Source organism: Mycolicibacterium sp. XJ870 (assembly GCF_053483975.1).
In genome coordinates, this window is record NZ_JBEFTI010000003.1 from 57,672 (window position 1) to 171,219 (window position 113,548).

107 protein-coding genes, 1 pseudogene and 1 riboswitch (2 of these 109 only partly in view) are annotated in these 113,548 nt (G+C 64.9%); of the genes and pseudogenes, 50 read left to right on the top strand and 58 right to left on the bottom strand.

Annotation, left to right across the window (positions count from 1 at the left end; all coding sequences use genetic code 11):
- Positions 1–47, bottom strand: the 5' portion of a protein-coding gene (locus ABQF30_RS15190) for an MBL fold metallo-hydrolase (RefSeq protein WP_448465102.1). Its footprint begins 859 nt before the window's first position; only the first 47 of its 906 coding nucleotides appear in the window; the start codon lies at positions 45–47; the stop codon falls past the left edge of the window.
- Positions 48–149: 102 nt separating this feature from the next.
- Between ABQF30_RS15190 and ABQF30_RS15195 the strand changes: the two genes are divergently transcribed.
- Positions 150–1,031 carry a helix-turn-helix transcriptional regulator gene (locus ABQF30_RS15195; protein ID WP_448465104.1) on the top strand — a complete coding sequence of 294 codons (882 nt, stop codon included), beginning with the start codon at positions 150–152 and terminating at the stop codon, positions 1,029–1,031.
- 26 nt (positions 1,032–1,057) lie between these two features.
- Here the strand turns inward: ABQF30_RS15195 and ABQF30_RS15200 are convergent, their stop codons facing one another.
- On the bottom strand, positions 1,058–1,657 hold the full coding sequence (locus ABQF30_RS15200; RefSeq protein WP_448465106.1) for a VOC family protein: 600 nt from the start codon (positions 1,655–1,657) through the stop codon (positions 1,058–1,060).
- Positions 1,658–1,754: 97 nt separating this feature from the next.
- Here ABQF30_RS15200 and ABQF30_RS15205 point away from each other — a divergent pair, with 97 nt between their 5' ends.
- From ABQF30_RS15205 to ABQF30_RS15230, 6 genes are all read left to right on the top strand, one after another.
- On the top strand, positions 1,755–2,384 hold the full coding sequence (locus ABQF30_RS15205; RefSeq protein ID WP_448465108.1) for a TetR/AcrR family transcriptional regulator: 630 nt from the start codon (positions 1,755–1,757) through the stop codon (positions 2,382–2,384).
- Positions 2,381–3,523, top strand: a complete 1,143-nt coding sequence (locus tag ABQF30_RS15210; protein WP_448465110.1) for an alpha/beta hydrolase — start codon at positions 2,381–2,383, stop codon at positions 3,521–3,523. Before ABQF30_RS15205 ends, ABQF30_RS15210 begins: the two co-directional genes overlap by 4 nt.
- Entirely contained in the window at positions 3,499–4,479 is a 981-nt protein-coding gene (locus ABQF30_RS15215; RefSeq protein ID WP_448465112.1) for a 2-hydroxyacid dehydrogenase, read from the top strand. The genes ABQF30_RS15210 and ABQF30_RS15215 overlap by 25 nt, the downstream gene beginning before the upstream one ends.
- An 86-nt stretch (positions 4,480–4,565) precedes the next feature.
- Positions 4,566–6,806, top strand: a complete 2,241-nt coding sequence (locus ABQF30_RS15220) for an acyl-CoA dehydrogenase family protein (protein ID WP_448465114.1) — start codon at positions 4,566–4,568, stop codon at positions 6,804–6,806.
- Between the two features lie 71 nt (positions 6,807–6,877).
- Positions 6,878–7,156, top strand: a complete 279-nt coding sequence (locus ABQF30_RS15225) for a hypothetical protein (protein WP_448465116.1) — start codon at positions 6,878–6,880, stop codon at positions 7,154–7,156.
- 5 nt (positions 7,157–7,161) lie between these two features.
- Positions 7,162–7,464, top strand: coding sequence for a hypothetical protein (locus ABQF30_RS15230; protein ID WP_448465118.1), 303 nt, complete (start codon positions 7,162–7,164; stop codon positions 7,462–7,464).
- Between the two features lie 19 nt (positions 7,465–7,483).
- Here ABQF30_RS15230 and fadD2 read toward each other — a convergent pair whose 3' ends face one another.
- Positions 7,484–9,166: a long-chain-fatty-acid--CoA ligase FadD2 gene (fadD2, locus tag ABQF30_RS15235; protein ID WP_448465120.1), complete on the bottom strand. Its 1,683-nt coding sequence runs from the start codon at positions 9,164–9,166 to the stop codon at positions 7,484–7,486.
- 55 nt (positions 9,167–9,221) lie between these two features.
- On the opposite strand from fadD2, the gene ligD reads away from it, so the two are divergent.
- Positions 9,222–10,448: a non-homologous end-joining DNA ligase gene (ligD, locus tag ABQF30_RS15240; RefSeq protein WP_448465122.1), complete on the top strand. Its 1,227-nt coding sequence runs from the start codon at positions 9,222–9,224 to the stop codon at positions 10,446–10,448.
- Here the strand turns inward: ligD and ABQF30_RS15245 are convergent.
- Positions 10,345–11,124, bottom strand: coding sequence for a FadR/GntR family transcriptional regulator (locus ABQF30_RS15245; protein ID WP_448465124.1), 780 nt, complete (start codon positions 11,122–11,124; stop codon positions 10,345–10,347). The two genes, ligD and ABQF30_RS15245, sit on opposite strands and share 104 nt — an antisense overlap.
- 79 nt (positions 11,125–11,203) lie before the next feature.
- Between ABQF30_RS15245 and ABQF30_RS15250 the strand changes: the two genes are divergently transcribed.
- Genes ABQF30_RS15250 through ABQF30_RS15260 form a run of 3 tightly spaced genes read left to right on the top strand, consistent with a single transcriptional unit; the run spans position 11,204 to position 14,002 of the window.
- Positions 11,204–11,938, top strand: a complete 735-nt coding sequence (locus tag ABQF30_RS15250; protein ID WP_448465126.1) for a (Fe-S)-binding protein — start codon at positions 11,204–11,206, stop codon at positions 11,936–11,938.
- The gene (locus tag ABQF30_RS15255) at positions 11,935–13,401 is read left to right on the top strand and encodes a LutB/LldF family L-lactate oxidation iron-sulfur protein (RefSeq protein WP_448465128.1); all 1,467 of its coding nucleotides are present in this window, start codon (positions 11,935–11,937) and stop codon (positions 13,399–13,401) included. Before ABQF30_RS15250 ends, ABQF30_RS15255 begins: the two co-directional genes overlap by 4 nt.
- Positions 13,394–14,002, top strand: coding sequence for a LutC/YkgG family protein (locus ABQF30_RS15260; RefSeq protein WP_448465130.1), 609 nt, complete (start codon positions 13,394–13,396; stop codon positions 14,000–14,002). The genes ABQF30_RS15255 and ABQF30_RS15260 overlap by 8 nt, the downstream gene beginning before the upstream one ends.
- Positions 14,003–14,627: 625 nt before the next feature.
- Here the strand turns inward: ABQF30_RS15260 and ABQF30_RS15265 are convergent.
- The 6 genes from ABQF30_RS15265 to ABQF30_RS15290 are packed head-to-tail and all read right to left on the bottom strand — an operon-like array spanning position 14,628 to position 22,003.
- Positions 14,628–15,620: a LacI family DNA-binding transcriptional regulator gene (locus ABQF30_RS15265; protein ID WP_448465866.1), complete on the bottom strand. Its 993-nt coding sequence runs from the start codon at positions 15,618–15,620 to the stop codon at positions 14,628–14,630.
- A 16-nt stretch (positions 15,621–15,636) separates the two neighbouring features.
- On the bottom strand, positions 15,637–17,079 hold the full coding sequence (locus ABQF30_RS15270) for a rhamnulokinase (RefSeq protein WP_448465132.1): 1,443 nt from the start codon (positions 17,077–17,079) through the stop codon (positions 15,637–15,639).
- A gap of 60 nt (positions 17,080–17,139) precedes the next feature.
- Entirely contained in the window at positions 17,140–19,185 is a 2,046-nt protein-coding gene (locus ABQF30_RS15275) for a bifunctional aldolase/short-chain dehydrogenase (RefSeq protein WP_448465134.1), read from the bottom strand.
- Between the two features lie 3 nt (positions 19,186–19,188).
- Positions 19,189–20,352, bottom strand: a complete 1,164-nt coding sequence (rhaI, locus tag ABQF30_RS15280) for an L-rhamnose isomerase (protein WP_448465136.1) — start codon at positions 20,350–20,352, stop codon at positions 19,189–19,191.
- Positions 20,349–21,659, bottom strand: a complete 1,311-nt coding sequence (locus tag ABQF30_RS15285) for an MFS transporter (protein ID WP_448465138.1) — start codon at positions 21,657–21,659, stop codon at positions 20,349–20,351. Before ABQF30_RS15285 ends, rhaI begins: the two co-directional genes overlap by 4 nt.
- A gap of 11 nt (positions 21,660–21,670) precedes the next feature.
- On the bottom strand, positions 21,671–22,003 hold the full coding sequence (locus tag ABQF30_RS15290) for an L-rhamnose mutarotase (RefSeq protein WP_448465140.1): 333 nt from the start codon (positions 22,001–22,003) through the stop codon (positions 21,671–21,673).
- A gap of 243 nt (positions 22,004–22,246) precedes the next feature.
- Between ABQF30_RS15290 and ABQF30_RS15295 the strand changes: the two genes are divergently transcribed.
- The 3 genes from ABQF30_RS15295 to ABQF30_RS15305 all read left to right on the top strand — a co-directional run bounded on the left by ABQF30_RS15295 (position 22,247) and on the right by ABQF30_RS15305 (position 24,127).
- The gene (locus ABQF30_RS15295; RefSeq protein ID WP_448465142.1) at positions 22,247–22,696 is read left to right on the top strand and encodes an STAS domain-containing protein; all 450 of its coding nucleotides are present in this window, start codon (positions 22,247–22,249) and stop codon (positions 22,694–22,696) included.
- A 156-nt stretch (positions 22,697–22,852) separates the two neighbouring features.
- On the top strand, positions 22,853–23,233 hold the full coding sequence (locus ABQF30_RS15300; protein ID WP_448465144.1) for a carboxymuconolactone decarboxylase family protein: 381 nt from the start codon (positions 22,853–22,855) through the stop codon (positions 23,231–23,233).
- Between the two features lie 3 nt (positions 23,234–23,236).
- Complete coding sequence (locus ABQF30_RS15305; RefSeq protein ID WP_448465146.1) at positions 23,237–24,127, top strand: NAD(P)-dependent oxidoreductase; 891 nt, start codon at positions 23,237–23,239, stop codon at positions 24,125–24,127.
- Between the two features lie 145 nt (positions 24,128–24,272).
- Here ABQF30_RS15305 and ABQF30_RS15310 read toward each other — a convergent pair whose 3' ends face one another.
- A complete protein-coding gene (locus ABQF30_RS15310) occupies positions 24,273–25,118 on the bottom strand; it encodes a hypothetical protein (protein WP_448465148.1) in 846 nt (281 codons plus the stop codon).
- 252 nt (positions 25,119–25,370) lie between these two features.
- Positions 25,371–26,585 (bottom strand): CaiB/BaiF CoA transferase family protein, encoded by a 1,215-nt coding sequence (locus tag ABQF30_RS15315; RefSeq protein ID WP_448465868.1) that lies wholly within the window; start codon positions 26,583–26,585, stop codon positions 25,371–25,373.
- Positions 26,586–26,747: 162 nt separating this feature from the next.
- Between ABQF30_RS15315 and ABQF30_RS15320 the strand changes: the two genes are divergently transcribed.
- Together ABQF30_RS15320 and ABQF30_RS15325 are read left to right on the top strand one after the other, a co-directional pair.
- Positions 26,748–28,640 carry an acyl-CoA dehydrogenase family protein gene (locus ABQF30_RS15320; RefSeq protein WP_448465150.1) on the top strand — a complete coding sequence of 631 codons (1,893 nt, stop codon included), beginning with the start codon at positions 26,748–26,750 and terminating at the stop codon, positions 28,638–28,640.
- A gap of 67 nt (positions 28,641–28,707) precedes the next feature.
- Positions 28,708–28,986 carry a hypothetical protein gene (locus tag ABQF30_RS15325; protein ID WP_448465152.1) on the top strand — a complete coding sequence of 93 codons (279 nt, stop codon included), beginning with the start codon at positions 28,708–28,710 and terminating at the stop codon, positions 28,984–28,986.
- On the opposite strand, the gene ABQF30_RS15330 is transcribed toward ABQF30_RS15325, so the two are convergent.
- From ABQF30_RS15330 to gabT, 3 genes are read right to left on the bottom strand one after another with little or no spacing between them, the layout of a single operon-like run.
- Entirely contained in the window at positions 28,958–30,421 is a 1,464-nt protein-coding gene (locus ABQF30_RS15330; RefSeq protein ID WP_448465154.1) for an NAD-dependent succinate-semialdehyde dehydrogenase, read from the bottom strand. The genes ABQF30_RS15325 and ABQF30_RS15330 overlap by 29 nt on opposite strands.
- A gap of 8 nt (positions 30,422–30,429) precedes the next feature.
- Positions 30,430–31,698 carry a Glu/Leu/Phe/Val family dehydrogenase gene (locus ABQF30_RS15335; protein WP_448465156.1) on the bottom strand — a complete coding sequence of 423 codons (1,269 nt, stop codon included), beginning with the start codon at positions 31,696–31,698 and terminating at the stop codon, positions 30,430–30,432.
- Entirely contained in the window at positions 31,695–33,041 is a 1,347-nt protein-coding gene (gene gabT, locus ABQF30_RS15340) for a 4-aminobutyrate--2-oxoglutarate transaminase (protein ID WP_448465158.1), read from the bottom strand. Before gabT ends, ABQF30_RS15335 begins: the two co-directional genes overlap by 4 nt.
- A 111-nt stretch (positions 33,042–33,152) precedes the next feature.
- Here gabT and ABQF30_RS15345 point away from each other — a divergent pair, with 111 nt between their 5' ends.
- On the top strand, positions 33,153–34,622 hold the full coding sequence (locus ABQF30_RS15345) for a PucR family transcriptional regulator (protein ID WP_448465160.1): 1,470 nt from the start codon (positions 33,153–33,155) through the stop codon (positions 34,620–34,622).
- A 2-nt stretch (positions 34,623–34,624) separates the two neighbouring features.
- On the opposite strand, the gene ABQF30_RS15350 is transcribed toward ABQF30_RS15345, so the two are convergent.
- The 3 genes from ABQF30_RS15350 to ABQF30_RS15360 form a co-directional block, all read right to left on the bottom strand.
- On the bottom strand, positions 34,625–35,425 hold the full coding sequence (locus ABQF30_RS15350; RefSeq protein WP_448465162.1) for an acyl-CoA thioesterase: 801 nt from the start codon (positions 35,423–35,425) through the stop codon (positions 34,625–34,627).
- Positions 35,422–36,039 (bottom strand): TetR/AcrR family transcriptional regulator, encoded by a 618-nt coding sequence (locus tag ABQF30_RS15355; protein ID WP_448465164.1) that lies wholly within the window; start codon positions 36,037–36,039, stop codon positions 35,422–35,424. Before ABQF30_RS15355 ends, ABQF30_RS15350 begins: the two co-directional genes overlap by 4 nt.
- Before the next feature lie 63 nt (positions 36,040–36,102).
- A complete protein-coding gene (locus tag ABQF30_RS15360) occupies positions 36,103–37,242 on the bottom strand; it encodes an acyl-CoA dehydrogenase family protein (protein ID WP_448465166.1) in 1,140 nt (379 codons plus the stop codon).
- Positions 37,243–37,354: 112 nt separating this feature from the next.
- Here ABQF30_RS15360 and ABQF30_RS15365 point away from each other — a divergent pair, with 112 nt between their 5' ends.
- The 9 genes from ABQF30_RS15365 (at position 37,355) to ABQF30_RS15405 (ending at position 45,716) form a co-directional block, all read left to right on the top strand.
- Positions 37,355–37,663 carry a hypothetical protein gene (locus ABQF30_RS15365; protein ID WP_448465168.1) on the top strand — a complete coding sequence of 103 codons (309 nt, stop codon included), beginning with the start codon at positions 37,355–37,357 and terminating at the stop codon, positions 37,661–37,663.
- Positions 37,647–38,642 (top strand): CobW family GTP-binding protein, encoded by a 996-nt coding sequence (locus ABQF30_RS15370; RefSeq protein WP_448465170.1) that lies wholly within the window; start codon positions 37,647–37,649, stop codon positions 38,640–38,642. Before ABQF30_RS15365 ends, ABQF30_RS15370 begins: the two co-directional genes overlap by 17 nt.
- Positions 38,639–39,646 carry a WD40 repeat domain-containing protein gene (locus ABQF30_RS15375; protein ID WP_448465172.1) on the top strand — a complete coding sequence of 336 codons (1,008 nt, stop codon included), beginning with the start codon at positions 38,639–38,641 and terminating at the stop codon, positions 39,644–39,646. Before ABQF30_RS15370 ends, ABQF30_RS15375 begins: the two co-directional genes overlap by 4 nt.
- Position 39,647: 1 nt before the next feature.
- Entirely contained in the window at positions 39,648–40,004 is a 357-nt protein-coding gene (locus tag ABQF30_RS15380; RefSeq protein WP_448465174.1) for a hypothetical protein, read from the top strand.
- A riboswitch (cobalamin riboswitch) is annotated at positions 39,965–40,154 on the top strand. Its footprint overlaps the gene before it by 40 nt.
- An 18-nt stretch (positions 40,155–40,172) precedes the next feature.
- Positions 40,173–41,714, top strand: coding sequence for an ABC transporter substrate-binding protein (locus ABQF30_RS15385; protein WP_448465176.1), 1,542 nt, complete (start codon positions 40,173–40,175; stop codon positions 41,712–41,714).
- 2 nt (positions 41,715–41,716) lie between these two features.
- Entirely contained in the window at positions 41,717–42,475 is a 759-nt protein-coding gene (locus ABQF30_RS15390; protein ID WP_448465178.1) for a class I SAM-dependent methyltransferase, read from the top strand.
- Between the two features lie 4 nt (positions 42,476–42,479).
- Complete coding sequence (locus tag ABQF30_RS15395) at positions 42,480–43,430, top strand: ABC transporter permease (protein ID WP_448465180.1); 951 nt, start codon at positions 42,480–42,482, stop codon at positions 43,428–43,430.
- Positions 43,427–44,242 carry an ABC transporter permease gene (locus ABQF30_RS15400; RefSeq protein ID WP_448465182.1) on the top strand — a complete coding sequence of 272 codons (816 nt, stop codon included), beginning with the start codon at positions 43,427–43,429 and terminating at the stop codon, positions 44,240–44,242. The genes ABQF30_RS15395 and ABQF30_RS15400 overlap by 4 nt, the downstream gene beginning before the upstream one ends.
- Positions 44,235–45,716 carry an ABC transporter ATP-binding protein gene (locus tag ABQF30_RS15405; protein ID WP_448465184.1) on the top strand — a complete coding sequence of 494 codons (1,482 nt, stop codon included), beginning with the start codon at positions 44,235–44,237 and terminating at the stop codon, positions 45,714–45,716. The genes ABQF30_RS15400 and ABQF30_RS15405 overlap by 8 nt, the downstream gene beginning before the upstream one ends.
- On the opposite strand, the gene ABQF30_RS15410 is transcribed toward ABQF30_RS15405, so the two are convergent.
- Positions 45,683–46,891 (bottom strand): cytochrome P450, encoded by a 1,209-nt coding sequence (locus ABQF30_RS15410; RefSeq protein ID WP_448465186.1) that lies wholly within the window; start codon positions 46,889–46,891, stop codon positions 45,683–45,685. The genes ABQF30_RS15405 and ABQF30_RS15410 overlap by 34 nt on opposite strands.
- A 106-nt stretch (positions 46,892–46,997) precedes the next feature.
- On the opposite strand from ABQF30_RS15410, the gene ABQF30_RS15415 reads away from it, so the two are divergent.
- Positions 46,998–47,624 carry a TetR/AcrR family transcriptional regulator gene (locus tag ABQF30_RS15415; RefSeq protein ID WP_448465188.1) on the top strand — a complete coding sequence of 209 codons (627 nt, stop codon included), beginning with the start codon at positions 46,998–47,000 and terminating at the stop codon, positions 47,622–47,624.
- Between the two features lie 116 nt (positions 47,625–47,740).
- Here ABQF30_RS15415 and ABQF30_RS15420 read toward each other — a convergent pair whose 3' ends face one another.
- From ABQF30_RS15420 to ABQF30_RS15445, 6 genes are read right to left on the bottom strand one after another with little or no spacing between them, the layout of a single operon-like run.
- Positions 47,741–49,126 (bottom strand): aspartate ammonia-lyase, encoded by a 1,386-nt coding sequence (locus ABQF30_RS15420; RefSeq protein WP_448465190.1) that lies wholly within the window; start codon positions 49,124–49,126, stop codon positions 47,741–47,743.
- Positions 49,111–50,253, bottom strand: a complete 1,143-nt coding sequence (locus ABQF30_RS15425) for a M20 family metallopeptidase (protein ID WP_448465192.1) — start codon at positions 50,251–50,253, stop codon at positions 49,111–49,113. Before ABQF30_RS15425 ends, ABQF30_RS15420 begins: the two co-directional genes overlap by 16 nt.
- Positions 50,243–50,917 (bottom strand): DUF1028 domain-containing protein, encoded by a 675-nt coding sequence (locus ABQF30_RS15430; protein WP_448465194.1) that lies wholly within the window; start codon positions 50,915–50,917, stop codon positions 50,243–50,245. The genes ABQF30_RS15425 and ABQF30_RS15430 overlap by 11 nt, the downstream gene beginning before the upstream one ends.
- Positions 50,914–51,342, bottom strand: a complete 429-nt coding sequence (locus tag ABQF30_RS15435; RefSeq protein ID WP_448465196.1) for a RidA family protein — start codon at positions 51,340–51,342, stop codon at positions 50,914–50,916. Before ABQF30_RS15435 ends, ABQF30_RS15430 begins: the two co-directional genes overlap by 4 nt.
- Positions 51,339–52,793 carry a 4-hydroxyphenylacetate 3-hydroxylase family protein gene (locus ABQF30_RS15440; RefSeq protein WP_448465198.1) on the bottom strand — a complete coding sequence of 485 codons (1,455 nt, stop codon included), beginning with the start codon at positions 52,791–52,793 and terminating at the stop codon, positions 51,339–51,341. The genes ABQF30_RS15435 and ABQF30_RS15440 overlap by 4 nt, the downstream gene beginning before the upstream one ends.
- Before the next feature lie 27 nt (positions 52,794–52,820).
- Complete coding sequence (locus ABQF30_RS15445) at positions 52,821–54,275, bottom strand: amino acid permease (protein WP_448465200.1); 1,455 nt, start codon at positions 54,273–54,275, stop codon at positions 52,821–52,823.
- 99 nt (positions 54,276–54,374) lie between these two features.
- Between ABQF30_RS15445 and ABQF30_RS15450 the strand changes: the two genes are divergently transcribed.
- A complete protein-coding gene (locus ABQF30_RS15450) occupies positions 54,375–55,280 on the top strand; it encodes a LysR substrate-binding domain-containing protein (RefSeq protein WP_448465203.1) in 906 nt (301 codons plus the stop codon).
- A gap of 37 nt (positions 55,281–55,317) precedes the next feature.
- On the opposite strand, the gene ABQF30_RS15455 is transcribed toward ABQF30_RS15450, so the two are convergent.
- On the bottom strand, positions 55,318–55,758 hold the full coding sequence (locus ABQF30_RS15455; RefSeq protein WP_448465205.1) for a YybH family protein: 441 nt from the start codon (positions 55,756–55,758) through the stop codon (positions 55,318–55,320).
- A 192-nt stretch (positions 55,759–55,950) separates the two neighbouring features.
- Between ABQF30_RS15455 and ABQF30_RS15460 the strand changes: the two genes are divergently transcribed.
- Both ABQF30_RS15460 and ABQF30_RS15465 read left to right on the top strand, forming a co-directional pair.
- Positions 55,951–56,616, top strand: coding sequence for a DUF4396 domain-containing protein (locus ABQF30_RS15460; protein ID WP_448465207.1), 666 nt, complete (start codon positions 55,951–55,953; stop codon positions 56,614–56,616).
- A 23-nt stretch (positions 56,617–56,639) separates the two neighbouring features.
- Positions 56,640–57,818, top strand: coding sequence for a M28 family metallopeptidase (locus tag ABQF30_RS15465; RefSeq protein ID WP_448465209.1), 1,179 nt, complete (start codon positions 56,640–56,642; stop codon positions 57,816–57,818).
- A gap of 22 nt (positions 57,819–57,840) precedes the next feature.
- Here the strand turns inward: ABQF30_RS15465 and ABQF30_RS15470 are convergent, their stop codons facing one another.
- A complete protein-coding gene (locus ABQF30_RS15470) occupies positions 57,841–58,527 on the bottom strand; it encodes a sigma-70 family RNA polymerase sigma factor (protein WP_448465870.1) in 687 nt (228 codons plus the stop codon).
- A gap of 248 nt (positions 58,528–58,775) precedes the next feature.
- Here ABQF30_RS15470 and ABQF30_RS15475 point away from each other — a divergent pair, with 248 nt between their 5' ends.
- From ABQF30_RS15475 to ABQF30_RS15485, 3 genes are read left to right on the top strand one after another with little or no spacing between them, the layout of a single operon-like run.
- Positions 58,776–59,138, top strand: coding sequence for a TetR family transcriptional regulator C-terminal domain-containing protein (locus ABQF30_RS15475; protein ID WP_448465211.1), 363 nt, complete (start codon positions 58,776–58,778; stop codon positions 59,136–59,138).
- Between the two features lie 28 nt (positions 59,139–59,166).
- Positions 59,167–60,579, top strand: a complete 1,413-nt coding sequence (locus ABQF30_RS15480) for an NCS2 family permease (protein ID WP_448465213.1) — start codon at positions 59,167–59,169, stop codon at positions 60,577–60,579.
- 21 nt (positions 60,580–60,600) lie between these two features.
- Complete coding sequence (locus ABQF30_RS15485; RefSeq protein WP_448465215.1) at positions 60,601–61,557, top strand: DUF808 domain-containing protein; 957 nt, start codon at positions 60,601–60,603, stop codon at positions 61,555–61,557.
- 7 nt (positions 61,558–61,564) lie between these two features.
- On the opposite strand, the gene ABQF30_RS15490 is transcribed toward ABQF30_RS15485, so the two are convergent.
- The 7 genes from ABQF30_RS15490 to ABQF30_RS15520 form a co-directional block, all read right to left on the bottom strand.
- A complete protein-coding gene (locus ABQF30_RS15490; protein WP_448465217.1) occupies positions 61,565–62,146 on the bottom strand; it encodes a histidine phosphatase family protein in 582 nt (193 codons plus the stop codon).
- On the bottom strand, positions 62,143–63,186 hold the full coding sequence (locus ABQF30_RS15495; protein WP_448465219.1) for an ABC transporter ATP-binding protein: 1,044 nt from the start codon (positions 63,184–63,186) through the stop codon (positions 62,143–62,145). The genes ABQF30_RS15490 and ABQF30_RS15495 overlap by 4 nt, the downstream gene beginning before the upstream one ends.
- The gene (locus ABQF30_RS15500; protein ID WP_448465221.1) at positions 63,183–64,898 is read right to left on the bottom strand and encodes an ABC transporter permease; all 1,716 of its coding nucleotides are present in this window, start codon (positions 64,896–64,898) and stop codon (positions 63,183–63,185) included. The genes ABQF30_RS15495 and ABQF30_RS15500 overlap by 4 nt, the downstream gene beginning before the upstream one ends.
- The gene (locus ABQF30_RS15505) at positions 64,895–66,058 is read right to left on the bottom strand and encodes an ABC transporter substrate-binding protein (protein ID WP_448465223.1); all 1,164 of its coding nucleotides are present in this window, start codon (positions 66,056–66,058) and stop codon (positions 64,895–64,897) included. Before ABQF30_RS15505 ends, ABQF30_RS15500 begins: the two co-directional genes overlap by 4 nt.
- Positions 66,059–66,087: 29 nt before the next feature.
- Entirely contained in the window at positions 66,088–66,921 is an 834-nt protein-coding gene (locus ABQF30_RS15510) for a MurR/RpiR family transcriptional regulator (protein WP_448465225.1), read from the bottom strand.
- Positions 66,922–67,026: 105 nt separating this feature from the next.
- Positions 67,027–67,758: a hypothetical protein gene (locus ABQF30_RS15515; RefSeq protein WP_448465227.1), complete on the bottom strand. Its 732-nt coding sequence runs from the start codon at positions 67,756–67,758 to the stop codon at positions 67,027–67,029.
- 27 nt (positions 67,759–67,785) lie between these two features.
- Positions 67,786–68,484 carry a TetR/AcrR family transcriptional regulator C-terminal domain-containing protein gene (locus ABQF30_RS15520; protein ID WP_448465229.1) on the bottom strand — a complete coding sequence of 233 codons (699 nt, stop codon included), beginning with the start codon at positions 68,482–68,484 and terminating at the stop codon, positions 67,786–67,788.
- An 85-nt stretch (positions 68,485–68,569) separates the two neighbouring features.
- Here ABQF30_RS15520 and ABQF30_RS15525 point away from each other — a divergent pair, with 85 nt between their 5' ends.
- Both ABQF30_RS15525 and ABQF30_RS15530 read left to right on the top strand, forming a co-directional pair.
- On the top strand, positions 68,570–69,640 hold the full coding sequence (locus tag ABQF30_RS15525) for an NAD(P)H-dependent amine dehydrogenase family protein (RefSeq protein WP_448465231.1): 1,071 nt from the start codon (positions 68,570–68,572) through the stop codon (positions 69,638–69,640).
- Positions 69,641–69,803: 163 nt separating this feature from the next.
- Entirely contained in the window at positions 69,804–70,007 is a 204-nt protein-coding gene (locus tag ABQF30_RS15530; RefSeq protein ID WP_003891980.1) for a cold-shock protein, read from the top strand.
- Between the two features lie 62 nt (positions 70,008–70,069).
- Here ABQF30_RS15530 and ABQF30_RS15535 read toward each other — a convergent pair whose 3' ends face one another.
- Positions 70,070–70,570, bottom strand: a complete 501-nt coding sequence (locus ABQF30_RS15535; protein ID WP_448465234.1) for a DUF5994 family protein — start codon at positions 70,568–70,570, stop codon at positions 70,070–70,072.
- A gap of 343 nt (positions 70,571–70,913) precedes the next feature.
- Positions 70,914–71,390 (bottom strand): OsmC family protein, encoded by a 477-nt coding sequence (locus ABQF30_RS15540; RefSeq protein WP_448465236.1) that lies wholly within the window; start codon positions 71,388–71,390, stop codon positions 70,914–70,916.
- Positions 71,391–71,487: 97 nt separating this feature from the next.
- On the opposite strand from ABQF30_RS15540, the gene ABQF30_RS15545 reads away from it, so the two are divergent.
- From ABQF30_RS15545 to ABQF30_RS15555, 3 genes are all read left to right on the top strand, one after another.
- Entirely contained in the window at positions 71,488–72,456 is a 969-nt protein-coding gene (locus ABQF30_RS15545; RefSeq protein ID WP_448465238.1) for an oxygenase MpaB family protein, read from the top strand.
- Between the two features lie 13 nt (positions 72,457–72,469).
- Positions 72,470–73,051, top strand: a complete 582-nt coding sequence (locus ABQF30_RS15550; RefSeq protein ID WP_448465240.1) for a TetR/AcrR family transcriptional regulator — start codon at positions 72,470–72,472, stop codon at positions 73,049–73,051.
- A gap of 61 nt (positions 73,052–73,112) precedes the next feature.
- Positions 73,113–73,712 carry a hypothetical protein gene (locus tag ABQF30_RS15555; protein WP_448465872.1) on the top strand — a complete coding sequence of 200 codons (600 nt, stop codon included), beginning with the start codon at positions 73,113–73,115 and terminating at the stop codon, positions 73,710–73,712.
- A gap of 17 nt (positions 73,713–73,729) precedes the next feature.
- Here ABQF30_RS15555 and ABQF30_RS15560 read toward each other — a convergent pair whose 3' ends face one another.
- The 3 genes from ABQF30_RS15560 to ABQF30_RS15570 are packed head-to-tail and all read right to left on the bottom strand — an operon-like array spanning position 73,730 to position 77,102.
- Positions 73,730–74,617 carry a sugar phosphate isomerase/epimerase family protein gene (locus ABQF30_RS15560; RefSeq protein ID WP_448465242.1) on the bottom strand — a complete coding sequence of 296 codons (888 nt, stop codon included), beginning with the start codon at positions 74,615–74,617 and terminating at the stop codon, positions 73,730–73,732.
- Between the two features lies 1 nt (position 74,618).
- Positions 74,619–75,638, bottom strand: a complete 1,020-nt coding sequence (locus ABQF30_RS15565) for a Gfo/Idh/MocA family protein (RefSeq protein WP_448465244.1) — start codon at positions 75,636–75,638, stop codon at positions 74,619–74,621.
- A gap of 39 nt (positions 75,639–75,677) precedes the next feature.
- Positions 75,678–77,102 carry a sugar porter family MFS transporter gene (locus tag ABQF30_RS15570; RefSeq protein WP_448465246.1) on the bottom strand — a complete coding sequence of 475 codons (1,425 nt, stop codon included), beginning with the start codon at positions 77,100–77,102 and terminating at the stop codon, positions 75,678–75,680.
- A gap of 154 nt (positions 77,103–77,256) precedes the next feature.
- Here ABQF30_RS15570 and ABQF30_RS15575 point away from each other — a divergent pair, with 154 nt between their 5' ends.
- Complete coding sequence (locus ABQF30_RS15575; protein WP_448465248.1) at positions 77,257–78,261, top strand: LacI family DNA-binding transcriptional regulator; 1,005 nt, start codon at positions 77,257–77,259, stop codon at positions 78,259–78,261.
- An 8-nt stretch (positions 78,262–78,269) separates the two neighbouring features.
- Here the strand turns inward: ABQF30_RS15575 and ABQF30_RS15580 are convergent, their stop codons facing one another.
- The 4 genes and pseudogenes from ABQF30_RS15580 to ABQF30_RS15595 all read right to left on the bottom strand — a co-directional run bounded on the left by ABQF30_RS15580 (position 78,270) and on the right by ABQF30_RS15595 (position 83,134).
- On the bottom strand, positions 78,270–79,124 hold the full coding sequence (locus ABQF30_RS15580; RefSeq protein WP_448465250.1) for a LysR family transcriptional regulator ArgP: 855 nt from the start codon (positions 79,122–79,124) through the stop codon (positions 78,270–78,272).
- A 344-nt stretch (positions 79,125–79,468) separates the two neighbouring features.
- Positions 79,469–80,751: pseudogene (locus tag ABQF30_RS15585) on the bottom strand (IS256 family transposase).
- Positions 80,752–80,872: 121 nt separating this feature from the next.
- A complete protein-coding gene (locus ABQF30_RS15590) occupies positions 80,873–82,171 on the bottom strand; it encodes a cytochrome P450 (RefSeq protein WP_448465252.1) in 1,299 nt (432 codons plus the stop codon).
- Entirely contained in the window at positions 82,172–83,134 is a 963-nt protein-coding gene (locus ABQF30_RS15595; RefSeq protein WP_448465874.1) for an alpha/beta hydrolase, read from the bottom strand.
- A 230-nt stretch (positions 83,135–83,364) separates the two neighbouring features.
- Here ABQF30_RS15595 and ABQF30_RS15600 point away from each other — a divergent pair, with 230 nt between their 5' ends.
- The 8 genes from ABQF30_RS15600 to ABQF30_RS15635 all read left to right on the top strand — a co-directional run bounded on the left by ABQF30_RS15600 (position 83,365) and on the right by ABQF30_RS15635 (position 92,122).
- Complete coding sequence (locus ABQF30_RS15600) at positions 83,365–83,916, top strand: TetR/AcrR family transcriptional regulator (protein WP_448465254.1); 552 nt, start codon at positions 83,365–83,367, stop codon at positions 83,914–83,916.
- Positions 83,917–84,207: 291 nt separating this feature from the next.
- A complete protein-coding gene (locus ABQF30_RS15605; protein WP_448465256.1) occupies positions 84,208–85,386 on the top strand; it encodes an MCE family protein in 1,179 nt (392 codons plus the stop codon).
- The gene (locus ABQF30_RS15610; protein WP_448465258.1) at positions 85,383–86,408 is read left to right on the top strand and encodes an MCE family protein; all 1,026 of its coding nucleotides are present in this window, start codon (positions 85,383–85,385) and stop codon (positions 86,406–86,408) included. The genes ABQF30_RS15605 and ABQF30_RS15610 overlap by 4 nt, the downstream gene beginning before the upstream one ends.
- On the top strand, positions 86,408–87,502 hold the full coding sequence (locus ABQF30_RS15615) for an MCE family protein (RefSeq protein WP_448465260.1): 1,095 nt from the start codon (positions 86,408–86,410) through the stop codon (positions 87,500–87,502). The genes ABQF30_RS15610 and ABQF30_RS15615 overlap by 1 nt, the downstream gene beginning before the upstream one ends.
- Complete coding sequence (locus ABQF30_RS15620) at positions 87,499–88,854, top strand: MCE family protein (protein ID WP_448465262.1); 1,356 nt, start codon at positions 87,499–87,501, stop codon at positions 88,852–88,854. The genes ABQF30_RS15615 and ABQF30_RS15620 overlap by 4 nt, the downstream gene beginning before the upstream one ends.
- Positions 88,855–88,868: 14 nt before the next feature.
- Positions 88,869–90,044 (top strand): MCE family protein, encoded by a 1,176-nt coding sequence (locus ABQF30_RS15625; protein ID WP_448465264.1) that lies wholly within the window; start codon positions 88,869–88,871, stop codon positions 90,042–90,044.
- A complete protein-coding gene (locus ABQF30_RS15630; RefSeq protein WP_448465266.1) occupies positions 90,044–91,585 on the top strand; it encodes an MCE family protein in 1,542 nt (513 codons plus the stop codon). The genes ABQF30_RS15625 and ABQF30_RS15630 overlap by 1 nt, the downstream gene beginning before the upstream one ends.
- Before the next feature lie 27 nt (positions 91,586–91,612).
- A complete protein-coding gene (locus tag ABQF30_RS15635) occupies positions 91,613–92,122 on the top strand; it encodes an Rv2253/PknI dimerization domain-containing protein (RefSeq protein ID WP_448465268.1) in 510 nt (169 codons plus the stop codon).
- A 657-nt stretch (positions 92,123–92,779) separates the two neighbouring features.
- On the opposite strand, the gene ABQF30_RS15640 is transcribed toward ABQF30_RS15635, so the two are convergent.
- The 5 genes from ABQF30_RS15640 to ABQF30_RS15660 all read right to left on the bottom strand — a co-directional run bounded on the left by ABQF30_RS15640 (position 92,780) and on the right by ABQF30_RS15660 (position 98,706).
- A complete protein-coding gene (locus ABQF30_RS15640) occupies positions 92,780–93,994 on the bottom strand; it encodes a hypothetical protein (RefSeq protein ID WP_448465270.1) in 1,215 nt (404 codons plus the stop codon).
- A gap of 226 nt (positions 93,995–94,220) precedes the next feature.
- A complete protein-coding gene (locus tag ABQF30_RS15645; RefSeq protein WP_448465272.1) occupies positions 94,221–97,322 on the bottom strand; it encodes a hypothetical protein in 3,102 nt (1,033 codons plus the stop codon).
- Positions 97,323–97,507: 185 nt separating this feature from the next.
- Positions 97,508–97,669, bottom strand: coding sequence for a hypothetical protein (locus ABQF30_RS15650; RefSeq protein ID WP_448465274.1), 162 nt, complete (start codon positions 97,667–97,669; stop codon positions 97,508–97,510).
- Positions 97,666–98,010: a hypothetical protein gene (locus ABQF30_RS15655; protein ID WP_448465276.1), complete on the bottom strand. Its 345-nt coding sequence runs from the start codon at positions 98,008–98,010 to the stop codon at positions 97,666–97,668. Before ABQF30_RS15655 ends, ABQF30_RS15650 begins: the two co-directional genes overlap by 4 nt.
- Before the next feature lie 111 nt (positions 98,011–98,121).
- The gene (locus ABQF30_RS15660; protein ID WP_448465278.1) at positions 98,122–98,706 is read right to left on the bottom strand and encodes a TniQ family protein; all 585 of its coding nucleotides are present in this window, start codon (positions 98,704–98,706) and stop codon (positions 98,122–98,124) included.
- 69 nt (positions 98,707–98,775) lie between these two features.
- On the opposite strand from ABQF30_RS15660, the gene ABQF30_RS15665 reads away from it, so the two are divergent.
- Positions 98,776–99,069, top strand: coding sequence for a helix-turn-helix domain-containing protein (locus ABQF30_RS15665; protein WP_448465280.1), 294 nt, complete (start codon positions 98,776–98,778; stop codon positions 99,067–99,069).
- Positions 99,070–99,082: 13 nt separating this feature from the next.
- Here ABQF30_RS15665 and ABQF30_RS15670 read toward each other — a convergent pair whose 3' ends face one another.
- The 5 genes from ABQF30_RS15670 to ABQF30_RS15690 all read right to left on the bottom strand — a co-directional run bounded on the left by ABQF30_RS15670 (position 99,083) and on the right by ABQF30_RS15690 (position 106,720).
- Positions 99,083–101,632, bottom strand: coding sequence for a TniQ family protein (locus ABQF30_RS15670; protein WP_448465282.1), 2,550 nt, complete (start codon positions 101,630–101,632; stop codon positions 99,083–99,085).
- Complete coding sequence (locus ABQF30_RS15675) at positions 101,629–102,810, bottom strand: ATP-binding protein (RefSeq protein WP_448465284.1); 1,182 nt, start codon at positions 102,808–102,810, stop codon at positions 101,629–101,631. Before ABQF30_RS15675 ends, ABQF30_RS15670 begins: the two co-directional genes overlap by 4 nt.
- Positions 102,807–104,954: a TnsB C-terminal domain-containing protein gene (locus ABQF30_RS15680; protein WP_448465286.1), complete on the bottom strand. Its 2,148-nt coding sequence runs from the start codon at positions 104,952–104,954 to the stop codon at positions 102,807–102,809. The genes ABQF30_RS15675 and ABQF30_RS15680 overlap by 4 nt, the downstream gene beginning before the upstream one ends.
- Positions 104,954–105,697, bottom strand: a complete 744-nt coding sequence (locus ABQF30_RS15685) for a TnsA-like heteromeric transposase endonuclease subunit (protein WP_448465288.1) — start codon at positions 105,695–105,697, stop codon at positions 104,954–104,956. The genes ABQF30_RS15680 and ABQF30_RS15685 overlap by 1 nt, the downstream gene beginning before the upstream one ends.
- Positions 105,698–106,249: 552 nt before the next feature.
- Positions 106,250–106,720: a hypothetical protein gene (locus ABQF30_RS15690; protein WP_448465290.1), complete on the bottom strand. Its 471-nt coding sequence runs from the start codon at positions 106,718–106,720 to the stop codon at positions 106,250–106,252.
- Between the two features lie 60 nt (positions 106,721–106,780).
- Between ABQF30_RS15690 and ABQF30_RS15695 the strand changes: the two genes are divergently transcribed.
- Entirely contained in the window at positions 106,781–107,374 is a 594-nt protein-coding gene (locus tag ABQF30_RS15695; RefSeq protein WP_448465292.1) for a TetR/AcrR family transcriptional regulator, read from the top strand.
- Positions 107,375–107,571: 197 nt separating this feature from the next.
- Here the strand turns inward: ABQF30_RS15695 and ABQF30_RS15700 are convergent, their stop codons facing one another.
- Complete coding sequence (locus ABQF30_RS15700; RefSeq protein ID WP_448465294.1) at positions 107,572–108,774, bottom strand: cytochrome P450; 1,203 nt, start codon at positions 108,772–108,774, stop codon at positions 107,572–107,574.
- Between the two features lie 138 nt (positions 108,775–108,912).
- Between ABQF30_RS15700 and ABQF30_RS15705 the strand changes: the two genes are divergently transcribed.
- Positions 108,913–109,518: a TetR/AcrR family transcriptional regulator gene (locus ABQF30_RS15705; RefSeq protein ID WP_448465296.1), complete on the top strand. Its 606-nt coding sequence runs from the start codon at positions 108,913–108,915 to the stop codon at positions 109,516–109,518.
- A 15-nt stretch (positions 109,519–109,533) separates the two neighbouring features.
- Here ABQF30_RS15705 and ABQF30_RS15710 read toward each other — a convergent pair whose 3' ends face one another.
- The 4 genes in view from ABQF30_RS15710 to ABQF30_RS15725 are tightly spaced (at most 31 nt apart) and all read right to left on the bottom strand, a layout consistent with a single transcriptional unit that may run on beyond the window.
- A complete protein-coding gene (locus ABQF30_RS15710) occupies positions 109,534–110,235 on the bottom strand; it encodes a hypothetical protein (RefSeq protein ID WP_448465298.1) in 702 nt (233 codons plus the stop codon).
- Entirely contained in the window at positions 110,228–111,607 is a 1,380-nt protein-coding gene (locus ABQF30_RS15715; protein WP_448465300.1) for a tyrosinase family protein, read from the bottom strand. Before ABQF30_RS15715 ends, ABQF30_RS15710 begins: the two co-directional genes overlap by 8 nt.
- Before the next feature lie 31 nt (positions 111,608–111,638).
- The gene (locus ABQF30_RS15720) at positions 111,639–112,991 is read right to left on the bottom strand and encodes a ferritin-like domain-containing protein (RefSeq protein WP_448465302.1); all 1,353 of its coding nucleotides are present in this window, start codon (positions 112,989–112,991) and stop codon (positions 111,639–111,641) included.
- 12 nt (positions 112,992–113,003) lie between these two features.
- A protein-coding gene (locus ABQF30_RS15725; RefSeq protein ID WP_448465304.1) for a YCF48-related protein crosses the window boundary here: on the bottom strand, positions 113,004–113,548 show its end. 1,162 nt of this gene lie beyond the right edge of the window; the window shows 545 of its 1,707 coding nt (coding positions 1,163–1,707); its start codon lies off the right edge, out of view; it ends in the stop codon at positions 113,004–113,006.

The window sequence follows — 113,548 nt, forward strand, 5'->3', positions numbered from 1 at the left end:
TCCATGACCCGGGTGACCGTGACGTCACCCAACACGATTTCGTTCATGACGCCAAGCCTGGCGGCGCGACGATCAGTCAACCAGTCACCACTGTGCCTACCCCTGGCAGGGATACCCACGGCCCGTCAGCTCAGAGGCATAGTGGGGTGATGACCACCGAACAACTCGGCGAATTCCTGCGGGCCCGGCGCGGGCGGCTGCATCCGGAGGATGTGGGGCTGTCCCGGTATGGCGAGCGACGACGAGTGGTGGGCCTGCGGCGGGAGGAGGTCGCCCAGCTCGCCGGGGTCAGCGTGTCCTACTACACGCGGCTGGAACAGGGACAGTCGGAGAATGCTTCCGAGGCGATCCTCGACGCGCTCGCGCGGGCACTCCAGTTGGACAGTCATGAGCACGCGCATCTGCGGCAACTGGCTTCTCAGCGTGCGCAGCCACCTCGCCGGCCTCCTGTCGAACGCGTCAGCACGTTGACCCGCGACCTGTTGCGCTCGCTGGACCACCTGCCGGCACTGGTGCTCGGCCGTCGCACCGATGTGCTGGCCTGGAATGAGCTGGGTCATGCCCTGCTGGCCGGCCATTTGGATTCCACGTCGGTGGACAATCCCGCGACCCGGCCCAACTTGGCCCGTCTAGTGTTTCTCGATCCGCACACCCGCGACCTCTACCTGGACTGGCACCGCAAAGCCAGGGCTGTGGTGGGCAGTCTTCGCCTGGTGGCGGGCAGGCACCCCGAGGACGCGCTGCTATCCGCGCTGATCGGTGAATTGTCGGTCAAGAGCACGGAATTCGTGTCGCTGTGGGCTGACCACCGGGTGAAGCCGTGCGAGGCCGACTCCTATGACCTGCACCATCCGCTGGCCGGACCGCTCACTGTGACCATGCAGAACCTGACCCTCGCCCGCGACGTCGAGCAGTCGCTGTGTGTCGTGACGACCGCGGAGGGTTCGAGTTCGGCGGATGCGCTGCGACTGCTGACTCAATCGACCCGCGACGAAGATATCCAATCCCGCATCACCGTTGACGGCGCATGATGGCGGTATGACCGACTCCGGACGGGTTACTTCGTCGAAGCCACCAACGGAGGCTGATCGGCGGGCGGCCTTCGATCCGCCGCGGTCTTCGGCGTCGCATGGACGTCCTCGTCAGTGAATTCTTTGGTCCAGCATGCGAATTCCAGGGTGATGCCGTCGGGGTCGAAGAAGTAGAACGAGCGCACGTAGACCCCGGGATGCACCGTCGCCGAGACCTGCGCCTCGCTTTCGTCGTGGTTCAGCACGGGCCCCACGCGTACACCCTTGGCCTTGAGCTTCTGCCGGTATTCGTCGAACTTCTCGGCCGGCACGTGAAGCGCGATGTGGTTGAGCGACCCGGTGGCGCTGACGATCTCACCGATCCCAGGAATGGCAGCCGGGGCGGACACCCCCGGAACTCCGTCCGGGGCGTCGCGGAACCAGAAGAACGCGATGCAGTCGCCGTTGCCGGCGTCGAAGAAAAAGTGCTGCCCCATGCCGCCGGGAAGGTCCAGTGACTTGATCAAAGGCATGCCGAGCACATTGCTGTAGAAGTCGACGGTGCGTTCCATGTCCGAACACACCAGGGCGACATGGTTGATTCCGCCGAACTCGAATTCGGAATTGGGATTGTTGGGCTTGATCACGTCGAGACTCCTTCGATGCGAACGCGCCGAAAGCTGGCGCCGCTCCGGATCTGAATCTAACATCAGGTTCAGCTTCGATCAATGCTCAGGGAGTTCGGTGACCGTCAGCCCCCGTGACCAGCTGCCGACCGCTCGCGGGCGGCAGACCCAGGCCGCCATCGACGCGGCCGCCCGCTCGGTGATCGCGCGTAAGGGCATCCTGGCCGCGACGATCGCCGACATCTCCGCCGAGGCCGGCCGCTCGACCGCGTCGTTCTACAACTATTACGACTCCAAGGAAGCGATGGTCCGTGAGTGGGCGCTGCGCTTCCGCGACGAAGCCCGCGAGCGCACCAAGGCGGTCGCCGAACCCGGTTTGTCCAAGTGGGAACGGTCCTATCAGGCGGTATCGGCACACTGGATGACCTACCGGCACAGGCTGGCCGAGATTATCAGCGTGTCCCAACTGGCAATGATCAACGACGACTTCGCGCAATACTGGGCCGAAATCTGCGAGCTACCCATATCTTTGGTCACCGAGATGATCAAACATGCGCAGCGGCAGGGCTTCTGCCCCGGTGACGATCCCGAGTTGACCGCAGTCGCCCTGGTGTCGATGCTCAACCAGTTCTGCTACACCCAGCTGTCCGGCGGCAACGCCGCCGACGTCGACGACGAGGCCTGCATCACCACCCTGGCCAACGTGTTCTACCGGACCATCTACCACGAGGGGACTCCGCGCACATGAGCAGAACATCGGGGGCGTCGGCGGCCGCGGGCGTCATCCGGGAATTCGTCGGGGTGGAATCACCGTCCGCCCGTCGGGCCGGCGCGGGCGGCCACCCGTGCCAGGGCATCTATTACCGCGGGGTGGGCCGCAAGCCGCGGGTGGCGATGATCGCCACGCACTACCAAATCGACTTCTCCGAGCACTATATCGCCGACTACATGGCCACCAGAGGCATCGGTTTCCTGGGCTGGAACACCCGTTTCCGGGGATTCGAGAGCAGCTTCATGCTCGACCACGCGCTCGTCGACATCGGCGTGGGCGTGCGGTGGTTGCGCGAAGTCCAAGGCATCGAAACCGTTGTGTTGCTGGGTAATTCCGGAGGCGGGTCATTGATGGCCGCCTATCAGGCCCAGGCCGTGGATCGGCACATCACACCGCTGGAAGGTATGCGGCCGGCCGCCGGACTCGCCGACCTGCCCCGCGCTGACGGGTACGTGGCCAGCGCTGCACATCCGGGACGTCCGGATGTGCTCACCGCCTGGATGGATGCCTCGGTGGTCGACGAGAACGACGCGGTTGCTTGCGATCCTGAACTCGACCTGTTCGATGAGCACAACGGACCGCCGTACTCAGCGGATTTCGTGTCACGGTACCGCGCCGCACAGGTGGCCCGCAACGATGCCATCACCGACTGGGCCGAGCGGGAGCTCAAACGCGTTCAGGCAGCCGGTTTTTCGGACCGGCCGTTCACGGTCATGCGTACGTGGGCCGACCCTCGCATGGTCGATCCGGCGATCGAGCCCACTCACCGGCAGGCGAATCTCTGTTACGCGGGTATCCCGGCCAGGGCCAATCGCTCGGCACGGGGCATCGCCGCGGCCACCACCCTGCGCAACTGGATCGGCATGTGGAGCCTGCGCCACGCCCAGACCAGGGCCGAACCCCACCTTGCCCGGATCACCTGCCCGGCGTTGGTGATCAACGCCGACCAGGACACCGGCGTGTATCCGTCTGACGCACAACGCATTTATGACGCGCTGGCAGGAACGGACAAGACCCGCTGCTCGATCGACACCGACCACTACTTCACCACCCCGGGCGCCCGCAGCGAGCAGGCGGACACCATCGCACGATGGATTGCCAAGCGATGGCGGTGAGCCCGGCCCGGATGCGGGTCCTCGCGCATTTCGTCCCCGGCGATAAGGTGCTGGACTTCCTTGCCCCGCAAAAGGACTGGCTGGATGTCCGGTTCTGCGCCGAGGACGACGACGTGACCTTCTACCGCGAACTGCCGGAGACCGAGGTGCTCTGGCACGTGCTACGTCCGGTCACCGGTGACGACCTGCACCGTGCGCTGCGGCTGCGCCTCGTGCACAAGATGGGCGCTGGCGTGAACACGGTCGACGTGGACACCGCGACCCGGCTGGGCATCCTGGTGGCCAACATGCCCGGCGCCAACGCTGCTTCGGTGGCCGAGGGCACAGTGCTGTTGATGCTGGCAGCGCTGCGGAGGCTACCCGAGCTCGACCGTGCCACCAGAGCCGGCCGTGGCTGGCCGTCCGATCCCAGCCTGGGCGAGACGGTCCGCGACATCGGCGGCTGCACCGTGGGGCTCGTCGGCTACGGCAACGTCGCACATCGGGTCGAGCAGATCGTGACGGCGATGGGAGCCCACGTACTGCACACCACCACCCGCGACACCGGCCATCCCCGCTGGCGCAGCCTGTCTGATCTGTTGGCCACCAGCGACATCGTCTCCCTACACCTGCCGCTGACCGATGCGTCCCGCGGGCTGCTGAGCTCCGAGGCCCTGGCGTCGATGAAACCCGGCGCGGTCGTGGTGAACACCGCCCGGGGACCGATCATCGACGAATCCGCACTCATCGAATCACTCAAGACCGGGCGGCTCGGCGCTGCCGGTCTCGACGTCTTCGACACCGAGCCGCTACCGGCCGGCCACCCGCTGCTGGAGCTGGACAACGTCGTCCTCACCCCGCACGTGACGTGGTACACCGTGGACACCATGCGGCGTTATCTCACCGAGGCGGTCGAGAACTGCCGTCGTATCCGCGACGGAGAAACACCGGTCAACGTGGTGAACGAAGTTAGATAGGCCGCCGAAGTGGCGTCGGTCACGCGCAGGTACCCTCGATCCCAACCCACCAGTTAATAGGGAAATGCCGCCAATGGAGGTAACGCATGCCCATTGCGATCACGTCTGAGCACACTGATCTGGCCGATTCGGTCCGGTCGTTCGTCGCACGGACGGCCCCGTCCGAGGTGCTGCACGAGGCGCTGGAAACCCCGGTCTCGAATCCTCCCCCGTATTGGAAGGCCGCGGCCGACCAAGGCCTGCAGGGTCTGCATCTGGCCGAATCCGTTGGCGGACAAGGTTTCGGCATCTTGGAGTTGGCCATCGCGCTGGCCGAGTTCGGGTACGGCGCGGTGCCAGGGCCTTTCGTCTCGTCGGCGATCGCCAGCACGCTCATCTCCGCCAACGACCCCGATGCCAAGGTGCTCAACGAGTTGGCCTCCGGCGAGACCATCGCCGCGTACGCCATCGACTCCGGCCTCACCGCAACCCGCCACGGTGACGGGCTCGTCATCCGCGGCGAGGTACGGGCCGTGCCTGCCGCCGCCCAGGCGTCGATTCTGGTGCTGCCCGTCGCGATCGATTCCGGCGAGGAGTGGGTGATCCTCGACGCCGACCAGTTGGAGATCGAACCGGTCAAAAGCGTCGATCCGCTGCGTCCGTTGGCCCATGTGCGCGCCAATGCCGTCGAGGTGACCTCCAACGAGGAAGCGGCGCGGGTCCTGTCGAACTTGAGCCGGCCGTTGGCGCGGGCGCTGATCTCCACGCTGTTGTCCGCAGAGTCGATCGGCGTCGCGCGGTGGGCCACCGACACGGCAACCGAGTACGCCAAGATCCGCGAGCAGTTCGGCAGGCCCATCGGCCAGTTCCAGGCCATCAAGCACAAATGCGCCGGGATGGCCGCCGACACCGAGCGCGCCACCGCGGCGGTATGGGACGCTGCCCGCGCACTCGACGAGGCCGGCGAACGTGGTTTCGGAGGGCAGGAGCGAAACGACCCGGGAATCGATTCGGCCGAGTCGCATTTCGAGTTCGCGGCGGCGGTTGCCGCCACCCTGGCCCCGGCTGCGGCGCAGCACTGCATGCAGGACTGCATCCAGGTGCACGGTGGTATCGGCTTCACCTGGGAGCACGACACCAACGTCTACTATCGCCGCGCGCTGCTGCTGGCCGCCTGCTTCGGCCGGGCCGCCGACTACCCGCAGCAGGTGGTGGACACCGCGACCGGCACCGGAATACGTCCGGTCGATATCGACCTGGATCCCGACACCGAGAAGCTGCGCGACGAGATCCGCGCGGAAGTCGCTGGGCTGAAAGAGCTTCCGCGTGACGAGCGCACCACGGCCATCGCCGAGGGCGGTTGGGTGCAGCCACATCTCCCGAAACCGTGGGGCCGGGCCGCCGAGCCGATCGAGCAGATCATCATCGCCCAGGAGTTCTCCGCGGGCCGGGTCAAGCGCCCGCAGATGGGCATCGCGTCGTGGATCATCCCGTCGATCGTGGCGTTCGGCACCGACGAGCAGAAGCAGCGCTTCCTGCCGCCGACGTTCCGTGGCGAAATGATCTGGTGCCAGCTGTTTTCCGAGCCCGGTGCCGGTTCTGACCTGGCCAGCCTGACCACCAAGGCAACCAAGGTCGACGGCGGCTGGCGCATCACCGGGCAGAAGATCTGGACCACCGGTGCGCAGTACTCGGCGTGGGGCGCCCTGTTGGCAAGAACCGACCCCAAGGCACCGAAGCACAACGGCATCACCTATTTCCTGCTCGATATGAACTCGCCGGGCGTCGAGGTCAAGCCGTTGCGCGAGCTGACCGGCAACGCGATGTTCAACACGGTGTTCATCGACGACGTGTTCGTGCCCGACGATTTGGTGCTCGGCGAGGTCGACCGGGGTTGGGAGGTCAGCCGCAACACCCTGACCAATGAGCGTGTGTCGATCGGCAGCAGTGAGCCGCCGTTCCTGGCCAACCTCGATCAGTTCGTGCAGTTCCTGGCCGACGGCCACTTTGACCAGATCGAGCAGAACCGTGCCGGTCAGCTGATCGCGGAGGGTCATGCCGCCAAGGTGCTCAACCTGCGGTCCACCCTGCTGACCCTGGCGGGGGGCGATCCCATGCCCGCGGCGGCGATCTCCAAGCTGCTGTCGATGAAGACCGGTCAGGGCTACGCGGAGTTCGCGGTGGCGACCTTCGGCACCGACGGGGCTATCGGCGACAGCGAGCAGGAGCCGGGCCGATGGGCCGAGTATCTGCTGGCCAGCCGGGCCACCACGATCTACGGCGGCACCACCGAGGTGCAGCTCAACATCATCGCCGAGCGTCTGCTGGGACTGCCCCGAGACCCGTAATTTCGTCTGCTCGTCGAGTTCACGGCGTACCGTCTGAAATAGCTGGCTAACGGAAACGGTTGGCACTGATGATGGGTACTTCGAGACAACGGTTGATGCGCGCCGCAGGCACTGCGGCGGCGGCGTTCGCGCTGATCGCCGGGCCGTCGGTGGTAATGACCCAGACCGCCCCCGCAGCGCAGGCACGGCCATGTGTAAACGGCGTCGTCCCGTGGAACCCCTACATCGTGAACTGCAATCTGCCACCCAGGACCGGTCCCAAGGTGCGCGGTGCCGCTCCCGACGCTGGGGCGATCATCGCGTGCCGGGACAGGCCAGGCTGCCTGGGCTGGTACGTCAACGGGCCGTGAGATCTATGACCAATGATGTTGAAAAGCGCTGGCACGATCCGAGCATGTTCCGCTCGGCCGTCACCTACGTGGCGGTCGTCGCTGCCGTCGCCGGCGTCGCGCTTGCGTTCTACGCCTTCGACCGTTCGCTGATCGCGGCGATCCTGGTCCCGACCATCACGTTCGTCGGAGGGGTCGGCGCGATGTTCCGGACCTACCAGGTGTGGCGGGCCCAAGGCACCTGGCCGATCTGGCAGGGCGCCGGCTGGTTCCTGCTCGCCCTCTCGCTGGTGTGTCTGGCCGTACCCGGCTCAGCGATGTTGTCGTGACGCCATTCCCGCGGAAGAACTAGTCCACTTCCAAATTGCGCAACTCGCGCTTGAGGATCTTGCCCGTCGGGTTGCGCGGCAGTTCGTCGAGGAAGACCACCTCGCGCGGGACCTTGTAGCGGGCCAGGTGTTCCTTGACGTAGCTCTTGATCGCGTCCTCGTCGACGCTGGCCCCCTCGGACTTGACGACGAACGCTCGCAACCGGTGACCCCACTCTTTGTCCTCGACGCCCAACGCGGTCGCCTCGACGACATCGGGATGTCCGCTGATCAAATCCTCGACCTCGGCAGGGAACACATTCTCGCCGCCGGACACGATCATCTCGTCGTCACGTCCGCTGACGTAGAGCAGGCCATGCTGGTCGAAGTATCCGACGTCGCCCGACGACAGCAACCCGTCGATGATCTGTTTACCGCCGCCGCCGGTGTAGCCCTGGAAGGGGAAGGTGTTGCCGACGAAAATCCGCCCGACCTCGCCCTGTGGCACCTCGTTGCCGTCGTCGTCGAGAATCTTGACCCGCACACCCTTGACCACGGGGCCGACGGTCGCCGGGTTGATCGACAGATCACGCGGCCGGGCGATGCTCGCGAACGCGATCTCGGTCGAGCCGTACAGGTTGTAGATGATCGGGCCGAGATCCTTGAGCGCCCGGGTCGCGAGCTCGGCACCCAGTTGAGAACCGGAGACGAACACGATCCGCAGCGACGACAGATTCGGCTTGGGCGTGGCCTGGTCGAGGTAGTCCAGAATGCGGGACAGCATCACGGGAACCACCACCATGGCCGTCACCTTGTACTTCTCGATGTCGTCGAGCACGGTCGCGGGTTTGAATCGGCGGCGCAGCACCAGCGTCGAACCCAGCATCATCGCGATGGTGCCGTGCAGGAATCCGAGTGCGTGGAACATCGGCGACGGCAGCGAGGTCACCTCACCGGCCTTGAACGGCACATGCGACAGCACGCCGCCGACCGGCGCCAGCGACGGCGGGGTACTGCGGTTGGCGCCCTTCGGTGTTCCGGTGGTGCCGCTGGTCAGAATGATGATTGACGAATGCTTGGTCACCTTGGGCGCAGGCTTGCCGTTGCTGCGGGCGATGACATCGGCGAGGGTCTCGTCGGTGCTGCCTGACGGTTCTTCCTTGTTGTCCGGGTTGGTGCCGAGCGCGCGCAGCTTGCCCAATTCCGGTTCGGCCTGCGCGACGGCCGGCGTGTACTCGTCGTCGTAGATGATCACCTTGGCGCCTTCACGCTCGGCCACCTCCTTGATCTGGGGCCCGGAGAACTCGCTGTTGAGCAGGATGATGCGGGCACCGGCACGGGCTGCGCCGTACACCGACACCAGGAACCACCGGTGGTTGCGCGCCAGGATGGCCACCCCGTCGCCGCCTGTGACACCCATCGTGCGCAGTTCGTTGGCAACGGCATGCGCGGCCGCGTCGAGTTCACCGAACGTCATCTCGCCTTCGTCGTCGATGACCGCGGTGCGGTTGGGGTGCCGACGGGCATTGAGCGCCGGAATCATTCCGATCTCACCCCAGCGACGGATGTCGGCGACCATCGCCGCCATGTTCTGCGGCGGCTCCAGCTTGAGCGCGCCCGCCTCGAACATCTTGCGGGCATAGTGCAGTTCGGCGGCGCCGCGGTCGAGGTACTGCTTGGCTTTCGCCGTCACTTGCGCTGGCAAATCAGACAGACTTGGCATGACGTCACAATATGTGACAGCCATCGCACCCGGGGTGAGTAACTACGATGGGCTGATGGCCGGTGCACTGTCGCTGGAGTTTGACGGCCTGCCGGTGTCGGTCACCAACCCGGACAAGGTCGTTTTCCCTGATGCGCGCGTCACCAAGCTGGACTTGATCAACTATTACCGCGCAGTCGCCGACGGCGCCCTGCGCGGCGTCCATGGCCGGCCCATGATCCTCAAACGCTTCGTCAAGGGCATCTCGGAGGAAGCCATCTTCCAGAAGCGGGCGCCCGAGAAACGCCCGGACTACATCGACGTCGCCGAGCTCAAGTACCGGTCGGGTACGTCGGCCAAGGAGGCCGTCATTCGCGACGCCGCCGGACTGGCCTGGGCGGTGAACCTCGGTTGCGTGGACCTCAACCCGCATCCCGTCCGGGCCGACGACTTGGAGCATCCCGACGAATTGCGGGTCGATCTGGATCCCATGCCCGGTGTGGACTGGCGCCAGATCGTAGAGGTCGCGTTGGTGGCGCGCGAGGTCTTGGAGGATCACGGCCTGACCGCGTGGCCCAAGACGTCGGGTTCCCGCGGCTTTCATATCTACGCCCGCATCGAGCGGCGCTGGCCGTTCAAGCAGGTACGCCTGGCGGCGCAGACAGTCGCACGTGAAGTGGAGCGTCGCGCCCCGGACCTGTCCACTGCGCGCTGGTGGAAGGAGGAACGCGAAGGTGTGTTCGTCGACTTCAACCAGAACGCGTTCGACCGCACGGTCGCCTCGGCGTATTCGGTGCGGGCGACCCCGGATGCCCGGGTGTCCACTCCGTTGCTCTGGGACGAGGTAGCCGACTGCCGGGCCGAAGCATTCACGATCGCCACCGTGCCCGAGCGGTTCGCCGAACTCGGCGATCCGTGGGAAGGCATGGACACCGCAGTGGGCGGGCTGGACGCCCTGCTGACGCTCGCGCAGGAACTGGGGCCGGCCGAGAAGGCTCCCAAGGGCGCCTCGCGCGACGGCCGACGCCAATCAGCGATGCCTCTCATCGAGATCGCCCGCACCAAGACCAAGGACGAGGCGATGGCTGCGCTCGACATCTGGCGGGAGCGGTACCCGGCGGTGGCCGAAAGGCTTGAGCCCGTGGACATTCTGGTCGACGGCATGCGTGGACCGAGTTCGATCTGGTACCGGATCCGGATCAATCTGCAGCATGTGCCGGAAGCTGACCGGCCCGCGCAGGAGGAGCTGATCGCCGACTACAGCCCGTGGGAGCACTATTCGGGCGCGCAGTGGCGCCGCTGATCAGATCCACGTAGCCCTGGATGTGCGCCCGGGCCAACTCGGCGGCCTTGTTCCCCTGGCCGCGGCCCAGGGCAGTGACGATGCCGCGATGCTCACAGCGCAGATTCGACGCGACGCCGGCCCAGTCGTCGAGCAGCGGCACCCCTGCCAGAACGTAGCCCTGTATCGGGCCACGCAGCGCGGCCATCACCGCCTCGACCACCGCATTGCCGGCCAGCGCGGCGAGCGCCACATGGAAGTCCGCGTCGAGCCGGTGGAACTCCTCGGGCTGAAGCGACGCGTCGTCCATGGCGTCGAGCCTGGCCTTCACCGCGGTCAGATCCGGGCGAGGCGTGCGGGCGCCGGCATCACGTAAGGCCGAGGTCTCCAACAGGATTCGAGTGCTCACGAGATCCTCGATGGGCAGGGCCCTGGTCGCGGTGTGCAGCCGCAATGCCGATCCGATGGAGGTTGCGGCGTCGGCGGTGACGATGGCACCGGAGTCGGGGCCGGAACCGGCGGCGGTGCGGATCACGCCCATGGCCTCCAGCACCCGGATCGCCTCGCGCACCGAAGCTCTGCTGACCGACAGGGTCTCGGCCAGCGCACGCTCGGCCGGGAGTCGGTCCCCCACGGCGAGGGTGCCGGCGACCAGATCCCGTTCGATCCGGTCCAGCACCAGTTCGTGTGCGCGCATGGCGATGAGAATAGCGCCTTTCGCTGGTGTGGTCTGACCACACGCGCTAATGTGGTCAGACCACAGCCTAGGAGTGTCCATGCGAATCGCCCTGTTCGCGACCTGCCTGGCGGACGCGCTCTTCCCACCCGCCGCCATCGCGACCGTCCAGCTGCTTGAGCGGCTGGGCCACCAGGTCGTCTTTCCGTCCGGCCAAACCTGTTGCGGCCAAATGCATATCAACACCGGATACCTCAAAGAGGCACTCGGTGTGGTGCGCAATCACGTCGAGGTGTTCGAGAACGCCGACTGCGACGCGGTCGTCGCACCGTCCGGGTCGTGCGTCGGCTCGGTGCGCCATCAGCACGCCATGGTGGCCCGCCGGGGTGGCGATGAGGATCTTGCCGTCCGCGCCGACGCCATCGCGACGCGCACCTATGAACTGTCGGAGTTCCTGGTCGACGTGCTGGGTGTCGACGACGTCGGCGCCTACTACCCGCACCGCGTCACCTACCATCCGACCTGTCATTCGTTGCGGATGCTCGGTGTCGGCGACAAACCGCTGCGCCTGCTGCGCAACGTGCGGGGGCTCACCCTGGTGGAACTGCCTGCCGCCGATTCCTGTTGCGGTTTCGGTGGGACGTTCGCGATCAAGAACTCCGACACCTCCACCGCCATGCTCGCCGACAAGATGGGCCACATCCTCGATACCGGCGCCGAGGTGTGCAGTGCCGGCGACTCGTCGTGCCTGATGCACATCGGTGGCGGGTTGAGCCGGTTACGGTCCGGGGTGCGCACGGTGCACCTGGCCGAAATCCTGGCGGCCGGAGCATGACCACGTTCCTCGGCAATCCGGGCGTCGGCAATCTGCGTGGCGACGAGTCCTTCCCGAAGGCCGCGCGCACCGCCCTCGCGAACTCCCAACTACGACGCAACATCGGCCACGCCACCCACACCATCCGGGCCAAACGGATCAACGCCGTGGCCGAATGCGCTGACTGGGAGGAACTGCGCGCCGCAGGCAGCGCACTCAAGCAGGACGTCATGGCCCGACTCCCGGAGCTTCTCGAGCAATTGGAACGCAACGTCAATGAGCGCGGCGGGGTGGTGCACTGGGCCCGCGACGCCCACGAGGCCAATCAGATTGTCGCGGAATTGATCCGGGCCACCGGGTCGGACGAGGTCGTCAAGGTCAAGTCGATGGCCACCCAGGAGATCGGGCTCAACGAGTACCTGGAAGCTCAGGGCATCGCCGCATTCGAGACCGACCTTGCCGAGCTGATCGTGCAACTGGGCCATGACAAGCCGAGCCATATCCTGGTGCCGGCGATTCACCGCAACCGTGCTGAGATTCGGGAGATCTTCACCCGCGAGATGCCCGACGCCGGCGAGCTGACCGACGAACCCCGGGTGCTGGCGATGGCGGCCCGGGCACATCTGCGCCGTAAATTCCTGACCGCGAAGGTGGCGGTGAGCGGCGCGAATTTCGGTGTGGCCGAGACGGGCACACTCGCGGTGGTGGAGTCGGAAGGCAACGGGCGCATGTGCCTCACGTTGCCGCAGACGCTGATCACCGTGATGGGCATCGAGAAGATCGTGCCGACGTTCGCCGATCTCGAAGTCTTTATGCAACTACTGCCCCGCTCGTCGACGGCCGAGCGGATGAACCCGTACACCTCGATGTGGACCGGCGTGCATCCTGATGACGGGCCACAGGAGTTTCATCTGGTCCTGCTGGACAACGGCCGCACCCGCGTCCTGTCCGATGAGGTGGGACGTGCTGCGCTGCATTGCATCCGGTGCAGCGCGTGTCTGAACGTCTGCCCGGTGTACGAACGCACCGGCGGGCACGCCTATGGTTCGGTGTACCCGGGCCCCATCGGGGCGATCCTGAGCCCGCAGCTGACCGGAACCACCGGCCATGACGATCCCAATGCCAGCCTGCCGTATGCGTCTTCATTGTGTGGCGCGTGCTTCGAGGCCTGCCCGGTGCGCATCGACATCCCGGCGATCCTGGTGCACCTGCGGGCCGCTCAGGTGGACTCCGAACGCGGCGGGTTTCCCGGCGGTCAGGACCTGGCGATGAAGGCCGCGGGCTGGGCGATGGCCGGAGCGGGACGATTCTCGTTGGCGGAGAAGGCTCTCGGAGCCGGGCGCCTGATCGCGGGTAAGGACCATCGAATCTCCGCACTGCCCTGGCCCGCCTCCAAATGGACGAGCAGCCGCGACATCCCGGAACCACCGAAAGAGACATTCCGCCAGTGGTGGAAACGCACGCATGGAGACAGCGATGACTGACGCCAGATCGGCAGTGCTCGGCCGGATCCGGGCGGCGCTCGCTGCGGCACCGCCTGCCGCGGTGGTGGTGCCCCGCGACTATGACCACGAACCGTTGCGAGGTGCGGGCGACGTTGAGCGGTTCGCCGAGACCGTCGCGGAGTATCGGGCGCGCGTGCATCGCATTGCATCCACCGAGATCGCCGCGACAATACGCGAACTCGTGGATCCCGACGCGACAGTCGTCATACCCGCCGATCTGCCTGCCGATTGGGCGACGGGTCTGCGGACCATTGCCGACGAACCCATGCTGAGCGTCGATTTCCTCGACGGCGTCGATGCGGTGCTGACGGGTTGCGCCGTGGGTATCGCCGCGACAGGAACGATCGTGCTCGACGCGGGGCCCGCGCAGGGCCGTCGCGCGCTCACCCTGGTGCCCGATCACCACATCTGCGTGGTGCGCGCCGATCAGATCGTCGACACCGTGCCGCAGGGTTTCGCCGCGTTGCAGGCCACCCGGCCGTTGACCTTCATCTCGGGCCCCAGTGCCACCAGCGATATCGAGTTGGAACGTGTCGAGGGTGTGCACGGGCCGCGCACGCTCGACGTCCTGATCGTCTAGACGCGCATCGTGTTGCCAGGCTCTGCCCAGGATGTGTCGTTACGCCCGACTGTGAGCGACAAAGTCGCGGAAATCGCCTCAGGCGCAACGTTTATCACTCCAACGCCACGCTGTGAACGACGCCAGCCTCTGAGGCATCATCGGTCACATCAACCTCATGATTTGGCGTGCCCGCATTACAGCGACACTGTCGCTGACTAGGTGGAAACTCAATAATTCTGAAAAGCAATGGTATTCAGGTGATAGCGCAATTCGAGGTCGTGCTGCACCATGTCGGCCCTTAGGCCGCGGATTGCAGTCACCACGTGACTGCAATCCTGGACCTAGACGCTTTTCGCCCGACGGGAGCCCTCGCCGAGCGCCGGCCAGTCAGCAGCGCTGCGGCGCCCGCCCCGAATTGAAACCCATTGCCGCTGCACCACATACACTGCCCGCCCTAGTCAGCGACAGTGTCGCTAATAGCCGGGCAGCCCAAATGGCGAGACTGACGGGGCTACTGAGGCGCCAGTAAACTAAAGCGCCTCGCGGAGTGAGCTGGCGTAACTCACGTTGCCACTGAGGCGATTTCAGCGACACTGTCGCTACTAGCCGGGCACAACGACACAGCCGAGCCCAGCGCCCGCAGCTAGCCCGTCGACCCCCGCACAATCAATTCCGGTTGGAACACCACATGTTTCGGGCGGCGGCGCTCGGAATCCTCCGAGGCGGCGATCAGCAGATCCACGGCAGTCGTGCCTATCGCACGGGTGGGCTGCCGCACCGACGTCAGCGGGATCACCGCCGAGCGCGCGAAGTCGATGTCGTCATAGCCCACCAACGCCATATCCTCGGGCACCCGCAGATCGCCGATCAGACTCAACGCCTGCAACACGCCGATCGCCAGCAGGTCGTTGGCGCAGAACACCGCGTCGGGACGATTCCGCCGGGGGCGTTCTCGCAGCTGCTCCCCTACCGCACGGCCGGCCAGCACGCTCGGCGCCTCGGTGTCGATGATCTCCAGTCGTGCGCCAGGTGTTTCAGCCACCGCGTCGCCGGCCCCGCGGCGTCGGTCCCGGATCTGGCGAAGTGTGGAAGGACCGCCGACGAAGGCGATGTTGCGCCGGCCTATCGCGCACAGATGTTCAACCGCCAGGCGCGCACCGGCCACGTCGTCGACCGCGACCGAGTCGAACGGGGTTCCGCTGCCGTCGCGGTCGACAAGCACCACCGGGGTGCCCCGCTCGCGCAGTGCGGTCAGCCGGTCCAGATCTTCACTGACCGGGGAGACCAGCAGCCCGAAAACCCGTTGCTCGTCGAACGCGTCGATGTAGGCGCGTTCGCGATGGGCGTCGTCGTCGGACGTGCCGAGCAGAATCGTCAGATTGTGGTCGCGGGCACGCTGTTCGGCGGCGCGGGCGACATCGGTGAAGAACGGGTTGCCGATATCCAGCACCACCAGCCCGACACTGCGGGACCGACCCGCCTTGAGTTGACGGGCCGCATCGTTGCGGACGAACCCCAACTTGTCGATGGCGTCCTGCACCCGTGCGACGGTGGCAGGCGCGACCTTGTCCGGTGCGTTGAGCACGTTGGAGACCGTGCCGACCGACACCGATGCCGCGGCGGCGACCTCTCGCATGCTCACCACGTCACCATCACACCATGGCGGCGGCCCGGCTGGTCCGCGGCAGGTACCGCCGGGGTGGAAACCATCGGGAAGCAAGCGCACGCAGGTCCGCCAACCCACCGCTTACGATGCCTTGCGCGCGGGCGGTGAGCAGCACGTTGCCCAGCGCGGTGGCCTCGACCGGGCCGGCCATCAGCGGCATGCCGAGCCGATCGGCGGTGAGCTGGCACAGGAGCTCGTTCTGGGAGCCACCGCCGACCATGTGCACCGTTGTGACCTCGACCCCGGACAGTTCGGCCGCCGCGCAGACCGCCGATGCGAATGCCGCTGCAAGACTTTCGAGGATCGTGCGCACCACCTGCACCGGCCCGTCCGGCGCCGGCAGGCCGCGTTCGGTGTACCAATCGGCAATCCGCGCGGCCATGTCGCCAGGTGGCAGGAAGCGAGGGTCGTTGGTGTCGAACACGTCGCGCGGTGCGGGTGTCTGCGCCGCACGGGCCAGCAGTTCGGTGAGCTCCACGGGATGCCCGTCGCGTTCGTACTGCCGGAGGGTTTCGCTGAGCAGCCACAGGCCCATCACGTTGTGCAGGAAGCGGATCCGACCGTCGGCGCCGACCTCGTTGGTGAAGTTGGCAGCGCGGCCGGCCTCGGTTGTCACCGGCGCGGGCAGCTCGACACCGACCAGACCCCAGGTGCCGCACGAGATGTAGGCAGCGTGGTCGGCGTCCATGGGAATCGCGGCGACGGCCGACGCGGTGTCGTGGGAGGCCACCGAGACGACCTCGGTCTGCATGCCCAATTGGGTTGCGACCGCGGGCAGTAACGGCCCACGGCTGCTGCCGGCGTCCACCACCGCGGGGAACAGCGTGTGCGGCAGTCCCAGTCGGGTCATCAGGTCACGATCCCAGTCCCCGTCGAGCCCCAGTAGCCCGGTGGTCGAGGCATTTGTCCGTTCGGCAACCCGCTCACCGGTCAGCCAGTAGGTCACCAGATCGGGAACGAGCAGCACGGTGTCGGCCAGGTCGAGGAGACCATTGGCCCGCTCGTCGGCGAGCTGATAGATGGTGTTGAACGGGAGGAACTGTATACCGTTGCGCTGGTAAAGCTCTGGCATCCCGATGACATCGTGCACGAGGTCGACGCCGCGTTCGGTCCGGGCGTCGCGGTAATGCATCGGCTGCGACAGTAGCCGGCCGTCCCGCAGCAGACCGTAGTCGACGGCCCAGGAGTCGACGCCGATGCCGACCAGGTTGTCGCATTCCCGGCCGGCGCGCGCCAGCCCCTCCACCACATGCCCGTACAGGCCGGGAATGTCCCAGTGCAACGCATTCCGCGTGCCGTCCCACAACCGGACCGGATCATTGGCGAACCGCGCCAGGGTGCGCATGCTCAACCGGTCGCCGTCGATGTCGGCGACCATGACGCGGCCGCTCGTCGCACCGAGGTCGACGGCTGCTACCTGCGCACTCATCTGAGCCCTTTGCTCTTCGCGCAAGCGCTCATCGGAGCCCTTTGCTCTTCGCGCAAGCGCTCATCGGAGGAATGCCGCCGCGACACCAGCATCCACCGGTACATGCAACCCGGTGGTGTGCGAGAAGTCCGACGTGCACAGCGCGAAGGCCGCGTTGGCGATATTCTCCGGCAGCACCTCACGCTTCAGCAGGGTGCGCTGCGCGTAGTACTTGCCAAGCTCCTCCTCGGGAACCCCGTACACCGCGGCGCGCTTGGCTCCCCAGCCGCCGGCGAAGATCCCGGAGCCGCGCACCACGCCGTCGGGGTTGATGCCGTTGACCTTGACACCGTGCTCGCCGAGTTCGGCGGCCAGCAACCGAACTTGATGTGCCTGATCGGCTTTCGTCGCCGAGTAGGCGATGTTGTTGGGGCCGGCGAACACCGAGTTCTTCGAAGAGATGTAGATGATGTCACCGCCGAGCTTCTGGTCGATGAGCGCGCGCGCTGCGGCCTTGGACACCAGGAACGACCCGCGGGCCATCACGTTGTGCTGCAGGTCCCAGTCGGCGGCAGTGGTGTCCAGCAACGACTTCGACAGCGACAGCCCGGCGTTGTTGACGACGATGTCGATGCCGCCGAACGCCAGGACCGTCGCGTCGATGGCCGCCTGCACCGCGCATTCGTCGGTGACGTCGGCGGCGATCCCGACGGCGACATCACTGTTCCCGATTTCTGTGCCGATTTCTAAGGCAGCCGCTTCCGCCTTCTCACCGTCGAGGTCGGCGATCACCACGCACGCCCCTTCGGCGGCCAACCGCGTCGCGATCGCCTTGCCGATCCCCGACGCCGCGCCGGTGACCAACGCGATGCGGGTGGCCAACGGTTTGGGCTTGGGCATCCGGGCCAGCTTGGCTTCCTCCAGCGCCCAGTACTCGATGCGGAACTTCTCCGACTCGTCGATGGGCGCGTACGTGGAGATGGCCTCCGCGCCGCGCATGACATTGATGGCGTTGAGGTAGAACTCGCCGGCAACCCGTGCGGTCTGTTTGTCCTTGCCATAGCTGAACATTCCGACGCCGGGGATCAGCACGATGGCCGGGTCGGCACCGCGAATGGCAGGGCTGTCGGCAGTGGCGTGCCGGTCGTAGTACGCCTGGTAGTCGACGCGGTAGGCATCGTGCAGGTCGGCCAGCCGAGCCTTGCAGTCCTCGATCGGCGCATTGGCAGGCAGGTCTAGCACGAGCGGCTTGACCTTGGTGCGTAGGAAGTGGTCGGGGCAGCTGGTGCCCAGCGCCGCCAGCCGGGGATGCTCACTGGCAGCGAGGAATTCGAGGACCCGAGGATCATCGGTGAAATGGCCGACCTGCGGCTTGTCCGTGGAGGCCAGCCCGCGGATGAACGGGGCGAGTTCGGCAGCCTTCGTGCGGCGCTGCTCATCGGGGAGCGGTCCGTAACCGGGCAACTCGGGACCGAACGGTGCGCGACGGCCGTGCTCAGCGAGGTAGCGCTCGGCGGTTTCGATGATCTCCAGCGAATGCGCCTCCGCCTCGGCCGATGTCGTGCCCCATGCGGTGATGCCGTGGCCGCCCAGGATGGTGCCGATCGCCTGCGGGTTGCTTCGCTTGATCTGGGCGATGTCCAGCCCGAGTTGGAAGCCCGGCCGCCGCCACGGCACCCACACCACGCGGTCACCGAAGATCTGTTTGGTCAGGGCTTCGCCATCTGCGGCGGTCGCAAGCGCGATGCCCGAATCGGGGTGCAGGTGGTCGACGTGGTCGGCATCCACCAGGCCGTGCATCGCGGTGTCGATCGACGGGGCGGCCCCGCCACGGCCGTGCAGGCAGTAGTCGAACGCGGCCACCATCTCGTCTTCGCGGTCCACCCCGGGATACACGTCGACCAGTGCACGCATCCGGTCCAGCCGCAGCACCGCAAGCCCGTTCTCCGTCAGGGTGCCGAGGTCGCCCCCGGATCCCTTGACCCACAACAGTTCCACCGGTTCTCCAGTGACGGGGTCGATGTCGGTGCCCTTCGCCGAGGTGTTGCCGCCGGCGTAGTTGGTGTTCTTCGGATCGGCGCCGAGCCGGTTGGACCGGGCGATCAGTTCGACGACAGTTTCGTTCATCTCTCAAGCTCCCCACGAAGATTGCGTTCCGCCGGCACGTTCGGCGTTGATGGTGTGCTGGTACCCCGACGCGGCGAAGGCCGCCATCGGATCGCCGGGCAGACCCCGGTCGACGCGCCAGCGGGCCAGCGCGGGGCGGACGTCGGTGTAGAAGGCGTCCATGAAGATTCCGTTGGCGCCCAACACGTCTCCGTCCTCCTGGGCGACGCGCATCGCGGCGGTGTCGACCAGCAGCGCGCGGGCTGTCATCTCCTGGACGTTGAGCACCGACCGGATCTGGCCGGGGATCTTGGCTTCGACGTTGTGGCACTGGTCGAGCATCAGCGCCACCGTCGACGAGCTGCCCAGTCCCCCGCCGCGGATGACCTCGAACATGATCCGGAACAACTGGAACGGGTCGGCGGCGCCGACGATGAGGTCGTCGTCGGCGTAGAAGCGGGAGTTGAAGTCGAACGAGCCGAGCTTCCCGAGCCTCAGCAGCTGCGCCACGATGAACTCGATATTGGTTCCCGGAGCATGGTGTCCGGTGTCGAGGCACACCATCGCTCGGTCACCGAGTGTGCTCACCTGGGCGTACGAGGTACCCCAGTCCGGCACGTCGGTCATGTACATGGCAGGCTCGAAGAACTTGTACTCCAACACCATTCGCTGATCGGGTCCGATGTGCTGGTAGATCGACGCCAGCGATTCGGCCAACCGGTCCTGGCGGCCGCGAATATCGCCCTGGCCGGGGTAGTTGGTCCCGTCGGCCAGCCAGATTTTCAGGTCGCGAGACCCGGTCTGGTTCATGATCTCGATGCAGGCGAGATGGTGGTCTATGGCCTTCTGGCGCACCGCCTTGTCGGTGTGGGTCAGGCTGCCGAACTTGTAGTCGTCGTCCTGGAAGGTGTTGGAGTTGATGGTGCCCAGTTCGACGCCCTGCTCGTCGGCATAGGCGCCGAGGGCGGCGTAGTCGTCGACCGTGTCCCACGGGATGTGCAACGCCACACGAGGCGCCAGTCCGGTCAGCCGGTGCACCATGGCCGCGTCGGCGATCTTCTCCTCGACGGTGCGCGGCGTTCCCGGCGTGCCGAACACCTTGAACCGGGTGCCGGAGTTGCCAAAGGCCCAGGACGGCAGCTCGATCGCAAGATTGTCCAGCATCGGATGCAGGTTGATGATGCTCATGCCGGGGTCCTTTCCAATGAGGGGCTCACGGGGGCGCCGTAGCGTTCGACCTCGATCTCCCGCAGGGTTCTCCCACGGGTGGACGGGGCGCCGACGGCACCGATCACCAAGGCGACGGTGAGCAGTGCGACCAGGAGTACTCCGACGGCGGTGAGGCCGGTGGCCGCAAGCAGAGTCGGGAAGAAGTAGCTCAGCAAGCCGGTCGCGGTCCGGACGACGAAGAACATCACGCCCTGGGCACTGGCCCGGTACGGCGTGGCGAACAACTCGCTGGCCCACAGGCTGTAGAAGGCCTGGGCGCCGATGCCCGACGAGATGCCCCACAGCACAGCGAACGCGAGCATCGTCGGCACCCCGTTGTCGGTGAATGCCACCAGCACCACCCACGCCACGATCCCGAGCGCCGCGCCGATCACGTAGAGCAGGCGCTGCGACATCCGGTCGGCGTAGCGCATGAAGCCGAAGTAGGTGGCCAGGACGGTGCAGCCCCAGACCAGGACCTGGAGCAGGTTCTGCGCGACCGGGGAGTGCAGACCGGCGGTGTCGTAGACGCGCGGCATGAAGATGCCCGCCTGCCCGGCCACGGTGTTCCAGAACAGGTAGATGCCACCGAGGAACAACAGCGCGGTGATGTTGACCCGCTTCGAGAACAGGCCCCGTAGGCCGCGCAGGCCGACGGCGGACGCGACCTCGCGCGGTTCGGCCTTGGCCTCTTCGGTCCAGATCTGCGATTCGACCAGGCCCTGACGGATCCACCAGACAACGGCCGCGACCACGAAGAGGTGCACGAAGATCAACCGCGAGCCGAGCAGCCCGAGTGGCGCCAGCGCCGCGGCGAGTGCGAATCCGATGAGGGGTCCGGTCGACCATGCCAGCTGCGCGGTGCCGACGTGCTTGGCGCGCTCGGTCGACGGCGCCTGCTCGGCAATGTAGGTCCACGACGCCGGTACGCCCGCACCGACGGCGACCCCGGTGATCACGAACGCCGCGAGCAGCATGGTGTAGTTGACCGCGCATGCGGCCAGCAGGACGCCGACCATGTACACCAGCAGGTCGTAGGTGTAGATGGCCTTGCGCCCGAAGCGGTCACACAGCGGCCCGCCCAGGATGGCCCCGATGGCTGCGCCGAACGCGTTGGCGCTCAACGCGGCGAGTAGGCCGACGGCAAAGTTGCTGATACCGAACTCGGCCTGCCAGAACGCCAGGCTGGTGGCGATGGCGATGATCGACCCGGCCTCGATGTAGTTGGACATCGCGACCGAGATGGTGGCCCGCCAGCCAGTGGTGGAGCGCGCTCCGATTTTCATGGGTTCCCAGTTCAGTCGAGGTGGAAGTATTCGAACAGTGGCCGCATCTGCTCGTCAGGGTTGGCACCGTCGACGAAGTACTCGGCCATGCCGGCCTGCCATCGCGCGTTGACGTCGGCCTCGGCCATCCGCTTCTGCGCGAGCGCGAAGTCGTCGGTCTCCAGGTAGCCGACGACGAGCCCGTCTCTCTCGCGCACGAACAGCGAGTAATTGCGCCATCCGGCAGTCGTGAGCGCATCGAGCATGTCCGGCCACACCTCCTCGTGCACCGTGAGGTACTCGTCCATCCTGTCCGGCCGGAGCTGGAGGAGGAAGCACACGCGCTGCGTGGATGCGGCAGTCATAGATCCCTTTGATTGAAACGTTTCAATACGTGATGGCGGTCACGCTAAACCACACGCAACGACAGCGTCAAGAGGATCTGGCCGCATCGAAACCCGAATCTTGCTACCGACCAGTACCGCTGAGGTTCTTAGCAAAGCATTAACGGCAGCACCCCGCTGCCTTAGATTGCCCGCATAGCGTGATCATCAGGTTGAAGCGACGAAGCGCAACCGCCAGCGAGAGAACCCGACGGGAGGCTGATCATGACCATCACGAGCAACACCCCGGCATCGGATCATCATTTTCGGTACGGCAATCCGGCAGTGATCTGCGACGGCGCCTCAATGCGGGCGCATTGCCGTCAACTGGCGACCGTGGTGACGGTCAAGGGAGACATCAGCAGCGCGAACCTTGAGTTCATCGCGTCATACGTCAGCCGGTTCATCATTCCGGAGAAGCCGTTCGCCCTCGACTTGAGCGGTGTCAACAGCTTTGACTCACAAGCACTTTCATTGTTCTACGACATCGATGAGCGGTGTGGTGCCGAAGGTGTGGACTGGGCAGTGATCGCAAGCCCCTCCGTGGTCGCCGAACTGCGACTGCAGGATGCGGGTGTTCCGCTGACGGCATCGGTGCCCGAGGCCCTCCACCACTTCGCCGAAGGCAATCTGGCGCGTCGCCGGTTGCTACCCCTGCTTACCAAGAGCGCCTGAGAGAAAGGCACACCCACATGCTGATCGACCTTCGATGGCTGACCGTCCTGCTGCACCGGCGGCGTCGGGCGGTTCCCCCACCGCTCGTCGCCTGCTGAGCGCTCTTGACGTAGCCGGCTAAGCCGGCAACTTCACGGAACCCTATCGTCGCCAGGCATGGACCAAGCCACCTACGACAAGGGCCGTGAGATTCGCTCCGCGGTACTTGGCGACACATACGTCGCACAGGCCGCTGCCAATGCAGATGACTTCAACAAACCACTGCAAGATTTGGTAACCGAATATTGCTGGGGTGCGGTTTGGGGCCGGGACGGTCTGAGCCTTACGACCAGGAGCATGTTGAACCTGGCGATGATTTCTGTGCTCAACCGTCCGCACGAACTGCGCACCCATATCCGTGGCGCGCTGACCAACGGAGTCACCCGCGAGGAGATCCGCGAGGTCTTCCTGCAGGTCGCCGTCTATGCAGGCGTGCCCGCCGGAGTCGACAGCTTCCGGATCGCCCGCGAAGTCTTCGCCGAACTCGACGAGCAGTAAGCCGTGGACATCGGTTTCATCGGGCTCGGCAACATGGGCTTCCCGATGGCTCGGCGGCTGATCGACGCGGGTCACCGCGTCGTGGTGTGCGATGCGCGCGCAGAGTCCGTCGACCGGGCGGTGACGATGGGTGCCGAGGCGGCGAGAAGTCCCCGCGAAGTCGCCGACCGCTGCGAGACGGTGCTGGCCAGCTTGCCGACGCCGCAGGTGTCGATCGCGGTGGCCACCGGTGACGACGGTGTCATCGCGGGTACGCGCGTCAAACGTTTTCTCGATCTGTCGACGGTCGGTAGTCAGACCGCCGAGCAGATCCACACCGCCCTCGCCGCGCGTGGCATCGCGGCGCTCGACTGCCCGGTCAGCGGAGGCGTCGGCGGAGCAGAAAAGGGCACGTTGGCGCTGATGGTCTCCGGTTCACGGGCCGACTTCGGCGTCGTCAGGCCCGCGCTCGAGGCACTCGGCCGGCCCTTCTTCGTCGGCGAGAAACCCGGCGCCGCGCAGACCATGAAATTGGTGAACAACATCATGGCCGCGACCACGCTGGCGGCGACCGCCGAAGTGATGGTGATGGGCGTCAAGGCCGGCCTGGACCCCGCGGTGATGATCGACGTCCTCAACGCCGGGTCGGGCGCCACCCATGCCAGCCGCGACAAATTCCCCAGGGCGGTGCTCCCCCGCACCTTCGACTTCGGCTTCGCCACCGGCCTCATGGTCAAGGATGTGCGGTTGTACCTCCAGGAGGCGAAGGCCCTCGGCCTGCCCACCGAGATCGCCGAGACCGTGGCCGCACTGTGGGAAACCACGTTGGACCAGGAAGGTCCGGAGTCGGATTTCACCTCGATCGTCAAACCCGCCGAGGCGGCCGCCGGGGTGATCGTCGGCAGGAAGACTTAGCGGGCGTCACCGTGCTGCCTCTCCCTTGTCACGCTGGAGTGGCGGTCACCCTCGACAGCCACACTAGCGTGACAAAGTGAGGCGACAGGGCCGCTCTCCGATCTCCACTGTCATACCGGAGCGACGCTCAAGCCCGACAGCCACGCTAGCGTGACAAGCGGGCGGCCCGGGCCGCGCAGACACGCCGAATGATCTCGTTCCGCTGCTCTCCCTTGGAGACTCGCACGTTGAGCCATCCGACGCGCTGAATCCGTTCCGCTCGCCTGAGGTCCCATCGATACTGCCAGTCGCTGAGGCGATGTTGCTCGCCGTCGTACTCGACGGAGACTTTGATGTCTTTCCAGCCCATATCGAGATACGCGAACGGATCACCTGGTCCGTCATACACCGGGATCTGTGTCTGCGGCCTGGGCATTCCGTCGTCGATAATCATCAGCCGCAACCACGTCTCCTTCGGCGACTGCCCGCCGCTGTCCATGAGATCGACCGCGACGCGTGCCAGTTGAACGCCCCGTCGCCTGGCATAGCGCTGTAACAGAAGCTCGACGTCGGCCGCCTTCAGATCGGTCGCCGCGGCGAGTGCGTCAAGGGATTCCACAGCCAAATCCCTTGGGTACCAACAACCTATGTCAAGAGCTGTGCGCGCCAGCGTCGTCACCGGGACGCCCTTGTAGAGGGTGATCTCGTCTTGCTCAATCCGCTCAGTCCGAACCTTAAGTCCCGCCAGCGGATTCCGGTTGGAGTGAAGCATCTCCAGTGGCGCATCAAGGTCGACCCACTTCGCACCGTACAGCGCCGAGGCGGACCTACCTGCGATGATGCCCCGCCGTCGGGACCACAGCCACCCGGCATGCGCGCGTATTTGAGGAGTCAATTCAGTACCCGGACTGACGTAAACATCACGAAAGACCCTGGTGTACTTGGTCCGCAGTGCACTTTTTCGAATCTCGCCGGATGCGACTACCTCACTTCCGACAAACGGTTCCCCCATAGCGAAAAAGTGTGCAGCGCAGCTCCATATCTGTCACAGCAGTTATCCACAGGCACGCTCGTCACGCTGGAGTGACACTCGTTATCCACAGCCATCCTGGCGTGACAGTCGTCCCACAACTGCGGAAGGTCTAGCCTCCCTTCCCGATGCCTCCACTCCCCTTGTCACGCTGGAGTGGCGCTCGCCCTCGACAGCCACGCTAGCGTGACAAATGGACAAATGAGAGCATCATCGGCCTCTGCACGAGCAAACTTAGGCGATCGCGCCGGAGTCCTTGAGTTCGGCAATCCGGTCCCAATCCATCCCGAGCTCCATCAACACCAACTCGGTGTGCTCGGAAGCCTGTGGGGCACGCGTGGTTTCGAGCGGCTCGTGGTTGAACTGCACCGGCCCGCGGACCACCCGGAACGGCTTTCCGCCGTCAGTGGCCTCGACCTCGACGATCATGTCGTTGGCGATGGCCTGCTCGTCGGTGGCGAGGTCGACGAGGCTCTGGAAAGGCGCCCACTGGCCGCGCATCGTCTTGAGGTGCTCGCGCCAGTAGTCGAACGGCTTGCTTCGGATCGAGTCCGCGATCAATTCCACGGCTGCCGCGGCGTTCTCGATCAGCGGCATAACGTCCGAGAAGCGCGGATCGTCGGCAAGCTCCGGCAGACCGAGGTGCTCGAAGGCGTCACGGATGTAACCGGTGGGGCTGACGATGCACAGGTTGATGGTCCCGCCGTCGGAGGTGAGGTAGTTGCCGAGGAAGGGATTCACCGACGGGGAAACCGAATCCGGCATCAGCGAGCGCATCGTCTCACCGGTCTCCATGCCCTGGGTCACGCTGGCGCCCGCGGCCCACCAGGCCGTGCTGAGCAGCGAGACGTCGATCTCGGCCGTCTCACCCGTGCGCTCCCGGTGGAACAGCGCCGCCGAGATGCCGCCCGCGATGTTCATCCCGCCGATCGAGTCGCCGAACGCCGGGATGCCCTGCGACAGGGCGCCACCGATCTCCTCGGGAGTGAGTGCGTGGCCGACACCGCTGCGTGTCCAGAACGCGGTGCCGTCGAAGCCCCCGACCAGCCGCTCCGGCCCCTTGTCGCCGTACGCACTGCCGCGGGCGTAGATGATGTTCGGGTTCACCGCGCGAATGTGCTCCACGTCGAACTTGTTCTTCTGGCGCTGCGCCGGCATGTAGTTGGTCAGAAACACGTCTGCGGTCTTGGCGATCTCGTACAGGACTTCCTGACCGTCGGGTGTCGATACGTCGATGCCGACGCTGCGCTTACCCCGGTTGGGATGCTCGATGAGGGGATGCCGGTTGGGGTCGAGCTCATGGCCGCCCATGTTGATGAAGCCGCGTTGAGTGTCGCCGCGCACCGGATGCTCGACCTTGATGACGTCGGCTCCCCAGTCGGCGAGGATTGCACCCGCCGCCGGCACGAACGTGAACTGTGCCACCTCAAGAACCCGGACACCCTGCATTACCTTGATCAACGCGGCCCCTAACCGTTGTACTTACAGTAACTGTACCGAGTCCTGTCGGCCGGTCGAGCGCAGGCCGGACCGCATGAGCTGACGGTTTGCGGGGTATGCAACTCCGCACGGCGTTGCCGTCGAGTAGGGCCCGACTCATGGAGGTCTGCGATGACCGTTACCGGAGAAGTCAACGAACGACAGGCCAGGCAGGTTGCCGAGGAGGCGCGCGAGGCGCAGTGGCACCAGCCCAGTTTCGGCAAGGAGTTGTTCCTCGGCAGATTGCAGTTGGATCTGGTTCATCCGCATCCGCGGGGCTCGGGGGAGGCGACGGAGCGTGGTGAGACCTTTCTGGCCAAACTGCGGCAGTTCTGTGAATCGCAGATCGACGCTGCCGCGATCGAACGGGACGCGCAGGTCCCCGACGACGTGATCCGGGGTTTGAAGGAACTCGGCGCGTTCGGCATGAAGATCGGCACCGAGTACGACGGGCTCGGTCTGTCGCAGGTGTACTACAACAGGGCGCTCGCCCTGGTCGGCTCGGTGCATCCCGCACTCGGCGCGTTGCTTTCCGCACACCAGTCGATCGGCGTACCGCAGCCGATCTCGATGTTCGGGACCGACGAGCAGAAGCGGACCTGGCTGCCGCGGTGCACCCGGGAGATCAGTGCGTTCCTGCTCACCGAGCCGGATGTGGGCAGCGATCCGGCGCGGCTACACGCCACCGCCACACCGGACGGCGACGACTACCTGCTCAACGGCGTCAAGCTGTGGACCACCAACGGCGTCATCGCCGGCCTGCTGGTGGTGATGGCTCAGGTGCCGCCAAGCGAGGGACACCGCGGCGGCATCACCGCGTTCGTCGTCGAAGCCGACGCGCCCGGCATCGTCGTCACGAACCGCAACGCATTCATGGGGCTGCGCGGCATCGAGAACGGACTGACCAGGCTGACCGACGTGCGGGTCCCGGCAGCCAACCGGATCGGTAAGGAGGGCGAGGGCCTCAAGATCGCACTGTCCACTCTCAATGTGGGACGGCTGTCGCTCCCCGCAGTGTGCGTCGGCGCGTCGAAGTGGTGTCTGAAGATCGCCCGCGAATGGTCGAAGGAACGCGTGCAGTGGGGCCGGCCGGTCGGAGAGCACGACGCGGTGGCCGGCAAGGTGGCGTTCATCGCGGCGACCGCCTACGGGCAAGATGCGATGGTCGAGCTCGCAAGCGAGCTAGCCGACGCCGGACGCACCGACATCCGGATCGAGGCCGCGCTGGCCAAGCTTTACAGCTCGGAGATGACGTGGTTGGTCGCCGACGAGCTGGTGCAGATTCGGGGCGGCCGTGGCTTCGAGACCGCCGAGTCGCTGGCCGCCCGCGGCGAGCGCGGAGTGCCCGTCGAGCAGATCCTGCGCGATATGCGGATCAACCGGATCTTCGAAGGTTCCACGGAGATCATGCATCTGATGCTTGCCCGCGAGGCGGTGGACGCGCATCTGGCGGTGGCCGGCGACATCATCGACCCGGACGCCGACGTGCGGCACAAGGCCCGAGCCGCCGCGCAGGCCGGCAAGTTCTATGCGCGCTGGCTGCCCACCCTGGTGACCGGGAAAGGCCAGCTGCCAACATCGTTCACCGAGTTCGGTTCCCTGGCCGAACATCTGCGCTACGTCGAACGGGCCAGCCGGAAACTGGCCCGAAGCACCTTCTATGCGATGTCCCGGTGGCAGGGCAAGCTGGAACACAAGCAGCGGTTCCTGGGCCGCATCGTGGATATCGGCGCCGAACTGTTCGCAATGACCGCGGCCTGTGTCCGGGCCCGGCGCGACGGGTCGGCTGATACCGCAACGGAACTCGCCGACGCGTTCTGCCGCCAGGCCCGGGTGCGGGTCGAGCGGTTGTTCGACCAGCTCTGGAACAACAGCGACGACTCCGACCGGACATTGGCCCGTGGCGTGCTCGCCGGTCGCTACACCTGGCTGGAGGACGGGATCATCGACCCGTCGATCGAGGGACCGTGGATCGCTCAGGAGGGTGGCGACGTGATGGACGACGTGCACCGGGTTATCCGCTGATGAGCTATTGCGGACGGCAGCGATGGACATCCGTGATCACCGGCTCAGCCGGATAGAAGCGCGTCAGATGAGCCGGCGATTCGCCGGGGTCGGCGTCGCGATCACTGCGGCGCGCCTTCGCGAGATCGCCGCAGGTGCGCCTGCAAGCGATGCCGAACTGACGAATGTCGAATTCGGCGTTATGGCATGTGAACTCATGCACGACAAGCACCTCGCCAAGATCGAACGTGGCAAGCGCAGTTGCACGATGTGCCTCGTCGTCGTCGGCATGAGCCTCGTGATGTTCAGCTCGCTGTTGTGCATTTTCTGGCTGTTGCTCATCCTGATGATGCAGACGCCATACTGAAGTATTGGGTCTCCTGGAATTCGTGCAGCCCCTCGCGGGCTCCTTCGCGGCCCAGCCCGCTCTGCTTCATCCCGCCGAACGGAGCCGACGGGTCCGAAACGATGCCGCGGTTGATGCCCACCATGCCGGCGTCGAAAGACTCCGCGAGCAGCAGCGCATCCTGCAGCCGTCCTGCATAGACGTATGCGGCCAAACCGTATTCGGTGTCGTTCACCCAACGCAGGAGGTCCTCCTCGTTCTCCCAGACCACCACGGGAGCAACGGGTCCGAAGATCTCGTCGGCCAGGATCGCGGCATCCGGTGCCACGCCGGTGAGCAGCGTCGGCGCGACGAACCAACCCTCGGCGGGCGCTTCCGCGGCAGCCGCGACGACGGCTCCATCGGCCACTGCGGCATCGATCGCGGCCGTAACCCGCTGCGCGGCGCGCGCACTCACCAACGGCCCAACCTGCGAAGCCGGATCCGACGCCGGCCCGACCCGCAATGCGGCCACCTCGGCACCGAACGCGGTCACGAACTCGTCAACCACCGAAGCATGCACGTAGAACCGATTGGCCGCCGTGCAGGCCTGCCCGCCACCGCGGAACTTGGCCACCATCGCGCCCTGTACGGCTGCGGAGATGTCAGCATCACCGGTCACCACGAACGGCGCATTGCCACCGAGTTCCATGCTGGCGTTGACAATCCGATCAGCTGCCTGCTTGAGCAGCACCCGCCCGACCCCGGTGGATCCGGTGAACGACACCTTGCGGACCCGCTCGTCGGCCAGCCATGCCGACACGACCGCGCCCGCATCGGCGGTCGGGACCACGTTGACCACACCGCCGGGAACCCCGGCGTCCGACAGGATCCCGGCGATCGCCAACGCCGTCAGGGGCGTCTCGGCCGCCGGCTTCAGCACGACGACGCACCCGGCGGCCAGCGCGGGTGCGATCTTGCGGGTGGCCATGGCCGCCGGAAAGTTCCATGGTGTCACCAGAGCTGCAACGCCAACGGGCTTGTGTGTCACCAAGGTCCGCGCGCCGCCGGCCGGGCTGATGCCGTAGGCACCGTCGGTGCGCACGGCTTCCTCGCTGAACCAGCGGAAGAACTCTGCGGCATACCCCACCTCGGCGCGGGCATCGGCCTGCGATTTGCCGTTCTCCGCACAGATCAACGCCACCAGGCGGTCGGCGTCGGCGAGCATCAGATCATAGGCCCGGCGCAGGATTTCGCTGCGCTCACGCGGACTGGTGGTCGCCCAGCCGCGGAAGGCCTGGTGGGCCGCGTCGACGGCGGACTGCGCGTCGGCCACGGTGCCGTCGGCGACCTCGGCGATCACCTGGCCGGTGGCCGGATCGTGCACCTCGAAGGTTGCCGCGGCACCGTGAGCGCTGTCGTCGATGAGGATGCCGTGCTTGGCGTCGAGTTCGGCGATGAGGTTCTGGATGGTCACGGTGTCTCCTAGGGGTAGAGGCCGCGCAGTTGCGCAGCCAGGGCCACGCGTTCGACGGCGAGGCAGGTGGCGGTGGTGCGTAAAGGCAGGTTCAGCTTGGCGGCGTGCGCGGACACCTCGTCCCACGCGGTGAGCATGCGCTCGGCCAGTCGCGACTCGACTTCATCGGCCCGCCACCAGTAGGCCTGATTGGCCTGCACCCATTCGAAATACGAGACGATCACGCCACCGGCATTGGCCAGGATGTCCGGTACCACGAGCCGTCCGGCATCGTTGAGCACCAGATCAGCCTCCGGTGTGGTGGGGCCATTGGCGCCTTCCACCACGACCCGGGCTCGGATGCGGTGCGCGTTGCCGGCGTTGATGACGCCTTCGACGGCGGCCGGCACGAGCAGATCGACATCGCGTTCGAGCAGGTCGGCGTTCGAGATCTCAACGCCGCCTGCGGAACCGACCACCGATCCGGTTGCCGCCACATGCTCCTCGAGTGCGGGGATATCCAGGCCGCCGGCGTTGGCGACGGCACCGTACTGATCCGACACCGCGACCACCCGAACCCCCGCGTCGTGCAGGAAGCGGGCGGCATGTGAGCCGACTTTGCCGAAACCCTGGACAGCAGCGGTTGATCCGTCGACGGTGATGCCGCGCGACCGCAGCGCGGCCAGCGCCACATGCACCACACCGCGCGACGTCGCGGTCGCCCGGCCGAGCGAGCCGCCGAGACTCACCGGCTTTCCGGTGGTGACGCCGAGAACGGTGTGGCCCTTCTGCACCGAGTAGGTGTCCATCAGCCAGGCCATGGTGTTCTCATCCGTGCCGACGTCCGGGGCCGGGATGTCGTGGGCCGGCCCGATCAGCGGGCTGATCTCACTCGTGTAGCGGCGGGTCACCCGTTCCAATTCGGCACTGCTGTATTGACGCGGGTCGATGCGCACGCCGCCTTTTGCGCCGCCGTACGGCACGTCGAGCAAGGCGCATTTCCACGTCATCCACATCGCGAGTGCGCGCACCTCGTCGAGGGTGACGTCCGGCGAGTATCTCAGGCCACCTTTGGCGGGTCCCCGGGACACGTTGTGCTGGACGCGATGTCCGATGAACAGCTCGATGTCACCGTTGTCGCGGCGCAGTGGCACGCTGACCGTGACCTCCCGGCGCGGGGTGGCCAGGACGTTGTACACGCCGTCGTCATAGCCGAGGATCGTCGTCGCCTCGCGCAGCTGCGCGCGCGCATCATCGAGCGGCCCCAGCGAAACCGCGGGCTCTACGGCGAGGGTCATGCGTTCTCCCGGAATGCCGCAGCAAGGATGTCCAGGCCCTCGTCGAGCAGATGGTCGGGCATCGTCAACGGCGGCAGGAAGCGCAGGACGTTGCCGTAGGTCCCGCAGGTCAGAACCACCAGGCCCTGCGCGTGCGCGGCTGATGCGATCCGTTTGGTCAGATCGGCATCCGGTTCGCCGGTGCCGGGCTTGATCAGCTCGATGGCGACCATCGCACCGCGGCCACGCACGTCGCCGATACGCGGATCGTCAGCGGCGAACGCATTCAGCCGGCCGATCATGGTGTCGCCGATCTGACGGGCCCGGGCGAGCAGTCCGTCGCGTTCGATGGTGTCGATGACCGCCAGTGCGGCCGCACATGCCAGCGGGTTGCCGCCGTAGGTGCCGCCGAGCCCACCGACGTGAGGCGCGTCCATGATCTCGGCACGGCCGGTGACCGCAGACAGCGGAAGACCGCCCGCGATGCCCTTGGCGGTGACGATGAGATCGGGCACCACGCCGTCGTGCTCGCACGCGAACATCGCTCCGGTGCGGGCGAATCCGGTCTGCACCTCGTCGGCGACGAACACCGCGCCTGCCTCGGTGCACCAGTTCTGCAGGGCGCGAAGGAATCCCGGCGCGGGCACGATGAAGCCGCCTTCTCCGTGGATCGGTTCGATCACCACGGCGGCGACGTTGTCGGCGCCCACCTGCTTGTCGATGAGATCGATGGCCCGGGCTGCCGCGGCGGCGCCGTCGGTTTCGCCGTCGCGCAGCGGGTATGACGCCGGAACCCGGTACACCTCACCGGCGAATGGTCCGAATCCGTGCTTGTAGGGCTGGTTCTTGGCGGTCATGGCCATGGTGAGGTTCGTCCGGCCGTGGTAGGCGTGGTCGAACACCACCACGGCCTGCCTGCGGGTGTGAGCACGCGCGATCTTGACGGCGTTCTCCACCGCTTCGGCCCCGGAGTTGAAGAGCACGGTGCGCTTGTCGTGGTCGCCCGGTGTGAGCCGGTTGAGCTCCTCGGCGACGCGTACGTATCCCTCGTAGGGCGTCACCATGAAGCAGGTGTGGGTGAACGCCGCAACCTGCTGTGTGACCGCGTCGACGACGGCCGGCGCACTGTTGCCGACGGTCGTCACGGCGATGCCCGAGCCGAAGTCGATGAGCTGGTTGCCGTCGGCATCGACGAGGATTCCGCCGCCCGCGGCAACCACGTAGGCGGGAAGCGTCGTGCCTACGCCGCGCGCCACCGCGGACTCCTTGCGGGTCTGCATCTGCTGCGAGATCGGCCCCGGGATGGCTGTGACCAGACGGCGTTCCTGGGTGATGGCCGGTCCGGCAAGCTCCGCGATGGTCATGGACTCCTCCTGATGGTGCGCTGTGTTGCCGCTCACGTTAGAGACGTCGGGCATATCCGGGCATGACATAAGCGCACAATTGCACCGTGCTTCAGTGTGCAAAACTGTCCTATGGTCTCCGTCGCCGCCGTCCTGTCGTCGGATGCCCTCGGCTTGCGAGGGATCCATGTCTGCCGTGCGGACGCAGACGTCCGCTGGGTGGCGACGAGTGAACTGACCGATCCCACGCCATTCCTGGAGGGCGGCGAGATTCTGCTGACCACCGGTCTGGATACCGCGCACTGGCACGCCGAGTGGGACGGGTACGTGCAGCGCCTTGCCACCGCGCACATCGCCGCGATAGGGCTGGGCGCCGGGCTCACCTACACGAAGACACCGGCCGGGCTGATCAGCGCTTGCCGCCAGCACGGTGTCAACCTGTTCGAGGTGCCACAACGCACGACGTTCGTAGCGGTCAGCCGGCACGTCGCCCAGCTGCTGGAGGAGCAAGAGTCCGCGACGGCGCGGGACACGGTCAAGATGCAGCGACGCTTGATCTCGGCGGCGGCCAAATCCGATCCGACGACCGCGGTGGTAACCACTTTGGCCCAGGCTCTCGGCGGCGCCGCATGTTTGGTGGCCCCGGCCGGCCGGGTGATCATCGGGCCGGTGGGACCCCGGCGCGCCGACTTCCCCCTCGACGAGGTTGCCGAGGATGTCCGACGGTTGCAGGCGCACGGATTACGATCGGCCGCCGGGCAGTCACGTCCGGCGCTGTCGATTGCCGTGCACCCCATCGGGTTACGCGGCAGGCCGTCGACGTATCTTGCGGCGATGGGCCCGACGCGACTCTCCGACGGTCAGCGCCAGGCAGTGACCACCGCGGTGGCTGTGCTCGGCCTCGTCGACGAGCAGGAGCGCACGAGGGCCACCACTCGCAGGCGGATGCGGAGCCGGGCAATCGAGCTCATTGCCGGGAACGACGCCAGAACAGCACAATTGGTGCTTGAGGTGGACGGCCCCGGCCCTGCACTGCCCGAGCGGATCCGCATACTGCGGGCGACCGGAACCGAGGCCGATATGGACGACGCCATGGCGGCGCTCGAACTGCGGGGTGCCCTGGTCGGCACACACGCCGGTGAACTGTGCGCGGTGATCACACCTGCGCAAGCCGGCGCGATCGGCACCCGGTTGACCGAGGCCGGGTTGCTCGTCGGAGTCGGCGACGCCGTTGCGCTCGATGCGGGTCTGGCCGGCTACCGCAGCGCCGGTCTGGCGCTCGCCCAGGCCACCGAGACCGTGGCACTGGTCGTGTGGGACCGAGTCATCGGCGACGGGCCGCTGGGCCTGATCGATCCGGACCGGGCCATGGCGTTCGCCGAAACATGGTTGCGGAACCTGGATTCCGAACAGTTGGAGACATTGCGCTGCTTCTTGCGGCACCACGGATCACGGCTCAAGGTCGCCCAGGAGCTCGGGCTGCACCGCAATACCGTACGCAACCGGCTCGACGCCATCGAGGCGGTGTTGCCGGGCAAACTCGACGACCCGCAGACCCGGGTCAGCGCGTGGATCGCCCTGCAGTCGCTACCCGCGCAGTGACCTCAACCCTTGAAGTACACGAACTGATGACTGGTGGCCAGCAGTGCGCCGGTGCGGCTCCACAGGTGTGCCGTCTGGTCGAAGTAGCCACGTGAAAACTGGTGCGCGCGAGCAGTTCCGAGGATGAAGTCGTCGCCCTGCGCGGCCAGGTCGTCTTCGCAGGCATGGAAGTACACCGTGAGGGACACGGTGCCTGCCGGCAGGTACTGGCCGCGTCGCAGGAACGCCCGTGGGTAGAAGATGTCGCTGACGGCGGCGAGCGCCGCGAAATCCATTGGCCGGGCCGGACTGTTGCGCGCCCACAGCGTCGTGGTCGAGTTCCCGCTCGGGCCGCCATCGGCGTCAGGAATCGCGCCGTCGACGAAACGCATGTCGTAGTTGTCGAACCATGCCGCCCCGAACGGCGAACCCGCTCGCTCGATCCCTTCGGGGGCCGGCGCCTGCGGCGGTGCGATCTCGGTGTCGGCCCAGGTGTCACGCCGCAGCCCGAACACCGCGGTGGCCGTCGTCTTGACTTCCTCGTCCTGTTTCAGCTCGACGATCCAATGCTGATTGGAGCGGTTGGTGCGCACCGTGCGCGTCTGTATATCGAAGTCCCCGTCGACAATCGGAGCCAGGTAGTTGACCGTCAGTGCCACCGGCTGGCCATGCGCACCGGGCTGGCTTTCGATCGCCCGCACCAATGTCGCGGCGGTGATACCACCGAACGGGCCGACCATGTTGGCCCACTCCGGCACGGTGCGCCCACGCAGCCAGCCGTCGCCGATGGGTTTGAGGTCGATACCGTCGTCAAAGGGGTTCATCCCGGCTCCTTCTCAGTGGGGCGGTTCTGTTGATCGATTGCACTGTCGACGAGGGTGCTGATCACCTCGTCGGAACTGACGTCACACAGCCACATCGACGGCGCGTCGGTGCGGTTGAGCATCGCGGCCCCGTGCAGGGCGGTGGACAACGCGGCCGCCACCCGGCCGGTCTGCGGCCTGGTGCCGGAGCGGGTCTGACAGCTGGCCAGCGCGCGGGTGAGCACGTCGAGGGCCTCGCGGGCGGCCGGGGTCATGCGGGTCGCCTGCGTCATCACCGCGTACCGCATCGGGTACTGCTGGGCATAGGCCACGTAGGTTGCACAGCCCCGCAGCAGCCGGTCTCGCGGCGTCGTCTCCTCCGCAGCACCAGCGCGGATCTCACTGACCACCTGGCGCCAGCTACGTTCGACGATGCCGACCATGACCGCGTTGCGATCCTCGAAATGGGCATAGATCGCAGGGGCCGAAATACCTGCGGCGCAAGCAATTCTGCGCAGGGTTACCTCCGCCTCATTGTCCGCGGCATCAAGCAGTGCGGTGGCGGCTACCAGGATCTCCTCGCGCAGCAGCGCACCAGAGCCTCTGGCGTTCCGCTTTCGGGACGGACTGGTCATGCACCGAACTTTACAAGCGTAAATAAACGGTTGTAAATTCGGCCCTTCAGGCGGCCGGTGCGATTATCCGCTTCGCTTCGCGGCAGGCGGTGAGTAGTTCGGCTTGCCGAGGCCGAGTCCGTGCTGGGCGATCATGTTGCGGAACACCTCCAGCGTGCCACCGTAGATACCCGTCGGTCCGGCGAGCCGGAAGATGTACTCGACCCCGTTCGTCAGCGCACCGGACGGACCGAGAATGTCCATCAAATCCGGCGAGACGTCGCGCATGGTCTGCGCGATCGCGACCCGCCCGTACATTCCCGGCGTGCTCATCGCCGCTTCCATCCGCGCAACACCACGACCAAACCGGTAGAGCGCCGCCTCGTCGTCGGGCAACTCGGCCGCGATCCGATCTGCCGCTTCGGCCATCAAGGTGATGTGTTCGGTCATCGTCGCAATATGCTGCAAACCCTGGCTGTCGCGGTCGAACGTGCCGTGCTCGACGTCAAGAGCGCCGCGTAGCACCGCCCACCCGCCGTTGACCTCACCGATCCGATATCGGTCACTGATCCGGACGTCGCTGTAGTAGGTGATATTGGTGCGGTCGCCGTCGACGGTGCGGATGCCCTGGATCTCGACGCCCGGACTGTCCAGGGGGACCAGGAACATCGTCAAGCTTTTGTGCTTGATGGCCTCGGGGTCGGTGTTGGTCACCAGAAAGACGTACTGCGCGTTGTGTGCGTTCGACGTGAACATCTTGGAGCCGTTAATGATCCAGCCCTCGCCGTCGCGCACCGCGCGGGTCTTGCAGGTGGCGACGTCCGAACCGCCCTCGGGTTCGGTATAGCCCAGGCACAGCCGAAGCCTGCCGGCCAGCACCCCGGGCAGCACCTCCTCGATCAGTTCGGCGGAACCGAACCGCTCGACCGTGTGCGCCACCATGGCAGTCGTTCCCCAGTGGAACCAGGGCGTGTGCGCGCGGCCGATCTCGAGGTCCCAGATACGACGGCGCACGGCGCTGAAGCCGCCGTCGGCCTCGGAGCGGTAGTCGCCGGCCAGATACCCCGCATCGGCGAGCGCGAGATGCACTGCCTCATCGAAGTTCTCGCCCGTCTCCCGGTCCCGGACGATGACCTCATCGGTGACGACACCAGCGAGGAAGGCCCGCAGCTCGTCCTGGAACTGCTCGTCCTCGGCGGATAGCTCGACACGGGAGAAATCCATGAGATCACCGTGACACTTTCGTTGGTACTTGTAAAGCGCTGAGCCCTTGAGACCGGCACCGCGCAGCGTGTTATGTTAATGACAATCATTTTCACTAAGGAAAGGTTGCCGAGTGCCCAGTCTGGTGAATCCCGGCGGGATGGCGCCGCCGGCCATGCCGAAGGCATCCCCCGAGCATGTCGACGACCTGAAGGCCGTCGTGCGCACGACCATCGGGCTGTCACTCGACACCACTGTCCTGATCCAGCAACTCGCCTGCACCGAACCGGGGTGTCCGCCGGTGGAGACGGTCGTCGCGGTCCTCTCCAGCAGCAGGACCATCTGGAAACTTCCCATACCCACTGCCGATATCGCTGTCGCTGACCTGCGGCGCGTCATCACCGAGCACCCGGAAGGACACGACCATGCCGACCACAACTGACGAGCGGGTTCCCGTCACCGTCATCACCGGATTTCTCGGCGCGGGCAAGACCACCCTCGTCAACCGGATCCTCACCGAGCAACACGGCAGACGGATCGCGGTGATCGAGAACGAGTTCGGTGAGGTCGGTATCGACGACGCGCTCGTCCTCGATGCCGAAGAAGAGATCTTCGAGATGAACAACGGCTGCATCTGCTGCACCGTGCGCGGCGACCTGATCCGCATCCTCGGGGCGCTGATGCGTCGTCGTGACCGCTTCGACCACATCCTGATCGAAACCACCGGTTTGGCCGACCCGGCTCCCGTCGCACAGACGTTTTTCGTCGACGACGAAATCCGAAGCCAGTTGCGGCTGGATGCCATCGTCACAGTGGTCGACGCCGCTCACGTCCTGGACCACCTCGACGAGGTCAAGCCTGTCGACGTCGAGAACGAGGCGATCGAGCAGGTGGCGTTCGCCGACCGGATGATCCTCAACAAGACCGACCTGGTCAGCGTCGATCATCTGACCAGCGTGGAGGCGCGTCTGCGCACGATCAACGGCGGCGCCGACATCGTGCATTCCCAGAATGCCAAGGTCGATCTGGACCGAATCCTCGACGTCGGGGCCTTCGATCTGCAACGCGTCCTCACCGACGACCCTGCCTTCCTCGAACAGACCGACCACCAGCACGACCAGACCGTGACGTCGGTCGGCATCCGTCTCGACGGCGATGTCGACGTCGAAAAGCTCAACTCATGGCTGGGAGAACTGTTGTCCACCAAGGGTGTTGACATCTTCCGCAGCAAGGGCATCCTGGCGTTGGCCGAGCAGTCCCGGCAGTACGTCTTTCAGGGCGTGCACATGCTCTTCGACGGCACCGAGGGCAGGCCGTGGCGTGACGAGGAATCCCGCACCAACCGGCTGGTGTTCATCGGCCGCAACTTGGATCGCGACGAACTCGAGTCCGGTTTCCGGTCCTGCCTGGTGCCGCAGTGAGCCCGTCCGTACTGGCCGGTGATACGTGGCGCATCAATGTCGACGACGCCGTGGCCGCGCTCGCGGCCTCGGCGCAGGGCCGGATTGCGGTCGCAGGCGCCGAAGGTTCGGTGACAGTGCTGGCCGCCGACGGAGTCGTGGAGTTCCGGCGTGAGATTTCGTTGGGCTGCCTGGCCATCGCATGGTCCCCGTCCGGCGACCGCCTCGCCGTCGGTTCGATCCACGGCGTCGACATCCTCGATTCCACGGGCGCCGTCATCGGCGGGAGACACGGCGGCTGGTGTTCCTCGGTGTCATGGAGTTTCGACGGAGCGCGACTGGCAGCGGGGGTCGGGCGGACAACCGTCGTCCTCGACTCCGCGGGCACCGAGTTGTTCAAAACTGCCCATACCAGCACAGTGACCGGGGTCGCCTGGATCAACCGACGGGTGGCCAGTGCAGCTTATGGCGGCGTGCACATCCACCCGGTCTCCCGGTCTGCAGCACCGGATGTGTTGCCCTTCAAAGGATCTCTGCTCGCGCTTGCGGTCAGTCCTGACCGGCGCTGGGCCGCAAGCGGTAATCAGGATGCCACCCTGCATGTTTGGCGCGTCGGTCGTCGCGGTGACGAACTCGAGATGTCGGGTTATCCGACGAAGATCACCACGTTGGCCTTCTCCCCCGACTCGGCATTGCTCGCTTCGGGCGGCGGAACCGACGTCACGGTATGGGACTTCACCGGGCGCGGCCCGCGCGGCAGCACACCACGCATCCTGAGTGGACGCGACGGAGCCATCGCGGCGATCAGCTGGTCGGCCGATGGGAAGCTGGTCGCCGCGGCAGGTGAGGACGGCCATGTGGCGGTCTGGGCGCCCCGCCACGCAACTCCGGGGCGTCGGCAGGCCCCGGTGGATTCACTCGTCCGCGAGCCCGGAGCCACGGCGGTGGGTTGGGATGCAGCCGGCCGACTGCTCGCCGGTTGGGCAGATGCCACCGTTGCGGCACACGTGGTCGCGAGGAGTTGAAATGAATTCCGCAACAGTTGGTTTCACGGCGGCCGTCTGCAGCCGCTGCACCGCGGCGGGACCAGTGCTCGACGAGTTACGGGCAGCGGTCCGGCGCGCACCACACGGCATGCTGGTCTCCACCGGATGCCTGCTCGACCAGCTCAGCTGCGTGGGTCGTGCCGACGGCACGATGGTTCTGGTGCAACCGTGCGCAAGTGATCGCACACCTACCGGCCCCGCAGTGATGTTCGGGCCGATCGCCACCGCTGAGGCTGCCGATGAACTGCGCAAGTGGATTGACCGCAGGGAGTGGGCGCGGCATGCCGACACTACCGGTAAGCTGCGGATCGCCGTGGTGAACGGGAAGCCGGTCTGATGCCGGCGCGGCCCTCGCCACTGTAGCCGTTGAGTACGGCGCCCCTTGCGCAGCAGCGACACCTGCTGCGGGCCACTGGGAAACCGGGAAGGCTCGGGCGCCGCGCGATGACACGGAAGCCAGGAGACCGGCCACGGCGCGCTATGTCCACGAGGGTTTGGAGTAAGCATGACGCTCGATGCTGCCTGGTCACAGGCATTGACACGACGACGGTTCCTCGGAGCCGCTGCGGGCCTCGGCGGGGCGGTCGCACTGGGCGCTTGCGCGCCGAGCACGCAGCACGGTTCGGCATTCACCGCGTTGTATGAGGGCGCGGGTTCGTCGGAGTCCATCGACCCCGGGGTGGCGACGATGTTCGTCGACGAGGCACGCCTCAAGCACCTTTACGACGGCCTCTTCGAGGTCGATTCGACCATGACGCCCGTGCCGCGTCTGGCGACCGCGGCCGACCCCAACAACGACGGCACCCGCTGGCGCATCAGCCTGCGGGAAGCCACCTGGCATGACGGCAGTCCGCTCACCGCCGACGACGTGCTGTTCACACTGACACGCATCCTCGGTCCGCAGAACGGCGCCTCCCCCTACCTCGCCGCATCCACGCTCGCGCAGATCGACCTCAAGGCCTCACGGGCCGTCGACCCACAAACGCTGGAAATCGCCTTGTCAACCGCCTCTTTCGACCTTCCGACGCTGTTGGCCTCCTATGGAACCCGGATCGTCAAAAACGGCATTACGGATTTCTCCCGGCCGGTGGGCACCGGCGCGTTTCGGTTCGAGACATTCACCCCGGGGCGCGAGTTCGTGGCGACTCGGTATGCCGACTATTGGGGTGAGCAGCCGGGTGTCGAAGAGTTGCGCATCCTCAGCGCCGGTGCCGAGGCCAGGCTTTCAGCGTTGCGGGGCGGACAGGCCGATTTCGCCGACAATCTCTCCCCTGGCGCCGTCCGAACCCTCCACGGCGCCAAGGACATCACGGTGCACGCCGCACCCGACTCCGGAATTCTGTACCTCGCGATGAAGACCGACCGCGCGCCATTCAACAATCCTGATGTGCGCCGCGCGATGATGCGCATGATCGACCGCGAACAGCTGGTGACCGTGGCCCTCGAAGGCGTCGGAGAGGTCTCCGACGACATCTTCGGCCGAGGGTACCGGTACTACGCCGACGATCTCGAACCACACCGCCACGACCCCGACCTGGCGCGCGAACTTCTCCGACGTGCCGGGCACTCCGATCTCACCTTCGAACTTTTCGTCGCGCCGGTGTCACACGGATTCGTCGAAGCCGCACAGCTTTTCAAGGATCAGGCCGCCACGTGCGGCGTGACCATCCGGGTCGTCATCGGATCCAAAGACACCTACTACACCGAAGCACTCAAGCGCGGTGACATGACCATGGGGCAATCCGGGCCGTTGCCCATCCCCTATCACTTCGGTTCGCGACTCCTCAGCAATTCTCCGAAGAGCTTCACCCGGTGGGCCGACGCCGAGTTCGACGGACTCTACCGCCAGGCTCAGTTGACGCCGTCCGATGAGCACCGCACGCGGATCTACCACCGAATGCACGAAATCCTCCACGACCGTGGCGGTTTCATCTTCTGGGCGACCACGCCATGGCACACCGCCCATGGCTCCGGCTGGCAGCAGACCCCGACCGGAGTGCCGAACTCCCTGGACTGGGCACGATTCGACAACACTGTGAAGGAGTGACGATGACCCTGACGACCGAGTTGGCCCAGCAGTGGCTGCAGCGCTGGGACCGGCAACAGGAGTACTACATGCCGGACCGGGAGGAACGGTTCGACGTCGTGATCGACATCGTCGAAGAGGTCGTCGGGCGGGCCGATCCCCTGGTAGTGGATCTCGGTGTCGGCCCCGGGTCCCTAGCGCAGCGACTGGTCAGCCGGATCCCGCAGGCGCAGGTGGTCGGAGTCGACGCCGACCCGTTGTTGATCGGGCTCGGCACCACCGCCCGCCCTGACGACCGAATCCGAACCGTCCTGGCCGATCTGCGCGAGCCCGGCTGGTTCGACGCTCTCGACCTCGACCGTGCACCCGATGCCTACGTGAGTTCGACTGCGCTGCACTGGATGAACCGCGCTCCACTGCAAGCGCTGCTCCACCGGTGCGGTGCCACCATTGCAGCCGGTGGAGTGTTCGTCGACGCCGACCACCTCTACGAGGGGCCCGACGGGGCCGCCCTCGACGAGTTGGCGCGGGCGTTGACCACGCGGCGCGCGGCCCGACAGGGGAACCGGGCGAATGAGGATTGGGAGCAGTGGTGGACGGCGGTCGAAGCCGCACCCGAACTGGCCGGTTTGGTGCGGGAACGAAACGGCGGCTTTGCCCACGTCGTCGACGACCGCCCCACCGTGCATGACTACCTGGATTTCCTGCGCTCGGGCGGGTTCCGTGAGGCGGGCATCTTGTGGCAGATCGGAGACGACCGGGTCATCGCCGGCCTCGCGTAATCGGATGGGGTTCTGGCGCTTCGTTTTCCGGCGCGCACTGATCGGCCTGCTGCAGATGGCGATCCTGCTCGGGCTGATCTTTGCGTTGTCCCTGCTCATGCCGGGCGACGCCGCGGATGTGCAGAGCAGCGACCTCACCAGTGCCGCGCAGCGGGACGAGACGAGGGCGGTGCTCGGCCTGGACGTCGCGCCGCTGCAACGCTTCCTCACCTGGTGTGAGCATGCGATCACCGGCGACCTCGGAATGTCCTATGCGCGTGGTGAACCGGTTAGCTCCGTGATCACCGAACCCTTCCTGGTCTCGGCCGTGCTGGCCGCCCTCACCACGATACTGTTGATACCCATCGGATTCGGTGCCGGGTTCCTTGCCGGACTGCGGCCCGGATCGTTGTGGGACCGGATCATCACCACGATCAGCGTCGCCTTGGATTCCATACCCGACTTCGTGCTCGCCGTGGTGCTGATCGCGTATCTGGCCCTCGGGTTACGCCTGTTCCCTGCGACATTCGTCGGCGTCGGGCTGCGCGAGGCCATGACTCACCCCGCGCATCTGGTCCTGCCGCTGACCGTCATGGTCGCGCGCATCAGCGCACCGCTGGTCAGGTTGGTGCGTGCCGGGGTGATCGACACCATGACCGCGCCGTACATCGTGGCGGCCCGCCGCCACGGGGTGCCGCGCTGGTCACTGTTGTTGCGCCACGTCGCACCCAACGCGCTCGCACCGGCCATGCAGGATCTCGGCCGCACCGGCGACAGCCTGCTGTCCGGCGTGCTGGTGGTGGAGGCGATCTTCGTCATGCCCGGCGTCGCAACGACTCTGCTCGATGCGATCGGCAACCGGGACCAGCCGGTCATACTCGCCGTCCTGCTGATCACCGGGCTTGCCGCGATCGTCATCAACGGCCTCATCGACCTTGCCGGCGCTCGCATGGTGCCTAGCCGGGCGCGAGCATGATGCGCCTTGTCCGGTGGGTCGCCGGCATGCTCGTCGCCGTACCGCTGGCCGTCGCGCTCATCGGACCGTTCATCGCCCGCTACGCACCACAGATACCCCAGGCGCCGTTCGGACCTTCGACGTGGTCCTGCTTCGGCACCGACCGATTGGGCCGCGACGTGCTTGCGGCTGCCCTGACCGGTGGACGCCCGATGGTTCTCACGGCCGTACTGACGGTCGCGGCTGCCTATGCCGTCGGATTCTGCCTCGGAATTTCCGCTGCCGCGGCCCGCAGGTCGTGGATAGAAGACATCATCATGCGCCCTGTCGACGTATTACTGTGTCTTCCCGCGCTTTTGGTGGTCATGGTAGCCGCGTTGCGCTCCGACGGATCCGGTGTGGCCATTGCGGTGGCGGTCGGCTTCATGCTGGTGGCCCCGATAGCCCGGTTCGTCCGGATGGCGGCGCGCAGCGTCGTGCAGAGCCCGGCGATGGACGCCCTACGGATGCAGGGTGCCGGGCCCGGCGAACGCTACGCGGGTTATGCCCTACGCCATCTGGCCCGACCGGTCGCTGCTGACATCGGCGTCCGGTTCGTCGCGGCCGTCTATGTGCTGACGTCGGCGAACTTCCTTGGCATCGGTTTCGACACCACGTCGACCGACTGGGCGGTATCCGTCGCCGCCAATAAGGACGGAATGTCCAGCGCGCCATGGTCGGTGTATCTGCCCGCCGCCCTCATCGTGTCACTGGTCCTCGGACTCAATATCTTGTGCGACATGATCCTCGCTGATCCCGTGCGACGAGAATTGCGCAGGCTGCAGCATGCCTGAATCGCCGCTGATGGCCCGTGGGCTGCGGGTGACGGTCGGACCGCACTGTCTGGTCGACGGTGTGGATCTCGACCTGCACGCCGGCACAATCACCACCCTCGTCGGACCGTCGGGCGCGGGCAAAAGCACCATCGCTGCCGCGGTCGCCGGAACCTTGCCTGCCACGCACCAGGTGACCGGGGCCGTCGAGCGATCGGGGCGGGTCGGCTATCTCCCGCAGGACGCTGCCGCGACGCTGAATCCCGCCCGCAGGATCGGAACGGCTCTCGGCGAACTCGCCGCTATCCATGGCGCGCCGCCGTCCGGATTCGCCCACCGACGGAAGTGGACACGGCGACGGGTCGCTGAGCTGTTGAGCCAGGCGGCTTTTCCCGTCGACATGGCGCACCATCGGCGCTACCCGTTCGAGTTCTCGGGCGGGCAGCGGGTGCGGCTGGCGCTCGCCGCGGTGCTGGCCACGAGGCCCGATGTGCTTGTTCTGGACGAACCCACCGCCGGACTCGACCCGATCAGCCGCGCCGAATTGATCGGAGTGCTCGACGGTTTGCGCCGTGCCGGCCGAACCATCCTGCTCGTCACCCACGACGACGCCGTCGCTACAGCAGTGGCAGATCGGATCATCGGAGTCGTGGACGGGCGACTCACGACTGACGCCGCCGCACCGCCATCTGAGCCGGTTCGAGCGCCATACCTCCGGGGCGATCTGGTCCTCGAGGTGTCGGCCGTTGCGGTACGCCGTAACCGGACCGACCTCGTGCAAGACGCCACATTTGGTGTCCACGCGGGTGAGCTCGTCGCGGTGGTCGGAACCTCCGGGGCCGGCAAGACGACGTTAACGCGCGCCATCGCGGGACTCGAACGGCTTTCGGCCGGTGCAGTCATCGTCGACGGCGTTACCTATCCCCCGCTGCGATCACGCACCCGTCGACAGCTGGCCGCCGTGCAGTACGTGTGGCAGGAGACCCGGGAGACGTTCGACCGCACCAGGCCGGTGCTCGGCCAGGTGGCACTGACGGCGATCCGGCTGCGTGGACTGAACAGCCAGGACGCCCGCGCCGAGGCCGTGGCCGAACTCGTCACTCTTGGGCTCACTGCCGACGAAGCGTCTCGGCCGCCCGACGATCTGTCCGGTGGTCAACTACGCCGGGCGGCACTGGCGCGTGCACTCCTCGCGCACCCCACGGTGCTGCTGTGCGACGAACCCACGGCTGGCCTTGACCCGAGAACCGCCGACGTTATCTTCACCCGCCTCGACGAGTACCGCAGGACCCGCCGCGCGACAATTATGTTGTGCAGTCATGATTTTCGGGCAATCTCCCATCGTGTGGATCGCATTCTGGTCCTCACCGATGGGGCCCTGTCAGACGACGTCGCAGTGTCTGCGCTCGAGCAGCCCTCGATATCGCCTGGTTTGCAGCGCATCCTTGCAGCAGAGCGCAATCACCAGGTGATCGGCAGTTCCTCGATACCGTAGATCTCCTTGTCGGTCTGGAACTTCAACTGCTCCAACGGAACCGCCAGCCGCAATCCGGGCAATCGGCGTACCAGCGTAGTCAGGGCGATCTGCAGTTCGGCCCGCGCGAGGTTCTGGCCGAGGCACTGATGCACGCCGTAGCCGAAACCGAGATGCCCACGCCCGTTGCGGCTGGTGTCGAAGGCGTCGGGGTCATCGACGAAGGTGGCGTCGAAGTTGCCGGCAGGGAGGTTCATCAAGACTGTCTCACCGGCCCGGACCAGCTGACCACCGATGGTGAGATCTTCGAGGGCGACGCGATCGATGAGGCTGTGCACGATGGACAGATAGCGCATCAGTTCCTCGACAATGGCAGCCTCCGCCGCCGAGTCGTCCGTCTCACGCAACCGCGTGGCGTCGTCGGGATGCTGCAGCAGAGCCAGCGTGCCCAGAGCGATCATGCTGGCGGTGGTTTCGTGACCGGCGGTCAGCAGCAGCAGCCCGTCCATGGCGGCGGTTTCGCGGTTGAGCGCTCCGGTAGCGACGTGGTCTCTGATCAGCCGGCTCATCAGATCGTCGCCCGGTTCGCGTTCCTTGCGCGCCACCAGATCGAGCATGTAGGTGAACAACGCCAGATTGCACGCGGCCTGCTGTTCCTCCGATGCGGTCGAATCCAGACCGGCGGCACTCTGCTGCTGGAAGAACTCGTGATCCTCATACGGAACGCCCAGCAGCAGGCAGATCACCAGTGACGGGACGGGGAGGGCGAACGCACGCACCAGATCCACCGGCGGTCCGTCGGCGATCATCTGGTCGAGAAAGCCGTCGACCATCTCCTGGATCTGCGGGCGCATCTCTTCGGCGCGGCGAAACGTGAAGTCTCGGGTCAACATTCGACGCAGCCGCTGGTGCTCCGGATCGTCCATCCGCGGGAAGATCGAGGGGACATTGTCACCCGTGGCCGCCACCTCGTACATCTTGGTGTCGGCACTGAGGCGCTCATCGACCAGCGCCGCCCGGATGTCCTGATACCGGCTGATCATCCACACCGGTTTGCCCTTCCACAGCGCCCGCTGCAACCCATCGGACTCCCGCCACTGCGAAAACTCCGGTGGAGGCTCCAACGGGCATCGGGGTGCACGTGGCGCGGGAATGCATGGGAGCCCGGGGGAGACATCTGAAACGAACCTGGTCATCGGCATTCCTCGCAATGCTCGCGGCCCATAACAGGCAGTCGACTGTCAGTTGTTCAGAGACTATGAGCGGGAATACTGGCAGTCAACTGTCAGTTATCCTGGCGCCATGTCGACTACGGCGGAACGTCCGCTGCGCACTGACGCCGCCCGCAATGCTGACCGCATCCTGCGTGCCGCCCGGGAGGTCTATGCCGAACTCGGACCCGATGCGCCGATCGACGCCATTGCGTGTCGCGCCGCGGTAGGCGAACGAACCCTGTACCGCAGATTTCCCAGCAAGACCGACCTTCTGCGGGCGGCGCTCGATCAAAGCATCGATGAAAACCTTTCGCCGGCAATCGAAAAGGCGTTGAAACGCAAAGACCCGCTACGCGGCCTGACTGACCTGATCGAGGCCGCGACTGCGCTTGGGGCCGCTGAACACAACCTCCTCGCCGCAGCGCGCCGTGCCGATGCGTTGGCCAACATCTCCGATCGGCTCGACACGGCGATGCAGGAACTGACCATGCGGGCTCAACAGGGTGGTCTGGTCCGCGGCGACCTGGTTGCCGAGGACCTGCCACGCATCATCGCCATGCTCAACAGCGTGCTGTGGACAATGGAGGTCGACAGCGACGGGTGGCGCCGCTACGTCGCGCTGATCCTGGACGCGATCACGACCGCCGAGCCACGGCCGCTACCTGCCGCTGCCCCCATCAGCCACCCGCATGCGCTGGACAGCTGGCCGATGTGATGCCGCGCCGAGACCGACACTATGGCTGCAATCCGGCTCTCGCAGCAACCATTCCGTCAGTCTGGGGACGAACTGGGCCACTGCACTGACCTGCTCGCGCCGGCATCGCATGCCTATCAGCCCAATAGCCGGTCGAGATCGTCGGTCGCAATCGACCCGGTCGCCAATGCCAGGTCACGAACCTGCCCCCGCCCCGCCAGAACGGCTGCAGCCACCTCACTCGCCTGCGCGTAGCCCAACACCGGGATCAGCGCGGTGACGACGCTGGCACTACGCGCGGTGATTCCCTCCAGGTGGTCACGGTTGACGTCGATGCCGTCCACGCAGTGGATGCGCAAGGTATGGAACGCGCGCTGCATCCAAGTGATGGACTGCAGCAGGCCGTGACAGATGATCGGCTCGAAGGCATTGAGCTGCAGCTGCCCCGCCTCGGCAGCGAACGTGACGGTGACGTCCGTGCCGATCACCGCGAAGGCCACCTGGTTGACCATCTCCGGGATCACCGGGTTGACCTTGCCGGGCATGATGCTGGAGCCGGCCTGCCGTGCAGGCAGCCGCAATTCACCCAGACCTGCCTGCGGCCCAGACGACAGCAACCGCAGGTCGTTGCAGATCTTGGACACCTTGACGGCGGTTCGCTTGAGCACACTGGACAAATGCAGGAAAGATCCGGTGTCCGACGTGGCTTCGACCAGATCCGTCGCGGTCACCACCGGCACTCCGGTGATCGCCCTCAGGTGCCGGGCTGCGGCTTGTGGATAGCCGGCGACGCTCGTGATGCCGGTCCCGATTGCCGTTGCCCCAAGGTTGATTTCGCACAACAGCTCGCGCGCCTCGGCGATCCTTGCCAGCTCTTCGGCCAGTGTTGACCGCCATGCGCCGAATTCCTGCCCCACTGTCATCGGGACGGCGTCCTGCAGCTGCGTACGTCCGATCTTGGGCACATCGGTGAAGGCGTCAGCCTTGACGCCGAACGCGTCGGCGAGCTCCTCGACCGTCCTCGAGAGGTCGCCGAGCGCAGCGATCAGCGCGAGCTTGACGGCGGTCGGGTAAACGTCGTTGGTGGATTGACCCCGATTGACATGATCATTGGGGTGCAGCCTGTCGTAGCTACCGAGTGGACAGCCGAGCAGTTCCAGCGCCCGGTTGGCGATGACCTCGTTGGCGTTCATGTTCGTCGAGGTACCGGCCCCACCCTGCACCATGTCCACGACGAACTCGTCGTCCAGGCGGCCGTCGATGACATCCTGGCAGGCCCGGTCGATGGCGGTGGCGCGCTCGGGATCGAGCACACCGAGCTCAAGGTTTGACCGTGCCGCCGCCTGCTTTACTGCTCCCAGAGCCGCGATGAGAGGGCGATGGCTGGCTAACGTGACACCACTCACCCGGAAATTCTCCAAGGCTCGGGACGTGTGCACTCCCCAGTACGCAGTAGCCGGAATGCTCTGGCTACCAAGGAGATCTAGCTCGATCCGCACACCAGAATTCATTGCTGCGCACATTCCGCGAATACGTCGAGCGCGGTCCACGCCAGTGCGATGGCACCGTCGTGAATCGCTAGTTCTGCCTGCTCCCCCACGCAGTGGTCGGCGAACTCACGTTGATGATTGAGCGCCGGCAGTGAGCCGATCCCGATGTAGGGATGGATGGCAGGGACCACCTGAGACACATTTCCCATGTCCGTGGAGGCGCGGTTCATCCGGCTGGCCTTCTCACCGGCGGTGAAGTTCCGGCCCAGCGCCTCGGCATTGCGTCGGTATGCGGCCAAAGCTCGCTCGTCAGTCCGGAATTCGGCGTATGGCTTGCTTTCCGGCCGCACCGACAACTCACAACCACTTGCCAGTGCGCCCGCTTCGAAACACCGCCATACCCTCGGCTCCAAATCTGCGAGTTCAGCCAGCGACTCGGCGCGGACATACCACCTGCCGCGAGTGCGCTCGGGTATCGCGTTCGGGGCCTCGCCACCGTCCGTCACCACACCGTGCACCCGCACAGTCGCCGGCAACTGCTGGCGGAGAAGGCCAAGTGCCACCTGCGCGATAGTGAAGGCATCAGCGGCATTACGGCCGTGCTCCGGGTAGGCCGCGGCGTGCGCGGCCTTACCGGTGAAACTGATCTCAGAGTGCGATACCGCGAACGGGCGCGCCTCCGCGACATCTACCGGCGCAGGGTGAGCCATCATCGCCAGATCGAGACCAAGGAACGCCCCACGTTCCAGCATCTCGATCTTGCCCCCGCCACCTTCCTCGGCCGGTGTGCCGAACACCTCGACCGTCAGTCCCGCTTCGTCGGCGACGCGGGCCAACGCCAACGCGGCCCCAACCGACATCGCCGCGATCAAGTTGTGCCCGCACGCATGGCCGAGGCCTGGTAGGGCGTCATACTCTGCACACAGACCGACTCGGACCGGCCCGTTTCCGTACCGGGCATGGAACGCAGTGTCGAATCCCAAGTAGGGCGTGACGACCTCGAAGCCCGCTTCTGCGAGGCACCCGCTCACCCACGCCACGGCTTGATGTTCAGCCCAGGCAGTCTCGGGGTTCGCGTGCACCTTTTCCGACAGCGATACCAACGACGGAAATGCCTTCTCTACTACGGATTTCGCGCTGGCCTTGAGGTCATTCGTCACCCGGCACTCCGTATGACGGAGCCAGGTCAGGCCGGCGGGCCCGTAACGTGTAATCCTCGGCCTGTGGCTGCCACACCTGCCACGCCTCATCGAGCCGGATGATCGGGTCATCGGCCCAATCGACCCGCAGATCGGTGAGCGGCCACTCGGCATCAGCGACCACCAGCAGTCCGCAGGAGTGCACTGGCCCCTCCTCACCGCCGGCGTCCTCCCCTGCCCTGAGTCCGGCCAGCAGACGGTCCGCAAGGTGCCGGCCCGGGTCTGCCTCGAACGCCTCGACCATTGCCTGCGGCACCTTCTCCGAGCTCAGCAGGTTGCCTGCTGCGACCACATCCACACCGGTCACCACTGTGTAGGTACCCAATGTGCGGGCACCCGAATGGAATGCGACGGCACCAGTCACATCGACGACGGTGAGCTGCCGGTATTCGGGGTAGGCCGCATGGGCAACCACATGATCCATCGCGCCCTGTGCAGAAGCACCGTCGGCGAGTCGGTCCAACAGCTTGGAGCCGAGCGTGGGGTCGGTGACGTTCTGGGTGCAGGCCACCCCCACACCGGATCGGGCCCACACACAGCGGGCCGCCACTGCCGGACTGGAGGACGTGACCACCGCACCGAACATCCCGGTGCGGGCACATCGGCCGGCCAGCGAGAACGTCACGGGATCACCGCCGTCACAGTCACTTCGACGACCCATTCAGGCCGTGCCAACGAGTCCACGACCAACCCGGTCGAGGCGTAGAAGACGCCCTTGAATCGCTCCCCGAGCACCCGGTAAACCTCCTCGCGGTAGCGCACGTCGGTCAGATAGACATCGCACGAGACGATGTGTTCCAGCGACGCCCCCGCCTCACCGAGTAACAGTTCGATGTTGTCCACCGTCTTGTGCGCCTGCCCGGCCGGGTCGCCCACTGCAACGCATTCCCGGGTCTCAAGATCCTGGGCCACCTGTCCGCGTAGATAGACGGTGTTGCCGGCGACCACGGCCTGGCACAGATCGTTGGACAGGTTCTGCTCGGGGTAGGTCTTGGCTGTGTTGAAGGGCCGGATGCGGCGATGTCCGCCGACCACAATGGATTCCGTCATCGGTTGCTCCCGTCGATATTCTTGATGCCGGCCGATTGGCACATGAGTTCGGTGGCCGGTTCGAAGTCGTAGTTGTTGTAGATCGCGAGCAGGTGCGAGAACGGCGGTGACTGCGCGAACAGCTGGAACGTCAGCCGATGAGTGGCGTAGTCCGAGTTGAGCAGGTCCCGCCCGTAGGCCAACAGCTTGCGCCGTTCTTCGGCCTCCACATCGCCGATGGCGAAGTACTTCGACAGCCAGGCAGCGGTTTCGTTGTTGCGGAACGATGCGGCGCTGGGTGTCAGGCTGATCTGGCAACCGGCGAGATCCCGTACCAGATGGATGATTCGCGGCAAGTTACTGCAGGCGAATACCCGGCCGGAATACATCGTGGGCTGATGCGGCATGAGGTAGCCACCCGGGCTGGGCTCAGCGAGTTCGATTGCGGCAGTGAGGAAGGCATTGATGCCCTCCCGGTAGGCCGCCACCTCGGCGATCTTCTCCCGCACCCCTTGGTGCATCTTGACCCCGGTCTGCCTTGCACTGGCGTGGGCGAAACCCAGCAGCAGGTCAGCCCAGCGCAGGTGGCGCTGGATGAACGGGAAGATGCTGTACCGGTGCAGCGTGGCACGAATGAAGCTAGCCGCCTCGGTGTGTCGGTAGAAGAACACGTCCTCCCAAGGGATTTCCACATCGTCGAAGACGATCATGGTGTCGATCTCGTCGACGCGGTTGGTCAGCGGGTAGTCCTCGGCCGATCGCATACCCCGGAAGCCGGAGCGGCAGATGTGCTTGATGTCCGGATGTCCCATGTCAGCCCGGAATCCGACGGCGTACTCGGAGTGTGCCTGTTGATTCCAGTCACCGATGGTCGGCTTGACGAAGGCCTGGTTGGAGTACGCCGCCGCGGTCTCGAACTTGGCGCCCCGCACCACGATTCCGCGGTCGTTCTCGCCCACCACGCGTAGCAGGACGTCTGGATCCTGGTCCTGCGGCCACTTGGACCGGTCGCCCTTCGGGTCGGTGTTGGCCGAGACGTGGAACGGGTCCTGCAACGTGGCGTTCCGGACGTGGCGCACGATGTTCTCGGAGAACGCGGGATTGATCTTGTTCAGGACATCTTGGCCGTCGGCAAGCGACCACATCTCCCCGACCGTTTCGTCGCCGACCCGTGTGACGACACCGCCGGCATGGTCGAGGATGGTGTCGACGCCACGGCGCTTGGCGTGCCAGTCCTCCTTGGTCAGCGGCGGTTTGGAGCCGATCGAACACACCTCGCCGCTTGCTTGGTCGACGTAAGTCATGGTGTCCCTGGTCAATTCATCGTGACCGAGGTCGTAGATGCGGGCGCGGATGTCGACGATCGGCTGGAACGCCGGGTGGGTGGTGACGTCGTCGACACGTTCCCCGTCGATCCAGACGTTGCGTCCGTCGCGAATCGACTCCCGGTATTCCTCTCCGGTTCTGATCATGGTCTTCCTTCTTTTCGAAAGCGCCTGTCAGGCGCCGGTGGTGGGGATGGTGGTCAGCTGAGGGCCGCGCGCGGCGCGGATGCGGTACGCGAGCAGAATCGCGCCGAAGGCGATGAGGCTCATCAGAAACTGGGAGCGGGTCTCCTCTATCGCCGCCATCAGCCCGAGGACGACGACCATCCAGGCGATCGAGAACCACGACAGGTACGGGAAGCACCACATCTTCATCCGCAGGGCGCCTGGGTCAGTGGCTTCGAGCCGGCGGCGCAGGCGGATCTCGGCGGTGACCAGAATGATGTAGTAGATGAGCTGGATGGCCCCGGATGAGTTGATCAGGAAGATGAATACCTCTTCGGGGAAGAAGTAGTTGGCTACCACCGCCGCGTAGCCCATCGATGTTCCGGCCAGGATCGCCCGCACCGGCACTCCCCGCTTGTTGACCTTGACCAGCGCCTTGGGTGCGTCGCCCTTCGCGGCCAGCGCGAACAACATTCGCGAGGTGATGTAGAGGCAGGAGTTCAGAGAGCTGAGCACAGCGGTGAGCACAATTGCCTGCATCACCACCGACATTCCGGGGATGCCGATGTGCTCGAGCACCACGGCGAAGGGGCTACGAATAGTCTCGCCGGTGAAGGGAGTGTCCCACGGCACCGCGGCGACGATCAGCAGGATCGAGAGAACGTAGAACACGAATACCCGCATCATCACCTGCTTGGTCGCCTTGGCGGCGAACTCAACCGGCTTCTTGGATTCGGCGGCCGCGATGGTGGCGATTTCGGCGCCGCCCATCGAGAAAAGCACCGTCACACTGCCGACCAAGGCTGCCACCACCCCGTACGGGAACATGCCGCCGTGGGCGAACAAGTTACTCAGGCCGGGGCTTTCGGGCTTGCCCACCAAACCGAGCAGGAAAAGGCCGGTGACGCAGATGAAGAAGATGATCGCGATCACCTTGATCGAAGCGAACCAGAATTCGGCCTCACCATATGCCTTGACCGACAACAGATTAATGGCGGTGAGGATCAGAACCAGACCGAGACACAGCAGCCAGGCCGGCACCCCGGGCAGGTAACTGGCCAGGATTCCCGCGCCCGCCACCGCCTCGATGGCCGCGACGACCACCCAGAAGTACCAGTACAGCCAGCCCACGCTGAATCCCGCCCAATTACCGAGGCCGTCGCGGGAGAAGTTGGCCACTGAGCCGGACGACGGCCGCGCGACCGCCATCTCACCGATCGCGCGGATGACGAAGATCATCAGCACGCCTGACAGCGCATAGCTGAGCACCGCCGCAGGCCCGGTCCTGTTGATCACTGCGCCGCTGCCGACGAACAACCCCGCGCCGATGATGCCGCCCAGCGCGATCATCACAATGTGGCGGTTGTCCAGAGTGCGCTTCAGCCCGTCCCCTGCTGCGGCAGTGCTCTCGGGCACTGCGAACGGTTCCGCTGATTGCGCTGCCGCTCCACCGCGCTGGTTCATGTGGACTCCTGCCGTCAGGATGACTTGTCCCGTCGACTATGACCCCGCTCACCTACCCTGTACAGTCGAAGTCTTCGAAGTTAACGATCGGTTTTGCTGATGTCAGATGCCACGCTTCGCCAGCTCGAGTACTTCATCGCGGCTGTTGAAGAAGGTTCGGTGACTGCGGCCGCACAGCGCCTGCACCTTTCGCAATCCGCACTGTCGATGGCGTTGGGAGAACTGGAGCGCGCCCTTGGGGTGCAGGTGCTCGTCCGGCACCGTCGCGGCGTAAGACCGACCAGGATCGGCGAACAGGTGCTCACCGACGCCCGTCGGCTGCTAGTCGATCTCGAAGACCTCCAGACTTCGGCGCGGGAGAGCCAGCACGGACTGACGGGCCGGCTGATGGTGGGCTGCTACAGCACTCTGTCTCCGGTGATCTTGCCGCCAGTGCTCAGCGAGTACGTCGTGCGCTTTCCGGGAGTGGACCTCACATTCACCGAGGGCCCACACGACACACTGATCGACAAGCTCCGCAACGGCACCCTGGACCTGGTGCTGTTGTACGACTACGGCTCCGATGTGTCTGTGCACCGCGACGACCTGAACTCCGAAGAGATCGTTGCAGCACCGCCGTACGTCCTGCTGCCGGAGGGCCACCCGCTTGCAGCCTGTGACGAATTAGCGCTGCAGCAGTTGGTCGACCAACCGATGATTCTGTTCAGCCTGCCGCCTGGCGGCGACTACTTCCTCTCACTTTTCAAGGCGGAGGGCCTCGAACCGCGCGTCCGTTACCGCGCAACGAATTTCGAGTTGGTCCGGTCGCTCGTCGCCCGGCGACTCGGGTACTCGATCCTCAGTCAGCGCACACGGATCTCGGTGAGTTACGAGGACCGCGGCTTCATCACCCGACCGTTGTCCGGCAACCATCCAGGCCTCGCCATCCACGCGGTGACACTGGCAGGCGCGAAGCTCACCCGGCCGGCGGCGGCGTTCATCGAGACGTGCCGATCGGTGAACTAGCGCAGCGCAATTGGGGGTTCCCTTGTCGTGTGCGGTGTCATGGCGCAGGCTTCATCACCACGTTGCCGCCCTGCCGATTGAACTCAAACGGCCACGAAACGTGCTCGTGGGTAATCTGCCAGCCGTCGTCTGACCGTCGACAACACACGGTCGAACGTAGCCACGCTTCCACGATCCCGGCCCGCTCGAAGTGGACGTTGCCCTTGTCCAGGTTGAGCATGCTGGCGAACGCCACATCGCCGTCCGTCGAGACGTTCAAGTCCCGGGTTTCCAGGCCGATCGGACCCTCGTATTCATCGAACCACCGCAAGAAGTTCCGGCGAACGGCTTCTGAGCCATGGAAACCCTGAAGTGGAGGGACGCAGTCGAAGTACACGATGTCAGCGGAATACAGCGACATGAGTCGATCGATGTCCTTTGCCCGGCACGCTTCGACCCGACTGTCCAGCAGCTTTCTTACTTCGGCCTGTACCGTCACGGCGCCTCCTCCGTTGAGTTTGCTATGCCACCCATTTCCGGCCACCGGCCGCGTCGGCCGTGCCGGTCACCTCGACGCACGTTGGTGGCGTGCTCGATCTGGGAATACCTCAATTGACGGCAGGCGAACCAGCGACACCGCCGAAGTTCCGGCCCGAGCCAACGAACCGCGAAGCACCCGCAGGAGGACGTGATGACAGTCCACACACATGACCACGAGCGCGGCGGCGAACACGCCGCGAACGTCAACACCATGGCCCTCAGCGCGACTCTGCACTGCCTGACCGGATGTGCGATCGGCGAGATCGCCGGACTCATCATCGGCACCGCGCTCGGCCTGAGCAACCTGGCCACAATCGTTCTCGCCGTGGCACTGGCGTTCCTTTTTGGTTACACCTTGTCCACGCTGCCGCTGTTACGCGCCGGCGTGGCGTTGGGTACGGCGTTGAGCGTGGTGTTGGCCGCTGACACGTCGTCAATCCTGGCGATGGAGATCGTCGACAACGCCGTCATGGCCGTCATTCCCGGTGCGATGAACGCTGGCCTGGTCAACGTCGTGTTCTGGGTCGGCATGATGATCGCGCTTGGCGCTGCCTTTGTCGCGGCATACCCCGTCAACCGCTACCTGCTGGGCAAGGGCAAAGGTCATGCGCTCACGCATGAGTACCACGTCGGTGGCGCCGCTCCGACTGGAGCGCGTCGATTCATCCCGGCGTTCAGTTCCGGTGCGTTGGCGGCTGCCATCACGGCGTTCATGCTGGGCGGCCTGGTTGTATCGGTCGCCGATCAACTCTCCGGCCCTGAACGCGCGTCCGAGCACGCGCCGCCGGTCGCGTTGCCGCTCATCGAGCGTGGGTAGACACAGTCTGGGAGGTCTCGGCTATGGCGAACCAACGGCAGGCAATGGCCGGCAACGATATTGATTTGCGTATGCGCCGCGATATCGAGCAACTGGCGCGGCTTAACCGCCGAACCAGCACGCCAGGCGAGCGCCGTTCGGCCGAGTGGATCGCGAGCCGTCTCTCGGGCGACATCGGTGCGGCCGATACAGCGACAGCCTGGTTTCGGACGCAGTCCTCGTGGGCGCCTACCCACCTCGTCTATCTGCTCGCCGCGATTGTCGCCGGGGCGGTGTCCGGTCTGTTCGGTCGCCTGTTGGGCGCTGGGGTGACCGCGTGCTACGAGTTGGAGGTCAGCGGCCGAAACCAGTGGGTACGGCGGTTACTTCCCGCCAAACGGGGCGTTTCGGTGACCGCGCGAATTGCTGCGGCGGGTGATACCAGACGCACGTTGGTGTTGGTAGCCCACCATGACGCCGCACACAACGGAGCGGTATGGCATCCTCGCACAGTCGCGCTCAACAGAATGCTGTCACAACGTACCGGGGAAACCCTACCTACCCACTTCCCTGTCTTAATAGCGATGGCCGCCAGCGCATTACGGATGCGGCGAGTTCGGATCGCAGCGCGGTTCGTGCTGGCTGTCGTCGGACTGGCCTCAATACAATCGATGCGAAGCCGAACCACGCCGGGCGCCAACGACAATGGCACCGGTGTCGCAGCCGTTCTCGAAGTGGCCAGGCGTATTCGGGAGCGCCCATTTCCCGACACTGAAGTGCTGCTGGTGTTCCCGGGAGGGGAAGAAGTCGGCAACGTGGGCATGCGCGCCTGGGCCGACAACGATGGCCGTCGACTTGATCCGACCCGGACCCTGGTGATAAATCTCGATTCCCTGGGCAGCGGCGGACATCTCGTCGCCGCCCGACGTGAAGGCCTCACCGGCAAACTCACTCCCAGCGATGTCGCGCTAGCCATGGATGTAGCTTCCGGCGCTGGGATCAATCTGCGCGTGGTGTCCTTCCCCAACGTATGCGATACCAGCATTGCGAGGTACAAGGGTATGCACGCCATCTCGCTGCTGTCCTACGACGACGGTTGGATCCGCAATCTACATCTGAAGTCGGACACGGTAGATGAAATCGGTTGGAACACAGTACATGACGCGGTTGCCCTGACCGAACAGCTGGCTTTGGCGTGGGCGCGCACCGCCTCACCCGCATGACACTCGGCGACGAACAGCAGTCTTAGGCCGCGGCATCGTTCTTGCTGTGCCGGCCGAGATAGCGCCGAGCGACTGTTGAGTCGACGAGCCGCGCACGCAGGCTGCTGCGCCCACGGTGTAATCGCGACATCACCGTCCCCTCCGGAATATCCAGAATGTCGGCGATCTCCTTGTACCGGAAGCCCTCGACGTCGGCGTAGTAGACCACCATCCGCTGTCCATCGGGCAGAGCGCTCAATGCCGACCTGACATCGTCGTCGGGCATCGCCTCGAGGGCGGCCAGTTCCGCCGATGGCGACGCCGCAGACTGCGCATCGTCGAGGGTCTCGACGAACACTTCGTCGGGTCGCCGCTGTGCGGTGCGGTACGAGTTGATCCAGGTGTTGGTCAGGATCCTGAACAACCACGCCCGGATGTTCGTGCCATCGCGGTAGGTGTCGAAACTGGCGTATGCCTTGACCATCGTCTCCTGAACGAGGTCCTCGGCGTCAGCCGCGCTGCGCGTGTACCGACGTGCGGCTCCGTACAGTTGGTCGAGCAACGGCAGCGCATCTCGGATGAAACGTTCGTGCAGATCGTCAATGGTTGCTGGCATGGCCCCGCTCCTGCCACTGGTCACATCGGACACTTCGCTACCCGAAATTAGCCCTGGAAGTACGGGCCTCCCAGGGGGATTTCCCCCGGATTCGAGGCGGTTTCCCGACGGCATCGGGCCGTATGCGGGACGGTGTCCAACTCTCATGCCAGCAGCCTGACACCTCAAGCTAGCTTGAGGTCAAGGGCTATGTTCGGCGTGCCGGTCGCAGGTAGCCACCCATACCCTGCGGCGCCACGATGAAGCGCGTAACGGACCATCGATGCCGCGTCCCAGCGTGGAGGCCGAGCGGCGGCAGCAGATCCTCACCGCGGCATGCGAAGTCATTGCCACGGTTGGCGTTCCGGACTTGCGCTTGTCAGATGTGGCGAAGACGCCTGTCCATTCTCAACGATCTCGTGGAGTCCTACCTCCCCAAGGACGATCAGTCCCGACGGGCCTGGAAAGTTTGGCTGGCGTTGTGGACAGAGGCGACGCGAGATCCGCATCTGCGGTCTGTCAACGAAAAGCTGTACGGCCAGTGGCGCGACGTCGTGTCGGAGGTGATTCGTAGTGCGCAGCAGGAGGACAACGCCCGGCCGGGAAATCCGGTGGCGCTGGCCAACATGCTGATCGGCATGCTCGACGGGCTCGCAGTTCAGGTTCTGCTGGAGTCCGGGGCCGTCACGCTGACCTCGGTCCGGAAGACCATCAAGGAGTTCATCCGCGAAGTCATCGCACGGTAGGCGATTTCCCACCTTAGGGTCATCAGTTATGAACCGCCTCGATCGCTTCTTCGAAATCACGGCGCGTGGGTCGACGATCTCCGCCGAGATTCGCGGCGGCCTGGTCACGTTCATCGCGATGGCCTACATCATCGTGTTGAACCCGGTCATCCTGTCCGGCGCAGAAGACGTCGACGGCAACCGGTTGGAGTTCGCGCAGGTGTCGGCGACCACGTCGCTGGCCGCGGGCGTGATGACGATCCTGTTCGGCGTTTTCGCACGCCTACCGTTCGCGTTCGCCGCCGGCCTGGGCATCAACTCGTTCCTCGCCACCACGGTGGTGGGAACGGTCACCTGGCCCGAGGCGATGGGACTGGTCGTCATCAACGGGCTGATCATCGTGCTGCTGGCGGTGACCGGGTTGCGGCGCCTTGTGTTCGACGCCGTGCCGATGCAACTCAAGCTCGCGATCACCGCCGGCATCGGGTTGTTCATCCTGTTCATCGGTGTCGTCGATGCCGGCTTCGTCGGCTCCACCGGCCTCCCGTCCCCACCGGTGGGCCTGGGCACCGGTGGCGTCGGCTCGATCAACACGGTGCCGACCGTCGTCTTCGTCTTCACTCTTCTGGTCACCGGCATCCTGGTGGCCCGGCGGGTCCGGGGCGGCATCCTCATCGGGTTGTTCGCGGGAACCGTTGTCGCGGTGGTCGTCGAGGCGATCTGGCACCTCGGACCGGCGACGGAGAAGCCCGGCGGGTGGGGGCTTTCGGTACCGACCCTGTCGGGTTCGCCGTTCGCACTGCCCGACCTGTCCCTCGTCGGTGAGTTCAGCCTGGGCAGCTTCAGTCGCATCGGCGCACTTGCCGCCATCATGCTGGTGTTCACGCTGGTTTTCGCCAACTTCTTCGACGCGATGGGCACGATGACCGGCCTGTCCAGGGAGGCCGGCCTCGCCGACTCCCAGGGCACGTTCCCGCGACTGCGTTCGGCGCTCATCGTCGAGGGCGCCGGCGCCGTGGTGGGCGGCGGGTCGTCGGCGTCGTCGAATACGGTCTTCATCGAATCAGGTGCAGGCATCGAGGAAGGCGCCCGAACGGGGTTGGCCAACCTGATCACCGGAGCGTTGTTTCTCGCCGCGATGTTCGTCTCGCCGTTGGCATCGATCGTGCCGACTGAGGTGGCTGCGGCGGCGCTGGTGATCGTCGGCTCGATGATGGTCAGCCATCTGCGGCACATCGACATCTCCGAGTTCTCGGTCGCGCTGCCCGTTGTGCTCACCGTGGCGACCATGGCTTTCAGCTACTCGATCGCCAACGGCATCGGCGTCGGCTTCGTGGCGTGGGTGGTGCTGCGCTCGGCGGCGGGCAAGGCCCGCGAGATCAGCCCACTGCTGTGGATCGTGGCCGGAGGGTTCGTGCTGTATTTCGCGCGCGGCTGGATCGAGTCCCTCATCGGGATGTGACGGCCGGTAGCCTTCACAGACATGAGCGCAGGGTTGTTCGGCCTTCTTGACGACGTGGCAGCGCTGGCACGGCTCGCCGCCGCCTCGGTCGACGACATCGGCGCAGCGGCGGGACGTGCCACGGCGAAGGCGGCCGGGGTGGTCATCGACGACACCGCCGTCACGCCGCAGTACGTGCACGGGATCACCGCCGACCGCGAACTGCCGATCATCAAGCGGATCGCGATCGGATCGCTGCGCAACAAGATCCTCTTCATCCTGCCGGCGGCATTGCTGCTGAGCCAGTTCGTGCCGTGGCTGCTGACCCCGATCCTGATGCTCGGTGCCACCTACCTCTGCTACGAGGGCGCCGAGAAGGTCTGGGGCTGGATCACCGGACACGACAACCATGCGGTGCCGGTCGCCACCGAAGGGCCCGAGGCCGAGAAGTTCATGGTGACGGGCGCGATCCGCACCGACTTCATCCTGTCGGCCGAGATCATGGTGATCGCGCTCAACGAGGTGGCCGCCGAGGCGTTCCTGCCGCGGCTGGTCATTCTCGTGGTCGTCGCGCTGGTCATCACGGCTGCGGTGTACGGCGTGGTCGCGGGCATCGTGAAGATGGACGACATCGGTCTGGCCCTCACCCAGCGCAAATCCCGGTTCGGGCAGGCGATCGGCCGTGGACTGGTGGCCGGCATGCCCAAGCTGCTCTCCACGCTCTCGATAGTCGGCACCATCGCGATGCTGTGGGTCGGCGGTCACATCCTGCTCCTCGGGACCGACACGCTCGGCTGGCACTGGCTCTACGGCGTGGTCCACCACGCCGAGGAATGGGTGCACCACGCGGTGCCCGGCGTCGGCGCGGTATTCGCCTGGCTGACCAACACTGCGGCGTCCGCGGTCATCGGTTTGGTTGTCGGCGGGGTGGTCGTGGCGATCATGCATGTGCTGCCGTTCGGCAAGAAGAAGGACAAGCACGCCGACACGCACGCCTGACGTCTTCTCAGCCCGGCGGGATGCCGCCGGCCACCACGTTCAAGGCGCGCAGCCGCGCCGAGCCGTCGGGTTCCACATCCAGTGCTGTGATGCTGGGCGCGGAAACGGGGACCATTCTTGCGGCCCGCAATCCGACGAAGCGCGCGAGCACCGAGCGGATCACGCCCCCGTGAGTGATGACGAGAACGGGACCCGGCAATGCCGCCGCATCCAGCACCGCCGCCGCGACGCGGGCCGTGACGTCTTCAGGGCGTTCACCGGCGGGCGGTACCAAGGCACCAGCACGCCACCGCTGGTAATCGTCACCGATCAGTTCCGGGGTGCTTCCTTCCCACTCGCCTAAACCCGCTTCGGCCCACCGTATGTCGTACTCTGCACGGTGTGCGCCGGCCAGAAGCTCTGCCGTCGAACGAGTCCTGGACAGCGGTGACGCGATGACACTCCTGGGCTGCCACGCCGCCACCGCGGGAACGAGGTCACACACGTCGCGGCGGCCCTGCACGGACAGGTCGACGTCGGTGCGCCCCTGCAAACGTCGCGACTCTGTCCATTCTGTGGCGCCGTGCCGGACCATCAACAACGTCGTCATCGGCGCTTACCTTCGCCATCGAAAACCGCGGCAGGTTCCGGTGGCAGGGCCAACGCAGTGTGTTCACCGGCTGCTGCCGGAGCATCGGCGATCACCGTAATCCTCTCCTTGCCCACAATTCCGGTGACCATGTGGCGCCCGGCGATCGGCGTGGACTCCAGCACGTCGAACGGCAGCGGTGCATTGTGGTCGAGCACAAGGTCCTGCGGTCGGTACATGACGCGCGCACCGTGCGCAACGCCGGTGGCCAACGGCACGCCATCGCAGTACAGCGTGCCGTCAACCACGTCGCCGCCGAGTAAGACCGCCGGTGGCGTGCCGAGAAACGATGCGACGAACGCGGTCTGGGGCCGATCGAGCAGTTCGCTCGGGGTACCCAGTTGTTCGATGCGCCCGTCGTTCAGCACTGCGATGTGAGTGGCCATCGCCAGCGCTTCCATCTGGTCGTGTGTGACGTAAACGCTTGTGGCACCCGTCATTCGGTGTAGCCGAACGATCTCGGCGCGCGTCTCCACCCGTAACCGCGCATCGAGGTTCGACAGCGGCTCGTCGAACAGCAGGACACCCGGCCGCGGCGCGATCGTCCGAGCGATCGCCACTCGTTGCTGCTGACCGCCGGAGATCTGCGCGGGGTGCCGATCGGCCAGTTCGACGATCTCGAGCGCGCCAAGCACCTCTTCAACTCTGCTCTCTCGTTCCGCACGGCTCCAACCAGCCACTCGCAGTGGCCATTCGACGTTCGCTCGGACCGTCATATGCGGCCACAACGCGTAACTCTGGAACACCATGCCGAGTCCGCGCCGGTCTGCCGGCACGTCGATGCCGGCGTCGACGTCGACTATCACCCGGTCTCCGAACCGAATTGACCCGCTGGTTGGCTGTTCGAGACCGGCCAGCATTCGAAGCGTCGTCGTCTTCCCGCACCCGGACGGGCCGAGCAGCACCAGGAACGCCCCGGCTGGTAGCTCGATGTCGATACCGTGGAGGGCGATTCGCTCGCCGAACCGTTTGCCGAGCCGGTCGAGCAAGATGCGGGTCATGACGTGACTCCCGTCGGTTGAGCACGCGTAAAGCGGCGCGCGAGAAACGTTGCGACGACCGAGATAACCGCGATCACACAGGTGATGGCATTGGCATGCTGAGTGAATCCTTCCGAGGCGTAGCGGTAGGTCATTGTCGCCAGCAGCGGGGTGGCCGGGGTGACAAGTAGGACCACCAGCGACAGGTCGCGGACCATGGTGACGAACACCAGCACCGCACCGCCGACCACGCCACGGGACACGAGCGGAGTGGTGATGCGCGCGAACCGCCGGATGCCGCCGGCGCCGGTGAGTACCGCCGCCTCCTCCAGTTCACCCGATACCTGACCGAGCGCCGCCCGCGAGGTCTGGAATGCGAAGGGCAGGCTGGCTGCGATACCGGCGAGCACCAGGATCGTGAACGTTCCGTATAGGGACGGCAGCGGTCCCATCGGGGCTCCGAACAGCGCGATGAAGGCGGCCCCGAACGCGACACCTGGGATCAGGAACGGTACGTAAGCGAGGAATCCTATTGTGCCGCCGATGAATCGGGGGCGCACGAGGCGACTCGTCACGTAGGCGGCGAGCAGCCCGACTAGCGCGGCACCGAATGCGACCGCGATACCGAGCAACACCGTGGACTGGGTGGCACCCAGCACCACGGGATCCCGTAGCACTCCGCGCATGCCCTGCGCGATCGAACCGTCGGATTCACCTATCCAGAAATGCAGAGTGAACCCACCGTCAAAGGAGTTGGTGCGGCGCAGCAGTGTGGACACCGCGAGCACCAGGCCGGGCACGATCGCCGTGGCGCCGACGAGTACAGCGGCCAGGGCGAACAACAGCCAGCGCCATCTGCCGGTGCGCACAGTGCGGGTTCCGGAGGCCTTCCCGGTGATGGTGGCGTAGGACCGTCCGCCCGTCGCGCGGTTGCCGGCCCACAGCACCAGGCCCGCGACACCGACGAGCACGATGGACAGCGCGTATCCGCGTACGGCGTCACCGGTGGAAATGGCGCCGTACAGCCGGGTACTGAGTGTCTGGAACCGTACGGGCAAACCGAGTAACGCCGGGACGGCGAAGTTGCTGACGCCCTCCGCGAAGGCGAGCAGAAACCCGGAGAGCAGCGCGGGCGAGACCGCAGGCAGGACTATGCGGGTCGCGACCCGCAGCCGCGACGCGCCGGTGAGTTCGGCCGCGGCGACCAGGTCGCCGCCCACGCCCAGCAGCGATGCTGACACGACGACGAAGGACAGCGAGTAGTAGTGCGCGGTGAGCACCAACACGGTGGGCACCGCGCCCCACGACAGCGCATCGGGCACAGCGATGCCCACAGCTGACAGCAATCCCGATGTGCCGCCGAGCCGTTCGTTGCGGAACACACTCTCCCAGGCCAACGCGATCGCAAAACTCGGCAAGGCGAACGGCACCGCAGCCAGCACTCCGATGGTGCGACGGCACGGCACATCGCTCATCACCACGACCCAAGCGAGGAATGCGCCCAGCACCGTAGCCAGAACACCGGTGCCGAGCCCCACCATCAGCGAGTTGCCGAGCGGCCGCCACAGCAGGTTCGCCGACATCGGGCTGGCCAGCACGTCGGCCCATACGCCGTCGGCGTCGGCACCGAACGTCCGGGCGATCAGCCCGGCCAGCGGTGCGGCGACCAGCAGCACCAGAACCGCGACCACCGCTGCCGCGAGCCAGACAATCGGGCGGCGGACCGCCCTCACTGGATGGTGAGCAGGAAGTCCGCGACCTGCGCGCGTCGCTCTGCAGACGCCTGCGGGTCGATCCGCCAGGCGCCGAGCTGCTCGAGCGGCAATGCGTCAGCGGGTGCCACCATGTCATCGCGGGTCGGGTAGTCACCGGCGACGTAGAACGGTTCGAAGCCGGGGCCTCCGGCCTCGGAGTCGTCGCCCATCATGTAGTCGATGAGAAGCCTTGCGGCGGCGGGGTGTTCGGCGTTGGCGGTGACACCGAGCATGGCCGGGAACACGATGCCCGGCGACGGTGCGACCCCGGCGGCAACCTGCAGCGCCCACCCTTCGTCCTCGTTGTCACGGCGGTCGGAGTAGCTGGTGAACCCGACCGGCGGATTAGCCTGCCCGCGCGCGCCGACTGACGCGTTGACCGTGTCGGTGTCGTCGACCAGCACAGCATCGTTCCCGTAGAGGTCGGCGACGAACTGCAGTCCGGCGTCCTCGACGCCGTCATCGAGGACGATCTCCCGGCCGAAGTGATCCTTGTAGGCCTGCGCCATCTCGTCGGAACGCAACGACATCTCGGTCACCAGATCCAGGTAGTCGCCGCGCACGTTGGGGTCGACCAACACGACCCGACCAGTCCACTCAGGTTCGGTGAGCGCCCACAGATTCTGTACCGGCGGGCCGCCGGGATTGGCTTCCTCGTTGTACATCAACACCTTGGTGGACAGGCGGTTCGACAGCAGTGGCTCCCGGAATTCATCGGCCAGCACATCGTTGACGCGGGCGGGGATGTACGGGACCAGCACGCCGTCGGCGAGTAGTTCGGTGACCACTACCGGGGCGTCCGACACGTATGCCACATCGGCGGTGGCGCTGCCGGCCTGGTGCTCACTGGCCAGGCGGGTGATCAGTTCGCTCGATGAGATGTCGCTTGCCACCACGTCGATACCGGGGTACGCGCCTTCGAAGGACTCCTCGATCGAGGCGATCCGACTGGTGAACGCGTACACCGAGACGGTGCCCTCCTCCTGCGCCATCCGAACGAGTTCCTCATGCGACATCGCGTTCCAGTCCGGTTGGCTCTTCTCCGGCTCCGGCGATGATGAGGAACACGCGGTGAGTCCGAGAGCAAGCACAATGGCCGAACCGACTGCACTTGCACGCGGGTGGGTGTGAACGAACATGGGATCCTCCGGGTTTCGATGTGTCGGTGTCAGTCGTCGAGTTGGTCGAGCAAGTGGGCGAGCTTGTCCAGGGACCGAGTTGCCTCATCAGGTTGGCGCCGGGCGATCGTGAGCACCAAGGCATTGCCGATAGCCATCGGCACTGTCAGGGAAAGGAATTCGTCACCACGACCACGTGGTGCGGCGATCAGCAGATCGGGGCGCGGTGACATCGACAGCAGCGTGTCGGTGATCACCGCGCTATAGCAGTGGTTTTCGGCAGCGATACCGAGCAGTGGCGCCAGGAGTGCCGGCAGCCGACGAAAGGCAAAGGCGAGCAGGAGGTCTTCGGAACTCAGGCTGGAGACCCGCTCAGCGACGTCGCGGCCCGAACCCGTCAACGCGGTGACCCGGAAGCCGAACCGATGCAGGCGCCGAGCCATGAGGTCCACCAGCACTGTCGCGTTGCCCTGGCCGAACAGAAACACCTGCCTGGCCGCGGACACCTGGGTGGCGAGATCGTCGAGTTGGCGTTGATTGACGTGGCGAGTCAGCTCGGAGAGGGCTTCGAGCTCATCGTCGACGAACCCCCGGATCACATCGCCGTCGGGATGGCGACCCAACCTGCCCTGAACCCGCTGGGCGGGCCCCTCGCCGGCCATGTAGTCCTGCCGCAGTGCGTCGCGCAGCTCCGGGTACCCGGCGAAGCCGAGCCGCTGGGCAAGGCGGGTGGCAGCCGACTGATGCAGTCCCAGCGGCTGGGTCAGGTCGGCAGCCAACCAGTACGAGGCGGCGGCAGGCTGTGACTGCAGCAGCGCGACCAGCCGACGATCATTCGTGGTGAGGAGGTGTCCCCGGCTGGCAACCAGATCCGCGATCAGCACGCTGCGATGCTAGGCGCAAGCTGACTTGCAGTTTCCGCAATTACTGCAAGTTCACGTGCTGTTTGTCCGCTATGCATTGCTTTGTCGCCAGGCATCGTCGGTTGTTCACGGCACCTTGGCGTGCTTGATGATCCAGTCCTGTCCGGCGTCGGCCGCCCGCAGCAGCGCACCGTATTCGCCGAAGTAGTCCCCGACAGCGCCGACGACGGGCAGCATGCCCAGGTAGCGGAAAAGCCGTCGCGGCTGTGGCCGCTTGCCGAGCTCGTCGCTGATGGCATTGAAGATGCCGACGAGCTGCCACAGCTTCTTGGGCAGCGACATCTCCGCCCATTCCGTGTCGGGTGCCGGCGCTGCAGCCGGCGCGTCGGCGAGATCCCGGCCGCACAACACCGAGGCGAGCAGTCGCACCTGGGTCTGGTGGTCGGTGATGCCGTGCTCGCGGGCCACCGCACACAACACGATGGCCTGATTGGTGAATCCGAGCAGGTCCTGCACCGGCAGCCGGGATGCCAACGCGCCGAACACGCCGGGAAAGGCCACGAGCACCGTATCCAGCGCGCCCACCCGCCGCACCCACCAACGGATCCGCGCGGCGCGATCCTTGTCCTCCCACGACGGGGTCCCGGGCACATCGGCGAAGTCGAGCAATCCCGCCAGCAGATCCAGCGGCTTGTCCGTGATTCCGCGTCCTGCCCCGATGTCGTGGGAACGGCGCCGCAAGCCCAGCGGATCCGCCTCGGCCAACACCTCGAGGATCAGATGGATCAGGCCGACTGCCCGTCCCAGGGCGTCGGCGACGTCGGCATCTGTCAGGTCTGCTCTCGGGATGAGATCCATACCGCCATCCTGGCGCATCGAATGAGCTCAGCAAGCTCGATTCAGGGAGTGTTCGAGGCCCGCGATCACGACGCCCAGGTTGAAATCGAAGTCGTCGGCACCGGATGCGCTGCGATCGGCCACGACGGCCCCGAGTAGCGGAAACTCGCCCGCCGCAAAATCTTTCAATGCGCGAGCAACCTCGGGGGTCTGGTGATGGAGCCGTGAATCCGGGGCTCCCAGTACGTCATGGGCAGAGGACATGGCGATTCCGGAAACAAGCGTGAGGATGCGTCCGGCGTTCGTGATGTCGAAACCACCGTCGGTCAGGGCCTTGAGGACGCGTTCGGTAAGAGCGAGACTGGCCGCGCCACCGACACCGCTGATCCGGAAGTTCATTCCGGTCGCGCCGTACTTGAGAACGCCCTGACGAATCGCCTTGGCGTGCGCCCTGAGCACGTCCTGCCAGGGGGCATCCTCGGGCAACTCGATGGCGCGCAGCTCGGCGTCGAACAGGTCAGCCACAACCAGTTCGAGCAGTCCGTCGCGGTCTCCGACGTAGTAGTGCAACGCGGTGCGATCCACGCCCAACACATCGGCGACCGCCTGCATCGTCAACGCCTGCGGCGCGATACTCCTTGCCGCAGCGACGATTTGGTCGTGATCGATTCGGCGCGGACGACCCCGGCGCCGACGCGGCACGTCCGCGTCGGCGTTGTCGGTGCTGCCCACGCTTCCGGCCGTCACTGCGGCAACTCTAGCCCCTCGCGACCAGACCCTTCCCTTTTTCTCACGGCCGTGGAAAACTCGCCGTGCCGTCGAAAGGGGCCCCATGTCAAATGTCTACCGGGTCGTCCAATGGACGACCGGCAATGTCGGCAAAAGCTCGGTCGCAGCCATCGCGAAGAACCCCACTTTGGAACTGGTCGGGTGTTACGCCTGGTCAGCGGACAAATCGGGCCGCGACGTAGGTGAACTGTGCGGGCTGGAACCGCTCGGCGTGACCGCCACCAACGACGTCGACGCCCTGCTCGCGCTCAAACCGGACGTCGTCGTCTACAACCCGATGTGGATCGACGTCGACGAGTTGGTCCGGATCCTCGAGGCCGGCATCAATGTGGTGGCGACGGCGTCGTTCATCACCGGGCACAACCAGGGCGACGGTCGGGACAAGATCGCCGACGCGTGCGCGCGCGGCGGTTCGACGATGTTCGGCTCGGGCATCAGCCCCGGCTACGTCAACCAGCTGTCGGTGGTGGCCGCGGGAATCTGCGACCGGGTGGACAAGATCACCGTCAACGAGGCCGCCGACACCACGTTCTACGACTCGCCTGCCACCGAGAAGCCGGTCGGCTTCGGCCAGCCCATCGATCACCCGGATCTGCAGGCCATGACCGCCCACGGCACCGGGGTGTTCGGCGAGGCCGTCCGGATGGTCGCCGACGCGCTCGGCATCGAACTCGACGAGGTCCGCTGCGACGCAGAATATGCCCAAACCACCGAGGATCTCGACCTCGGTTCGTGGACCATCCCGGCCGGTTGCGTGGCCGGTGTATACGCCAGTTGGAAGGGCATCGTAAAAGGCGAGGCGGGGGACAATACCCGCGTCGAGATCAATGTCCGCTGGCGCAAAGGCCAAGCGCTTGAACCAGATTGGCAGATCGACCAGGACGGCTGGGTCATCGAGGTCGCCGGCCGCCCGACGGTGACGATGAAGGTCGGCTTCCTGCCGCCACCAGACTTCGAAGCGACCACCCTCGAAGAATTCATGGTGCTCGGCCACATCATGACCGCCACGCCTCCGCTCAACGCCATACCCGCGGTCGTGGCCGCAGCACCCGGCATCGCCACCTACAACGACCTTCCGCTGATCCTGCCTCGCGGCGTCGTTCCGGCCGACTAGTCACCGCAGATCCGACGATTTCGTCGTCGTCGGCACTTTTCGCCGCGAAAAGCGTTGGAGGCCAACGCTCCCACGAGTTTGGGCTCTTCACTGTGCTCTCGTGTTACACTGGTATACGGGCGTTTTTCGTACGTCCGGATTGAACAATGAGAGAAGCAAAAATATGGCACAGGGAACTGTGAAATGGTTCAACGGCGAAAAGGGCTTCGGCTTCATCGCTCCTGACGGTGGCGCGCCTGACGTCTTCGTTCACTACTCGGAGATCAGCGGAAGCGGTTTCCGGTCGCTCGAAGAGAACCAGCGTGTCGAGTTCGAGATCACGCAGGGAGCCAAGGGCCCCCAGGCAGTGGGAGTAACTGCGGTATAACCGCCCCGAGACATGATGATGGGCTGGTACGGATAAACCCCGTACCAGCCCATTTCTCGTTTTCAGGCTGTCGTTTCCGCGGGGTCCTGCATACGACCCAGCCATCTCGCGGACTCGACCTGCGCGACCCGCATGATGCAGTCTGCGGTGTCAAACAGTGGCGTGTTGCGCGCCGATTCCTCTATCGGCATCGACGCCGCACAGCGCATCACCAGCCCCCCGAGGGACTGCGATGTCATACACGGCACCACAAGAAGTTTCACGACCGCATTCTTCCCGGTCACTTCCATCAAACGGGGCCGCCGCACCTGCATCCCGATCGTCCACCGATTGCCGGTGACGATCGTGTTGAGGTCCAGTTGGCCCTCGGCTGCTGACCAATTGATACGGATGTCAACGATCTCGCCCAACGGTTGGTGCAGGATCCCGACGAGCTCGGGCAGTTCGTTCGCCACCGAGGCGGTGTGAGGCCACCAGGCGCCGTCAATATCAGCGCCCAGTTGCTTGGCAAGCGTGAGCCTGACGGGGCTGGCCAGTCGTCGTGCCCCGCTCAGGCCGTTCACGACGAGCTCGGCGCATCGGCACGAGGTTGTGGCTTGGGGCGATCCGAGAAAATCGGGGCCCTCACCGGTTCTGCGGAGCTCTCGGCATCTGAGATTGACTCCTGCTGGACAGGGTGCGAGAAAAGGTCGGACGAATCCATAAGCGTGTCCTTGAGAGGTGCGGGACCAACCCGCACGTGTGGTAGTTGAGAGCCGGCGAAAATCAACTCGCTGGCTGACCATTCAACGTTGAAAGCCACGGGCGATGAACGCCATGGTTGACCCGCTGATGTAAACGGCCTACTAGCAAATCTACACCCGATCCACAAATGCCGACGGTCGCCTCCCCGATCCGGCCGCGTGATCAGCTCAGATTCGTGCTGGGTTCGGTGTGAACCGGGAAATTCACCGAATTGGCGATGAAGCACATCCGGTGGGCTTCCTCATGCAGGCCGGTGGCGTCGTCCAGCCGGTCAGGACTCGTGATGCGTACTTGTGGACGCAACGTGACTTCGGTGAAACTCCCACTGCCCTCGGTGTTTTCGGCCATCGCGCCGACGGGGCGATCGCTGTACTCGGTCACCACGATCCCCGCGCGTGCACACAACGCGAGATACCACAGCATGTGGCACTGCGACAGGCTGGCGACCAGCAACTCTTCGGGGTTCCAACGCTCTGCGCTGCCCCGAAACGCCGGGTCGGCGCTCCCTGGGATCGACGGTTTACCGGGCGTTCCGACACCGTCGATCTTGTGGTCTCGCGCGTAGTCCCGGTAGCCGCTGGTTCCCGAGCCGCTGTTGCCGGTCCACGTCACCTGCACCTCGTAGCGATGCGCCGTCATGCCCGCAAGATACCAACGAGGCACGACAGTTCCCGCTTGCCCTATTGACACGATGGCACACATTGATAGCCTTTGTGTCACCGACTTAGGAGCTGCGATGAGCACCGTTGCCGATTCAGGCCCGATCAGCAGGACTGTTGATGAGAAGGATGCGGTGCGGCCGGCAGTACTGAGGGAATTCCGTCGGCATTCGGGCAGCGTCTTGGCCGGAGCCTTCGGCGCTGCAGCGTTCGACGAAGTGGCATTGGTTCCGGTGGCCGCCGCGGTGGACCGCAGTGGCCGGTTCGAGAAGAACTTCCTCGACCGCGGCTTACGGGGAGGTTTTTCAACGCTTTTGGCGATCTGGGGCGACGCCGACGACCGCGCAACCGAGGGCCGGCGTCTCAAAGTGCTCCACCGCGACGTTCGCGGACACGGCACGGGAGATTTCGCCGACATCCGGTACAGCGCATTGAATCCGGAGCTGTGGAACTGGATCGCCGTAAGTGGCATCTTCATGATCCTGCATTCGTTCACACCGGCCACCGGTACCGAGTTGACGCCGGCCGAACGCGAAGCCGCCTACCGCCAGCTCCTTGTGGCATTTCGCGCGCTTGAACTGCCCGGCGCCTCGGCGAAACTGCCTGACACGTATGCCGAGGCGACCCGTCACTACGACGAAATGGTTCAGAATCGGTTGCAGGCCAATCAGTTCCTCGATCGAGTGACGGCCGGGCTGACCCGCCTGCCGCTGCCCACGCTGCTGATACCTGGACCGGTGCGGCTCGCACTTACCCCGCCGTGGTTGGCGGTCCGCCCGATGGCCGGTCGAGTGATCAAGGTGTGCTCATTCGGGATCATGCATCCGGGGGTGCGGGAATTGACCGGATTCCGTTGGCAGGCCAGACATGACCGCGAGTTCAAGTTGTACACGTCGGTGCTCCAACTGGCGTGGCGGACGCTGCCCGACCGACTTCTTCTTGTGCCGCTGGCGTACAACCGCCTGCAATACGAGAAGCTCGTCCGGCTGCACCGGTCGGTGGCGCTGGATTCGTTCGCCCCACTAGGCTGCCCGGCCGCAGGCTGACACACTGTTACCGATGCCACGCAGCAACGCCAGCCAGCCCGAGCAGGAAGACGCCATTTTGAAGGCGGCTGCCGAGGAGGTTGCGCTTGTCGGGCTCGGCCGTGCCAGCCTCGACGTGATCGCACAGCAGGCCGGGGTCAGCCGCAGGACGCTCTACCGGCGTTTTCCCAGCCGCGACGCGTTGATCACCGAATTGGGCCGGCGCACTTTCGACTCCGCGATGAACCGGTTGCGCACCGTCGCAATCGATTCGGGCCCGGCCGACGCTGCGGTAGCGGCGTTCTGCGAAGGACTGCGACTACTTGCCACCGAACCCGTGATGCGCCGATTCCTGCGGCTGGACAACGATTTCACGCCTGTGGCCGGCGCATATCACGAGGCCCAGATCTTCCTGCACAACGCCTCAGCCGCAATGGCCAAAGCGCTGCGGGCGGCCGGCGCCACGATGCCCGATGCCGATCTGCTGGCCGTCGCGGAACTGCACATCAGGCTGGCCAGTTCCCTTGCACAGGTGCCGACGCAAGTTCTCGATGTGAGCGACGACGAAGCTGTCCGGGCCTACGCACGTCGGCATCTGGCCCCGCTGGTCTGGTAGCGAGCTCACCAATCGTCCGCAGCAGAAGGAGTCGACCTTGGACAATCGAACCGTGGTGGCGATCTGCAGACGAATCCTGAGCCGAGTCTTCCCGGCGCTCGCGGCGGCGCTCTGCGCGGTGGTCCTGGCCGGACCGGTAGCCGCGGACGCGGACGAAACACCGGCGACTCTGCCTTTATTCGTGCCTCATCCGTCGGACTGGTCACCGAACTACACGGTGTTCCCCTACAACCTGTGGCAGATCCGCGTCACCCCAGAGCAGATCACCGCGCAGCGAGAGGCTTGCCAGTGGTTCAACGCCCAGTACGACACCCTGATGAGCCAGGTGTTCGGGTTTCAGCGATATCTGGGTGAGCAGCGGGACGACTGGACCGCGCCCGGGGTGCGAACCGTCGCCGACACCGTGATGGCCAACATCGACCAATCCGCGGCATTCCTGGATCCGCGCGCTCACACCTTGTACATCACGAATTACCCCGACCAGAGCCAGTATTCGCCGCTGTTTCACGGTGATTCGATCTATCGGCTCTGGTTCCAGTTGACCCAGATCAGCGACAAGATGAAACAGCAGCTGCCCTCCGGGGTCATCAACGCGAACATCGCCACCGCCAACGTGTACGGGACGGTGATCCGCGACTCAGGCGTATGCAATGGGGCGTAACAGCCTCACCGCCGTGGCTAGCAGCGGTACTTGTTGACGTAGTCGGTCATGGTGGCGAGTTGGTAACGCGAGACTTCGCGGGCGTTCTCGTCTTCGGCGAACACGCTGGAAACCATGACGGTGTCGAGGCGGTCGTAGAAACCGATTTCGGCGAGGCCGGAGAAGAATTCGTCCCAGTCGACATCGCCGTCGCCGATCTTGAGGTGCTGGTGCACGCGCACCGGGTTGCCCGGCGGGTTGGTGATGTAGCGCAGGCCGTGTGAGGCGTGGTGATCCATGGTGTCGGCGACGTGCACCAGACGCAGCTTGTCGCCAGCAGCCCGGATGATGTCGAGCATCGCCGCGCCCATCGTGCCCCCCATGTGGTACGTGTGGCAGGCCACGTACACCATGCCGATGTTGGGCGAGTTGACGCCGCGGATGATGCGCAGCGCCTCCATGCCGTCTTCGACGAAATCGTCGGGGTGCGGGTCGATCCGGACGTCGATGCCTTCACGCTCGAAGATCGGCACCAGTTCCTCCATGGACCGGAAGAACGCCCGCTCCGATTCCTCGGCTTTCTCCGGGCGGCCGGAGAACTCGGTGTTGATCACGTCGACCCCCAGATCGACGGTGATCTGGATGACGCGCTTCCAGTTGCGCACCGCCGCCTCGCGCGCGTCTTCGTCGGGACCCGACCAGCGCAGCACCGGCAGTACCGACGCGATCCCGACGCCGGCATCGGCACAGGCCTTGCGGAACTTCTTGACCAGTTCGTCGTCGGCGCGCGGATGGTTGAAGAACGGGATGAAATCGCGATGCGGAGTCAGCTGCAGGTATTCGTAGCCGAGTTCGGCCACCAGGCGGGGAAACTCCAGTAAACCGTGTGAGTGGTGAAACGGGGTCGGATCAAGCGCCATTTTCATATCAAGCTCCTGGGATGGATTCGCGGGCAATGATGTTGACGTCGACTGGTCGGCCCGAGTTCAGTGATTCGACGCTGGCCTCGCAGACGGCTGCGGCGGCATAGCCGTCCCATGCCGTGGGCCCGTTGACGTTGGATCCGTCACGGACGGCGTCGACCCACCGCTGGATCTCAGTGTCGTAGGCACGGCCGAACCGCTCCCGGAAGCTCGGGGTGATCTGCCCGCCCCAGGTGCCGGGCGCATTCTTGCGAACCAAGCCGACATCCAAACCGATCATGGCGGAGCCTTTTTCGCCAACGACCTCGGTGCGCACCTCGTAGCCGACGCCGGTGTGGACGAAGAGCTCCACATCGACGTGCCGACCGCTCGCGGTACGCAGGATGGCGATCTGTGGGTCGGCAAGGCCTTGTGGGCCCGAAGGATTCGGTGACGGCTTGATGATCTGGATGGCCGCAATCTCTTCGTCGAACAGGAAGCGGGCGACATCCACCTCGTGCACCAGGGAGTCACGCACCACCATGGTGCTGTCGAAATTGTGTGGGACAGCAGGATTACGGTGTGCGCAGTGCAGCACGAGCGGACGCCCCAACTCACCGTCGTCCAGCAAGGCCTTCAGGGCCAGGTACTCGTCGTCGAACCGGCGCATGAATCCCACCTGGATCAGGCGCCTGCCGAGCTCAGCTTCGCGGCGGACCACCTCCAGCGCGGTTTCCACATCCGTGGTCAACGGCTTCTCACACATCACCGGCTTGCCGTGTTCGAGGCAGGCCAGCAGCTGCTTCTCGTGAGTGGGTCCCGGTGTGGCCAACACCACGGCGTCGATATCGGGATCGGCGATCGCGTCCAACGGATCAGCGATCGCCTGGCAGTCCCGGATACCGTCGGCGATCTGTTCGGCCTTTTCGGCCACATAGTCGTTGACCACCGCAACCCTGGCGCCGGAGATCCTCGTGTCGATCCGCTCGACGTGATCAGCACCCATGAGGCCGACACCGAGGACGGCAATTCGTAAGTCAGACATAGCTTTACAAAGTTCCTTTCGGTGATGTGTGGTGTTGCGCTAGGTGGCGGCAACTACGGGCATCGGACCGGTGCCATGGACCTCGAAGCGCTCCTCGAGTTCCTCCAGAGTGGTGCCCCTGGTTTCCGGAATGTAGTGCCGTACGAACAGCCACGATCCGATGTTGATGACTACGAACAGAGCGAATGTTCCGGTGGACCCAAATGCCGCGTTCAGCAGCGGGAAAACGAACGAGATGACGGCGTTGGTGCACCACAGGATGAAGACTGCGATGCCCATCGCGAAACCGCGGATGCTCAACGGAAAAATCTCGGAGAGCAGCAGCCACACACAGGTGCCGATGAACATCTGCACGAAGGCGACGAAGAGCACCATGCACGCGAGGATCACGTAGCTGCGGGTGGTCGATTCCGGCAGCAGGAACACCAGCGACAGTGCGGCCTGGGAAGCGGCCACGCCGGCGAAGCCGATGAGCAGCATGGTCCGGCGCCCCACGTAACCGAGCAGGACGATGCCGATGATCGTCGTCACCACCGACGTGACACCGACTGCGATGGTGGCCACCAGTGCGGCGCTGACCCCGAGACCGCTCTGTTCGAGGATCGTCGGCGCGTAGTAGTTGACCGTGTTGATGCCTGTCGCCTGCTGCACGATCGCCAACCCACACCCGATGAGCACCACTCGCCGGATCCAGGGCACGTCACGAATCACGGTGAATGGCGTGGTGGTGGTCTTGAGCATGTGCGCGGTGTGCTCGGCGATCAGGCTGTACTCGGCGTCGGCCTCCGCGGGTGGCCGGCTCAGCCCGAGTACCGAGCGAGCCTCGATCATCCGGTTTTTCAGGCCATACCAGCGCGGTGAATCCGGTAGAACCAACATGCCCAGCAGTAGGGCGAGCGCCGGAACCGCGGCCACGGCGAGCATCGTGCGCCACACGTGCGGATCGTGGATGAGGTGGTCGAGCAGGGCGTTGGTGGCGAAGGCGAGCATCTGGCCGGTCACGATCATCAACTCGTTGATGGTGACCATCCGTCCGCGACGCTCCGCCGGGGCCATCTCGGCCAGGTAGAGCGGGCAGGTTACTGCCGCCGCACCCACGCCGAGGCCCAGAACGATGCGCGCGGCGACCATGATCTGGACATTGGGCGCCAGGGCGCAGCCGACTGCGCCGATCAGGAACAGTCCGGCGCAGACCAGCAGGGTCCGCTTGCGCCCGATGCGGTCGGCGACGCGGCCACCGAACAGCGCTCCGAAGGCCGCGCCCGGAAACAGCAGGGAGCTCACCACTGTCGCCTCACCGAATGCGCTGAGGTTCAGGTCGTCCTTCATGTACAGCAGCGCGCCGGAGATGACACCGGTGTCGTAGCCGAACAACAGCCCACCCAGGGTAGCGATGAGGGTCAGCTTGGTCAGGAATCTGCCGTGCGGGGCGCTAGTTCGGCTGTCTTCCGACATGCGAGACATGGGCGGTCCTCGTTTCGAAGCTCTGACTAACGCGCGTTAGTAACGCGCGTGAGGTCTACTATGAGCCGGTGAGCGAAATGTGTCAACCGTCACTTTCCCGAGACGCTCGATGAGCCCGCCGTCACGAACTGGCTCTGGGCCACGGCGTCCGACGATGGCCGACGTCGCCAACCGGGCTGGGGTCTCGCGAACGCTGGTGTCGTTCATCCTCGACGGAAAGCCCGGCGCCAGCGAAGAGACCAAGCAGCGTGTGCTGGCCGTCGCCGAGGAGATCGGCTATCGGCCCGACTCGGCGGCGCGATTGCTGGCACAGGGCCGTAGTCGAACCCTTGGCGTGCTGATGGATGTCCAGCAGCTTTTCGAGGCCGAATTGGTCACCAACATCTACCCCGCGGCCGAGGCGCGCGGGTACGACGTACTGCTGTCGGCGAACTTGCCCGACCGTGATGAGAGTTCCTTCATCGAGGCTCTCCTGAGCCATCGCTGCGGTGGGCTGATCTTGCTGGGCCCCGACTCCGATTCCGACTATCTACACACGCTCGCCGAGCGGGTGCCGGTGGTCATTGTGGGCCGGCGGTTACGCGATCTGAACGACGAAACTTCGCCTCTGGCAACGGTTCGCACGAACGATGCCAAAGGCATGCGACAGGCGGTCGACTATCTCGTCGACCTCGGACACCGCGACATCCAACACGTCGACGGCGGCGGCGATCCGGGCTCTGCAGACCGTCGTCGCGCCTATCGTGCGGCCATGCGCAGCCACGGTTTGGCGGATCACGCCAAGGTCATCCCGGGTGCGCATTCCGAACAGGCCGGAGCCGCCGCAGGCCGCACAATGCTCGCCGGCGCGGCACTGCCCACTGCGGTGCTCGCCGGGAACGACCGGTGCGCGTTAGGTCTGCTCGATGTCCTTACCCGCGCGGGCGTCGACATCCCTGGCGAGCTGTCGCTCATCGGTTACGACGACAGCCACCTGTCCGACAACCCCCGGATCGATCTCACCACCGTTCACCAGGACGCTCCCGAGCTGGCGCAGCACGCAGTACGGCTCACGGTCCAACTGCTCGAAGGCCTGCCATTGGACACCAACGATGTGGTGCTCGAACCAGAACTCGTGGTGCGCTCCACGACCGCACCGCCTCGTCGGTCTATTGGGTAGTGAATGCACTACAGGTCGCCGCGGAGGCTGGCCGCGGCTTCCCTGACGGCGTCGGTGATAGCCGTGACCATCGGGCTGTCGAGTTTCCAGCACTGCCAGAACAGCGGCACGTCGAGGTGCTGCTCGGTGATCGGTACGAACGATGTGTCGACAAGCTCCTCGGGGTACATCCCCCACCCCAGCCCGGTCCGCACCGCTGCGCCGAATCCCTCCGCCGTCGGGATGTAATGCGTAGGCCGTGCGATGTCCTTGCGAAACGCCTTGCGCAACAACTGGTCCTGCAGTGCATCGTCACGGTTCCACGCCAACGACGGCGCTGTTGCGGCAGCCGTCCGCGTGAAACCTTCCGGAAAGTACCGCGCCACATAGCCGGCACTGGCCACCGGCACATACCGCATCGCACCCAACGGATACACCCGGCACCCCGGCACCGGCGCACGTTCGGTGGTCACCGCGCCCATCACCACGCCCTCTCGCAACAGCCGCGCCGAAAAGTCCTGATCCTCGATCCGAATGTCGAACAACAACTCCGGCAGCCGCCCGAACACCCCGGTGAACCACGTCGCCATCGAATCCGCGTTGACCGCCAACGCAATCCGCGTCCGCTGCGAAGCACCCCCACCCATCTCCGCCAGAGTCTCAGACTCCAACAACGCCGTCTGCGCAGCCAACCGCAACAGCGGAACGCCCGCAGCCGTTGCCGTACACGGTTTCTCCCGAACCACGAGCACCTGGCCCACCCGCTGCTCCAACGCCTTGATGCGTTGGCTGACTGCCGACGGCGTCACATGCAACCGCTGCGCAGCAGCGTCAAAGCTGCCCAGCTCGATCACCGCCGTGTAGGTTGCCAAACTGCGTGACATACGCCGGTCGCGCGACCTGCAGTTCCTCTTGCTTTGCCATGGAGATGGCGAAGTGTTTTTGCCATCCAAATGGCAGATCCTAGAACCGTACGGTCGTGCAAAGGTTACAAGGCGACAGTAACGGTCGTCACGCATTTTCGTCCGGCGAGCCTTGCCCGGCCCCTCATTCGCGCACGCGCGGCGATCTCCGCAGTCAGCTGCGCACGTCTCATTCCCTCGAGAGTTCAGATCTGGAACACGCGGAATGAGACAAGAACGAGACACCGGACCTGGAGCCGTGCAGCAGACCGGCGGCGGGCTCAACCTGGGGACTATCTCGTTAACGGTGTTTCCGGCGGTTTCCATCAGTAGGTTTCGGCTGCCGGGAATCGGTCGCTGAAGGTGATCGCGAACGCGTTCAGGGCAGGTTTCCACCGCATCGTCCATCGTGCCCTGCCGGCACCGGTCGGGTCCAGCGATCGGGTGACGAGATACAGGCATTTCAGTGCGGCCTGCTCGGAGGGGAAGTGACCCCGGGCCTTGATCGCGCGGCGGTAGCGGGCGTTGAGCGACTCGATCGCGTTGGTCGAGCAGATCACCCGCCGGATCTCCACGTCGTAGTCCAGGAACGGGATGAACTGTTCCCGGCGTTGTCCCAGAGCCGGATCACTGCCGGGTAGCGCTGCCCCCATTTCTCGGTCAGCTCGTCGAACGCCGAGCGGGCCGCGGTTGCGTTGACCGCGGTGTAGATAGGCTTCACATCGCGTTTGATCTCATCCCAGTACTTACGGGAGGTGAGCCGAAATGTGTTGCGTATCAGGTGAATGATGCAGGTCTGCACGATCGCTTGCGGCCACACGTTGCCGACCACCTCGGGCAGTCCCTTGAGCCCGTCGCAGACGACGAAGAACGTGTCCTTGACACCACGGTTGCGCAGATCGGTGAGCACGGCCATCCAGAACTTGGCACCCTCACCGCCGGTGCCGGCCCACAAACCCAGGATGTCGCGTTCCCCGCCCAGGGTGACCCCGATGGCGGCGTAGAACGGTCGGTTGGCGACCTGGCCGTCGCGGACCTTCACCACGATCGCGTCGATGAAGATCGCGGCGTAGGTTTCATCCAGCGGCCGCACCGCCCAGTCGTTCATCTCCTCGAGTACCTTGTCGGTGATTCGGCTGATCGTCTCTTTGGACACCGACGCGCCGTAGATCTCGGCGAAGTGCGCTGAAATCTCGCCCGTGGTAAGCCCTTTGGCATACAAAGACAACACCACCTCATCCACACCGGAGAGCCGGCGTTGGCGCTTCTTGACGATCTGCGGCTCGAACGTCGCTGCCCGATCACGCGGCACATCGAGCTCGACTGGGCCGGTGGTGTCGGTCAGTACCGTCTTGGATCGGGTGCCGTTGCGGATGTTGCCCGTCCCCGCCTCGGGCGGGTCGTGTTTCTCATAGCCGAGGTGCTCGGTCATCTCCTCATTGAGAGCGGTTTCAAGCACCGTTTTGGTGAGCTGTTTGAGCAGCCCGTCGGGCCCGGTCAGCGACAGGCCCTGCTCCTGGGCCAGCCGCACCAACTCGACCGCAGCCTTCTGCTCCGCGGACTGCTCAACCTGCTTCTTCTTGGTCACATCTTCCAGTGTCGTCATCACGGCACCTTTCTCGCCGAGCATCGCTCAGCGTGTCAGTGCCGGAAACACCGTTAAATCCACAGTCCCTCAACCTGTCCTCGCTTCTCCAGAAACGAGACGCGGCTTCTTGGGCGGCCGGCGATCAGTTGGTGTGGAAGGTGACCGGCAGATGCGTGGGACCACGCAAGGAACTGTTCGTCGACCAGGTTGTGACTCCGGTATGGGAGATTCGACTGACACGGCTGACCAGTTCACGCAGCACGGCATGGCCCTCCATTCGCGCCAACGGGGCACCCAGACACATGTGGGCGCCGTAGCCGAACGCCACGTGCATGCGGGGGTTTCGGTCCGCCCGGTAGGTATCCGGGTCGTCGAACACCTCGGGGTCGCGGTTGGCGGCACCGAAGGACAACAGCAGGCGTGACCCGGTCGGAATGGTCACCTCCCCCACTTGGTAGGGCGCCCGCGTGTAGCGGTACAGGTTCTGGATGGGGCTGGTGTAGCGCAGCTGTTCCTCGACGGCCATCGGAATCATGTTGGGATCGGCGCGGATCTTGTCGTATTGCCCAGGATCTCGTGCAAGCGTGTCGATCATGCCGCCGAGGAGGTTGGTGGTGGTTTCGTTGCCTGCGATGAGCAGCAGAACCGCGATGTAGAACAACTGGTCGTCGGTGAGGCTGCCGTCGGTGTTGTGTTCGAGCAGCCGGCCCATGACGGTGTCGGATCCTTTGAGATCACCGTTGGCAAGGTGGTTGAGAAAGTAACGCCGCAGGCCGGCCGCGGCGCGCAGAGCGCGGCCCGTGTTGAGGACACCCCTGACGGTGGGGGTGAAATCGATCAGGCGCACGGCCTCTTCTGACCACCGGCGGAAGTCGCCGATATCGGTGTCGGGAATGCCGAGGATGCCCGCGATGACGCGCAGCGGCATGGGAATTGCCAACTGGGCGACGGCGTCACTTCCGGGCTGGGAGACCATTGTGTCGACGAGTTCGGCAGCCAGGGCGTCGATGATCACGCGCCAGCTGTCGAGGGCCTTCTTCGTGAAGGCCGGTTGAACCTGTTTGCGAAGACGGCTGTGCTGCTCGCCGTCGGTCAAGACCACCAGGTCTGCGGCCATCCGGATTCGGGTGACGCCGCGACTACTGGTCACCTGATCGGTGTCGCGCAACGCAGCTCGGACATCGTCGAGGCGGTGCAGTATCCACGTCTGACGGCGCGCGTTGTAATGCACCCGGCCGCCGCGGTGTAGCGCAGCATAGGCCGCGAACGGTTGGGCCGCTGTCGCGGGATCCAGCGGGTCGTAGGAGGTGTTCACCGCGCCGTGCCATCCGCTGTAACCCAGACGTCGTTGCCTGATCGCCGCAGCGAGGTTGAGCTGGATCGCGGAGGTCACGGGTTTGAGCATCGACGTGGTGCCTTGTGCGGTGTTCTTCATCGTCATTCAGGTGTGACCTTCCGAGTTTCTGGGCAGGGTGGTGGAGCCGGAGCGCGCCGGATCGCGGAAAGCGTGGTCGAGGGCGAGGCATTGCTGGGCGAAAAACGCTTGAGCCACCGAGGTTTTGGGAGCAACGGCATCGAATCCGTGGAATGCGCCGTCGATGACCGCGAGTTGGCAGGCAACGCCTGCGGCGCGCAGTCGCCGCGCGTAGACCACGCTTTCCTCGCAGAAGAGGTCGAGCGAACCGACACCTATCCAGGCGGGCGCCACTTCGGCGAGGTCGTCGCGGCGGGCCGGCACCGCCTCGGCGGGGTCTGCTGCCGCCAGGTACGCGCGCCACGAGAACTGATTCGATTGGTGGTCCCAGAAGCGGTACCGCGCGGCGCAGGGATGAGCAGCGCCCGAGGAACGGTCGTCGAGCATGGGATAGGCGAGCAATTGGAGTACCGGAGCGAGGTCGTCCTCGTCGCGGAGACGGAATGCGAGGGCGGCAGCCAATCCGGCCCCCGCGCTGAGGCCTCCGATGGCGATGCGCCGTGAATCGACGCCAGGAAGGCGAGCGAGCCGATGCCATGCGGCGTGGCAGTCGAGGACGGCGGCCGGATAGGGATTTTCCGGTGCGAGCCGATAGTCGACAGAGGCCACCGTGATACCCAGCCCATCGGCAAACGATAGGCACAGCCGGTCGTCGAGATCGGCGCGGCCCATCACGTAACCGCCCCCGTGCATCCACAACAGCGCGGGGGCAGTTACCGCCGTGTCGGCTCCTCGGTAGATCCTCATGGTGGCGGCGGGGCCTAGATGTTCGACAGTGACGCCGTGTGCCACCGGTTTCCGCATGCCCGTCAGCCGGCGCATGATCCTCAGCGCAGCGAGATTGGGTATCGTGCCCCGGGGCGCGAAGCGAGACAGCGCACGCAATTCCGGGTGGACGGATCCGCAATCGACATGCGCCTCGCGCGTCACGCGGCGCAGCCGGGTTGCAACGGGTGGTGACGCATACAGTGAGGCTGCGGGGCGTGACGCCGCGAAGTCAATGGGTGGCGGCCAGTTTGAGAACCTCTGCGCGCCGATCACACCGATCTGATTCTCTTGGCAGGCACTCCAACTCGTACTATGGTGAGAAATACGTCCAGATAATTCTCATGATGATAACGACTGGTCGACGCTGTCGTCAGCGAGGGGAGCCGGTTGAGGTGGTACGCCAGGACTGGCTGGTAGGAACGGATCGTCGCGCCGAAGCAGCCGAGCGCATCTACGCCGCGGCCGCAGAGATGATCTCGCGGCACGGATTCGAGGCCTTCAGCATCGACGCGCTCGCTGCGAAAGTGCATTGCTCGCCGGCGACGATCTATCGCAACGTGGGGGGCAAGTCGGTCATCATGGAAGGCGTCATGCACCGGATGTCGGTGCGCATCGTCAAACAGTTGAAAACGGAAATCGAAGGCCTCGACGGGGCGGAGCGTGTCGAGAAAGCCATCATCGTCGCGCTGGACCTTATACGCGCCGAACCGTTGGGACCGCTCATCATGGGCTCTATCCGACCTGACCATGACACCGGATGGCTCACGTCGTCTCCGCTGGTAGCCGACCTCGCCGCACAAATGCTGGGCCGAAGAGACCCGATCGCGGCGCAGTGGCTCGTTCGCGCCACGCTGGCCCTGTGGTTCTGGCCTGCCAAGAACCGCGACGACGAGCGCGCCATCGTCGCGCGTTTCATCGGGCCCTGCTTCGCGACGGCGCCGTAGCCGCAGGCGTCCGCGCATCGATTTTCGCGCAGTGAGAGAAACCGACCCACTTTTCTCATAGTTCCGCGCTGGTCGGGCCGGTGTGATGCCCCTCACCCGCTGCCTTGAAAAATCTGCTGCTCATCGTCTTGCTCGGAACGCGTTGACCGCTTCGCGTGGCGACTTCAAGCTGAGCCCGTGTTCGTGACAGCGATGTGCCTACGTCGCGGCGAGGGCTGACTCGTGACAGAACATCAGAGATCCGGCAGACATCAAAGGTCCGTCGCCACACCTCGGCTCAGCGCGTCGGCCGTGAGGCCGTTGGCCGGGCTGGTCTCGGTGCTGGCTCTGGTTTCGGTGATCGCCTTGTGTGTCGGGCTGTTTCGAGGCACCTTCACCGAAACCGTTCCGGTGACGGTGTCTTCGCCGCGCGCCGGGCTCGTGATGGATCCCGACGCGCGCGTCAAACTGCTCGGGGTGGAGGTGGGGCGGGTCGCGTCCATCGAGTCGAGCGACGACGGGCAGGCAGTACTGCATCTTGCCCTCGACCCCCGACTCATCACCACCATCCCCGATAACGTCGAAGTCGACATCGCCTCGACGACGGTGTTCGGTGCAAAGTACGTCCAATTCGTCCTGCCCGATCAGCCGTCGTCACAACCACTGCAGGCCGGCCAGACCTTGGCGGCCCAGCAGGTCACCGTCGAGATCAACACGCTGTTCCAGCGTTTGACCTCGCTGCTGTCGACCATCGAACCGGGCAAGCTCAATGCGACGCTCGCCGCCGTCTCCACCGCACTGCGCGGCCGCGGTGAACAGATCGGGCAGGCATTCGTCGACCTGGACGAACTACTCGCGCGCCTGGAACCGAGCCTGCCCACCCTTGAGCACGAATTGGCCACGGCGCCAGGCGTTGTCGGTGCCTACGCTGACGCAGCCCCTGACCTCATGACCACGGTATCCAACACCTCGCGACTCAGCCGCACCCTGGCCGACACACAGCGTGATCTCGACGCCCTACTCATGTCGGCGGTGGGATTGGCACAGGTGGGTACCGCGGTGGTGGGCGAAAATCGGCAACCGCTCACTGACGTACTGGACCTGCTGGTGCCCACCACCGACCTGACCAATCGCTACCGCGAGGGAATCCACTGCGGTGTGGCAGGTTTGATCCCCGTCGCCGAGAGTCCCCCGTCGCCGGTGCCCGGTATCGTGGCCAGCCTCGGCTTCTCGTTCGGACAAGACCGCTACCGCTACCCGTCGAACCTGCCGAAGGTGGCCGCAAGCGGCGGGCCTCATTGTGCCGACGTCGGCCTTCCGGACATGCCGGCCGGATTCAAGCCGAAGTTCGTTCTCGGCGACATCGGCGCCGATCCGACCCAGCTCGGTAATCGAGGCATCATCTTGAACTCCGACGGACTCAAACAACTTCTGTTCGGGCCACTGGACGGGCCCCCGCGCAACACCGCCCAGATCGGCCAGCCCGGATGACCCGAACAACCGGGACACTGGTCAAGTTCTCGGTCTTCGCTGTGGTCATGGGCCTTCTGACCGCCGCGTTGTTCCTCACCTTCAGCGAATATCGCGGTGGCTCCGCCAATAGCTACTCGGCCGTGTTCACCGATTCATCAAGCCTCAAGGAGGGCGACTCGGTGCGCGTGTCGGGTATCCGTGTCGGCACGGTGTCATCGATCGTGCTGCAACCCGACAAGACGGTCCTCATCGAATTCGACGCCGACCGAAACGTCGTGCTGACTCCGTCGACCAAGGTGGCGGTGCGCTATCTCGATCTGGTCGGTGATCGCTATCTCGAGCTTGTCGACTCCCCCGGGCCGACCCGCGTGCTTCCCGCAGGATCGCGAATCCCCAACGAGCGTACCGAACCCGCGCTGGATCTCGATCTGCTCCTCGGCGGACTCAAACCGGTAATCCGAGGTCTGAACCCCCACGACGTCAACACACTGACCTCCTCGCTGATCCAGATCTTCCAAGGACAAGGCGGCACGCTCCAATCCATCCTGTCGAAGACGTCGTCATTCTCATTGGCGATTGCCGATCGTCACGAGGCCGTCGAACGCCTCATCGACAATCTCAACACCGTCGCCAAGGTCCTTGCCGACGATGGACCTCGGTTCTCCTCGACGATCGACAAACTCCAGACACTCGTTGCCGGCCTGTCCGCGGACCGTGACCCGATCGGAACCGCCATCGACCAACTCGACAGTGGAACCGCGTCGGTCGCTGAACTTCTCACCCGGGGCCGACCTCCGCTCAAGGGCACTGTCGATGAGCTCGGCCGTCTGGCACCGCTTCTCGACGACGACAAAGAGCTGATCGACACGGCGCTGCAGAAGGCACCGAACAACTACCGCAAGCTGAGACGGCCGGGCGCCTACGGCAGTTTCATCAACTACTACATCTGCGGAATCCAGTTTCGCGCCAGCGACCTGGAGGGCCGCACCGTGGTCTTCCCGTGGATCAAGCAGGACACCGGGAGGTGCACAGAGCCCTGATGCTGAAATACCGTGGAAATAGGCTCATTCGCGCCGGCTTCATCGGTGTCGTCGTCATCGTGTTGACGATCATCGTGGGACTCAACCCGGACGCCTTGCTGACGTGGGCCACCAGCGTGCGCTACCGGGCGCAGTTCACCCACGCCGGCGGTCTGGTCTCCGGCAACGAGGTCAAGGTCTCGGGCGTGACGGTCGGCTCCGTCTCCGACATCGAGCTGCAGGACGGCACTGCTCTGGTGACATTCACCGTCGAGGGCAAGGTCGGTCTGGGTGAGCAGACAACTGCCCACATCCGCACCGGATCACTGCTCGGCCAACGGGTTCTGACTCTGGAGTCCAGCGGCGACTCGGCGCTGTCACCGAATTCGATCATCCCGGTGTCGCGCACCGGCTCGCCGTACTCGCTGACCGACGCGGTCGGCGAGCTCACCGCCAACAGCGCCGGAACCGACACCGCCAGCCTTAACCAGTCTCTGGACACACTGTCGGCAACGCTCGATCAGATTACCCCGCAGCTCGGTCCTGCCTTCGATGCTGTCGCACAGCTCTCGCGATCGATCAACAGCCGGGACGAAACTCTTGCCGAGCTGCTGCGTCACACGGGTGCCGTCACCGACGTCCTGGCAACACGCAGCCAAGCGCTCAATACGCTCATCCTCAATGCCAACGACCTGGTCGGCGCGCTGGCCGAACGTCGCCAAGCCATTGTCGACCTCCTGGCCAATACTTCTGCTGTGGCACAACAAGTCTCGGGCCTGGTCGCCGACAATGAAGCGCAACTGGCACCCACCCTGGAGAAGCTGAATTCGGTGACGGCCATGTTGGAGAAGAATCGCGACAACATCGCCAAAGCGCTGCCGGGGCTGGCGAAATACCAGGTGACACAGGGCGAAACAGTGGCGAACGGCTGGTACTACAACGCCTATATTCCGAACTTGGCGCTGCCGGAGGTTTTGCAGCCGTTCCTGGACTACGCGTTTGGATTCCGGCGCGGCAGCGAGAAAGGGCAACCGCCCGACGATGCCGGCCCGCGCGCGGAAATACCGTTCCCGTACAACGGGATACCCCAACCGGGAGATCTGCCGCCACGATGAACCGACGTCGACTCGTAGCCCTCACCTCACTGGTCCTGATCGTCGGTCTGGTCGGCGGCGTGGCACTGCTCGTGCGCGGCACCTACTTCGCGCCGCGCACCCTCACCGCGTACTTCACCAAGGCGATCGCCATCTATCCCGGCGACAGCGTGCAGATCGCCGGCGTCCCCGTCGGGCACATCGAGGCCATCGACTCCGAGGGGACCCGCACCAAGATGACCATGACGGTGGACCGCGACATCCCCATTCCGGCAAGCGCGCAAGCCATCATCGTCTCCCAGAACCTGGTGGCTGCGCGCTACGTCGAACTCACGCCGCCTTACGTCCCCGGTGACGGACCACTCATGCCCGACGGTGGGCAGATACCGATCGACCGCACGGCGGTGCCTGTGGAGTGGGACCAGGTCAAAGACCAGTTGATGCGCCTGGCCACCGACCTGGGGCCCCGGGCCGACAGCCCGCCCTCGATTTCCCGCTTCATCGACAGCGCAGCCCGCGCACTGGAGGGAAACGGCCCCAAACTGCGCGAGGTCCTCGCTCAACTTTCCGGTGTGGCCAGGGTGCTCGCCGAAGGCAGCGGTGACATCGTCGATATCATCGCCAACCTGCAGACCTTCGTGTCTGCCCTGCGCGACAGCAACACACAGATCGTGCAATTCCAGGACCGATTCGCGACGCTGACCAGCATTCTGGACGAAAGCCGGTCCGACCTGGACGCCGCGGTCACCAACCTGTCCGAGGCCCTCACCGAGGTTCAGCGCTTCATCGCCGGCAGCCGCAACCAGACCTCCGAACAGGTGCAACGGCTCGCGAATGTCACCCAGAATTTGGTCGACCACCGCGCCGACCTCGAAAACGTTCTGCACGTGGCCCCCAACGCCATCGCCAACGCCTACAACATCTGGAACCCCGACACCGGTGACGTCAACGGCTCATTCGTGTTCACCAACTTCGCCAATCCCGTGCAGTTCATCTGCGGCGCCATCGGCGCGGTCGAGAACACCACAGCGCCCGAAACCGCCAAGCTCTGCGCGCAATACCTCGGTCCCGGACTGGATCTGCTCAACTTCAACGGGCTGCCCTTTCCCATCAACCCGTTCCTGGCGCCGTCGTACTCTCCGGAAAACATGATCTACACCGACCCCAAACTCGCCCCCGGCGGCACCGGACCCGCTCCCCCCGCACCCGAACAACCGCCTGCGCTATCGGCCTATCCGCCCGCCGCCCCCACCTCACTGCCCGGCCTGCTACTGCCTGCTACGGCACCACCGACTACAGGCTCTACCGCACCGTTGCTGCCCGCCGAAAGTCCCGACGTCACACCATCAGTCGCCCCGGGAACTGGAGGGTGATGATGCTTCGCCGCTTGACACGCTCGCTCGCACCGGCCACCGCAGCCCTGACCGTCGCCGGTTGCGCGTTCGGGGGCGTGACATCACTGCCGCTGCCGGGAACAGCCGGACGCGGCCCCAACGCACTCACCTACCACGTCGAGATCGGCAATGTCGGCACGCTGGAAACCAACGCACCCGTACTCGTCAACGACGTCGTCGTCGGCAGCGTTTCGACGATGCGCGTTGACAATTGGCACGCGAACATCGACGTGTCGATCAACCCCGGCGTCGTCATACCCGCCAACGCCGTTGCCACCGTCGGCCAGACAAGTCTGTTGGGCTCGATGCACCTTGCGCTCGATCCGCCGCCCGGCGAGGCCCCCACCGGAAAACTCGACCCCGGCACCACCATCGGGCGGAATCAGGCATCGACCTACCCCTCGACCGAACAAACCCTTTCCGCACTTTCCCTGGTCCTCAACTCGGGCGGTCTAACCCAAATCGGCGACATCATCCACGACACCAACGCCATCTTCGACGGCCGCCAAACCCAGATCCGCGACGCACTGAACCGCTTGGACACCTTCATCAGCGCCATGGACCGTCAACGCGACAACGTCACCGCAACCATCGACACGCTCGACCGCCTCACCGGTGTACTGGCCGGGCAGACCACGACCATCACCGAAGCCCTACGCGACATCCCACCCGCCCTCGATGTGCTCGAGCAGGCCCGGCCGCGCCTCACCGAAGCACTGACGAAGCTGGGCACCTTCAGCGACCTGACCACCACGCTCATCACCGACAGCCAGGACGACCTCGTGGCGAACCTGCGCAATCTGCAACCCACCCTCAAGGCATTGGCCGACGTCGGACCCAAGCTCGATACCGCGCTCGCCCTGGCCCCGACGTTTCCCTTCCCGCAGAACGTCATCGACCGCGGCATCCGCGGCGACTACCTCAACCTCTACCCGGTGGTCGACCTGACCTATTCGCGCCTCAAGCGCACCATCTTCCGCGGCACCCGATTCGGCGACATCAACGCCGAGCTCATCCCGGCCCCCGGGGACCCTTACTACCTTCAGTACACCTACGACCCCCTCAACGCGCCTCTGACCCGCACGCTGCCACCTGGAGCACCCGGGGCCGGGCAGCCACCGCCCGCGGGCCGCCCCGCATCTCCGCCACCTGCAGGCGGGGGCGGCTGATGCTGACCAGATTCGTCCGAATTCAACTCGCGCTCTTCACCATCGCGTCAGTGGTCGGCATCACGGTCATGATGCTGAACTACATCCAAGTGCCTACGCTGCTCGGCTTGGGCCGCATGACGGTGACCGTCGAGTTGCCCAACACCGGCGGGCTCTACCGCTTCGCCAATGTCACCTATCGAGGTGTGCAGGTAGGAAAGGTCAGCGACGTCACACTCGACCCGGGTCCACCGCGACATTCCAAAGCCGTGCTCTCGCTCGATTCTTCGGTAAGAATCCCTTCGGCCCTGACAGCCGAGGTCCACAGCATCTCAGCGGTCGGCGAACAGTATGTCGACCTCGTGCCCAGTACCGACGCCGGTCCGTACCTGCGCGACGGCTCGATCATCGCCATCGCCGACACCACCGTTCCCCAACAGGTGGGACCGGTGCTCGACCAAACCAGCACCCTGCTGGCAAGCATTCCCAAAGACAAACTCAACGCACTGCTGGACGGAACATTCAGCGGCCTCGACGGTGCCGGATATGACCTCGGCTCACTCGCAGACTCGACGTCCCGACTCTCGGCCGACCTCCTCGGTGTCGCCGATCGCACCAAGACGCTTGTCGACGACGCTGCACCGTTGCTCGACGGACAAGCCGCCACAAAGGACGCGCTCCGCACGTGGTCGCGCAGCTTGGCCGGGGTCACTACCCAGCTGGACGCCAACGACCCGCAGATACGGAAAGTACTCGCGTCCGGTCCCGGCGCCCTCGACGAAGTCTCGGCACTGCTCACCCAACTCAAACCCACCCTGCCGGTACTACTGGCCAACCTCACCACCATCGGGCAGATCGCCGTGACCTACAACCCGTCTCTAGAACAGGTACTCGTGCTGCTGCCGCCATTTCTGTCGACAGTCCAGGCCGCGATGCCGCGCAACAATGCCACCGGCATCCCCACCGGTGGTCAATTCGCCACCACCGCAGGTGATCCCAACCCGTGTACGGTCGGCTTCCTTCCTCCCTCACAGTGGCGCTCACCTGGCGACCTCACCGAGGTCGATACGCCCGACGGCCTGTACTGCAAACTCCCCCAGGACTCCCCCGGCACCGTGCGCGGAGCGCGCAACTACCCGTGCATCGCCCACCCCGGAAAACGCGCACCCACCGTGGAACTCTGCAATGACCCGCGCGGCTTCCAGCCGCTGGCCGCCCGCCCACACATTCTGGGCCCCTACCCATTCGACCCCAACCTCGTCGCGCAGGGCGTCCCGCCCGACTCCAGGGTGTCTCGCGACGAGAACATCTACGCGCCAACCGAAGGCACCGCTCCACCCACCGGTGGGCCCGTCGCCCCCGCACCCCCTCCGCCAGGCACCGGGCCGCCCGCCGCCGTCCCCAACGCGTTCACGGGAACCACTGCCGTGCCACAAGCCGCTGTCGCGCAATATAATCCGCGGACCGGAAGCTATATGGGCGGGGACGGCAAGCTGTACACCCAAGCCAACCTCACTGACAAGCCCCCACCTTCCTCGTGGACCAGTCTGCTGCCGCATTGAACATCGACACGACCTGAAGGAGCGACGGTGAAGAGTGGTTGCCTGGTAACGGCTGCTTCGGTGCTGCTCCTCGTCAACAGCGCACCCGCAGGTGCCGACAGCCCCGAACTGAAAGGGGCGCTCAACGGCACCTTCCGCGCGTTGTCCAATGGCGACCTCGCCAAGAGCAACGACATGTTCTACGACCAGCCGACCGTCATCGCGACGTGGACGATAACCAGTACCTGCTCCAACCCCACCGACTGCACGGGAACCATAACCAGTGACCAGGGCTGGAGCGAACCGATCTACAAGATGTCGGGCCTGTGGAACGTCAAACACGTGGTGAAGAACTGGGCGCCCTGCCCAGATGGGAGCGCCCCAGATGCTCTGCAGCACTTCCGGTTCTACGCCGTCAACGCCCACACCGGGCAAGGCGACAACAGCCAGAACGACCTGTTCGCAGGACTCGATGACACCACCGGACCCAGCGGGGCGTGCGGCGTCAACAAACCACTCCTGATCTCGATGCCGTTCGCGCTCAGCCGCATCAGCTAACGCGTGCCGGGTGCCTGCGCTTTCTGCTGGAGCCGCCCACCACGTGGTGCGCCAGGAGCGGCGGCCGAGGCGCTAAGTGATCGTCCAGGTCAGCTCTGTGCGGCCGGTGTGCTGGATTGCGACGTGGACGGGCGGGGCCGCGCGTTCGGTGCAGCACATGTATATGGTGCCATCGACCGCGGCCACGATCAGTGTGCCGCCGAAACGCCTCGGGCAACCTGGTCACATGCAGCAAAATCCAAAGCCAATGTAGGTTGCCAAACTCCGTGACATATTCCGAGGTCTTGACCTGCCGTAACTGGTCGTTGCCACAAAGATGGCGGAAGCGTTTCTGCCATACAGATGGCGAATCCTAGAGCCAGACGGTCGTTCAGCTCGTGACTCGCGGTGGGCTGGTCACTGTTGACCCCATCTCCGTGGTCGGTCGTCGGCCTGAAATTCCACCCGCGGTCAACTGAACTCAGGGCAGTCCCCTGCCGCCTCGCGTGGGTTTCGGCTTGAGGCTGTCGATGTATTTCCGCGCCGGTCTCGACCGAACGAGCCGTCATGAACCGCCCGGCCTACGATTCTGCAGAGGCCATAGTTGCCCGTTTACCTGCGGCCTTGATTGCCTCTTGCGAGGGTTTACCGTTTCCCGCCGAGCCGCTTCCCATTTCGCTATGCACGCCGATTGAAGTGCTTGTTGGCGCCATACATGAAGTAAAATTCTCGGTCGGTCACGTCCTGCAGGTCAGTGCCCTGCGCTAGATAGCTGCGAACCGTTGCAACCGACAGTCCGATTGCAGCACCGCTGGCTAATAAGATGTTCGCGATGGCGCTAGATCCGAGCGCAACGCCGCCGGCGAGTGATCCGGCAGCCGTCAAGCCAGGAAGGCTTGCACCATCTTTGAGCGCTCTCCCCAGCAGATCTCTGAGACTGCTGTTCGAGTGGAGCTCTTCATCTATCGCCGCGATGGCTGGCACGACCTTCGTCAGAAACGCGTCGCTGATCTCTTGCTCGAAATCGGCCGATTGAGGTGAAGCTTGCACTTCGGAAGATAGCTCCCGGACCGCTGTCCTGAAGCTCTGCAACGGCTTCGCTAGGTGGGTCCGAATATCCAGGATCTCGTCGGTCGTGGCATGCGGGAATTCGGGCAAGAGACCAATCAGGCCGGCGGCCATTGCAATGTCGGCACTTCGCTTTTGCGTTACGGATCTTTCGGAGAAAACACCTGCCTCCTTCCCCGCATCGACGTATTTGAGCGACTCGAGATCAAACATGGGGTAACGATCGACGGAACTAAGCGCATGTCCGATGCACGTCAGCAACCCTTCCGTCACTGTTGTCGGATCACCCGTTGACACGCTAGCGCCGTCGATCTCCGTGATCGACAGGACGCCAGCGTCGATTGCGTGCTGCAATTGACGGAACGGCGACTTTTCCCAGGCTTGCAGCGCCTGCTCGCGGAGAGTTTCGCGGAGCGGCGCCATACTCGCTGCCATGCCTTTGATGGCCTCGCGGTACGCATTACGCTGATCGGGGGACAGAATGCTTTCGTCAATTTCCGTGATGAAGCTGAGAATGCGCGCCTTCGCGGCAGCACTCTCCGGAGATAGCTTCTCGCCAGGCCGCGCCTTGCCTATCTCCGCCGAAAGTCGGAGGAGCTCCAAGTCGGTGAGATCGCCGGCTTTCACTAGGGATTGACGTAACGCCGCGCTGGGACTGATCAGGTCAACGGTGTCGCCGTACAGCAGCGCAGCGTGGCACTGGCTAACGGTATTCGCGAACGCTTTGTCGGCGGACACTTTTTGTTGCTGGTCCACGCTGACGACAGACACGTGCAGCTTGGCCAGCCCTCCGAGGTCAGGCTGCTTCTTCCCCCGGTTACGCATTTCGTCCTCCTTCTGGCCGCCACCGCCATCTGCCGCGCATGAGCGCGCCGGCGTCTAGGGTGCGACAGCCACTACAGTTCCGCAGTTGGCGCCGTAGCCCTAATGCGGGCCAGTCGAGTGTGAAGAGCGCAACCTGACCCCGCAAAGGGGCGAGAAATTGTCATCTTCTCAAACATTGACCACGCTCGAACTTCTGAGCGAATAACTCATTCGTCGGGGCCAACGCTTAGTCACTGCTGCCGTGCACATCAGGTGGTAATTTGCTTCGCACGCGAAAGCTTGAGTCGTTGCGCAACATCCCTATCACCGTATCGATTTCGTTGGCTGACACGCTTGTCCAATTACCGGTCGTAGCGATCTTCCGGAGTGAAATCGCCAACTCTGCACGGACATTCGTTACAGTGTCTGCGGCGAGGCCAGTGAGCGCCTCATTGTCAATCTCGGGCGCAAATGGGATCAGTGCCGCGGCGAGCTGACGCATCTCGGGGTCGGCGCTGTAGGCCATCGATGACCACGGCAGTAGGGGGGCGAATCCGCTCTGGCTTAGCTTGTAACCAACTTCCGCTACGCATACAGAATCGCGGCGTTGCCCGGAGACGATCAGCCTCTGGGCCGCGCGCCACACTTGCTCTTGACGGCCGGAATCGCCTGCAAGGACCGCGAGGGCGATTAGCGCCGAGCGCCGAAGAACCCCCACATTGGGGCTGATGCGTAGCCTTCCAAGCGGATTGCGGAAGCGCTGCGCCATCACGTCGAAAATATTCGTTGGCTCCTGAGATTCGGTGTTCTGAGGGTATAGGCGGTCGAAGGCATCGTCTCGTACTTCCAGGGGAAGGACGGGCCCCAGGACTACAAGTGCGTCGGCGTAGCTCGCCCTGTTGGCTTCGAGATCCATTGAGTCCAATACGCGTTGAACATAGTGTCTAGCTAAGGCCACGCGCGTCGCGGGCGGCAGACACTTGGCATATACGGCGGATTCCGATACCCATGCAACACGGGCAGCTGAGTTTCGCGAGTATGCAAGAGGACGGTTCAGTTCACGTCCGACAAGCTCGTCGGCGACTTCCAATAGCTTCGGGGAGCGATCGCCGATTTCAACCAACGCCATTGTGGCATTCATGCGCTTGTGGCGCTTATCCGGACCGTTGTCGTCTAGCAGTGCAAGCAAGCGGTCCTTCACCGGAAGAAGCATTGCTGACAGGGAATTCGCAAACGGCGCAATACTATCGGCGATGTCATCGGCTTGCTCGAAGGCGAGGGCGATGCTCTCCGCGATCTTGTCCTGATGACTGTCGGCGGACGCTCCCAGCCTGATCAGGATCTTGCCAAGCTGGTCATCGTTCGGCCGGCCTGTATGCATCGGACGGGGTAGCGCAAGATTGATCTCTGCTAGAAGTTGCTCAACCTTATCGGCAGGGAATCGCCAGGCGAGTCCCTCAATCAACCGATACGAGTTTACGTAAGTACTCGGGCCCATTAATGAATAATCGCGAGTCTTTGCCTCGGCTAGTGCGACCTCCGTCCACTGCGAGACCTGTTGATCAGGAATGAGATCCGCCTCATCGGCGGCCACTCGAAAAGCCACCGCTCGTCGCTCGCGAACTGTGCCCTGTGCTTCCGCCAAGCAATCGTGAAAGTGGGTGAGGCGTGCTGCTGCTGCCGCCGCCTGCTTGATATCGCCAGCTTGGATAAAGTGGCCAACAGCGGAATCGGGGTCATCCAACTGCATGTAGAACCGGCCCGTCAGGGCCTGAGAGGTCAATTCGCCGTCGACCACGCCCAGAACTATGCTGCGTCGCTGGTATCTACGCAGATGACTTCGAGCTCTCCGAGCTGAACCGCCCCCACCCTCCATCTCCGCTAGAGAGGCAAGCGCGGCGAAGTGAATGTCCTCAGACTGCGGCAACTGCGTCTGGTCCCCGGCCGCCTGGAACGCTGCTCTGCGATGGCGCAGCGTCTCGAGGTCACCCAGAATTATCGAATCCGCACGGTTCATGACGAAGATCGCCGACCGCGCCCAGGCCGCCGCATCGCCCCAGAGTCTGCCGCGGCCCGCTCGCTCAAACGACAACCGGTATTCATGCAGCGCCTCGTCGATTTTGCCCAATAGGAATCTGTCGCGACCCCGCCGCGCGTGGATTAGACCGGCGGCATCTGGACCAAACCGTGCATCGATGACGCCAGCTTGTGAAAGTAGTTGCCTCCAAACGGCTTCGTCAGAGCTTGCGTCTGCAACCGCTAAATAGAGCCGTGCTGCGTGGCGGTCATTTTCTGCTCCCTCAGCACATGAAATCAGAACTTCACGGGCCTCCAGCATCGCCTGGTGGTCTCTATCAACTAAGCATCCTTCGGCGGCTTGGGTAAGCCACAAAGCAGATTCGGGGTCGCCTGCTGAGTTAGCAGCGATCGCTAGTGCTAGAACATCTCGCGCGGGAACATCGCCGTAAAGCCAACTTTCAAGTGCGTCAACCACGGCGATGCGTGAGGGCAACCAATCGGGGGCCTCAGGTGCACCAATTAACGACCGCCATGCTTCAAGCGGTTCGTGCAAACCTGATCCACTGCCAGAGGACAAGAACTCGTCGACCATTGGAACCCATGCGTCTATGGCGAGGGAACTGCGGGCCCGAGTGAGTAACTGCGCACGCTGAGTGATGAACGGACGCGTCTGTTCTTCAGACCCGCCTGCCCGAACCTGTGCAATAACAGCGAGTAACAGTTCGGCCGCTCGACCTGGGTCGGTGACGTCCAGTCGGCGGATCTCCGCGTAGTCAGTCTCCAGCCCAAGTGCTCGGAGTGGCCCTGCGATGAGGACCTCCGGGTCGACTTGCAGCACGCCTGTGCGGTCTAGTAGCAACTGCCGTATGTCGCTCACGTTCGCGCTAACTTGATTAAAGTCGCTCCCAACTTCGCGAACGCCGCTGCCCACATCGCGAACCTGATCACTGAGATCTTCGATCGATTCCGCGATTCGTCGCAGTTTGTAAGCGTTGAGCACAGCGAGTTCGTCGGAAGTGAGGCAGCCCGGAATCTCAGCGATCAAAATATCGGCTAGCACCATCGACTCGGCCGAGTCCGGCTTTTTGAACACTTCTGCGGCGATAAGAGCAGACAACACCGCAGCCCCTGGCGCATCTTGGTCAAACAGCGCGGCTGTCGCGTCGGGTGTCGCGACCATCTTTTTTAGCCGCAGTCTTTCGCGCCACGACAGGGACGGGGCCTTAGGGTGCGCCTGAGCGCGCTTCACCAATTTGTCCTGTGTGGCCGGCGCCGCCAACTTGCGGAGGACTGCGAGAACACCGCTCGTCGCTACCCGGTCAATGCTCATGCTCTCGCGACCTATCCCGGCCCCTGAGCCAGGGGTGGCCCCAGGACAATCGGCCCCTTCAGTTGTTCTAGCTTTCACGTAACTTACGTCAATCAAGCACTTTGACGCTTAGGGCGCCGGATCGACGGTGACAGCCAACCCTCGGATACGCTTGGGACGCGCGCACATCCGGTACAAGCGCCGTCTCACCGTTCGTTTCGAACAGTCGTTTCACCACCGTCCTTGCCGACAACTGGGGTGACGCTGATGTTCTCGGGCTCGGCCACGGGAATTACGTTGTCAACTTTTAGTCCGCCGAACTTGCCGACGTCTTGGGTCGTCTCAATCGGTTGCGGTTCGTCGCTCATTTGTTCTCCGTTTCGATGATCACTCGCGTCGGTGGGTCAGTTCGAGGCGCTTGTTGCGACTCCTGGTAGACATTCGTTCCCGCGAAGATCACCACGCAGGCTGTCGCAAGGAGCAAGAGGCGGAATTTGACTGCGAGCCCGAACTTTCCGTCAACAAGCTTGATGCTTTGGCCGATAGCCAGCTGGTGGCCGAGAGCCAGATCCCACCGCAGTTTGGTCGGCGTGATCGCAGCTGCCTGGAGTCCAGCGGCGACGTCATGGGCGACGTTGACACGCCAGGCCCGGGGCCAAAATATGCCGATTGCAACCAGCGCACCAAGGCCGTAGGCGACCAGAGACAACGCGAAGAACGGGCCCTTCGGGCTGTCAGAGAACCCGAAAAATGTCGCCGCGCCGGTCGCAACTGCCAGGACTGTGGTGCAAACTGCTGCAAGGCAGCCTCGCTAGGTGCTCTATTCACCCTCGCAGCTCCGTGTCGAGATCGCCGCCTTGATCGCGCAGTCAGTCACTTGAGTTGATGCGCCGGTATGTCCCAACGGGGAGTAGCACTGCGATTTCGCGCCCGCGTCGAGTGATGACGAAGGTCTGTCCCAGCGCCCTCCGGAATCGGTCAGGCACTGTGGGCACCAACGTGAGGAGGTGCGCCAGTCCCAAGTCGAGGACGGCAGCGTTCGTGCACCACTGAGCGGGCCCACACCACTTCCGCTGCGCGGCAACGCTAACGCATCGACAACATGGCGGCCGTAGCCGGTTGCCTGAGCGATTCCGTCGATATCGGCGGGGGTGAGTAGGCGTATCCAGGCCCCGTAGAACGAAAGGGGTGCGATGGCGCATCGCTCGATAACAGCTCGGCGTGGCACGTGGTGCCGGTGGGCGATCGCGTCGAGCCAGGAGTCAAGCGCCTCGCCCTGGATCGGCGCTACCCGCAGCGGAAAGCTACGGTCGATCCGCGACACCGAGGGTGTGGCACGTCGACTCGAGGACGCGCGGACTGGCAGGGCCGGTATTACCCGGTTATCTGCGCGCGCCGCACCCACACCTCAATGTACTGCTACCGATACATATTTTTATGTACTTTTTGGTGGGCTGACATTCGTGTACTGCCGGTGACTACTTGGGGGGTGCCGACACGACTTCCTGAGGACGATCCCGACCGTGCCCTGCAGTGGCAGCGTCGCCGCGCGTTGGTGGGGTCACGGATCCGCGCGTTGCGGCTGGAGCGGGGGTTGTCGCAGGAGAGTCTGGCGCTGGAGTCGGGGGTGGCACGGAATCAGTTGATTCAGATGGAGCATGGCCGCCGTGGGGTGTTGATCGAGCGGGTGTATGACATTGCGGAGGCGCTCGGGGTGTCGGTGAGCGAGATCGTGGTCGACGATCCGGCTGCTACCGCGCAGCGGTAGTCCAGTACGTGCGTCAGGGTCCGCCGTGCTCGGCCAGGTGGTGCACCGCCGCGAGCACTTCTTCGCCGAAGTCGGTGCAGCGCAGCGGTTTCTGGATGAGAAGCCGGGCGCGGAAGTCTTTTTCCAGGCGTGAGATGTGGTGTCCGGTGACGGCCACTCCCCTGCCGAGGTGTTTCCCTGCGTCGGTGAGGGTTTGGAACTGGGTGATCACGGCGAAGCGCTGTAGCCGTTCCCAGCCGCCGTGGCCGACGAGGGCCGGGATGAGGATGGCGGGGACGTTCGGGTTGTCGCGCAGTTCGGCGTCGGTGTGTCGGGCCACGGTGCGCACCGGTATTCCGAGCATGGTGGCCTCGGCGGCTACAGTTTCGCTGCGGGTGTGGAGTTCTCGCGCGAGGTCTGCACACGAGCGTTGGTGGACGATGCATTCGGTGTAGAGCCAGTCGGGATCAACAGGTTTGGTCGGTCGCGGCCCCGACGGCCGTAGGGCAATCGTGTAGTCGTGCACCAAGCGAGAGATCGTGCTCTTGTCGAACCCGGTCAGGGCGGCGATGTCGGCGAGGCTGCGTTGCTCCTGGCTGTACAGGGCAACAAGGCGTTCCCGCGGGAGCGCTTCGGCGGCTCGCTGATACACCCTCCCAGGCCGCCGCGCGCCGATCCGCGGTGTACGCGGGGGCCGTGGCAGCGCCGGGGCGGGATGCTGTTCGAGTGCATAGCGAATGAGGTCGGCGCTGACTCCCAACTGCTGGCTGGTGGCGGCGATGGTGCGGCGGTCAACCCGGATGAGTCGGTGTAACTCCGCGATCTCGAGATCGCCGAGCTCGACACCGGGTAACGACAGCCCGGCGACGACACTCGTCGGGGGTTCCCACACCACCGGCTCGTCCTGAATGCCTTGGGTTGCAAGGAACCTCGTTGCGTGACGGTGCAGGGCGTGGCTGAGCTGCGGGGTGAGGCGGCACGGGAATTCTCTGAGCTCGGTGTCGGCGCCGTCAGGGCCGGTGCGGGGTTTGGTGGTGCCGCGGAGCTGGTGCTGCAGGTAGCTGCGTGGGTGGGCTGCCGAGCATCTTTGGTGGCCGAGGCTTCCGCAGATGCGGTCCCACTCGTCCTGGGCGAGCAGGCCGCGGTAGTCCAGGTCGCGTCGCCGCGCGTAGTCGATGGGTGCACTCTCATCGCTGAGGTAGTCCGATACGGCAGCGAGGGCGTCGCGGATCGCGGGCCAGTGCGGCGATTCTTTAAGCCGCCATAGCAGGTAGATGGCGTTGAGGCGGCCCAGGTCGCCGCCGAGTTGCGCGGCGGCCTCAGCGATGTCCAGGTCGCTGCCGACCAGCAGCACTGCGGCAGCCAGCACCGCGCGCGAGCTGGAATGGGCCAACGCCGGAGGGCTCAACCGCAACGCCCAGCCCGGCCACAAGGCTGTGGGCAGCGCCCGAACCAGCTGCTGCTGCCGCTGCGCGTCGGTGGCGTGCAGCCTTGGGAAGGAACTGCCGAGGCGGCACTGCAACTGCGCGGCGGGGCTCAGGCGGTCACCGAGTGCGGTGAAATGCAGGGCCTGCAGCACCGGGCTCGCCGACGGCCCGGCCGGCAGGTCGAGATAGGTCCATTGATGCAGCACGTAACGGCTCACCTCCTCAGGCAGCGCTGCCAGCGGCGCGGCGGCCGACCTGAGGTCGGGCCTGCTGAGTACGGTGACGGCCGCGGTGATCGCCGCGGCGCACGTCAGGACCGACGACGACATCGGCGCGGTGGCCGACTGCCGCTGGCGTCGATATTGTGCGGCCAGCTCGGCGGGCAGCAGGTCGTCGAGGTGGCGGCCCGCGGTGGCCGACAGGATGCCGCGGCCAAGGATGCGGATATCGGCCAGCACGTCCCGAACTGGCGTCGGATGCTGCGCGTAGAGCCCAAATCGTCCACTGTCGGCGGCGAGCAGCTCGACCAGCACCTGTTGGGCTAGCAGAGTGGGATGATCAGCCTCCAGCATGGTGACTGGGGTGTCGGCCAGGTCGGCGTCGCAGCGGAGCCGGTTTCTGCCGGCAGCCGTGGGGCTGGGATGCGCACAGTGCACCGGACGCGGCGGGGCGGCGTTGACGGGCTGAGGCGCGCGTTGGCGCCGGCCGCAGCGCGGGCATTGCTCGGCCAGCAGGCATCGATGCTGCACGCAGGCGAAGCTCCACATCAACCGCCACTGCAGCAGCCACGTTCCCCCGCTGGCGCCCAGGCAGTGCGGACAGAACCGCCACCCGCCGTGGTGGCGCGGCCTGGTTGCGGTCAGATCCGCTGTCGCTTCCTGGGCCCAGGACACGTTCGCTAGGTAGTGCGCCAAGGTCATCGCGTGCACCTGTGTCGGTGTGAGTCCTGTTGCGGCGGCGATCCGTTGCGCGTCGTCCTCGCTCACCGTGGCAGCGGTGACGCGGGTGCGTACATCGCCAACGGTGTCTACGCCCATGTGAAGGTAGAGCGCCTTGAGCGACGTGTTGTGGCGCACCGCGATGGCGTGTAACCAGGAATCCAGCGCTTCCCCCGGCGCGGGTCTTGTGATTAGGGGTAGCGCGCGGACGGTGGTCATGGCGGGTTCGGCGAGGCGCGCAGCCGCGTGGTTTTCTTGCCGGTGCGAAACGCGGCGTGTAGTTCACGGCGGCCGAGTTCAGCGGCGCTGTCGATGCGGCAAGTGTCGAGGAGCTCGGCGGTGAGTTTCTCGGTGCCGGTGCGCATGGCTTTCTGGCTGGCTAATCGGATCAGCGCCATCAATGAGCCGATGTGGCCGGTGCTGCGCACGAATAACTGATCGGAGAGGTCATCGGCGAGCATGCCCGGATACTTCTGGGTCAGCAGCAGCCGTTGTTCGAGGGTGAGCAGTAAATCTCGCCAGCGCTGTCGTTGCTTTTCGGTGTCGACCTTGAACGGTGACATGTCCACTGGCGTGGTGCAGCGCAGCAGCTGTTCCATTTCATGATCGCGGTAGGCGTTGCAGTCATCGAGTAGCGCGTTGCGTTCGTGCAGGCCGATCCCGATGAGCAGCACGGTCAGGGGAAACTCGTTGGCGATGTATTTGAACTGGTTACTCAGATCGGTCATGCGTTCCCGGCGGCCGCGCAAGAAGTGCAGGTCATCGATGATGAGCAGCCTTGTCTCACAGGAGGACACATCATCAAGAGCGAACCGCAGCAGTTGTTGCGCGCTGGCCCGCTGCCCTCCCGGGTGGGCATAGAAGTCGCATAATGCCGCGTTGAACTCGCGGGTGCCGGTGGAGGCGGTCATTCCGATCCGGCACACCGGCCACCGCTCATCTCCGGCGCGTGTAGTTGGCCCATAACGCTCGATATGTCTGCGGTGCAGGCGTTTTCCGAAAACCCGCGAGACGGTGCTCTTACCCAGCCCGGGCAGTCCGCTGAGCGCAATCATCGGTTTGGTGTCCTCACCGGTCTGGCAGTTGCAGGCCACGAAGTCTTCGAGTTGCTCCAGCACGGATTGGCATTCGGCGGTCATCACCGTGCCCATTTGGGCGTGCCAGCGGCGGCGCTGATCATTGTAGTCCTCGCCGGCAGCCGCACCCAGATGACGTAGTTGTTTGTGGGACAGCGCTTCCGGTCGGTCCAGGGTCGGTGCGTCGACCATGTCGCGCCACCCTTCCTTGCGGGCGAGGGTGAGATTGTCCAGATACTCGCGCGGGTTTCTGATGTCCGATTTGCCCCGCGACGGCCTGGCAGGTCGCCGCTTCGGTGCTGAGGACTTCGGGGAAGTCATTCCACCTCCAACACACCGTCGTAGAAGCTGCCATGCTCCAGCGGCGGCTCGTCGGCGTCATCGAGTTCGCCGGGTTCCTCATCGAGGTCATCAACGAACGCATCAGCGCCGGCGCCGTGGGCCCGCTCGCCGGGTTCGCGATCCAATGCTTTAGCGACCGAGCGCAATTCGGCGCTGTTTGGTGGCGGGTTTAGATCACCGATGAGGCTGGACTGTTCGCGGGCCACCCGCAGTGCCCGGCGACGCTCGGCCATCGAGTTCGCGACGCTGAGTTTGCGGCGTTCCAGGAAGCTGACGATGGCCAGCGGGTCATCGACATACCGGTTCTGGGCTTTGGCCAAGGTACGCTCGAAACGCAAGATTTCCTCGCTCATCGGGGCGTCAAGCATGTCGGCGTGCTCCCACACCAACGGATGCCAGTGGCGGGTGCGATCATCGCGAAAGTACACCTTGGTGATGTCGTCGACGTTGTAGGCGATCGGCCACTTCTGATTCGGGTAGGGGCTTTTCTCCTTGGCGCGTCCGGCGACAATGTCTCCTTTGTAGCGGCGCGTTCCCACGTCGATGCCGTAGTGCTGGATGACGCGCCACACCACTGGTAGAAACTCGTAGGCTAGATCTGGATCGCGCGGCACCTCGAGGTAACCGGCGCGTGCCACCCCGTGGGCGAACATCTCTGCCGGGGTCATTGTCAGCCCCGGCACCCCTAGCCCGGTCAGACTGTCGTGGGCGCTGTGGTGATAGATGACGGCGATCCACTCCCGGATGATGGCTTCCAGCTCGTCGAGGTAGAACCAGGCATCCTGTTCTGGCGATACCCCGCGCGCGAAAATGTCCTGCCCCTTATAGCCGGGCAGCTCCTGCAGCAGACCTACCCGCAGTGTGGAAAAGAACCGCTCCACCGGCCCCTTATCGCGGGGTTGGCGCAACCGAGCCGGCTGGATTGAGATCCCCAACCGCTGACACACGCTGTTGAGGTGCGCGCTGACATAGATCCGGCCGTGATCGACAACCAGGGTGTCGGGCACAACGGCCGGTGTGGCCGCTAGGACGCTGTCTGTGTCCAGAGCGTCCTGTTCGACGAGCACCGAGCGCGGGATCCCGCGTGGGGGCCACATCGCTTCGGCCGGCCAGTCCCGCCCCGCCGGTCGCGGCCGAAACGTCTCGTACAACACCGCCGCTGCATCAATGGATTTCGTCGACACCGGGGTCAGCCGCAACCCGGTGACGCAGCGGCTGTACCAGTCCATCGCCACCGTCAGCTCGGCGTTCACCCACGTCAACGTGTAGGGATCCATCGCGAACACATCCAGGCGGGTGGTGTCCATCAGCAGATACTCCCCCGGCCGCATCGGATGCAGCTTGCCGTACACCTCGTTCGACCGAGAAGCGATGTCGCGATTGCGTTTCGTGCTCTGCTTAAACAGCGGTCGCTGATCCTCCAGCCCGGCCAGGATCCGATACGCCGTGCGCTGCGACGGCACCTTCACCGCCCCAGCGCCGAACCGCGCATCCAAACGCGCACGCGTGCGTCGAATCACCAAGTCCTCGTTGGGCTTCGACATATCCGTGTACTCGCCCATCACCTCCAGGGCCGTCTCCTGCCACCGCGGATCCTGCCGCCCACCCATGCCAGGCTGCACCGCCCGCTGCGAGATCAAGCCCACCTCCCCGTGCGCCTGGTACTGCGCGACCCACCGCTCGACCGTGCGGGACTGCACACCCAACTCCTTCGCCTTGGTGGCATAACGCTCCATCACCGGCAGCTCGGGGCGATACGCAGTGCGCGGTTCATACGGCAGCGCAGTCTCCCGGCATCCGGAGCGGTAGCCTGTCAACACTTCTCGCACGTGCCCCGCCCGTTCCAGCGCTTGTTTCCGGGCGGCTGCGGAGACTGCAGACAATGTCACCGCGGCGACCTCGCCGGGATCATCGGAAGCGGGACCCTGATCAGGGCTAAGCACGCGAGTGCGCTCAGACATCAGCAACTCGCTCATGGCGAGTCTCCGAATCACGTTTCCGCGCAGGGCCTTCGACAAAACTTCCAGGGAAGAGGCCGTCACGTGCATCTCGACGATCTCTAACGCTTCGCCCTCGTAGATGATGTGGGACCCCACACCGACGGGCACTGCGGCATTCGTCATCACCGAACCTCCAATACGCTTGAGGGCCGCAGCGGTTCGTCAAGGTCGACCACGATCTCCTGTTTCCACAGCAGATGCATGAGTGCGTTGCGCATCCGTAAAGGCGGACCTGCGCCAGCGACTCGACGCTCCGCGGCGTCCAGGCGGAGCCCGCCCAAACTGTCTAACGCACAACGAATGCGGTCGAGAGATTTCTGGTCGACATATTGCTCGCGGCGATAACCGGCAAGAAAGCGAACGTTCCCGAGCAGGATGGGTGGCTGCTCGCTCAGCACCCGATACTCCCACCCCAGAGCCTCGAGCACTTCACGCGTCCACTCGCACAGAATCTGAATCTTCGGGTTCTCAGCAAGTCGCTGCGCGCGCACCACATCGATGATGGTGAGCCCAGACCCGCTCCCCCACAGATAGTCTGGAATGTGGCGCCGAAGTCGGCCATCCACTACCGCAGTCAGCTGGAACGGCTGCGCCACAACGCGGGTAACCGCGGGATCGAAGTCAGCCAACAACAGCGAGGAAAGCTCTAAGCGCGACTCGTAGATCACGTGGCCGCGTTCGGTAGCGGCCCAATACTTTCCGGAATAATGACGCTGACCCTGATAGAAACGAAAGGTGCGCCAGGGAGCCGCCTCCAAGAGGGCCGTATCCGAGACCTGACCCGCGGACCGAGTTTCAGCCTCACCACTGCCCAGCCGGCGCTCAATGACAACGGTGGCTAGATCCACGTGGACATCACCGGTCATGTCGGCCACTCCAAGTAAGCCCCGCGCGCCAAGATTCCGCGGCCCGGCCAACCCGGGCCCTCTATCAACAAGCAAGTGGCACACAACCGGTCGCGCGGCACACGGCTGCGCAGTCCATACCGCGCCGATCTAAACCGAAGCGCCTCCGCCAACGGCCAACCTAGGTGGACCGTTGGGCTTGAAAAGCGCTCTACCGGTACCACACCTAAGCAACTCCACCCAGCTCGTGATGTCCTCTGAGCATGTGCCTGCCAAGGTCCAGAAGCAATAGCCGGCCGCGGAGATATCGATAGTCCACCGCCCCGGGGATCGCTTTGGCGGCGTTTCTAACCGTGCATACGAGGTCATCTGCGCCGGACTGGCCTCGGCCCTATCCAAGCAATGATCAGACTTTTTGCCATCCACGATGTCGAATTCGACATCGTTCGACATTTCATATGGCAATCCGACACGGAGATTGGCAATCTACACGCCGCGAATGCGGCGAGCTGCTGACCGTCGATGTGCACATTAGGGACTCTAACTTGGTTGAAACTTCATTAGTACTACCCATCAAGGGCAACGCGTGTACCTGATCGTTGCCGTACGCATCAACGCGTCTGGCACAGGACCCAACTCGACGGTGTACACGAACGCATCCGGGTTGATCTCGGTGATGCTGTGCCGCGATGCAAAGCGTTGACCGGCAAGGTATTCGTGGCCGTCGAACACGACGTCGCCGTCCTCCCAGCGCCCGGCGAACATACCCGGTTCAGGGCTGGAGGTGGTCAGCCAACGAAGGTCGTACCCGTCGTTCTTGGCATTCCAGGTGATCAGACCGGCGCCTTCGAAGGTGCCGGTTTCGCCCTCTGCGTGGGTGTCGAAGAAGATCGACCAACGGCCGGGACCGACGCGGCACTCCTCGGAACCGACGCTGGTGCCACCGCCGGGCATTCCTGGATTGGGTTCGTAGGTCACCTGGCACTTCCAGCGTCCTTCGAGGACGCCGATCAACCGTTCCATTTGAGACAACAACGCAGTCATTTCTCGCTCCCTACATATCGAGACTCTAGTATCGATACTCTGGTGTTGTATGTTGGCACGATGACGGCGAGCAGTCAAGGCATCGGTCGCCCGCGTGATGCGGAGATCGACGGCGCGATCCTGGTGGCCGCGCGGGAGCTCCTGGCGGAAGTCGGTTATGCGCGAGTGACAATGGACGCGACGGCTGCCAGAGCCCGCACGTCGAAGGCCGCGATCTACCGCAGGTTCAAGTCCAAGGCAGAGCTGCTGTTCGCGGCTGCGGTGCATGGCGCAGAGCCCCAGCTGCCGGCCGATACGAGGTCGTTGCGTGGCGATCTTCTTGCCCTCGCCACGCGGATCCGTTCGGACATGTCCACATCCGCGGCGCGGGAAGTCGCCCCCCAGGTCATCGCCGAGATCGGCCGGTCTCCGGAGTTGTCGCAGCGGCTACGCGATGTGTTCGTGGCGAGCGAACGCGAGGAGATCGAAGGCATCCTCGCCCGCGCCGTGCGCCGTGGCGAGCTAGCGGAAATGCCGAACGTCTCGACCGTGCACCGCTTGCTCGGCGGTGCACTCTTCTTCACGATCATGGTGATCGACGAGGACATCGACGACGCGGAGCTCGCGAGAGTGGTCGACATGCTGACTGCCGGACTGCGTACCGCCGTAAGCTAATCGCTATCCACCCTGGGATGCTTGCCCTTTCGCATCCTGGCGTTCATTTCGACGCCAGGGTTGTGGATTTAGTCGTTCCGGTGCCCTATCACAGCCTTGGTGTCGAAATGAACGCCAGGCGCGGATCCGGTAACCATCCCCACGGCGAGCGGACCAACGACGGCCACACCGGCTTCAGGACAGGTTCCCCGAAGCTCTCACGGAATGACTGCGGGCATGGTCTCCCAGCCCCGCACAGTGGACGTGGTCGACATCTTGGCGTTCGGTAGATCGACATCCCATTCGGGAAACCTCTTGAGGGTCTCCTCGATGGCCACCCGGCCCTCCAGGCGCGCCAGCGCCGAGCCGATGCAGTAGTGCGTTCCGACCCCCAAACCGAGATGTGATCGCATATCGCGGTGAATGTCGAAAACGTCACCGTCCGGCGGGAATTGACGATGGTCACGGTTCGCAGCACCAACGAGCAGCATCATCACGCTGCCTTCTGGGACGGTCTGGCCGTAGTACTCGACATCACGTGTGACGTATCGGGAGTAGTGCGGAGCGGGCGCCTCGAAGCGCAACAATTCCTCGACCGCTTTGGGGATCAATGACGGGTCAGCCACCAACTCGCGGCGCTGATCCGGATGCTCGGCAAGAACTTTGGCCGCCCACCCGATCAATCGCGTCGTGGTCTCGTTACCCGCCGCCGCGACCACGCTGACGTACATCAGCAGCTCATCGCGTCGCAACCGCCTGACCACACCGTCCTCGTCGGTGAACTCGACGTTGAGCAGCTCGGTCACGATGTCGTCCGACGGGTTCTTGGAACGCCACTCGATGTAGTCGACGAATATCGAGCCGTCGTCGAAACCCTCGGACGAGACCTTCATCGGCGCGCCGTCCTCGGTCGCGAGGTGCTCGTTCGAGCGGTCGCGGATGGCCTCCTGGTTCTCCTCCGGGATGCCGAGCAGCTTGCTGATCACCCGCATCGGCATCTGCGCACCCAGGTCAGCGATGAAGTCGAAGCCCGCCGAACCGACCAGCGGGTCGAGGCTGCGTGCACAGTACTGCCGGATCGTGTCCTCGAGTTCGCCGATCTTGCGTGGGGTGAACATCCGCGACAACAACTTGCGGTGGATGTCGTGGCGCGGCGGATCCTCCATCACGATCAGCCCCGACGGCACCTCGATATTGGCCTTGATCAACTCCAGGATGTTTCCGCGGGCGGAACTGAAAGTCTGGTGGTCGACCGAGGCCGCGTTCACATCGGCAAATCGACTCAATGCGTAGAAATCGAACTGCTCGTTGTAATACAGCGGCATCTCCTCGCGGAGTCGCCGGAACGTGGGGTATGGATCGAGAACGAGCTCAGCATCGTAGGGGTCGAAGGAAATCTCGGTGGTCGCGCTTGCACTCATGGGCTGGGCTTTTCTCCCATCAACGGTCGGGTAGCGCCACGCCCGGATCGGGCCTGATGCGGGCTGAACACCGAACATACCTCTCCGGATGTGTCATACGGAAGCGTATGTGGGTGCTCTTTTGGCAGGATGTGCCGAATGACCGAGCGCTGGACCAAGGAACGACGCCTGGAACACACCCGCGGTCTCCTGGTCGATGCCGCGGAGGACGTTTTCGCTCGCAAAGGATTCAGTGCCGCAAGCCTCGATGACATCGCTGCAGCCGCCGGCTACACCCGCGGAGCCATCTACGTCCACTTCAAGACCAAGGAAGACCTGTTCTTCGCAGTGAGTGACAGGTACTGGCGACGCTACTTCGACACTTTCACCGAGGAGCTTGCCGCGGTTGGCCATATCGGCGAACGGGAGCTCGAGGAAATCGCCCAGCGATGGGTCCAACTCTCCCGCACCGGCGGTGCACAACACGCAGCGTTGGGCTACGAGTTCACCCTGTACCTGCTCCGCAATCCCGAGGCACGCGAGCGGGTGGCGGAGAAACGACGCAAGGTCGTCGACGAGCTCACCGCGTTTGTCATCACCGGCTCCAAACGGCTCGGACTGGCATTGTCAGTGCCGCCGAGGGATTTCGCACAAGTCCTCATCGCCACCACTGACGGCATCATGCTTGCGGGTGAGCTGGGCGACGCCGATCTCTACCGAACCGTGCTGAAGATGTACACGTCCGTCATCGTCCCGAATGCCTAGGCCATGCCCGATCGATCAGACCGTGGCCAGGATGCCGACGCCGACGGCCAGGTACCCGAACGCCAACGGCACCCGAGTCTCTCGACGTCGCACGCTGAATCGCTCCCACCACAACAGGCCGGCGATGACGGCGGAGACAGCCAGCGCGGGGCTCAACGCCATCAGCGTCATCGGCACCGAGCACACCTGGATACAGCGATAGCCGGCGCCGGCTCCCCAGCGCAGCCCGCCCTCGGTCGGGCAGCCGGGGCGCATGGGGCGGGTCCGTTGGCAGGCGTTGAGCAGGCCGCCACGACGCCGACTCAGTTGCATCACCGCGCAGGCCACGGTCAATGCGACGACGGCCCCTGCCGGCGTCAGTGCCAGCACGAGCACCTCACCGGCCAGATGCATGCCGACCGCCGCGACACACCAAATGCCCAGGAATGCGCCCCACGCCGCCGCCACCGCCGCCGCGGCTTCGGTCCACAGGGTGGTGCGGGCGACGGTCCGAAGCAGCGGAAAAGCGAACGGACTCATCATGGTCAGCGTGGTACCGATGATCATCAACACATGGTTCAAGTGATCGGTGTGGGTATGACCGCCTGCCGAATGCGAGCCGCCCGTCTCCGCCAGCACCACGAGTACCAGCAGCACACCGCTGATGACTCCGGCCGCGCAACACCACATGGGCAGCACGTCGGCGTCGAGACGGTCCCGAACGAGCTGCTCATTCATGAGCGACGGAGAGCGCCACCGTGCCGACGTTGATCGGTGGGGCTGCCAACGCGGCGCCGGAGGGTTCGGTCTCGGTCCCCTCCTCGGGCAGCAGCGCCACCCGCAGCTCATCAAGTTTCCCTGCTGCGGCGTCGTCGGCCACCACGGCGGTGGCGTCGAACGAATAGCTCAGCGGTTTGGCATCTTTGGAGCCCGCGGTGTGCTCGATGCCGAAGAACGAGACCAGGCCCACGCGGTGCTTCTTGCGGGTGGCGTCGTCGGCGCCGTCGGGCAGATTGACGTACACCCCGTAGATCACATCGGGATTACTCACCCCGGTGATGTCGGCGAGGCGCACATAGAAACGCGGCTCGGCACCTGCGACCGCCGCACGGGGCAGCGCGCCGACAGCGAGTTCAGCCGAAGCACCGTCGCGCCCGAGTTCCAGCGGTTCGGTCTGCTGGGCAACCGTCTTGACCTTCGACTGCGACATCGGGATCCGCTCCCTGGGCTGAGGGGCAACTGCCGCAACCGGTGGCTCGGCCGGCAATTTGTCGTAGGTGTAGTTCAGCTTCTCGGTGTTCAACACCTCGCTGACCGCCATCCGTACGAGCGCACCGGACTTGTCGCGAAGCTGGAACGTCTTGTTCAACCATTGTGCGGCGGTCGGATTGTTACCGGTCTTGATCCGCCAACTTTCCCAGAGCCGGTCGATGTTGGCGTGGTGCAACCAGAAGATCGGATCGCGCGCCGCAGTGTCGGGATTGTTCATCAGGCCGCCGACCCAGCCGTGGATGATGTCGTGAGGTTGGTTCTCCAGATCCCCTTTGGCGCCGTCCATACCGTGGTGGAATCCGGTCATCGGACCGCCGAAGCCACCGGGGATTCCACTGGGAGGCGTGACGAACTCGGTGTCACTCATCGCGTCGACCGATGAGGCGAAATCCGGGGGCATTGCCATCCCTGCGTTGACCGCGGACCGGCGCTGCTGGACGCGCAGAGGGTTCGCGGAGCCGTCGAGCGTCGGTTCGGTGAAGGCCGGTGGAATCTCCAGCGCCTTCGCGGAGCGCTCATAGTTCCAATACGGCAGCGCCCAATCGGACGGCCCGTTCAGCGCGATGATCTCGGCCCGCACGATCTCTTCGAAATGATGCAGATACATCCGGTGCCATGGGGCGAAATACCAACTGGCATGTTGGCATTCGTTCCACGGCGCCCCGGGCGGCGGGGGTGTGTTCGCCAGCCCGTGGATCGCGGACTGGTAGCGCCAACTGGTGGGATCCGAGAACGGTTTGGCCTGCATCGCCCGAACGGCCCTGGCGTACCACACCAACGTCTCCGGCCACGTCTCGTCGGCACTCAGGGCCCACGCGTCTTGTCGGGTGAATGTCATCGTCTACCCCTTCCAGAGCTGTTGACGAAACTCAGACCGTCGCGCCTGCAGGCATATCCGTCAGCCGCCGGGTGTCCTCCTCGACCAATGACGTCAGCGTGGGATGCTCGGCGTCGGCCGGATTGAGGCGCAGCGCCCTCACGTGAGCCACGGATTTCTCGGTGCGGGCACGGTGCAGCGCCCAGCGCTCAGTCTCGTCCGTCGGTAGGTGCAGCACCTTCGGCAGTCCGAACGCAACCGTTCCGGGCCCGGGGAGACCGACGAGAATCTCGTTCATGGCGGCAAGTTGGGACATCTCGTCCAGCGCCCAGCGCGACAGCTTCGTGCGAACATCGGCATCCGATGTGAGCAGGTAGTGCTCGATGAAACCCAGCATCAGTCCATACCGTTGGTCGGCGAGTTCGGCCCAGCCCCGGGTGCGGGTTTCGGAGAACGATGAGGCTTTGGGGTCGGTCGGCAACGGTCGAGTCGCGGTGAAATCGTCCGGTGGGAACTTCTTTACGCCGTTCTGGCCGTGAAACATGTTGAGGTACCGGTCGAAATGCGATTCGAGGGGGCCGTGCGACGGGCCCTCCCCCTGCACCGCGACGTCGAGGATCGCGTTGCGGGCAGCGGCCCGATCAGCGATCCGGTGCATCGGCACGCCGTTGTTCCAGTCGATACCGTTGCCCTGGAATCCGAGGGTGGTCGGGTCGATCACGTTGTCAGCCAGGTGCCACGCCCCGCGGTCGGCGTCCTGTTCGTAGGCGGCCTGCGCGTGCAGTCGCATGGTGTCGTCCCAGTCATGGCTGATCGATCCGCCGTCGATCACTTCCTGCTCGGTCGAGAACACCACGCCCAGCAGGCCGTAGAGGGCGCCGACCCGATTGACCGCTGCTCCTGCCGCGTCGGCGGCAAGCGCGATGATCTCGCCGATGTCGGCGTCACGGGGCGCCTCGGCAGTCACATACTTGGCCAACGAACGCTGCGTGAGCGGTTCGAGGTGCAGCGTGAACGGGTAGAGGTCCTTGCGCGGCGGATAGTCCTCGCGCTCCAGATTCGGCGGCAACCCTACTGCGAGCAGCAGGTTCTGCACCGTCATGAGATGCCCCATCTCGTCTTTCGCGGTGTCCACCAACAGTTTCCGCCACATCTGCAACGCCGCCTTCTGAGCGGCGTCGCTGCCTTCACGCCGAGGTTTTACCGAGAACGACGCATACAGGTACTGGACGAGTAGGGCGTGTTCGATCTCGGCTGCCGTTTCGAGCAGGATCCGCATCTTGTCGCGCGCGGTCGGCCACTTGTGCAGATCCGGGATCGCCACCTCCTCGGTGTCAGCGATGGCGCCGGCACGACCGGGCACCGACACGTCGTAGGTCACCCAGTCAAAGTCCGGAGTTACCATGCCATTTCCTTCTCAGGCTTCGACGAGCAGTAGCGTGCTGTCGGTGCGGTCATCGATGGTGGCGCGCACCATGTAGTAGGCCGGCTCCAGCGGCTCGCCGGCCTGGTTGTCCACCGCCCACTCGATGTTGCGTTCGCCGCCGGTCGGCCCGGTTTCGCGGACCAGTTGGCGCACATAGGAACCGAAGCGGTCCCACACATCGACGGACAGTTCGGCCGCGCCTTCCGGCACAGTCAGGCCGATACGCGCGGGACGGCCCGTCGGCACCGGTCCGGGCGCGGTGAACAACGAGGGGGCTGCCGCCACGGCACCCACAGGAGGCGCGGCGGATTCGGTGCTGTACTTGTAGATCGTGTTGCCCGATGCATAGCCGACGACGGGCGGGGTGCCCACGAACCGGAAGCGGTTGAGATACTCGCCGGTCTGGGGTTCACCCCAGTCGATGCTGCCCCAGGTCTGACCGCCGTCGGTGGTTTCGCTGCTCAACCCGTTGGGATTCGGGAAAGCCGTTGTCCCCCAACCACCGACCCATCCGCGGTTCTCGTCGACGAAACCGA

What these genes read in the sequence shown, in the direction of transcription:
- ABQF30_RS15195 (WP_448465104.1), top strand. Translation starts at nt 150, where the DNA reads ATGACCACCGAACAACTCGGCGAATTCCTGCGGGCCCGGCGCGGGCGG.
- ABQF30_RS15210 (WP_448465110.1), top strand. Translation starts at nt 2,381, where the DNA reads ATGAGCAGAACATCGGGGGCGTCGGCGGCCGCGGGCGTCATCCGGGAA.
- ABQF30_RS15215 (WP_448465112.1), top strand. Translation starts at nt 3,499, where the DNA reads ATGGATTGCCAAGCGATGGCGGTGAGCCCGGCCCGGATGCGGGTCCTC.
- ABQF30_RS15220 (WP_448465114.1), top strand. Translation starts at nt 4,566, where the DNA reads ATGCCCATTGCGATCACGTCTGAGCACACTGATCTGGCCGATTCGGTC.
- ABQF30_RS15225 (WP_448465116.1), top strand. Translation starts at nt 6,878, where the DNA reads ATGGGTACTTCGAGACAACGGTTGATGCGCGCCGCAGGCACTGCGGCG.
- ABQF30_RS15230 (WP_448465118.1), top strand. Translation starts at nt 7,162, where the DNA reads ATGACCAATGATGTTGAAAAGCGCTGGCACGATCCGAGCATGTTCCGC.
- fadD2 (WP_448465120.1), bottom strand. Translation starts at nt 9,166, where the DNA reads ATGCCAAGTCTGTCTGATTTGCCAGCGCAAGTGACGGCGAAAGCCAAG.
- ligD (WP_448465122.1), top strand. Translation starts at nt 9,222, where the DNA reads ATGGCCGGTGCACTGTCGCTGGAGTTTGACGGCCTGCCGGTGTCGGTC.
- ABQF30_RS15245 (WP_448465124.1), bottom strand. Translation starts at nt 11,124, where the DNA reads ATGCGCGCACACGAACTGGTGCTGGACCGGATCGAACGGGATCTGGTC.
- ABQF30_RS15250 (WP_448465126.1), top strand. Translation starts at nt 11,204, where the DNA reads ATGCGAATCGCCCTGTTCGCGACCTGCCTGGCGGACGCGCTCTTCCCA.
- ABQF30_RS15255 (WP_448465128.1), top strand. Translation starts at nt 11,935, where the DNA reads ATGACCACGTTCCTCGGCAATCCGGGCGTCGGCAATCTGCGTGGCGAC.
- ABQF30_RS15260 (WP_448465130.1), top strand. Translation starts at nt 13,394, where the DNA reads ATGACTGACGCCAGATCGGCAGTGCTCGGCCGGATCCGGGCGGCGCTC.
- ABQF30_RS15265 (WP_448465866.1), bottom strand. Translation starts at nt 15,620, where the DNA reads ATGCGAGAGGTCGCCGCCGCGGCATCGGTGTCGGTCGGCACGGTCTCC.
- ABQF30_RS15270 (WP_448465132.1), bottom strand. Translation starts at nt 17,079, where the DNA reads ATGAGTGCGCAGGTAGCAGCCGTCGACCTCGGTGCGACGAGCGGCCGC.
- ABQF30_RS15275 (WP_448465134.1), bottom strand. Translation starts at nt 19,185, where the DNA reads ATGAACGAAACTGTCGTCGAACTGATCGCCCGGTCCAACCGGCTCGGC.
- rhaI (WP_448465136.1), bottom strand. Translation starts at nt 20,352, where the DNA reads ATGAGCATCATCAACCTGCATCCGATGCTGGACAATCTTGCGATCGAG.
- ABQF30_RS15285 (WP_448465138.1), bottom strand. Translation starts at nt 21,659, where the DNA reads ATGAAAATCGGAGCGCGCTCCACCACTGGCTGGCGGGCCACCATCTCG.
- ABQF30_RS15290 (WP_448465140.1), bottom strand. Translation starts at nt 22,003, where the DNA reads ATGACTGCCGCATCCACGCAGCGCGTGTGCTTCCTCCTCCAGCTCCGG.
- ABQF30_RS15295 (WP_448465142.1), top strand. Translation starts at nt 22,247, where the DNA reads ATGACCATCACGAGCAACACCCCGGCATCGGATCATCATTTTCGGTAC.
- ABQF30_RS15300 (WP_448465144.1), top strand. Translation starts at nt 22,853, where the DNA reads ATGGACCAAGCCACCTACGACAAGGGCCGTGAGATTCGCTCCGCGGTA.
- ABQF30_RS15310 (WP_448465148.1), bottom strand. Translation starts at nt 25,118, where the DNA reads ATGGGGGAACCGTTTGTCGGAAGTGAGGTAGTCGCATCCGGCGAGATT.
- ABQF30_RS15315 (WP_448465868.1), bottom strand. Translation starts at nt 26,585, where the DNA reads ATGCAGGGTGTCCGGGTTCTTGAGGTGGCACAGTTCACGTTCGTGCCG.
- ABQF30_RS15320 (WP_448465150.1), top strand. Translation starts at nt 26,748, where the DNA reads ATGACCGTTACCGGAGAAGTCAACGAACGACAGGCCAGGCAGGTTGCC.
- ABQF30_RS15325 (WP_448465152.1), top strand. Translation starts at nt 28,708, where the DNA reads ATGAGCCGGCGATTCGCCGGGGTCGGCGTCGCGATCACTGCGGCGCGC.
- ABQF30_RS15335 (WP_448465156.1), bottom strand. Translation starts at nt 31,698, where the DNA reads ATGACCCTCGCCGTAGAGCCCGCGGTTTCGCTGGGGCCGCTCGATGAT.
- gabT (WP_448465158.1), bottom strand. Translation starts at nt 33,041, where the DNA reads ATGACCATCGCGGAGCTTGCCGGACCGGCCATCACCCAGGAACGCCGT.
- ABQF30_RS15345 (WP_448465160.1), top strand. Translation starts at nt 33,153, where the DNA reads ATGGTCTCCGTCGCCGCCGTCCTGTCGTCGGATGCCCTCGGCTTGCGA.
- ABQF30_RS15350 (WP_448465162.1), bottom strand. Translation starts at nt 35,425, where the DNA reads ATGAACCCCTTTGACGACGGTATCGACCTCAAACCCATCGGCGACGGC.
- ABQF30_RS15355 (WP_448465164.1), bottom strand. Translation starts at nt 36,039, where the DNA reads ATGACCAGTCCGTCCCGAAAGCGGAACGCCAGAGGCTCTGGTGCGCTG.
- ABQF30_RS15360 (WP_448465166.1), bottom strand. Translation starts at nt 37,242, where the DNA reads ATGGATTTCTCCCGTGTCGAGCTATCCGCCGAGGACGAGCAGTTCCAG.
- ABQF30_RS15370 (WP_448465170.1), top strand. Translation starts at nt 37,647, where the DNA reads ATGCCGACCACAACTGACGAGCGGGTTCCCGTCACCGTCATCACCGGA.
- ABQF30_RS15380 (WP_448465174.1), top strand. Translation starts at nt 39,648, where the DNA reads ATGAATTCCGCAACAGTTGGTTTCACGGCGGCCGTCTGCAGCCGCTGC.
- ABQF30_RS15385 (WP_448465176.1), top strand. Translation starts at nt 40,173, where the DNA reads ATGACGCTCGATGCTGCCTGGTCACAGGCATTGACACGACGACGGTTC.
- ABQF30_RS15390 (WP_448465178.1), top strand. Translation starts at nt 41,717, where the DNA reads ATGACCCTGACGACCGAGTTGGCCCAGCAGTGGCTGCAGCGCTGGGAC.
- ABQF30_RS15395 (WP_448465180.1), top strand. Translation starts at nt 42,480, where the DNA reads ATGGGGTTCTGGCGCTTCGTTTTCCGGCGCGCACTGATCGGCCTGCTG.
- ABQF30_RS15400 (WP_448465182.1), top strand. Translation starts at nt 43,427, where the DNA reads ATGATGCGCCTTGTCCGGTGGGTCGCCGGCATGCTCGTCGCCGTACCG.
- ABQF30_RS15405 (WP_448465184.1), top strand. Translation starts at nt 44,235, where the DNA reads ATGCCTGAATCGCCGCTGATGGCCCGTGGGCTGCGGGTGACGGTCGGA.
- ABQF30_RS15410 (WP_448465186.1), bottom strand. Translation starts at nt 46,891, where the DNA reads ATGACCAGGTTCGTTTCAGATGTCTCCCCCGGGCTCCCATGCATTCCC.
- ABQF30_RS15415 (WP_448465188.1), top strand. Translation starts at nt 46,998, where the DNA reads ATGTCGACTACGGCGGAACGTCCGCTGCGCACTGACGCCGCCCGCAAT.
- ABQF30_RS15420 (WP_448465190.1), bottom strand. Translation starts at nt 49,126, where the DNA reads ATGTGCGCAGCAATGAATTCTGGTGTGCGGATCGAGCTAGATCTCCTT.
- ABQF30_RS15435 (WP_448465196.1), bottom strand. Translation starts at nt 51,342, where the DNA reads ATGACGGAATCCATTGTGGTCGGCGGACATCGCCGCATCCGGCCCTTC.
- ABQF30_RS15440 (WP_448465198.1), bottom strand. Translation starts at nt 52,793, where the DNA reads ATGATCAGAACCGGAGAGGAATACCGGGAGTCGATTCGCGACGGACGC.
- ABQF30_RS15445 (WP_448465200.1), bottom strand. Translation starts at nt 54,275, where the DNA reads ATGAACCAGCGCGGTGGAGCGGCAGCGCAATCAGCGGAACCGTTCGCA.
- ABQF30_RS15450 (WP_448465203.1), top strand. Translation starts at nt 54,375, where the DNA reads ATGTCAGATGCCACGCTTCGCCAGCTCGAGTACTTCATCGCGGCTGTT.
- ABQF30_RS15460 (WP_448465207.1), top strand. Translation starts at nt 55,951, where the DNA reads ATGACAGTCCACACACATGACCACGAGCGCGGCGGCGAACACGCCGCG.
- ABQF30_RS15465 (WP_448465209.1), top strand. Translation starts at nt 56,640, where the DNA reads ATGGCGAACCAACGGCAGGCAATGGCCGGCAACGATATTGATTTGCGT.
- ABQF30_RS15470 (WP_448465870.1), bottom strand. Translation starts at nt 58,527, where the DNA reads ATGCCGTCGGGAAACCGCCTCGAATCCGGGGGAAATCCCCCTGGGAGG.
- ABQF30_RS15475 (WP_448465211.1), top strand. Translation starts at nt 58,776, where the DNA reads ATGTGGCGAAGACGCCTGTCCATTCTCAACGATCTCGTGGAGTCCTAC.
- ABQF30_RS15480 (WP_448465213.1), top strand. Translation starts at nt 59,167, where the DNA reads ATGAACCGCCTCGATCGCTTCTTCGAAATCACGGCGCGTGGGTCGACG.
- ABQF30_RS15485 (WP_448465215.1), top strand. Translation starts at nt 60,601, where the DNA reads ATGAGCGCAGGGTTGTTCGGCCTTCTTGACGACGTGGCAGCGCTGGCA.
- ABQF30_RS15490 (WP_448465217.1), bottom strand. Translation starts at nt 62,146, where the DNA reads ATGACGACGTTGTTGATGGTCCGGCACGGCGCCACAGAATGGACAGAG.
- ABQF30_RS15495 (WP_448465219.1), bottom strand. Translation starts at nt 63,186, where the DNA reads ATGACCCGCATCTTGCTCGACCGGCTCGGCAAACGGTTCGGCGAGCGA.
- ABQF30_RS15505 (WP_448465223.1), bottom strand. Translation starts at nt 66,058, where the DNA reads ATGTTCGTTCACACCCACCCGCGTGCAAGTGCAGTCGGTTCGGCCATT.
- ABQF30_RS15515 (WP_448465227.1), bottom strand. Translation starts at nt 67,758, where the DNA reads ATGGATCTCATCCCGAGAGCAGACCTGACAGATGCCGACGTCGCCGAC.
- ABQF30_RS15525 (WP_448465231.1), top strand. Translation starts at nt 68,570, where the DNA reads ATGTCAAATGTCTACCGGGTCGTCCAATGGACGACCGGCAATGTCGGC.
- ABQF30_RS15530 (WP_003891980.1), top strand. Translation starts at nt 69,804, where the DNA reads ATGGCACAGGGAACTGTGAAATGGTTCAACGGCGAAAAGGGCTTCGGC.
- ABQF30_RS15540 (WP_448465236.1), bottom strand. Translation starts at nt 71,390, where the DNA reads ATGACGGCGCATCGCTACGAGGTGCAGGTGACGTGGACCGGCAACAGC.
- ABQF30_RS15545 (WP_448465238.1), top strand. Translation starts at nt 71,488, where the DNA reads ATGAGCACCGTTGCCGATTCAGGCCCGATCAGCAGGACTGTTGATGAG.
- ABQF30_RS15550 (WP_448465240.1), top strand. Translation starts at nt 72,470, where the DNA reads ATGCCACGCAGCAACGCCAGCCAGCCCGAGCAGGAAGACGCCATTTTG.
- ABQF30_RS15560 (WP_448465242.1), bottom strand. Translation starts at nt 74,617, where the DNA reads ATGAAAATGGCGCTTGATCCGACCCCGTTTCACCACTCACACGGTTTA.
- ABQF30_RS15565 (WP_448465244.1), bottom strand. Translation starts at nt 75,638, where the DNA reads ATGTCTGACTTACGAATTGCCGTCCTCGGTGTCGGCCTCATGGGTGCT.
- ABQF30_RS15570 (WP_448465246.1), bottom strand. Translation starts at nt 77,102, where the DNA reads ATGTCTCGCATGTCGGAAGACAGCCGAACTAGCGCCCCGCACGGCAGA.
- ABQF30_RS15575 (WP_448465248.1), top strand. Translation starts at nt 77,257, where the DNA reads ATGGCCGACGTCGCCAACCGGGCTGGGGTCTCGCGAACGCTGGTGTCG.
- ABQF30_RS15580 (WP_448465250.1), bottom strand. Translation starts at nt 79,124, where the DNA reads ATGTCACGCAGTTTGGCAACCTACACGGCGGTGATCGAGCTGGGCAGC.
- ABQF30_RS15590 (WP_448465252.1), bottom strand. Translation starts at nt 82,171, where the DNA reads ATGACGATGAAGAACACCGCACAAGGCACCACGTCGATGCTCAAACCC.
- ABQF30_RS15610 (WP_448465258.1), top strand. Translation starts at nt 85,383, where the DNA reads ATGACCCGAACAACCGGGACACTGGTCAAGTTCTCGGTCTTCGCTGTG.
- ABQF30_RS15615 (WP_448465260.1), top strand. Translation starts at nt 86,408, where the DNA reads ATGCTGAAATACCGTGGAAATAGGCTCATTCGCGCCGGCTTCATCGGT.
- ABQF30_RS15620 (WP_448465262.1), top strand. Translation starts at nt 87,499, where the DNA reads ATGAACCGACGTCGACTCGTAGCCCTCACCTCACTGGTCCTGATCGTC.
- ABQF30_RS15630 (WP_448465266.1), top strand. Translation starts at nt 90,044, where the DNA reads ATGCTGACCAGATTCGTCCGAATTCAACTCGCGCTCTTCACCATCGCG.
- ABQF30_RS15640 (WP_448465270.1), bottom strand. Translation starts at nt 93,994, where the DNA reads ATGCGTAACCGGGGGAAGAAGCAGCCTGACCTCGGAGGGCTGGCCAAG.
- ABQF30_RS15645 (WP_448465272.1), bottom strand. Translation starts at nt 97,322, where the DNA reads ATGAGCATTGACCGGGTAGCGACGAGCGGTGTTCTCGCAGTCCTCCGC.
- ABQF30_RS15650 (WP_448465274.1), bottom strand. Translation starts at nt 97,669, where the DNA reads ATGAGCGACGAACCGCAACCGATTGAGACGACCCAAGACGTCGGCAAG.
- ABQF30_RS15670 (WP_448465282.1), bottom strand. Translation starts at nt 101,632, where the DNA reads ATGACCACCGTCCGCGCGCTACCCCTAATCACAAGACCCGCGCCGGGG.
- ABQF30_RS15675 (WP_448465284.1), bottom strand. Translation starts at nt 102,810, where the DNA reads ATGACTTCCCCGAAGTCCTCAGCACCGAAGCGGCGACCTGCCAGGCCG.
- ABQF30_RS15680 (WP_448465286.1), bottom strand. Translation starts at nt 104,954, where the DNA reads ATGACGAATGCCGCAGTGCCCGTCGGTGTGGGGTCCCACATCATCTAC.
- ABQF30_RS15685 (WP_448465288.1), bottom strand. Translation starts at nt 105,697, where the DNA reads ATGACCGGTGATGTCCACGTGGATCTAGCCACCGTTGTCATTGAGCGC.
- ABQF30_RS15690 (WP_448465290.1), bottom strand. Translation starts at nt 106,720, where the DNA reads ATGACTGCGTTGTTGTCTCAAATGGAACGGTTGATCGGCGTCCTCGAA.
- ABQF30_RS15695 (WP_448465292.1), top strand. Translation starts at nt 106,781, where the DNA reads ATGACGGCGAGCAGTCAAGGCATCGGTCGCCCGCGTGATGCGGAGATC.
- ABQF30_RS15700 (WP_448465294.1), bottom strand. Translation starts at nt 108,774, where the DNA reads ATGAGTGCAAGCGCGACCACCGAGATTTCCTTCGACCCCTACGATGCT.
- ABQF30_RS15705 (WP_448465296.1), top strand. Translation starts at nt 108,913, where the DNA reads ATGACCGAGCGCTGGACCAAGGAACGACGCCTGGAACACACCCGCGGT.
- ABQF30_RS15710 (WP_448465298.1), bottom strand. Translation starts at nt 110,235, where the DNA reads ATGAATGAGCAGCTCGTTCGGGACCGTCTCGACGCCGACGTGCTGCCC.
- ABQF30_RS15715 (WP_448465300.1), bottom strand. Translation starts at nt 111,607, where the DNA reads ATGACATTCACCCGACAAGACGCGTGGGCCCTGAGTGCCGACGAGACG.
- ABQF30_RS15720 (WP_448465302.1), bottom strand. Translation starts at nt 112,991, where the DNA reads ATGGTAACTCCGGACTTTGACTGGGTGACCTACGACGTGTCGGTGCCC.